At 69.4% G+C, this 110,317-nt stretch carries 113 protein-coding genes and 1 tRNA gene (1 of these 114 running past the window's edge); 69 read left to right on the top strand and 45 right to left on the bottom strand.

Annotation, left to right across the window (positions count from 1 at the left end; all coding sequences use genetic code 11):
- The 9 genes from ACZ6ZD_RS24235 to ACZ6ZD_RS24195 all read right to left on the bottom strand — a co-directional run.
- On the bottom strand, window positions 1-2,483 hold the start of the coding sequence (locus ACZ6ZD_RS24235) for an RHS repeat domain-containing protein (protein WP_465675739.1). It extends 3,079 nt beyond the left edge of the window; only the first 2,483 of its 5,562 coding nucleotides appear in the window; the start codon lies at window positions 2,481-2,483; its stop codon lies off the left edge, out of view.
- A gap of 2 nt (window positions 2,484-2,485) precedes the next feature.
- Window positions 2,486-6,310, bottom strand: coding sequence for a LamG-like jellyroll fold domain-containing protein (locus ACZ6ZD_RS24230; protein ID WP_465675737.1), 3,825 nt, complete (start codon window positions 6,308-6,310; stop codon window positions 2,486-2,488).
- Between the two features lie 224 nt (window positions 6,311-6,534).
- Window positions 6,535-7,902 carry an alkaline phosphatase family protein gene (locus ACZ6ZD_RS24225; protein ID WP_465675735.1) on the bottom strand — a complete coding sequence of 456 codons (1,368 nt, stop codon included), beginning with the start codon at window positions 7,900-7,902 and terminating at the stop codon, window positions 6,535-6,537.
- On the bottom strand, window positions 7,899-9,047 hold the full coding sequence (eboE, locus tag ACZ6ZD_RS24220) for a metabolite traffic protein EboE (RefSeq protein WP_465675733.1): 1,149 nt from the start codon (window positions 9,045-9,047) through the stop codon (window positions 7,899-7,901). Before eboE ends, ACZ6ZD_RS24225 begins: the two co-directional genes overlap by 4 nt.
- On the bottom strand, window positions 9,044-9,895 hold the full coding sequence (locus tag ACZ6ZD_RS24215; RefSeq protein ID WP_465675731.1) for a TatD family hydrolase: 852 nt from the start codon (window positions 9,893-9,895) through the stop codon (window positions 9,044-9,046). The genes eboE and ACZ6ZD_RS24215 overlap by 4 nt, the downstream gene beginning before the upstream one ends.
- Window positions 9,896-9,903: 8 nt before the next feature.
- On the bottom strand, window positions 9,904-10,455 hold the full coding sequence (locus ACZ6ZD_RS24210; RefSeq protein WP_465675729.1) for an EboA domain-containing protein: 552 nt from the start codon (window positions 10,453-10,455) through the stop codon (window positions 9,904-9,906).
- Window positions 10,452-11,276 carry a sugar phosphate isomerase/epimerase family protein gene (locus ACZ6ZD_RS24205; RefSeq protein ID WP_465675727.1) on the bottom strand — a complete coding sequence of 275 codons (825 nt, stop codon included), beginning with the start codon at window positions 11,274-11,276 and terminating at the stop codon, window positions 10,452-10,454. The genes ACZ6ZD_RS24210 and ACZ6ZD_RS24205 overlap by 4 nt, the downstream gene beginning before the upstream one ends.
- Window positions 11,273-12,274, bottom strand: coding sequence for an SCO3242 family prenyltransferase (locus ACZ6ZD_RS24200; protein ID WP_465675725.1), 1,002 nt, complete (start codon window positions 12,272-12,274; stop codon window positions 11,273-11,275). Before ACZ6ZD_RS24200 ends, ACZ6ZD_RS24205 begins: the two co-directional genes overlap by 4 nt.
- Entirely contained in the window at window positions 12,268-13,392 is a 1,125-nt protein-coding gene (locus ACZ6ZD_RS24195) for an inositol-3-phosphate synthase (RefSeq protein WP_465675723.1), read from the bottom strand. Before ACZ6ZD_RS24195 ends, ACZ6ZD_RS24200 begins: the two co-directional genes overlap by 7 nt.
- Window positions 13,393-14,126: 734 nt before the next feature.
- Here ACZ6ZD_RS24195 and ACZ6ZD_RS24190 point away from each other — a divergent pair.
- Genes ACZ6ZD_RS24190 through ACZ6ZD_RS24180 form a run of 3 tightly spaced genes read left to right on the top strand, consistent with a single transcriptional unit; the run spans window position 14,127 to window position 16,980 of the window.
- Complete coding sequence (locus ACZ6ZD_RS24190; RefSeq protein WP_465675721.1) at window positions 14,127-15,218, top strand: HesA/MoeB/ThiF family protein; 1,092 nt, start codon at window positions 14,127-14,129, stop codon at window positions 15,216-15,218.
- A complete protein-coding gene (locus tag ACZ6ZD_RS24185; RefSeq protein ID WP_465675719.1) occupies window positions 15,215-16,417 on the top strand; it encodes a hypothetical protein in 1,203 nt (400 codons plus the stop codon). Before ACZ6ZD_RS24190 ends, ACZ6ZD_RS24185 begins: the two co-directional genes overlap by 4 nt.
- Complete coding sequence (locus tag ACZ6ZD_RS24180; RefSeq protein WP_465675717.1) at window positions 16,414-16,980, top strand: DUF3105 domain-containing protein; 567 nt, start codon at window positions 16,414-16,416, stop codon at window positions 16,978-16,980. Before ACZ6ZD_RS24185 ends, ACZ6ZD_RS24180 begins: the two co-directional genes overlap by 4 nt.
- A gap of 14 nt (window positions 16,981-16,994) precedes the next feature.
- Here the strand turns inward: ACZ6ZD_RS24180 and ACZ6ZD_RS24175 are convergent, their stop codons facing one another.
- Window positions 16,995-18,380 (bottom strand): carboxyl transferase domain-containing protein, encoded by a 1,386-nt coding sequence (locus ACZ6ZD_RS24175; RefSeq protein WP_465675715.1) that lies wholly within the window; start codon window positions 18,378-18,380, stop codon window positions 16,995-16,997.
- Between the two features lie 5 nt (window positions 18,381-18,385).
- Window positions 18,386-19,636, bottom strand: coding sequence for an SLC13 family permease (locus tag ACZ6ZD_RS24170; RefSeq protein WP_465675713.1), 1,251 nt, complete (start codon window positions 19,634-19,636; stop codon window positions 18,386-18,388).
- Between the two features lie 82 nt (window positions 19,637-19,718).
- Here ACZ6ZD_RS24170 and ACZ6ZD_RS24165 point away from each other — a divergent pair, with 82 nt between their 5' ends.
- Window positions 19,719-20,423, top strand: a complete 705-nt coding sequence (locus ACZ6ZD_RS24165; RefSeq protein WP_465675711.1) for a FadR/GntR family transcriptional regulator — start codon at window positions 19,719-19,721, stop codon at window positions 20,421-20,423.
- Window positions 20,420-21,184: a sulfite exporter TauE/SafE family protein gene (locus ACZ6ZD_RS24160; protein WP_465675710.1), complete on the top strand. Its 765-nt coding sequence runs from the start codon at window positions 20,420-20,422 to the stop codon at window positions 21,182-21,184. The genes ACZ6ZD_RS24165 and ACZ6ZD_RS24160 overlap by 4 nt, the downstream gene beginning before the upstream one ends.
- On the opposite strand, the gene ACZ6ZD_RS24155 is transcribed toward ACZ6ZD_RS24160, so the two are convergent.
- Both ACZ6ZD_RS24155 and ACZ6ZD_RS24150 read right to left on the bottom strand, forming a co-directional pair.
- On the bottom strand, window positions 21,177-22,208 hold the full coding sequence (locus tag ACZ6ZD_RS24155; RefSeq protein ID WP_465675708.1) for a YdcF family protein: 1,032 nt from the start codon (window positions 22,206-22,208) through the stop codon (window positions 21,177-21,179). The two genes, ACZ6ZD_RS24160 and ACZ6ZD_RS24155, sit on opposite strands and share 8 nt — an antisense overlap.
- 37 nt (window positions 22,209-22,245) lie before the next feature.
- Complete coding sequence (locus ACZ6ZD_RS24150) at window positions 22,246-23,214, bottom strand: hypothetical protein (RefSeq protein ID WP_465675706.1); 969 nt, start codon at window positions 23,212-23,214, stop codon at window positions 22,246-22,248.
- Between the two features lie 66 nt (window positions 23,215-23,280).
- On the opposite strand from ACZ6ZD_RS24150, the gene ACZ6ZD_RS24145 reads away from it, so the two are divergent.
- Window positions 23,281-24,504 (top strand): D-arabinono-1,4-lactone oxidase, encoded by a 1,224-nt coding sequence (locus tag ACZ6ZD_RS24145; protein WP_465675704.1) that lies wholly within the window; start codon window positions 23,281-23,283, stop codon window positions 24,502-24,504.
- On the opposite strand, the gene ACZ6ZD_RS24140 is transcribed toward ACZ6ZD_RS24145, so the two are convergent.
- Window positions 24,497-25,183: a PDC sensor domain-containing protein gene (locus ACZ6ZD_RS24140; protein WP_465675702.1), complete on the bottom strand. Its 687-nt coding sequence runs from the start codon at window positions 25,181-25,183 to the stop codon at window positions 24,497-24,499. The two genes, ACZ6ZD_RS24145 and ACZ6ZD_RS24140, sit on opposite strands and share 8 nt — an antisense overlap.
- Window position 25,184: 1 nt before the next feature.
- The gene (locus ACZ6ZD_RS24135; protein WP_465675700.1) at window positions 25,185-25,928 is read right to left on the bottom strand and encodes a FadR/GntR family transcriptional regulator; all 744 of its coding nucleotides are present in this window, start codon (window positions 25,926-25,928) and stop codon (window positions 25,185-25,187) included.
- 133 nt (window positions 25,929-26,061) lie between these two features.
- Here ACZ6ZD_RS24135 and ACZ6ZD_RS24130 point away from each other — a divergent pair, with 133 nt between their 5' ends.
- From ACZ6ZD_RS24130 to ACZ6ZD_RS24105, 6 genes are read left to right on the top strand one after another with little or no spacing between them, the layout of a single operon-like run.
- On the top strand, window positions 26,062-27,495 hold the full coding sequence (locus tag ACZ6ZD_RS24130; RefSeq protein WP_465675698.1) for a gamma-aminobutyraldehyde dehydrogenase: 1,434 nt from the start codon (window positions 26,062-26,064) through the stop codon (window positions 27,493-27,495).
- Entirely contained in the window at window positions 27,495-28,547 is a 1,053-nt protein-coding gene (locus tag ACZ6ZD_RS24125) for an ABC transporter ATP-binding protein (RefSeq protein ID WP_465675696.1), read from the top strand. The genes ACZ6ZD_RS24130 and ACZ6ZD_RS24125 overlap by 1 nt, the downstream gene beginning before the upstream one ends.
- Window positions 28,548-28,582: 35 nt before the next feature.
- Entirely contained in the window at window positions 28,583-29,791 is a 1,209-nt protein-coding gene (locus ACZ6ZD_RS24120; RefSeq protein WP_465675694.1) for an ABC transporter substrate-binding protein, read from the top strand.
- 6 nt (window positions 29,792-29,797) lie between these two features.
- Window positions 29,798-30,640: an ABC transporter permease gene (locus ACZ6ZD_RS24115; protein WP_465675693.1), complete on the top strand. Its 843-nt coding sequence runs from the start codon at window positions 29,798-29,800 to the stop codon at window positions 30,638-30,640.
- Window positions 30,640-31,449: an ABC transporter permease gene (locus ACZ6ZD_RS24110; RefSeq protein ID WP_465675691.1), complete on the top strand. Its 810-nt coding sequence runs from the start codon at window positions 30,640-30,642 to the stop codon at window positions 31,447-31,449. The genes ACZ6ZD_RS24115 and ACZ6ZD_RS24110 overlap by 1 nt, the downstream gene beginning before the upstream one ends.
- 15 nt (window positions 31,450-31,464) lie before the next feature.
- Complete coding sequence (locus tag ACZ6ZD_RS24105) at window positions 31,465-31,974, top strand: hypothetical protein (protein ID WP_465675689.1); 510 nt, start codon at window positions 31,465-31,467, stop codon at window positions 31,972-31,974.
- 62 nt (window positions 31,975-32,036) lie between these two features.
- On the opposite strand, the gene ACZ6ZD_RS24100 is transcribed toward ACZ6ZD_RS24105, so the two are convergent.
- Window positions 32,037-32,486 (bottom strand): MarR family winged helix-turn-helix transcriptional regulator, encoded by a 450-nt coding sequence (locus ACZ6ZD_RS24100; protein WP_465675687.1) that lies wholly within the window; start codon window positions 32,484-32,486, stop codon window positions 32,037-32,039.
- Entirely contained in the window at window positions 32,483-33,772 is a 1,290-nt protein-coding gene (locus ACZ6ZD_RS24095) for a nicotinate phosphoribosyltransferase (protein WP_465676091.1), read from the bottom strand. Before ACZ6ZD_RS24095 ends, ACZ6ZD_RS24100 begins: the two co-directional genes overlap by 4 nt.
- A 94-nt stretch (window positions 33,773-33,866) precedes the next feature.
- Here ACZ6ZD_RS24095 and clpS point away from each other — a divergent pair, with 94 nt between their 5' ends.
- The 7 genes from clpS (at window position 33,867) to ACZ6ZD_RS24060 (ending at window position 40,499) form a co-directional block, all read left to right on the top strand.
- Window positions 33,867-34,154, top strand: coding sequence for an ATP-dependent Clp protease adapter ClpS (clpS, locus tag ACZ6ZD_RS24090; RefSeq protein WP_465675685.1), 288 nt, complete (start codon window positions 33,867-33,869; stop codon window positions 34,152-34,154).
- Window positions 34,151-34,702 carry a DUF2017 domain-containing protein gene (locus ACZ6ZD_RS24085; protein ID WP_465675683.1) on the top strand — a complete coding sequence of 184 codons (552 nt, stop codon included), beginning with the start codon at window positions 34,151-34,153 and terminating at the stop codon, window positions 34,700-34,702. The genes clpS and ACZ6ZD_RS24085 overlap by 4 nt, the downstream gene beginning before the upstream one ends.
- A gap of 36 nt (window positions 34,703-34,738) precedes the next feature.
- A complete protein-coding gene (gene ileS, locus ACZ6ZD_RS24080; protein ID WP_465675681.1) occupies window positions 34,739-37,765 on the top strand; it encodes an isoleucine--tRNA ligase in 3,027 nt (1,008 codons plus the stop codon).
- Window positions 37,766-37,775: 10 nt separating this feature from the next.
- Window positions 37,776-38,753 (top strand): aldo/keto reductase, encoded by a 978-nt coding sequence (locus ACZ6ZD_RS24075; protein WP_465675679.1) that lies wholly within the window; start codon window positions 37,776-37,778, stop codon window positions 38,751-38,753.
- Window positions 38,754-38,817: 64 nt separating this feature from the next.
- A complete protein-coding gene (locus ACZ6ZD_RS24070) occupies window positions 38,818-39,270 on the top strand; it encodes a M67 family metallopeptidase (RefSeq protein ID WP_465675677.1) in 453 nt (150 codons plus the stop codon).
- Between the two features lies 1 nt (window position 39,271).
- Window positions 39,272-39,550 carry a MoaD/ThiS family protein gene (locus tag ACZ6ZD_RS24065; protein WP_465675676.1) on the top strand — a complete coding sequence of 93 codons (279 nt, stop codon included), beginning with the start codon at window positions 39,272-39,274 and terminating at the stop codon, window positions 39,548-39,550.
- Window position 39,551: 1 nt separating this feature from the next.
- Window positions 39,552-40,499: a PLP-dependent cysteine synthase family protein gene (locus tag ACZ6ZD_RS24060; RefSeq protein ID WP_465675674.1), complete on the top strand. Its 948-nt coding sequence runs from the start codon at window positions 39,552-39,554 to the stop codon at window positions 40,497-40,499.
- 30 nt (window positions 40,500-40,529) lie between these two features.
- On the opposite strand, the gene ACZ6ZD_RS24055 is transcribed toward ACZ6ZD_RS24060, so the two are convergent.
- On the bottom strand, window positions 40,530-40,889 hold the full coding sequence (locus ACZ6ZD_RS24055) for a hypothetical protein (RefSeq protein WP_465675672.1): 360 nt from the start codon (window positions 40,887-40,889) through the stop codon (window positions 40,530-40,532).
- A gap of 203 nt (window positions 40,890-41,092) precedes the next feature.
- Between ACZ6ZD_RS24055 and murI the strand changes: the two genes are divergently transcribed.
- Window positions 41,093-41,896: a glutamate racemase gene (gene murI, locus ACZ6ZD_RS24050; protein WP_465675670.1), complete on the top strand. Its 804-nt coding sequence runs from the start codon at window positions 41,093-41,095 to the stop codon at window positions 41,894-41,896.
- Here the strand turns inward: murI and ACZ6ZD_RS24045 are convergent.
- Window positions 41,893-42,123, bottom strand: coding sequence for a hypothetical protein (locus ACZ6ZD_RS24045; protein WP_465675668.1), 231 nt, complete (start codon window positions 42,121-42,123; stop codon window positions 41,893-41,895). The two genes, murI and ACZ6ZD_RS24045, sit on opposite strands and share 4 nt — an antisense overlap.
- Window positions 42,124-42,197: 74 nt before the next feature.
- On the opposite strand from ACZ6ZD_RS24045, the gene ACZ6ZD_RS24040 reads away from it, so the two are divergent.
- Both ACZ6ZD_RS24040 and ACZ6ZD_RS24035 read left to right on the top strand, forming a co-directional pair.
- On the top strand, window positions 42,198-42,947 hold the full coding sequence (locus tag ACZ6ZD_RS24040) for a TetR/AcrR family transcriptional regulator (protein ID WP_465675666.1): 750 nt from the start codon (window positions 42,198-42,200) through the stop codon (window positions 42,945-42,947).
- 10 nt (window positions 42,948-42,957) lie between these two features.
- Window positions 42,958-43,704 carry an MBL fold metallo-hydrolase gene (locus tag ACZ6ZD_RS24035; protein ID WP_465675664.1) on the top strand — a complete coding sequence of 249 codons (747 nt, stop codon included), beginning with the start codon at window positions 42,958-42,960 and terminating at the stop codon, window positions 43,702-43,704.
- On the opposite strand, the gene ACZ6ZD_RS24030 is transcribed toward ACZ6ZD_RS24035, so the two are convergent.
- Both ACZ6ZD_RS24030 and ACZ6ZD_RS24025 read right to left on the bottom strand, forming a co-directional pair.
- Window positions 43,701-44,525, bottom strand: coding sequence for a hypothetical protein (locus ACZ6ZD_RS24030; RefSeq protein WP_465675662.1), 825 nt, complete (start codon window positions 44,523-44,525; stop codon window positions 43,701-43,703). The two genes, ACZ6ZD_RS24035 and ACZ6ZD_RS24030, sit on opposite strands and share 4 nt — an antisense overlap.
- A 165-nt stretch (window positions 44,526-44,690) precedes the next feature.
- Complete coding sequence (locus ACZ6ZD_RS24025) at window positions 44,691-45,863, bottom strand: Gfo/Idh/MocA family protein (RefSeq protein ID WP_465675660.1); 1,173 nt, start codon at window positions 45,861-45,863, stop codon at window positions 44,691-44,693.
- Between the two features lie 162 nt (window positions 45,864-46,025).
- On the opposite strand from ACZ6ZD_RS24025, the gene ACZ6ZD_RS24020 reads away from it, so the two are divergent.
- The 4 genes from ACZ6ZD_RS24020 to ACZ6ZD_RS24005 are packed head-to-tail and all read left to right on the top strand — an operon-like array spanning window position 46,026 to window position 48,765.
- Entirely contained in the window at window positions 46,026-46,850 is an 825-nt protein-coding gene (locus tag ACZ6ZD_RS24020; protein ID WP_465675658.1) for an SGNH/GDSL hydrolase family protein, read from the top strand.
- Between the two features lie 10 nt (window positions 46,851-46,860).
- Window positions 46,861-47,577, top strand: a complete 717-nt coding sequence (rph, locus tag ACZ6ZD_RS24015) for a ribonuclease PH (protein ID WP_404646018.1) — start codon at window positions 46,861-46,863, stop codon at window positions 47,575-47,577.
- The gene (gene rdgB / locus ACZ6ZD_RS24010; RefSeq protein ID WP_465675655.1) at window positions 47,574-48,179 is read left to right on the top strand and encodes an RdgB/HAM1 family non-canonical purine NTP pyrophosphatase; all 606 of its coding nucleotides are present in this window, start codon (window positions 47,574-47,576) and stop codon (window positions 48,177-48,179) included. Before rph ends, rdgB begins: the two co-directional genes overlap by 4 nt.
- Window position 48,180: 1 nt before the next feature.
- Complete coding sequence (locus ACZ6ZD_RS24005) at window positions 48,181-48,765, top strand: hypothetical protein (RefSeq protein ID WP_465675653.1); 585 nt, start codon at window positions 48,181-48,183, stop codon at window positions 48,763-48,765.
- On the opposite strand, the gene ACZ6ZD_RS24000 is transcribed toward ACZ6ZD_RS24005, so the two are convergent.
- Complete coding sequence (locus ACZ6ZD_RS24000; RefSeq protein ID WP_465675652.1) at window positions 48,749-49,111, bottom strand: DMT family transporter; 363 nt, start codon at window positions 49,109-49,111, stop codon at window positions 48,749-48,751. The two genes, ACZ6ZD_RS24005 and ACZ6ZD_RS24000, sit on opposite strands and share 17 nt — an antisense overlap.
- The gene (locus tag ACZ6ZD_RS23995; RefSeq protein ID WP_465675650.1) at window positions 49,108-49,431 is read right to left on the bottom strand and encodes a DMT family transporter; all 324 of its coding nucleotides are present in this window, start codon (window positions 49,429-49,431) and stop codon (window positions 49,108-49,110) included. Before ACZ6ZD_RS23995 ends, ACZ6ZD_RS24000 begins: the two co-directional genes overlap by 4 nt.
- A 105-nt stretch (window positions 49,432-49,536) precedes the next feature.
- On the opposite strand from ACZ6ZD_RS23995, the gene ACZ6ZD_RS23990 reads away from it, so the two are divergent.
- On the top strand, window positions 49,537-49,980 hold the full coding sequence (locus tag ACZ6ZD_RS23990; RefSeq protein WP_465675648.1) for a MarR family winged helix-turn-helix transcriptional regulator: 444 nt from the start codon (window positions 49,537-49,539) through the stop codon (window positions 49,978-49,980).
- Between the two features lie 328 nt (window positions 49,981-50,308).
- Here the strand turns inward: ACZ6ZD_RS23990 and ACZ6ZD_RS23985 are convergent.
- From ACZ6ZD_RS23985 to bcp, 3 genes are all read right to left on the bottom strand, one after another.
- A tRNA-Leu gene (locus ACZ6ZD_RS23985) sits at window positions 50,309-50,389 on the bottom strand.
- A 47-nt stretch (window positions 50,390-50,436) separates the two neighbouring features.
- The gene (locus tag ACZ6ZD_RS23980) at window positions 50,437-52,098 is read right to left on the bottom strand and encodes a VWA domain-containing protein (RefSeq protein WP_465675646.1); all 1,662 of its coding nucleotides are present in this window, start codon (window positions 52,096-52,098) and stop codon (window positions 50,437-50,439) included.
- A 266-nt stretch (window positions 52,099-52,364) separates the two neighbouring features.
- Window positions 52,365-52,832, bottom strand: a complete 468-nt coding sequence (gene bcp, locus ACZ6ZD_RS23975; RefSeq protein ID WP_465675644.1) for a thioredoxin-dependent thiol peroxidase — start codon at window positions 52,830-52,832, stop codon at window positions 52,365-52,367.
- Window positions 52,833-52,913: 81 nt separating this feature from the next.
- On the opposite strand from bcp, the gene ACZ6ZD_RS23970 reads away from it, so the two are divergent.
- From ACZ6ZD_RS23970 to ACZ6ZD_RS23945, 6 genes are all read left to right on the top strand, one after another.
- On the top strand, window positions 52,914-54,494 hold the full coding sequence (locus tag ACZ6ZD_RS23970) for a circularly permuted type 2 ATP-grasp protein (RefSeq protein WP_465675642.1): 1,581 nt from the start codon (window positions 52,914-52,916) through the stop codon (window positions 54,492-54,494).
- 16 nt (window positions 54,495-54,510) lie between these two features.
- A complete protein-coding gene (locus ACZ6ZD_RS23965) occupies window positions 54,511-55,455 on the top strand; it encodes an alpha-E domain-containing protein (RefSeq protein ID WP_465675640.1) in 945 nt (314 codons plus the stop codon).
- Window positions 55,452-56,294 (top strand): transglutaminase family protein, encoded by an 843-nt coding sequence (locus ACZ6ZD_RS23960; protein ID WP_465675638.1) that lies wholly within the window; start codon window positions 55,452-55,454, stop codon window positions 56,292-56,294. Before ACZ6ZD_RS23965 ends, ACZ6ZD_RS23960 begins: the two co-directional genes overlap by 4 nt.
- Window positions 56,295-56,298: 4 nt before the next feature.
- Window positions 56,299-57,342, top strand: coding sequence for a glucose 1-dehydrogenase (locus ACZ6ZD_RS23955; protein WP_465675637.1), 1,044 nt, complete (start codon window positions 56,299-56,301; stop codon window positions 57,340-57,342).
- 68 nt (window positions 57,343-57,410) lie between these two features.
- On the top strand, window positions 57,411-57,674 hold the full coding sequence (locus ACZ6ZD_RS23950) for a DUF3618 domain-containing protein (RefSeq protein WP_465675635.1): 264 nt from the start codon (window positions 57,411-57,413) through the stop codon (window positions 57,672-57,674).
- Window positions 57,671-58,009 carry a GroES family chaperonin gene (locus ACZ6ZD_RS23945; protein WP_425551743.1) on the top strand — a complete coding sequence of 113 codons (339 nt, stop codon included), beginning with the start codon at window positions 57,671-57,673 and terminating at the stop codon, window positions 58,007-58,009. Before ACZ6ZD_RS23950 ends, ACZ6ZD_RS23945 begins: the two co-directional genes overlap by 4 nt.
- Here the strand turns inward: ACZ6ZD_RS23945 and ACZ6ZD_RS23940 are convergent.
- Both ACZ6ZD_RS23940 and ACZ6ZD_RS23935 read right to left on the bottom strand, forming a co-directional pair.
- The gene (locus ACZ6ZD_RS23940) at window positions 58,000-59,073 is read right to left on the bottom strand and encodes an FAD-dependent oxidoreductase (protein WP_465675633.1); all 1,074 of its coding nucleotides are present in this window, start codon (window positions 59,071-59,073) and stop codon (window positions 58,000-58,002) included. The genes ACZ6ZD_RS23945 and ACZ6ZD_RS23940 overlap by 10 nt on opposite strands.
- Before the next feature lie 21 nt (window positions 59,074-59,094).
- On the bottom strand, window positions 59,095-59,472 hold the full coding sequence (locus ACZ6ZD_RS23935; RefSeq protein WP_465675631.1) for a DoxX family protein: 378 nt from the start codon (window positions 59,470-59,472) through the stop codon (window positions 59,095-59,097).
- 85 nt (window positions 59,473-59,557) lie between these two features.
- Between ACZ6ZD_RS23935 and ACZ6ZD_RS23930 the strand changes: the two genes are divergently transcribed.
- The 6 genes from ACZ6ZD_RS23930 (at window position 59,558) to ACZ6ZD_RS23905 (ending at window position 64,868) form a co-directional block, all read left to right on the top strand.
- Window positions 59,558-60,028, top strand: coding sequence for a MarR family winged helix-turn-helix transcriptional regulator (locus tag ACZ6ZD_RS23930; RefSeq protein ID WP_465675629.1), 471 nt, complete (start codon window positions 59,558-59,560; stop codon window positions 60,026-60,028).
- A gap of 17 nt (window positions 60,029-60,045) precedes the next feature.
- Window positions 60,046-61,146 carry a succinyldiaminopimelate transaminase gene (gene dapC, locus ACZ6ZD_RS23925; protein WP_465676089.1) on the top strand — a complete coding sequence of 367 codons (1,101 nt, stop codon included), beginning with the start codon at window positions 60,046-60,048 and terminating at the stop codon, window positions 61,144-61,146.
- Window positions 61,147-61,230: 84 nt separating this feature from the next.
- Window positions 61,231-62,388 (top strand): amino acid deaminase/aldolase, encoded by a 1,158-nt coding sequence (locus ACZ6ZD_RS23920; RefSeq protein ID WP_465675627.1) that lies wholly within the window; start codon window positions 61,231-61,233, stop codon window positions 62,386-62,388.
- Window positions 62,385-63,692: a D-arabinono-1,4-lactone oxidase gene (locus ACZ6ZD_RS23915; RefSeq protein WP_465675626.1), complete on the top strand. Its 1,308-nt coding sequence runs from the start codon at window positions 62,385-62,387 to the stop codon at window positions 63,690-63,692. Before ACZ6ZD_RS23920 ends, ACZ6ZD_RS23915 begins: the two co-directional genes overlap by 4 nt.
- Window positions 63,693-63,701: 9 nt before the next feature.
- Window positions 63,702-64,424, top strand: coding sequence for a PIG-L deacetylase family protein (locus ACZ6ZD_RS23910; protein ID WP_465675624.1), 723 nt, complete (start codon window positions 63,702-63,704; stop codon window positions 64,422-64,424).
- A 42-nt stretch (window positions 64,425-64,466) separates the two neighbouring features.
- Window positions 64,467-64,868 (top strand): hypothetical protein, encoded by a 402-nt coding sequence (locus tag ACZ6ZD_RS23905; RefSeq protein ID WP_465675622.1) that lies wholly within the window; start codon window positions 64,467-64,469, stop codon window positions 64,866-64,868.
- Here the strand turns inward: ACZ6ZD_RS23905 and ACZ6ZD_RS23900 are convergent.
- The gene (locus ACZ6ZD_RS23900; RefSeq protein WP_465675620.1) at window positions 64,865-65,416 is read right to left on the bottom strand and encodes a DUF6817 domain-containing protein; all 552 of its coding nucleotides are present in this window, start codon (window positions 65,414-65,416) and stop codon (window positions 64,865-64,867) included. The genes ACZ6ZD_RS23905 and ACZ6ZD_RS23900 overlap by 4 nt on opposite strands.
- A gap of 199 nt (window positions 65,417-65,615) precedes the next feature.
- Here ACZ6ZD_RS23900 and ACZ6ZD_RS23895 point away from each other — a divergent pair, with 199 nt between their 5' ends.
- Window positions 65,616-65,744 carry a hypothetical protein gene (locus ACZ6ZD_RS23895; RefSeq protein ID WP_465675618.1) on the top strand — a complete coding sequence of 43 codons (129 nt, stop codon included), beginning with the start codon at window positions 65,616-65,618 and terminating at the stop codon, window positions 65,742-65,744.
- 398 nt (window positions 65,745-66,142) lie between these two features.
- Here ACZ6ZD_RS23895 and ACZ6ZD_RS23890 read toward each other — a convergent pair whose 3' ends face one another.
- Both ACZ6ZD_RS23890 and gndA read right to left on the bottom strand, forming a co-directional pair.
- Complete coding sequence (locus ACZ6ZD_RS23890) at window positions 66,143-66,577, bottom strand: DUF6319 family protein (RefSeq protein ID WP_465675616.1); 435 nt, start codon at window positions 66,575-66,577, stop codon at window positions 66,143-66,145.
- A gap of 110 nt (window positions 66,578-66,687) precedes the next feature.
- Window positions 66,688-68,127, bottom strand: a complete 1,440-nt coding sequence (gene gndA / locus ACZ6ZD_RS23885; protein ID WP_465675614.1) for an NADP-dependent phosphogluconate dehydrogenase — start codon at window positions 68,125-68,127, stop codon at window positions 66,688-66,690.
- Window positions 68,128-68,384: 257 nt separating this feature from the next.
- Between gndA and ACZ6ZD_RS23880 the strand changes: the two genes are divergently transcribed.
- From ACZ6ZD_RS23880 to ACZ6ZD_RS23825, 12 genes are all read left to right on the top strand, one after another.
- Complete coding sequence (locus tag ACZ6ZD_RS23880; RefSeq protein WP_465675612.1) at window positions 68,385-68,723, top strand: hypothetical protein; 339 nt, start codon at window positions 68,385-68,387, stop codon at window positions 68,721-68,723.
- Window positions 68,720-69,700: a phosphate ABC transporter permease subunit PstC gene (gene pstC / locus ACZ6ZD_RS23875; RefSeq protein ID WP_465675610.1), complete on the top strand. Its 981-nt coding sequence runs from the start codon at window positions 68,720-68,722 to the stop codon at window positions 69,698-69,700. The genes ACZ6ZD_RS23880 and pstC overlap by 4 nt, the downstream gene beginning before the upstream one ends.
- Window positions 69,700-70,767 (top strand): phosphate ABC transporter permease PstA, encoded by a 1,068-nt coding sequence (gene pstA / locus ACZ6ZD_RS23870; protein ID WP_465675608.1) that lies wholly within the window; start codon window positions 69,700-69,702, stop codon window positions 70,765-70,767. The genes pstC and pstA overlap by 1 nt, the downstream gene beginning before the upstream one ends.
- A gap of 11 nt (window positions 70,768-70,778) precedes the next feature.
- Complete coding sequence (locus ACZ6ZD_RS23865; protein ID WP_465675606.1) at window positions 70,779-72,458, top strand: phosphate ABC transporter substrate-binding protein PstS; 1,680 nt, start codon at window positions 70,779-70,781, stop codon at window positions 72,456-72,458.
- Window positions 72,455-73,333: a sortase gene (locus tag ACZ6ZD_RS23860; RefSeq protein WP_465675604.1), complete on the top strand. Its 879-nt coding sequence runs from the start codon at window positions 72,455-72,457 to the stop codon at window positions 73,331-73,333. Before ACZ6ZD_RS23865 ends, ACZ6ZD_RS23860 begins: the two co-directional genes overlap by 4 nt.
- Before the next feature lie 26 nt (window positions 73,334-73,359).
- Entirely contained in the window at window positions 73,360-74,961 is a 1,602-nt protein-coding gene (locus ACZ6ZD_RS23855) for a PPC domain-containing protein (protein WP_465675602.1), read from the top strand.
- Between the two features lie 156 nt (window positions 74,962-75,117).
- Complete coding sequence (locus ACZ6ZD_RS23850) at window positions 75,118-76,128, top strand: PstS family phosphate ABC transporter substrate-binding protein (RefSeq protein ID WP_465675600.1); 1,011 nt, start codon at window positions 75,118-75,120, stop codon at window positions 76,126-76,128.
- Window positions 76,129-76,271: 143 nt separating this feature from the next.
- Window positions 76,272-78,863: a hypothetical protein gene (locus tag ACZ6ZD_RS23845; RefSeq protein WP_465675598.1), complete on the top strand. Its 2,592-nt coding sequence runs from the start codon at window positions 76,272-76,274 to the stop codon at window positions 78,861-78,863.
- A gap of 39 nt (window positions 78,864-78,902) precedes the next feature.
- A complete protein-coding gene (locus ACZ6ZD_RS23840) occupies window positions 78,903-79,739 on the top strand; it encodes a phosphate ABC transporter ATP-binding protein (protein ID WP_465675596.1) in 837 nt (278 codons plus the stop codon).
- Window positions 79,736-80,887, top strand: coding sequence for a lytic transglycosylase domain-containing protein (locus tag ACZ6ZD_RS23835; RefSeq protein WP_465675594.1), 1,152 nt, complete (start codon window positions 79,736-79,738; stop codon window positions 80,885-80,887). Before ACZ6ZD_RS23840 ends, ACZ6ZD_RS23835 begins: the two co-directional genes overlap by 4 nt.
- Before the next feature lie 73 nt (window positions 80,888-80,960).
- Window positions 80,961-81,524, top strand: coding sequence for an isopentenyl-diphosphate Delta-isomerase (idi, locus tag ACZ6ZD_RS23830; protein ID WP_465675592.1), 564 nt, complete (start codon window positions 80,961-80,963; stop codon window positions 81,522-81,524).
- A 33-nt stretch (window positions 81,525-81,557) separates the two neighbouring features.
- Window positions 81,558-82,454: a GNAT family N-acetyltransferase gene (locus ACZ6ZD_RS23825; RefSeq protein WP_465675590.1), complete on the top strand. Its 897-nt coding sequence runs from the start codon at window positions 81,558-81,560 to the stop codon at window positions 82,452-82,454.
- Here ACZ6ZD_RS23825 and ACZ6ZD_RS23820 read toward each other — a convergent pair.
- Genes ACZ6ZD_RS23820 through ACZ6ZD_RS23795 form a run of 6 tightly spaced genes read right to left on the bottom strand, consistent with a single transcriptional unit; the run spans window position 82,431 to window position 89,086 of the window.
- The gene (locus ACZ6ZD_RS23820; protein ID WP_465675588.1) at window positions 82,431-83,429 is read right to left on the bottom strand and encodes a 2-dehydropantoate 2-reductase; all 999 of its coding nucleotides are present in this window, start codon (window positions 83,427-83,429) and stop codon (window positions 82,431-82,433) included. The two genes, ACZ6ZD_RS23825 and ACZ6ZD_RS23820, sit on opposite strands and share 24 nt — an antisense overlap.
- 11 nt (window positions 83,430-83,440) lie before the next feature.
- Entirely contained in the window at window positions 83,441-84,400 is a 960-nt protein-coding gene (locus tag ACZ6ZD_RS23815) for an ABC transporter permease (RefSeq protein WP_465675587.1), read from the bottom strand.
- Between the two features lies 1 nt (window position 84,401).
- Window positions 84,402-85,304, bottom strand: a complete 903-nt coding sequence (locus tag ACZ6ZD_RS23810) for an ABC transporter permease (protein ID WP_465675585.1) — start codon at window positions 85,302-85,304, stop codon at window positions 84,402-84,404.
- Window positions 85,301-86,314: an ABC transporter ATP-binding protein gene (locus ACZ6ZD_RS23805; RefSeq protein ID WP_465675583.1), complete on the bottom strand. Its 1,014-nt coding sequence runs from the start codon at window positions 86,312-86,314 to the stop codon at window positions 85,301-85,303. The genes ACZ6ZD_RS23810 and ACZ6ZD_RS23805 overlap by 4 nt, the downstream gene beginning before the upstream one ends.
- A complete protein-coding gene (locus ACZ6ZD_RS23800; RefSeq protein WP_465675581.1) occupies window positions 86,311-87,291 on the bottom strand; it encodes an ABC transporter ATP-binding protein in 981 nt (326 codons plus the stop codon). Before ACZ6ZD_RS23800 ends, ACZ6ZD_RS23805 begins: the two co-directional genes overlap by 4 nt.
- Window position 87,292: 1 nt before the next feature.
- Window positions 87,293-89,086, bottom strand: coding sequence for an ABC transporter substrate-binding protein (locus ACZ6ZD_RS23795; protein WP_465675579.1), 1,794 nt, complete (start codon window positions 89,084-89,086; stop codon window positions 87,293-87,295).
- Window positions 89,087-89,255: 169 nt separating this feature from the next.
- Between ACZ6ZD_RS23795 and ACZ6ZD_RS23790 the strand changes: the two genes are divergently transcribed.
- The 3 genes from ACZ6ZD_RS23790 to ACZ6ZD_RS23780 all read left to right on the top strand — a co-directional run bounded on the left by ACZ6ZD_RS23790 (window position 89,256) and on the right by ACZ6ZD_RS23780 (window position 93,080).
- A complete protein-coding gene (locus tag ACZ6ZD_RS23790; protein ID WP_465675577.1) occupies window positions 89,256-89,939 on the top strand; it encodes a response regulator in 684 nt (227 codons plus the stop codon).
- Window positions 89,939-91,357 (top strand): ATP-binding protein, encoded by a 1,419-nt coding sequence (locus ACZ6ZD_RS23785; protein ID WP_465675575.1) that lies wholly within the window; start codon window positions 89,939-89,941, stop codon window positions 91,355-91,357. Before ACZ6ZD_RS23790 ends, ACZ6ZD_RS23785 begins: the two co-directional genes overlap by 1 nt.
- 124 nt (window positions 91,358-91,481) lie before the next feature.
- Window positions 91,482-93,080 carry an ABC-F family ATP-binding cassette domain-containing protein gene (locus ACZ6ZD_RS23780; RefSeq protein WP_465675573.1) on the top strand — a complete coding sequence of 533 codons (1,599 nt, stop codon included), beginning with the start codon at window positions 91,482-91,484 and terminating at the stop codon, window positions 93,078-93,080.
- 71 nt (window positions 93,081-93,151) lie between these two features.
- Here the strand turns inward: ACZ6ZD_RS23780 and ACZ6ZD_RS23775 are convergent, their stop codons facing one another.
- A complete protein-coding gene (locus tag ACZ6ZD_RS23775; protein WP_465675571.1) occupies window positions 93,152-94,036 on the bottom strand; it encodes an endonuclease/exonuclease/phosphatase family protein in 885 nt (294 codons plus the stop codon).
- Between the two features lie 56 nt (window positions 94,037-94,092).
- Between ACZ6ZD_RS23775 and ACZ6ZD_RS23770 the strand changes: the two genes are divergently transcribed.
- Window positions 94,093-94,488: an ArsR/SmtB family transcription factor gene (locus ACZ6ZD_RS23770; protein ID WP_171671792.1), complete on the top strand. Its 396-nt coding sequence runs from the start codon at window positions 94,093-94,095 to the stop codon at window positions 94,486-94,488.
- Window position 94,489: 1 nt separating this feature from the next.
- Complete coding sequence (locus ACZ6ZD_RS23765) at window positions 94,490-95,473, top strand: cation diffusion facilitator family transporter (protein WP_465675569.1); 984 nt, start codon at window positions 94,490-94,492, stop codon at window positions 95,471-95,473.
- On the opposite strand, the gene ACZ6ZD_RS23760 is transcribed toward ACZ6ZD_RS23765, so the two are convergent.
- On the bottom strand, window positions 95,427-95,945 hold the full coding sequence (locus ACZ6ZD_RS23760) for a GNAT family N-acetyltransferase (RefSeq protein ID WP_465675567.1): 519 nt from the start codon (window positions 95,943-95,945) through the stop codon (window positions 95,427-95,429). The two genes, ACZ6ZD_RS23765 and ACZ6ZD_RS23760, sit on opposite strands and share 47 nt — an antisense overlap.
- Window positions 95,946-96,023: 78 nt before the next feature.
- Between ACZ6ZD_RS23760 and ACZ6ZD_RS23755 the strand changes: the two genes are divergently transcribed.
- From ACZ6ZD_RS23755 to ACZ6ZD_RS23740, 4 genes are all read left to right on the top strand, one after another.
- Window positions 96,024-96,302: a DUF1905 domain-containing protein gene (locus ACZ6ZD_RS23755; protein ID WP_465675565.1), complete on the top strand. Its 279-nt coding sequence runs from the start codon at window positions 96,024-96,026 to the stop codon at window positions 96,300-96,302.
- Between the two features lie 202 nt (window positions 96,303-96,504).
- Entirely contained in the window at window positions 96,505-96,765 is a 261-nt protein-coding gene (locus ACZ6ZD_RS23750; RefSeq protein ID WP_465675563.1) for a hypothetical protein, read from the top strand.
- Window positions 96,766-96,935: 170 nt separating this feature from the next.
- Window positions 96,936-97,535 carry a response regulator transcription factor gene (locus tag ACZ6ZD_RS23745; protein WP_465675561.1) on the top strand — a complete coding sequence of 200 codons (600 nt, stop codon included), beginning with the start codon at window positions 96,936-96,938 and terminating at the stop codon, window positions 97,533-97,535.
- A 19-nt stretch (window positions 97,536-97,554) separates the two neighbouring features.
- Window positions 97,555-98,181 (top strand): DUF2461 domain-containing protein, encoded by a 627-nt coding sequence (locus ACZ6ZD_RS23740; RefSeq protein ID WP_465675559.1) that lies wholly within the window; start codon window positions 97,555-97,557, stop codon window positions 98,179-98,181.
- Between the two features lie 17 nt (window positions 98,182-98,198).
- On the opposite strand, the gene ACZ6ZD_RS23735 is transcribed toward ACZ6ZD_RS23740, so the two are convergent.
- Window positions 98,199-98,543, bottom strand: coding sequence for a hypothetical protein (locus ACZ6ZD_RS23735; RefSeq protein WP_465675557.1), 345 nt, complete (start codon window positions 98,541-98,543; stop codon window positions 98,199-98,201).
- Window positions 98,544-98,670: 127 nt separating this feature from the next.
- Here ACZ6ZD_RS23735 and ACZ6ZD_RS23730 point away from each other — a divergent pair, with 127 nt between their 5' ends.
- From ACZ6ZD_RS23730 to ACZ6ZD_RS23720, 3 genes are all read left to right on the top strand, one after another.
- Entirely contained in the window at window positions 98,671-99,537 is an 867-nt protein-coding gene (locus ACZ6ZD_RS23730; protein WP_465675555.1) for a helix-turn-helix domain-containing protein, read from the top strand.
- Between the two features lie 62 nt (window positions 99,538-99,599).
- Window positions 99,600-100,424 carry a helix-turn-helix domain-containing protein gene (locus tag ACZ6ZD_RS23725; protein ID WP_465675553.1) on the top strand — a complete coding sequence of 275 codons (825 nt, stop codon included), beginning with the start codon at window positions 99,600-99,602 and terminating at the stop codon, window positions 100,422-100,424.
- 4 nt (window positions 100,425-100,428) lie between these two features.
- The gene (locus ACZ6ZD_RS23720) at window positions 100,429-101,292 is read left to right on the top strand and encodes a helix-turn-helix domain-containing protein (RefSeq protein WP_465675551.1); all 864 of its coding nucleotides are present in this window, start codon (window positions 100,429-100,431) and stop codon (window positions 101,290-101,292) included.
- Window position 101,293: 1 nt separating this feature from the next.
- Here ACZ6ZD_RS23720 and ACZ6ZD_RS23715 read toward each other — a convergent pair whose 3' ends face one another.
- Window positions 101,294-102,166 (bottom strand): helix-turn-helix domain-containing protein, encoded by an 873-nt coding sequence (locus ACZ6ZD_RS23715; RefSeq protein ID WP_465675549.1) that lies wholly within the window; start codon window positions 102,164-102,166, stop codon window positions 101,294-101,296.
- 457 nt (window positions 102,167-102,623) lie between these two features.
- Here ACZ6ZD_RS23715 and ACZ6ZD_RS23710 point away from each other — a divergent pair, with 457 nt between their 5' ends.
- Both ACZ6ZD_RS23710 and ACZ6ZD_RS23705 read left to right on the top strand, forming a co-directional pair.
- Window positions 102,624-102,812 (top strand): hypothetical protein, encoded by a 189-nt coding sequence (locus ACZ6ZD_RS23710; RefSeq protein ID WP_465675547.1) that lies wholly within the window; start codon window positions 102,624-102,626, stop codon window positions 102,810-102,812.
- Window positions 102,813-102,835: 23 nt separating this feature from the next.
- Complete coding sequence (locus tag ACZ6ZD_RS23705) at window positions 102,836-103,024, top strand: hypothetical protein (RefSeq protein WP_465675545.1); 189 nt, start codon at window positions 102,836-102,838, stop codon at window positions 103,022-103,024.
- Between the two features lie 196 nt (window positions 103,025-103,220).
- Here ACZ6ZD_RS23705 and ACZ6ZD_RS23700 read toward each other — a convergent pair whose 3' ends face one another.
- On the bottom strand, window positions 103,221-103,454 hold the full coding sequence (locus ACZ6ZD_RS23700; protein WP_465675543.1) for a DUF397 domain-containing protein: 234 nt from the start codon (window positions 103,452-103,454) through the stop codon (window positions 103,221-103,223).
- A 305-nt stretch (window positions 103,455-103,759) separates the two neighbouring features.
- Between ACZ6ZD_RS23700 and ACZ6ZD_RS23695 the strand changes: the two genes are divergently transcribed.
- Window positions 103,760-104,581, top strand: coding sequence for a SigB/SigF/SigG family RNA polymerase sigma factor (locus ACZ6ZD_RS23695; RefSeq protein ID WP_465675541.1), 822 nt, complete (start codon window positions 103,760-103,762; stop codon window positions 104,579-104,581).
- Between the two features lie 176 nt (window positions 104,582-104,757).
- Window positions 104,758-105,489 (top strand): hypothetical protein, encoded by a 732-nt coding sequence (locus tag ACZ6ZD_RS23690; RefSeq protein WP_465675539.1) that lies wholly within the window; start codon window positions 104,758-104,760, stop codon window positions 105,487-105,489.
- On the opposite strand, the gene ACZ6ZD_RS23685 is transcribed toward ACZ6ZD_RS23690, so the two are convergent.
- Window positions 105,483-106,955, bottom strand: a complete 1,473-nt coding sequence (locus tag ACZ6ZD_RS23685; RefSeq protein ID WP_465675537.1) for an alpha/beta fold hydrolase — start codon at window positions 106,953-106,955, stop codon at window positions 105,483-105,485. The two genes, ACZ6ZD_RS23690 and ACZ6ZD_RS23685, sit on opposite strands and share 7 nt — an antisense overlap.
- Window positions 106,956-107,047: 92 nt before the next feature.
- Window positions 107,048-108,670 carry a DUF8189 domain-containing protein gene (locus tag ACZ6ZD_RS23680; RefSeq protein ID WP_465675535.1) on the bottom strand — a complete coding sequence of 541 codons (1,623 nt, stop codon included), beginning with the start codon at window positions 108,668-108,670 and terminating at the stop codon, window positions 107,048-107,050.
- Between the two features lie 92 nt (window positions 108,671-108,762).
- Here ACZ6ZD_RS23680 and ACZ6ZD_RS23675 point away from each other — a divergent pair, with 92 nt between their 5' ends.
- A complete protein-coding gene (locus ACZ6ZD_RS23675) occupies window positions 108,763-109,881 on the top strand; it encodes an NAD(P)/FAD-dependent oxidoreductase (protein WP_465675534.1) in 1,119 nt (372 codons plus the stop codon).
- Here the strand turns inward: ACZ6ZD_RS23675 and ACZ6ZD_RS23670 are convergent.
- Window positions 109,832-110,209, bottom strand: coding sequence for a hypothetical protein (locus ACZ6ZD_RS23670; RefSeq protein WP_465675532.1), 378 nt, complete (start codon window positions 110,207-110,209; stop codon window positions 109,832-109,834). The two genes, ACZ6ZD_RS23675 and ACZ6ZD_RS23670, sit on opposite strands and share 50 nt — an antisense overlap.
- Window positions 110,210-110,317: the final 108 nt, after the last annotated feature.

The raw sequence follows: 110,317 nt of genomic DNA, 5'->3' as shown, positions 1-110,317 counted from the left end.
ACCGAACCCCAGGCCGGCGCCAGCTGAGTCGTAGTGGCATGCCCCAACGCGTTCGTGCTCACAGTCGACGTCACCGGTCCACCGGCGGCGGGCGTATAGGCAGTAGTCGTCTTGTTGCCCAGAGCATCGGTAGCGGTCAGCTGCCGACCCAGAGCGTCGAAGGTGGACGTCCCGATCGTCTTGTACACCTCCCAGCTCTCCAACGCGTCCGAGCGGGTCATCAGGCCGGTGCTGCCGTAGTAGGCCCGAAGCCCGCCGATCACGTCGGCCGGCCGGTTCACCGGAGCTCCACAGCCGACCGCGACGGACTCCACAGTCGACACCAGCTCCAACAGCCAGAGCGCAGTGTTGTCGGCGTACGTCGTCCGCACGCACCGCTCGTCACCGGTCTTGCCGATGTCACCCTGTTGGTCCACGCGGATCTCACGCCCGCGTGCGTCGTACGTCGTCTCGGTCCGTGCGGTACGCCAGACCGACGGTGCCAGCAGCGTGCGGGTGTCGGTACGCCGTTCGCCGGACAGCCAGGCCTCGATCGAGCCGCCGTCGTAGCTGCGCTTCGCGGTACGCGACGTCCAGTACCAGGTGGTCTCCGCACTGATCAGTGTGGTGTCGTCGAACGAGGCTGACTCCCACTCGGCGCCAGCGAGCGCCCGGTGGTCCGGTGCGGTTTGTCCGTTCGCGTCGGTGACTGTGACCGAGCGCTGCTTGCCGCCGGGTAGTTTGTCGCCGTCCAGGCCGCGGTAGTACCGGCTGCGAGAGCGCAACTGCGGGCCCGGGTCGGAAGGGTCACCTGTCAGCGTGACGACCTGCGAGTAGCCGCGCCACTGGTTCCAGTCCCGATCCTTCTTCTTGACGAACTCTGCGTCGTTCCAGCCCCACAGCGCGGTCGTACCGCCGCCGTCCGTCGAGTACTCGTAGAACTTCCACACGGTGTCGCCGCCACCGGTCGCATCGGACTCCGCAACCGACCGGACGACGTACTTGTGGAAGTAGACGTCCACCGGCTCAGAAAGGCCCTCGGGGGTGTAGCGGGCCGGGAAGCAGCGTCGGTTGTTCTGATGCGCGCTGGCCGGCAGATCGCCTTTCCGGCAGTCCGGCTCGGTGTAGTTGATGGTCGTGACGCCACCGGTCTCGTTCTTGATCGACGTCAGCCGCGGTCGCCAGTTCCCCGGAAAGGACTCACCGGTGTCGACACGGTTCGGCAGGAACGTCCCGCCGAACTCCATTGCCGGTGTGGTCGCGGAACCGCCGACATGACCGGTGTGCTGGACCGATGCCAGCCACAGGACGACCTGGTCCTTGTCCCCGTAGTCCTTGAACGCGTGCGTCAGCTTCCAGGAGTCGACCGGGGTGTAGCTGCCGCCGGACATGACGTACGTCGTCACCGCGGCCAGCCGCTTGGTCGAGAAGAACGTCGGCGCGGTCTGGTCGCACTTCGTCCCAGCCTTGCAGACCAGCTCCCAAGGCGTGTCCGGCCACTTGGACTTCCGCGGCTCTCCGTCCGGCTCCCGGCAGTCCGACAGACAGCGGTCGGCCATGGTGAACTCGACCTTGGCCGTCTTCGCGTTCGTCCGCACGCCGTACTCGACCGTCTTCAGCCAGCCCTCGCGGATGTACGTCGCCTGGGTGTCGGAGTCGATCGCGTACCGGCCGGACGCCGTCTCGTAGGTGTACTGAGCCGAGTTGCCGTGCACGTCGACGGACTTGTCGAGCATCCAGCGGTAGGTCTGGTCGCAGCGGGTGGGATAGCAGCGTTCGCCGGAGTGGTTACCGAAGACGGGCACCGTCCAGCGAGAGGTCGCGGTCGTGCCGAAGTGATGTTTGGTTCCGTCCGTCGTGGTGATCGTCCACTGCTCGGGTGACTCCGAGTGCTGGACCTTCCAGTCGACGTCGTCCGCGGCCTTCCAGACATCGGTGGCATCGTCCCGGACGAGCGCCGTGCTCACGCCGTCGAGAGTGATCGTGAGGGACGGCGAGTCGCCGTCCCAGCAGAGGTTCCCGGCCGGGTCGCCGTCCTTGTCGTCGGCGCATGAGGTGTACGTGCGTTCGATGAAGTTCGGTGCGGCGGACCAGCCGTCGCCGACGACGGACGCCTGGTTGTTGGTGCCCGACGTCCGGCCGTCGTGTTCGGCCGACGAGTAGGCCAGACCGATCGACGGCGTCGGTCCGACGGCCGGTGGCAGCCGCATGTCGTAGCTGTAGGAGAACGCTCCGGACGCGCCGCCTTGGGTCCAGGCCCCGGCCGCGGCCAGGTCGGTGGCGGACCAGTTGCCGTCGTCGGCGTCACCAGCCGCGTCAGCGGGCGCGCCGGACCACGCCGCAGCAGAGTCCCGGAAGGCGGAGTCGGCCCCGGCAACCGGCTCGACCGGGGTCGAGTCGTACGGCTGCGGATTGCGTTCGAAGTCGGCGTACGCCGTGGTTGTCAGCATCGACAGGATCAGGGCGGCGGCGACCAGGCCGGCGCCGGCTTTGCGGTAGCGCATCGTCAGCTCCCCTCGTTCGTGCCGTACATGTTCTTGATCGCTCGTGGTGAGACGACGTGGTGCCAAGCGACGACGTCGTCCACCCGGCCCTTCAGGTGGTGGAAGGGCGAGCCCGCGGTCGTGTCGGCAGCGCCGAGGACGAGTGGTCCGGCCGCCTTCCAGGGGCGGTCGGGGCCGGGGCCGGCCGCGACTTCGGCGCCGTTGACGAACAGGCGGATCGTCTTGGCGCGCAAGTCGAAACTGCCGGCGACGAACGACCACGCGCCGACCGCGGGCGCCGACCCGCCGCGAACCCACCGGCCGGTGACGTCGCTGACGTCCTCGGTCGCCATCCCGAACTCGAACTGCTGCAGGGTCGCGTTGAACCGCAGCCGGAATCCGGTGTTGTTCGCGCCGGCCGCCGACACAACGGTCTGGTTGACGTCGAGGGCATCCAGCCGGACCCAGGCCGCGACGGTGAAGGACTCATCGGTGGCAACGACCGGGGTACTGGTTGCTGCACTCGTCGTCCCGGTCAGCTCGAGCGCGCTGTCCGGGTTGTCCCACCAGCCGTCGTTGTACCGCGGGGTGCCGGCGAAGGTGAGGTCGCGGCGGTTCGGCGTCTCGTCGAGGCCGTTCTCCTCCAGGGCCCACCAGGACGCCACCTCGGCAGGCGGCGAGGCCTTGATCGACGTCACCGGTTTCACTCCGCGCCAGACCCGGACGTCGTGCAGCATGCCGGTGAAGTAGTCCTGCGTGCCCTTGGCGCAGCCAACGGTCAGCGGCGACTGGGTTCGGCCAGGGATGCCGCGGGTCCAGTTCTCACCGCGGCTGCCGTTGACGCTGACGATCCAGCGGTTGCCGCCTTCGTACTGGAACTCGACGTACTGCCAGCCCGTCTTCGGGGGCGTGTACGAACCGGCGCTGCGCGGTGCCATCGTATTTCCGACGGCGGCCGGCTCGATCTCCCACTTGCCGTCCGGGGTGATTAGTAGCGCGAAGCCGCCGTCCTGTGCGAACAGGACCTGTCGGCCGCCCGTCACCTTGGTGGGCTTGACCCAGGCTCCGATGCCGAAGGGCGCATCCGATGGAGCGATCGGCGTACTGGCGGCGGCGCAGGAGCGGCCGTCGAGGACGAGCGCGCCGTCGGGGCGGCCGAACGGGTCGAAGCTCTGCTCGGCCGACTCCGGCAGTGTCAGGTCGCGGCCGAAACCGCTCGCGTCCGAACCGTCACCGCGCAGCTCCCAGTGGGCGATCTCGCCGGCGGTCAACTCGGCCCCGGCCTTGATGGCGGTAGGGGTCAGCAGACCTTGCCAGACGCCGACGTTCTCGATCGCGCCGGTGAAGGGATGGGAAGCGCCGCCGGACCCGGTCGGCAGGCAGCCGAGGCTGAAGAAGCCGGTGGCGTTCCACGGGGTGAAGCTGACCGGGAGCTCACCGGCGAGGGCGCCGTTGAGGTAGATCCGGGACAGACCCGCATCCGGGTCGTAGGTCGCGACGATCCGCAGCCATTGTCCGTACGGAACGGGATTGGCGACCGTGACGCTCTTCCAGCCGTAGGTGTCGCCGGGCGAGTCGACCAGCGAGAACGACCAGCGGTTGTCGGCGCCGTTGTGCTGGATCTGGTACATCGAGTGATTGAGGTTGCCCTGGGCAAGGACCTTCGTGTAGCCGGTGCCGTTCGGTGCGTCCAGCCGGACCGAGAGCGCGACGCTGAACGCGGCGTCCGTCCGGATCGCGGTCGGGGCCTTGAGGCAGTCGTTGCCGTCGAACCCGAGTGCGGTGTTGCCGGCGGCATCGGTCGCGAAGGCCGGCGCGCCGGTCAGCACGGCGAGGTCCTTGCCGTGGCCGGTGTCGTCGACCAGGTCGCCGCCGAGCCGCCACGCAGCCATCGGTGTCGCCGGGATGAGCCGGCCGGCGAAGAAGGTGAAGACCTTACGGCCGGAGATGTTGCCGGCGGCATCGACCGCGCGGAGGTAGAGGACGTGCCGGCCGGCGGTGACCGCCGTCCGCTTGATCGTCGCTGTCCCGGTCGAGGCGAGCCGCTGGTCGTAGGTGTCGGTGTTCCACGAGTACTCGAACCGGGCCAGGCCGGAGCGGGAGCCGTTGACGATCGGGTCCGTCGCGGCTACGGCCAGGCTGACGGTCGAGCCTTCGGTGACGGCGCCGGTCGGCCCCGTGACCGTCGGGACCGTCGGCGCGGTGGCGTCGACCCTGAAGTAGCAGTAGTTCGTGTAGCCCGAGTTGACCGCGTCGGTCTGCTGCGAGTCACTGCGCGCCTGCCACTTGTACGGGCCGTCGGGCAGCGCGGTCGTCGACCTCTTGGCGGACGTCGTGTTCGCGGCGAGCGGGTCCGGCGTCCGGTACCAGTAGTAGTTGGTCTCCTCGGCGACCTTGCGGACGCGGAATCGCAGGTACACGGGCTCGGACTCCGAGGAGCGTGCCCGGGCGGAGAAGGTCGGGTAGCGCTCGGTGACCCACGGCGAACCGGATTCGGTCGGGTCGCAGCCGGCGCCGTCCACCGTCAGGCGGTCCGGGTGCGGCGGGTAGATGTAGTAGGTGACGTGCAGCTGGACCGACGAGGTCTTGATTCGGCGCCACGCGTCGCGGGAGCCTTCGTCGGACGAACGCAGTCCGAAGCTGATCGCGTCGTAGTTGTGGTCGGCGGCCGATTGCACGCGTTTCTTCACGTTCGCGCCGTCGAACTCGACCCACTCGTCGGACTTGCCGGAGCAGCCGGTCGTGTTGGACGACGGGACGGACTTGGTCTGCAGCGGATCGCCGTACAACCAGTCGACGCCGTTCCAGGAGGTGCCGTTGGAGACCTCCGCGGTGCGCCAGAGCTGCAGACTCTGGTTCGCACAGCCGCCGGTGTGGGTCTGCAGCAGGTTCACACTCGCGGCGGCGATGTGTTTGCTGTTCAGCTTGCCGATGTCGAGTTTGATCACCGAGCGCCAGAGGCCACAGCCGTCACCGCAGTTGCTCCAGGTGTCGCGGCCGACCCGCATCCCACCGGACCGGGGCCAGCTGCTGTCGCCGGTCCAGCCTTGGGTGGCCCGGCCCTGGAACACGTTCGCCCATGCCTTGCGGGTCGAGGTGAACGGCGGGTCGATGTAGAGCGGGAACTTCAGGTTCTTGGCCTTCAGCATCGTGAGGTCGGGGACGAGGGTGAGCCCGGCGGCGGTTCGGCGGACGTCGACGTCCGCCATCCGTTGGGCGTCCCACATCAGGCCCTGGCCGGCTTCGAACACGACGTCGCCGTCCGCGTCCAGTACGTCGATGCGACCGGACTCGGCGTCCTCGGCAACCGTCAGCCCGACCGTCGTGATCCCGACCCGGATCGTGGCCAGCTCCGGATTCTGCGCGGCCTCCGCCGTCTTCACCACGAGCGCCCACGAGAACCCGACCGCCTCCGCCTGAACCGACAGATCGACATCAGGCAGCACATTCGGATAGATCGCCACCGCGCCGCTCAGCACCGGCTTCGGCAACGCGCCCTTCGGCCAGGTCAGTGACAGCACACCGCCGTCCGGATCGGTCGCCGTCACGAACGGCGCCGTCCCGCCCGCTCCGGCCTCCACCTGGATCACCGTCGCCGCGGCGCGTGCCGACCCGTCTGCCCGTCCTACGAACGCCGGATCGATCGCCGTCCACTGCCCGGCCGCATCCTTGACCCGATACGGCTCGACCGCGATCTTCGTCTCCAACAACCCCGCCGGCGTCGCGAACGCCTCGCGGTCGTTCCCCCGCAACGCCAACACCTCGACGTCACTCCCACAAGCCAACGCCAACTGGTAGGCCTCGAACTCCCCTTCCGCCTCCCGCGCCCCGCCCGCTGGACACTCCACTCCCGCCACTTCGCCATCCGGCGGCTCCACGGTCGCCCACCCCGGCGTGCCCGCTCCCACCACCAACCCCATGACCAGCGCTCCGACTACCCAACTCCGCCGCCAACCCCACACAGGCCGCTCCCAACACCCGGACTCCCCACGGCAACCACCGCAGCCCGGTCACGCTAAACACGCACGCCGCTCCGCTCCTTAACCCAACCTTGAGCGGCGTGCGACAGGCGTCAGCTCAGGCCGGCGGCTTTGAGGAGGAGGTCGCGGACGGCGGTGGGTGGGATGGGGCCTTCGGGGGCCAGGTTGGGGTCGGTGCTGAGGAAGACGGGGCCGTCTTCGGGGGTGGCGGGGAGGCGGCCGTGGGAGCCGCGGACGGGGGTGGGATCGAGGGGGACTACTTGCATGGCGTAGCGAAAGCCGAGTTTCTTGCGGAGGAGGTAGGAGGCGGCGCGGGGTTTGACGAGGGGGTCGTTGGGGTCGAAGAAGAGTTCGGCGGGGTCGTAGCCGGGTTTGCGGTGGATCTCGACGCTGCGGGCGAAGTCGGGGGCGTTGGCGTCGTCGAGCCAGTAGTAGTAGGTGAACCAGGCATCGGGGTCGGCGACGGCGACGAGCTCGCCGGCGCGTTCGTGGTCGAGGCCGTGGGTCTTCTTGCCTTCGGCGTCGAGGAGCTCGGCGACGCCGGGGAGACCGGCGAGGAGTTTGGCGACCGGCTCGACGTCGGCGGGGTCCTGGATGTAGACGTGGGCGATCTGGTGGTCGGCGACCGCGAAGGCGCGGGAGGCCCAGGGGTCGAGGTACTCCATACCGTCCTGGGTGTAGACCTCCAGAAGGCCCTCGCGGCGCAGGAGGCGGTTGATGTCGACCGGCCGGCTGACGTCGGTGATGCCGTACTCGGAGAGGACGACGACCGTGGCGCCGCGGGCTTCGGCGTCGTCGAGCAGCGGTGCTAGGACGCCGTCCAGCTCGATCGCGGCGCGGGTGGCCTCGATGGACGACGCGCCGTACCGCTGGAGGTCGTAGTCGAGGTGCGGGATGTAGGTGAGCAGCAGGTCGGGGTTGTCCTCGGCAAGGATCTGCCGGGAGGCGTTCACGATCCACTGGCTCGACTTGATACTTGCCGTCGGCCCCCAGTAGGTGAACAAGGGGAAGTCGCCGAGCTTGCTGGTCAGTCGATCGTGCAGCTCGACCGGACGGGTGTAGCAGTCGGGCGCCTTGCGGCCGTCGGCGTAGTAGATCGGCCGCGGAGTGACGAGCAGGTCGGTTTCGGCGCCCATCGCGTACCACCAGCACACGTTGGCGACCTTGTACGCCGGGTTGGATCGCCGGGCGACGTCCCAGATCTTCTCGCCCTGGACGAGCCGGTTGTGCTGCCGCCACAGGAAGATCTCGCCGAGGTCGCGGAAGTACCAGCCGTTGCCGACGATCCCGTGCTCACTGGGCATCGAGCCGGTCAGGAAGGTCGCCTGCGCCGAGCAGGTCACGGCCGGCAACACCGTTCCCAGTTCTCTTGTCAACGGCAACGACCGCAGCCGCGGCATCTTGCGCAGCAGGCGCGGGGTCAGCCCGACAACGTCGATGACGACTACTTGGCGGCTCACTTGACTTCCTCCAGTCCAAGAGCGGTGATGCGGTCGCGCAACCAGGCCAACTCGCCGGCGATCCCTTCGGCCAGCTCCTGGGTGTCCCGCGGGGACGACGGGAGCACGGACCAGGTGTAGGTCTCCGACTCCAGGTGCAACGTGCGCGGATGCTCGCCGCCGACCAGCCGCGACAGCGAGTCGGTCAGGACATCCGTCGTACTGCTCAACGGCGGCCGCGGCGCGGCATGGACCGGCACGTGGAAGTGCACCCGCCACGGCGCTGCTCCGGACAACTCGGCCACCGCGTCCAAGTTGTCGATCGCGCCCCCGCCCAGCTCCCGCGTCTGATGCAAGAACTTCGGCTCGGCGAACTCATCCAGCAGCCGCCGCGCCTCCGCGTCACCCGGGTCCGCGACGTGCAAAGCCGCCGACACCTGACTCTTCACGATCGGCACCCCAGCCTGCTCGAGGACGCCGAACGCCGCACTTGGCTCCTCGAACTGAACCGCCAGGTGACACGTGTCCAGGCACAACCCGATCCGCCCGGCAGCGCCGTACGGCGCCAGCCACTCGGCCCCCTGCGGGACAACCTCGATCACGCACCCGGGCTCCGGCTCGAACGCGACCCGGATCCGCCGTCCAGTCGTCTCCTCGGTCCGCGCCAGATGCACCTCGAGCCGGCTGATCGCGGCCCGCGCGCGCGTGTCCTGCTCGGCCGACCACGGCTCCCGCCAGCCCAACGGCAGCGTCGAGATCGACCCGTACGCCGCGTCCTCCGGCAGCAACCGGGCCAGGACGTCGACCAGGTCGCGCGTGTAGTGGAGTCGTTCGGGGTGCGTCCAGTCCGGCAGGTAGACCTTCTTCCCGACGGCCTCGTCGTGGAACCCGGCGTACGGGAAGCCGTTCAGCGTGACCACCTCGAGGCCGTTCCGGTCCAGCGCCTGGCGGAGCCGGTGCAGGGCGGCGGGCGAGTTGGCCAGCTGATTGGCCAGCCGGTACGCGAGCCACAGCCCGACGCCGAGCACCGGGACGTCCAGCTCCTTGCGGACCAGCGCCGAACAGCCGTCGAGCTGGGCGATCACGCCGTCCAGGTCCTCGGCCGGGTGGACGTTCGTGCAGTACGCCAGATGGACGAGCGAGCCGTCGGGATGGCGGAACCTCATGCCGGTGCACCTCGCAGGATCGAGTTCCCGGCGTACGTCTGCGCCGGTTCGGTATCGGTCAGGTCGAGTCGCCCGGACTGCCCGTAGAAGGCGACCGGGTTCCGCCAGAGCACCTGGTCGACGTCGTCGGCGGTGAAGCCGGCGGCGAGCATCGCCTGCGCGGTCGCATACGTCCGCAGCGGGTCGGAGCGGCCCCAGTCGGCAGCGGAGTTCACCAGGATCCGCTCGGTACCGAACCGCTGCAGGATCGCGACCATCCGCTCGGGGTCCATCTTGGTGTCGGGGTAGATCGAGAAACCCATCCAGCAGCCCGAGTTCGCGACCTCCTCGACCGTCACCTCGTTCAGGTGGTCGACCACGACGTGCTCGGCGGGGATCCCGGACTCGCGGACGACGGCGAGCGTCCGCGTCGTCCCGGTCGCCTTGTCGCGGTGCGGTGTGTGCACGAGCGCGGGCAGGCCGAACCGGACGGCGAGCGCCAGCTGCTCCGCGAACACCTCGTCCTCGGCCGGCGTCATCGAGTCGTAGCCGACCTCGCCGACCGCGACCACGCCGTCCTTGGCCAGGTAGCGGGGCAGGATGGCGAGCACCTCGCGGCAACGCGGGTCGTTCGCCTCCTTCGGGTTCAGCGCGATCGTGCAGTGGTGCTTGATCCCGTACTGCGAGGCGCGGAACGGCTCCCAGCCGATCAGCCCGTCGAAGTAGTCGACGAACGACGCGGCGCTGGTCCGCGGCTGGCCGAGCCAGAAGGCCGGCTCGACGACCGCCCGGACGCCGTGCGCGGCCATCGCCGCGTAGTCGTCGGTGGTCCGGGACGTCATGTGGATATGCGGGTCGAAGATGCGCATCGGTCGAGTCACCTCTCGTGAGGACTGCTGAGATACGGCGTCAGATCGGCGGGTACGGCGCGGCCCGCGGCCCTCCTCTCCGCCGCGAAATCGGACATCATCCGAATCAGCTCCGCATCCGCCCGATCCGGCAGGCCGTCGACCTCGGCCAGCGGGATTCCGGCGAACACGCATTTCAGGACCGCCTGCCGAAAACTTGCCGCTGGCAACTTCTCGGTGGCGTACGGCGATCCGAGCGCGGCCGTGATCAGCCGCGGATCGTTGGTGCGGATCGCGTCGTCGAGGAGCTCGACCCCCTGCGCGCTCAGGGTGCCGGCGACCTCGTCGAGGGCGAGTGCCTTCAGGACGGCGCGTTTCTCGGCGGCGTCGCCGTACCGGTAGAGCTCGGTGATCTCGGCGGCGCTCGCGGTGGACAGCAGCACCGCCCGGGCGGCCTCGTCGGCGGTCCAGCCGTTCCCGAGCAGCTCCCGCCCGACGATCCGGCCGACGGCCGGGAACACCTCCGCGAGCGGGCGGTCGCGGAGGCCGGAGACGTCGACGGTCAGCTCGGCGGCCTTCATCGTTGCGCCTCCCGGAGGAAGTCGATCGAGGTGCGGGCGACACTTGGGGCGGCGTGCGAATGCCGGGGGAGCTCGACTGCGACCAGGCCGGCGTACCCGACCTCGCGCAGCGCCTCGAAAACCGGCGGGAAGTCGACCTCTCCGGTGCCGAATTCGAGGTGCTCGTGGACGCCGTGGACCATGTCGTCGATCTGTACGTTCACCAGGTACGGCGCTCCGGTGCGAATGCAATCGGGCGGGGACTGCGGTTCGTTGCAGACCAGATGACCGATGTCGAGGGTGAGTCCGAGCGCATCGCTGCCGACCTCGGCCTGCAGTTTGAGGTATCCGGCCAGATCGTCGACGAGCATGCCGGGCTCAGGTTCGAATCCGAGCCGGACGCCGCGGTCGGCGGCGTAACTCGCGACCCTGGAGCAGCCCGCGACCAGGCGCTGCCAGCCGACGTCCGCGGGCACGTCTTTCGGCAGGGTGCCGGACCAGAACGAGACGGCGTAGGCACCCAGATCGGCGGAGATCTGGATCGCCCGTTGCAGCAGGTCGACGCGCAGTTCCGCGCCGTCCGTGTGCAGCAGGGTCGGCTCATGTTTGCGGAACGGATCGAGCACGTACCGCCCGCCCGTCTCGATCACCACGCTGAGCCCGTACCGCTCCAGCAGGCGCCCGACCTCGGCCGTGCGCTCGCGCAGCCCACTCGCGAACGGGTCCAGATGATTGTGGTCGACCGTCAGCGCGACCCCGTCGTACCCGAGGTCGGCGATCACCGCCAACGCATCCGCCAACCGATGATTGGCGAATCCGTTCGTCCCGTATCCCAGCCTCATGTCGACGACACCTTCTTCGCCAACGCCTTCACCAAGGGCAACGCCAGCACCAGACCGGCCCCCAGCCGCGGCGCCCCACCCCGAGCAATCCAAGCCGCCTGCAACGGCACCAACCCATGAATCCCAGCCCCCACAGCACGCCGGATGTTCGCCGCCTCCGGCGCTTGAGCAGCCACCGTCTGCGCCGGCCCCACCGACCGAGCAAACCACCCGGCCAACAACGCGGTAACCACCCGCCCGCCTCCGGAAGACAGCCCAAAGTCGGTGAAGGACGAGGCGCCAGGCCGCCCGCCGCCTCGCGGGGAAGCTGCGCCCAGAGCGGCGGCGATGCCGCCGAGCCGGTCGCCGACAGACTGTGCGGCCCCTGGCCTTCCCCCGCTTGGTGTTCCTCCACCCCCGGAGGGGGTGTTGGCTGTCGCCAGGGTCAGGGCGGTCGTGGCGGCCAGGCTCAGGCGGGCTGGGGTGGGAGTGCCGCCGTGGACTTCGCCTCGGGAGAGAGTGGTGACGCCGAGGATGTGGGCGCCGACGGCGAGGGCAGGGGCCAGGGCTCGGCGGCGGGTGGGGCCGGCACCGACCAGGACGTCGAGGGCTCGGGCGGAGGCCATGACGGCGGGGCCGGCGACGGTGTTCTTGGCGTAGACGTCGTAGGTCCAGGCGGTGGCGGCGAGGGCGGTCGAGGTGGCGAGGGTTGATCTGCCGCCGCTGAGCGCGGAGAGGGCGAGGCCGCCGGCGGTCAGGCCGGCTGCCAGGTTGAACGCGGTTCGCGCGGGCACTCGGCCCGAGGGGATCGGTCGCTCCGGCCGCTCCACGGCGTCCAGCTCGCGGTCGGCCCAGTCGTTCAGCGCCATCCCGGCCCAGTAGATACAGATGGAGGACGCCGACAACCCGACCGCCCGCCCCACTCGCAGATCCCCAGCCGCGACGGCCCCGGCCAACACATCCCCAGGCACCGTCAAAGCCGCCGGCGCTCGGACCAGCTCCACCAAAGCCCTCAGCACGATTGAACCCACTCGACGAGTTCGTCGTACTGCTTACTGAGCGCGTGCTCCGTCGAGTCGACGGGGTCCTTGAAGTAGAAGCCGAGGAAAGGCATGGGACCGACATGGCCGCGTTCGAGGGCGAGGGCCGACAGGCGGGCCAGGTCCAGGACGAGGGGTGCGGCGAGCGCGGAGTCGCAGCCTTGCCAGGTGAACTGCAGCGTCATGCGGACGCCGAGGAAACCGGAGAAGAGCACGTGGTCCCAGGCGGTTTTCCAGTCGCCGAGGGGGTCGACGTAGTCGATGTGGACCTGCCCGGCGACGTCCGGGCCGAGGAGGTCGGACAGACCGCGCTCCTTGGAGACGTTCTTGGACTCGGCGGCGCGCGGGTCGGCGAGGGTCGCGCCGTCGCCGCCGCCCAGCAGGTTGGTGCCGGACCAGGCGTGCACGGGCAGCGAGCGGGCGGTGAACATCGGGGCGAGGACGGTCTTCACCAGCGTCTCGCCGGTCTTCGCGTCCTGCCCGCCGAACGGCAGTCCACGCTCGACGGCCCACTCCCGGATCACCGGCGGCCGGATCGAGGTCGACGGGGTGAAGTCGATGAACGACGCCCCCGCCTCGAATGCCGCCAGCGCGGCCACGCAGCTCGCGGGCAACGGCGTACCGGCGTCCAGGGCGGCCCGTAGCCCGGGCAGCTCGGCGTACGGGACGTCGGACGGCGGCTCGGTCGAGGCGACGTTGATGGCGACCACGTGGTCGAGGTCGTTGCGCAGCCGGAACGCGCGCAGATCCTCCGCCATCCGCCGGATCGTCTCGGACTGGGTCGACGCGACCGGGAGGACCACCAGGTTCCGCTCGGCCGCGGCCAGTTCCGCGGTGATCAGGCCGTTCAGCCCGGCCGGGAGCACCCCGCCGGCGATCAGCCGCTCGACTTGTTTGGTCAGCGGAGTGTCGATCACGTCGTGACCGCCGAAGACGAGGCTCTCGATCGGCGTCAGGCCCGCGCCGGCGAACGCCGGCTGGGCCGTGACGACCCCGGCCGGTGGCGCGCCGTGCGCCAGCGCCGCGGCGCCGGCCACGGTCGTGGTCGCGACCGATCCGCGTGCTCCGAACAACCAGACACCAACACGTGGACGCATGGAAGCTCCTCACGCCACGAAAAGTGATTGGACGGTAGACGATCCGTGGCAGCGGAACTCTAAGGTGCTGCAATCGGTTCTGGGAAGCGCTTGTCCGTACCTGAGTGCGTGATCCGCTCCATGGACCGCGGCACGCCGACCATCCTGCGGGAGGCGCGGCCGAACTGGGAGAGTGAGATGTATCCGCCTTCACGACCGGCCCGGGCTACCCCGCGCCGGCGACCGGCCGCGTCTGCCGCAGCCGGGTGATCGCAACCGGCAGCTGGTCGTCCGCGCCGGTGCTGAACTCTCCGGCGGAAATCAATGCCTTGCATCACGCCGATGCCGCAGTTTGCGGGGACGGCTGCCGACGCCACGGCGTCCGGACTGCTCAAGCTCTCGGCGCGGCCGCCGAACGGTACCGAAACTCATTCGAGGGTTTGAACGAGGGCCGAAATCATCGGGATTTCCCCAATGGGCAGTACCGGGAATCGATGCTCTACTGAGGCTCGCGGTGGGCCCGCCGTAGTTACGCAGTTACCGCCCGAACAAGAGGGGAAACCGTCATGGAGAAGGTCGAGATCACGCCGGAGCCGCGCAAGATCATGGTCCGCCGGCTCGAGAAGCTGGAGACCACGGCGATCATCGTCACCGACCCCGGTTGCCGTAACGAGGTCTGTGGCTAGTCGCAGCGTTTGATTCGGGGCCGGGGCGTGGGCGACCACGCCCCGGCTCGCGCTCTGGGGAGGGGCTCGATGGACAAACCGCGCGTGAAAGGGATCCACAAGCCGGTGCGGCTGACGCCGACGCTGGTGACGGTCGGGGGGAGACAACAGGGCATCGGCGCCGAGATCGACGATCCGGACGGCATGGTCTGGCAGTTGCTGGGGCTGATGGACGGCAGCCGCGGCCGCGCCGAGATCGTGGCGGAGCTGACCGCCGACCGGCCCGGCCTCAGCACGGCCGAAGCGGCCGACGCGCTCCAGGCGATCATCGACGCCGGGTACGTCGAGGACGCCGCCGGACCGCCGCCGGGCAATCTCAGCCCGGAGGAGATCGACCGCTACGACCGGGCGCACACGTACTACGCCTGGGTCGACCTGACGCCGCGCGCGTCCCGCTACGACGTCCAATCGCGTCTCAAGGCGAGCAAAGTCGTCGTCCTCGGCCTCGGCGGTACCGGATCGGCAGTCGCGGCCGCACTCGTCGCGGCCGGCGTCGGCGCCGTGCACTGCGCGGACTTCGACGTCATCGAGGCCGGGAACCTGACCCGCCAGCTGCTCTACACCGAGGACGATCTCGGCAAGCCGAAGATCCCGGTCGCGGTTGAGCGGCTGAGCAAGATCAACAAGCACGCCGTCGTCACCGGCGAGGAGATCAAGGTCGACTCCGCCGATGCCGTCGCGCACCTGATGGAGCAGGGCGATCTGCTCGTGCTCTGCGCCGACCAGCCCATGCACACGATCCGCGAGTGGACGAACGCGGCCGCGCTGCGGACCCGGACGCCGTGGATGCAAGCGCAGTACGCCGGTCCGATGGCTGTCGTCGGACTGTTCGTGCCGGGGGAGACGTGCTGCCCGGACTGCCTGCCGAGCGTCCGCGACCGCCTGCGGGAGCAGCACGGTCAAGAGCCGGAGGACCTGTTCCCGTTCACCGGCCACGCAGTCATCGCCCCGACCGCGAACCTGACCGGCCATCTGGCCGCCTTGGACGCCGTCTACCACCTGGCCGGCATCCCGACCACGACCCGCGGCCTGATGTTCCACCTCAGCCTGACCGACCTCACCTACCACTACGCCGTCCGCCCCACTCCCGGCGTCACCTGCCCAACCTGCGGGTGGACATGAGCCAGACGCTGGACGCCGAGTCCCGGCTGGACCTCACCGGGGTGATCGTGCGGCGCGAGGCTGACGACGAGTACGTCGTCGGCGATCCGGCGACCGGCGATTTCATCGTCGTCCCGGAAGTGGGCGCCCGGCTGGTCGAGCTGCTGGCGGCCGGTCGGCCGATCGCCGCGGCGGCCGCTGAACTGGAGCGGGAGACCGGCGAATCGATCGACGCCGCTGACTTCGCGGCGGCGCTGGTCGAGGCCGGTATCGGCCGACCGGCGTCCGCCGACGGGCACGCCCAACCCCGGCACTGGTCGGTGTCGCGGATTCCGTCCTGGCTGGTCCGGCCGTTCTTCGGACCTGTTGCCTGGGGCATCTATGTGGCCTGCCTGGTCACGACGCTGGTGATGTTCGGGCTGGAGCCGGCGCTGCGTCCGACGTACGAGGACACCTTCGTCTTCCCCGACATCGTGCTGAGTTTGCTGGTCACCAACGTGGTGGTGATCCTGCTGACCTTCTTGCACGAGGCCTGGCACGCGTTCGCGGGAGCGGCGGTCGGCATCCCGTCGCGGCTGCGCCTGGAGCGCCGCGGTATCTTCCCGGTCCTGGAGACCGACCTGTCAGGGCTGTGGGCGTTGCCGCCGGCCAAACGCTACGGGCCGTTCCTGGCCGGGATGGCGATCGACAGCGTCGTCCTGTTCCTTGCCGTCGCGCCGCGGTATGCCTGGTCGCGCGGCTGGATCGACCTGTCGCCGATGCTGATCCGGATCCTCGCGATGGTCGTCCTCAGCCAGGTCGCGAAACTCGCCTTCCAGACCCTGGCCTATCTGCGCACCGACATGTATCTCGTGATGTCGACCGCCACCGGCTGCGGCAACCTGCACCAGGTCACCCGGTTGTCGCTGAAACGCCTGGTCCGCAGGCTCTCTGCCGAGGAGCAGAACGTTCTCGACACCGCCGCGGCGCGCGACCTGCGCGTCGCCCGCTGGTACCGCCTGCTGTACGTCGCCGGCCTGATCTGGATGGTCTGGTTCGCGATCCACTTCATCGTGCCGAGTGCGAAAGTCACCTTCGGCTGGGCGTTCGGCGTCATCGCCCAAGCGCCCGTCCTGAGCCTCTACTGGTGGGAGGGCCTGATCTTGCTCGCCTTCACGTCCCTCAACGTCTTCCTCCCGGTCGGCGTCGCGATCCGCAACCGCCGCCGGGCCGCCCGATGAGACAACGCGCCGGCCTGCTCGTCGGCATCCTGGTCACCACGCTCAGCGTCATCACCATGTCCAGCTTCGCCTTCGGCGTCCTGCTCGGTCAGTTCACCGACCGCGAAGCCCTGCCCTGTAACGAAGTCCCGGGTACCCCCCAAGCCCTCGAAGGCAACCGCCACCTCGCCTACCAGAACGCCCCGCACGACCCCTACCGCACCGACCCGCCCACCTCCGGCCCGCACTCACCCCGAGTCGTCATCCCCGGCATCTACCGCGCACCGATCCCCCCGGAGCTCCAGGTCCACATCCTCGAACACGGTCACGTCCTGCTCCAGTACGCCCCCACCACCTCACCCGCCGACATCGACCGCCTGGAACGAGTAGGCCGCCGCCACCCCCGCGACGTCGTCGTCGCCCCGCACCCCACCCTCACCACCGGCATCGCCCTCACCGCCTGGCAACGCCTGCAGAAGTCCCCGACCATCGACCCGGACGCCATCGAATCTTTCGTCACAAAGGTCGCCGGCCGCTACGACCACCAATGGCGCAACGGAGCCACCGACTGCCTCACCGGCTGAGCCCGCCGCGACCGTTACGCCGACTGGCGGCTGAGTTGGGCGGCTGCTTCCGCGGCGACGGCCACCGCCAAGGACTGCGCGGTGTCGGCGTCGTCCTCCGGGATGAGCTGATGGATCGTTCGGCTGAGGTGCAGGTCGAGGGCGGTGATGCGCTGTTGGCGTGCCATCGTCGCGGCGTGGTCCAGGTCGTGGTGGACGATCTGGCTGGCGCCTTCTGGGGGGAGTGGGGCGAGCCAGGCGTGTTCGGGCGCGATGACAGTCTTGGCGGGGAGGAGGGCCAGGGCGCCGCCGCCGGTGCCTTGGCCGAGCAGGATCGCCAGGGTTGGAACGGTCAGTGTGGCCAGGGTGGCGATGCATTGGGCGATCTCGCCGGCCAGGCCGCCTTCCTCGGCTGCGGGTGAGAGTTCGGCGCCGGGGGTGTCGATGACCGTTACCAAGGGCAGGCCGAGGGACTCGGCCAGGTTCATCCCGCGGCGGGCCTGCCGGAGCGCGGCCGGGCCCATCGGTTTGGACTGCGACCGGTCCTGGCCGACGACGACACATGGTTGCCCGTCGAGGCGGGTGAGCGCGACGAGCACGCTCGCGTCCGGCTCGGTGAGTCGGACGGTTCCGGTGGCGCCGTACCGGAGCAGGTCGCGGACGCCGGCCCGTTCCGGACGGCGGGTGCGCAGTACCGAGGCCCAGGCGTCGCCAGGGTCGATCGAGCCGGTACGCCGAGGCAACCGCGGCGCGACCGGTGGATCGACGAGGACGCCGAGCGCCCGGTCGAGCAGCACCGGCAGGTCGGCCATCGTGACGACGCCGTCGATCACCCCGTGCGCGGCCAGGTTCTCCGCGGTCTGCACGCCTTCGGGGAACTGCGAGCCGTGCAAGGCCTCGAACACCTTCGGCCCGAGGAACCCGGTCAGCGCAGCCGGCTCAGCCACGGTCACATGGCCGAGCGAACCCCAGGAGGCGAACACGCCGCCGGTCGTCGGGTGCCGTAGGTGGACGAGGTACGGCAGCCCGGCCGCCTTGTGCGCCATGATCGCGGTCGAGATCGAGATCATCTCGACGAACGCCGGCGCCCCTTCCTGCACGCGCGTCCCGCCCGAGGCGGTCGACGCCACGATCGGGAGTCCTTCCGCGGTTGCTCGGCGTACGGCGGTCGTGATCCGCTCCGCGGCGACCCGGCCGATCGACCCGGCCAGGAACGCGAACTCGCTGACCAGGACGACGACCGGCCGGCCGTGCACCGTGCCGCGGCCGGTCAGCACCGCCTCGTCCGTCCCGGATCGCTCGGCGGCCCGGCGTAACTGCTCCTGGTACTCCGGATCGGCGACGTGGACGGCCGGCTGGTCCCACGACTCGAACGAGCCGTCGTCGAGGAACGCGTCGATCAACCCCTGCGCGGCGCTCATCGTGGTCACCATCCCGGCGCCACCAGCGCGGCCCAGACCAGCAGCGGCCCGACGACGACCACGATCACGCTGTAGGTCAGGATCTGCTTGTAGTACACGGGTTCGGTGATGGTGTCCGGCCGGTTGGCGAGCATCAGCGCGCCGTTGGTGGAGAACGGGCTGACGTCGACGATCGTCGAGGCGACCGCGAGGGCCGCGACGAACAGGCCGGCGTTCAGGTGGCCGTGCGCGATCAGCGGGAGTGCGATCGGGATGATCACCGGCAGCAGCGCGGTCGACGAGGCGAACGCGGAGACGACGCCGCCGACGTAGCAGAGGACGAGCGCGCCGATCACGGCCGCGCCGAGGCCCGCCGCCCACTTGCCGACGAACTGCGGCGAGCCGGCCTCGGTGAGGATCGCGGCGTAGGTGCTGACACCGGCGACGAGCAGCACGGTCGGCCAGGCGACCTGCTTGGCGGCGTCCTTGTTCTTGGTCGGGGAGAGGATCGCGAGGACGACGGCGGCGGTGATCGCGACGAAGCCGATGTTCTTGTCGAAGACGAGCGCGACGACCGCGACGCCGAGGAACGCGATCAGCGTCAGGATCTGGTCCCGGCGTGCGCCGAGCGGTGTTTCGACGGCTGCCGGCTCGGTCTGGTCGGCGCGCTGGGAGAGGAGTTTGCGGCCGCCGAGCAGCACGAACAGGATGATCGCCATCACGAGGTTCACGGCCAGGCTGGACAGGAAGACGGTCAGCTCGCTGTTCGGGAGGCCGTTGTCGGCCATCACCGAGTTCGTGATCGTGCCGTAGATGCTGATCGGCGAGAACCCGCCGCCCTGCGCGCCGTGTACGACGAACATGCCCATCATCAGCGGGTTGATCCGGTATTTCGCGGCGAAGCCGAGCGCGATCGGGCCGATGATCGCGCACGCGGCCGGGCTCGCGGCGCCGATCGCGGTCAGCACGGCGGTCACCGCGAACATCACCCACGGGATCAGCGCGACCCGCCCGCCCACCCCGCGGACGGCCCCTCTGACGATCAGGTCGACGGTCCCGTTGTTCTTCGCTATCCCGAACAGGAACGTGACGCCGATCAGCGTCAGGACGAGATCACCGCTGATCCCGGCCAGAATCTCCTTCTCGCTGAGTTTCAGCGAGTACATCCCGACCAGCCACGCCGCGACGTAGGCCAGCGCGCCCATGTTGATCGGCAGCACGGTGCCCACCACGAACAGCGCGACCAGCGCCAGGATTGCCACCCATTCAGGTCCCATATCCGTGCCCTACCTCACAGTAGTATTGGTTCAGTGGCCTAGCCAATAGTCCAATGAGCCATCTGTCAATAAGGTTGGGGTCATGGACTTGCCGCCACCTCCCCGTCCGGTGCCGCGATCCCGCCTGTACGAGCAGGTGGCCGATCAGATCAGCACGTGGATCACCGAGAACGGCCTGCGGCCGGGCGACCGGTTGCCGCCGGAGCGCGAGCTGGCGCAGCGGCTCGGGGTGAGCCGGGCGACGCTCAGCCAGGCGCTGGTCGCGCTGGAGGTGATCGGCGCGGTCGTCGTCCGGCACGGCGACGGGACCGTACTCACCGAACGCGCGCGGACCGGGCCGGTCATCGACGCCATCCGCGCCCACGCCGACCGCCTCCCCGAGGTGATCGAGGCGCGCGACGCCCTCGAGACGAAACTGGCCGCCCTCGCCGCGGCCCGCCGTACCGACGCCGACCTGGTCGCCATCCGCGCGGCCCTCGCCGAGATGGAAGCCGATATCGCCGCCGGCGGCCGCGGCGTCGAAGCCGACGAACGCTTCCACGGCGCCATCACCGAGGCCGCCCGCTCCTCCCTCCTCGCCCAAATGATGGGCACCATCCACGACCTCATCCGCGAAACCCGCCTCGAATCCCTCTCCCAACCCGGCCGCCCCCGCGACTCCCTCGCCGGCCACCAAAAAATCGCCGAAGCCATCGCCGCCGGCGACCCGGATGCCGCAGCCGCCGCCATGCACGCCCACGTCCTCCTCGTCTCCGACGTAGCCCTCCTCCGCGAGCGTTCCCAGTGACCGGCGCGGAGCACCTGGCCGTCATCGCGGCCGGGCTTGGGGCGGGGATTCTTACTTCGACGGTGGGGGTTGCTTCGCTGGTGAGTTTTCCGGTGTTGATCGCGTTGGGGATTCCGCCGGTGGTGGCGAATGTTTCGAACACGATCGGGTTGTTGCCGGGGGCGTTGTCGGGGTCGTTCGGGTATCGGCGGGAGTTGCGGGAGGTGCCGCGGGCGATCACGGTGGCGGTGGTGGCGATCTGTGCGGTGGGGTCGATCGGCGGGGTGGTGTTGTTGCTGGCGTTGCCGGCGGGGGTGTTCGCGGCGGCGGCGCCGTGGCTGATCTTGTTCACCTGCTTGATCGTGGGCGCGCAGCCGCGGATCTCGCGCTGGTTGCGGGCGCGGAGCGATCAGCCGCACGGGTTGCGGACGTCGATGTCACCGGCCACCTACGTCTTCACCGCGCTGACCGGCGTGTACGGCGGCTACTTCGGCGCCGGAGCCGGCGTCATGATGATGGCCGTGCTCGGCCTCGGCCTGGATCTCGAGCTACGCGTCGTGAACGGCCTGAAAACCCTGTCCCTGCTCGCGGCGAACGTCGTCGCCGGCGCGATCTTCGTCGTGATCGCCGAGATCGACTGGACGGCGGCCGCGCTGCTGGCGGCCGGCTCGATCGTCGGCGGGTACGCCGGCGCCCACATCGGCCGCCGGATCCCGGGCGGCCTGCTCCGGACGCTGATCGTGATCGCCGGCATCCTCGCCGCCGTCCTGATGCTCAGATGAACTGTACGAACGGCAGCAGGAACAACCCGCCGATGATGATCCCGTTGATCCACTTGTGGCTGACCAGGATCGCGACGAACTCCCGGATCGTCGCCGTCGGCCAGAAGTAGCGCGCGGTCGGCGAGCCGACCACCTGCCCGTTCACCTTGGCCTTGCGGGCGGTCAGCGCGGCCCGGAACGCGTGGAAGTTGTTCGTCACGATCAGGCAGCGGTACTTCGGTTTCAGCGCGACCATCAGCTCCCGGCTGAACAACAGGTTCTCGGTCGTCGTGGTCGACCGGTCCTCGCGGATCACCCGGTCCTCCGGCACCCCGCGCTCGATCAGGTACGCCGCCATCGCGTGCGCCTCGGCGACGTCCTCACCCGGGCCCTGCCCGCCGGAGACGATGATGATCGGATCGCGGCCCTTCCGGACGGCGCGGTCCCGGACCAGCTGGCCGCGGTCGAGCCGGCTGGCCAGCAGCGGCGGGACGCGCGAGCCGCGCAACCCCGAGCCGAGCACGATCACGAAGTCGATCTTCCGCGACGAGCGGACCCGGCTGTAGACGAACGCGTAGATCAGGAAGCAGCCGAACAGGAACGAGACGTAGGTCAGGACGCCGGTGATCGCCGCCATCAACGCGGTCAGCGGCCGCCAGTCGAGGGCCTGCGACACCGCGCCGAAGATGACCAGCCCGAAGATGCCGATACCGGCCGCCAGCGACAGCAGGTTCTTCGGCCGCCGTCCCTCGCGCCGGATCATCGTCACGCCGTTGACGACCAGGAAGATCGCCAGGACGCCGATCAGGATCGGGATCAGCGCCAGGATGCCGACCGCGACGATCTCGGCCAGCGTCCGGCTGACCGTGGCGATCGCGAACATCCCGCCGAGCCCCGCGAACATCAGCGTCAGCACCAGGAAGATGCTGTTACGGAACAGCCGCCGGTCGTAGAGGAAGCTGATCAGGAAGATCAGGAACCAGAACCCGGCGATCGCGAACGGAATCAGGAACGGGTACTGGCTGAGCGCGTCACGGATGTTCATCGGGCGCCATCCAACCATCGGATGACGCCCGATCAGGTCACGCCAGGCTGGTCAGTGACGAAATCGTCGCTTTGTGCAGCCGGGTGATCACGTTCTTGGTCTTCGGGTCCGACCGGTACGGGTACGTGCCGGACTCGAACACCAGGTACGCCCGGCCGCCGAACTCGGTGATCCCCTCGGACATGCTCGGGGCCCGGAAACACGACAGTTTCGCCTTGTCCAGATCGGTCTGCCCGCGGCGGACGACGTACAGGTTGCTGAGCTTGTCGCGCCCGTACGACGTGCTGTAGACGAAGTGGTTCTTGGTGACCAGCAGACCCTGGGTCTTGGTCGGGATCTCCCAGGCGCGGTTGACCGTGGTCAGGGTGCCGTTGGCGGCGATCTTGTACTCGTACATCTTGTCGCGGCCCTTGTCGTTGAACTTGCCCGACCAGAGCGAGTCGCCGTAGCTGGTCAGGAACGACGCGCCGTAGACCTTGCGCTCGGAGCCGACCGCTTTGACGTACGGCGTCCCGGCCTTCTTCATCGCGGCCGCCAGCGTGGACAGCTTGTACTTGCGGATGCCGTTGGTGCTGCCCTGGACGAAGGCCCAGCCCTTCGACGTGGTGATCCCGCCGCCGTGCGTCTCGGCGATCGCGACATCGCCGACGACCTTGTTCGTGGCCGGGTCGATCCCGACGATCAGCGAGTTCTGGCCCTTGTGGTACATCGTGACGAGCAGCAGGTTCTTCGAGCCGGACCAGTTCCACCAGGTGCCGATCCCCTGCGGGACATGCGTGCCCAGCTTGGGCAGCGCTGCGCTGTTGCTGAACCGGCTGTCGTACTTCTTGGACGCCGACGGCCCGTCGTAGAAGTGCGCACCGCCGGCCTTGGTGTCACAACTGATCGCGGCCTCGGCCGACTGGGCCGGCCCCTTCACGGCGACGACGATCGCACCACCGGTGGCGAGCGCGCCGGCCAATCCGAGAGTGAGGGCGAGTCGAGGGCGGGTCATCGTGAATCGCATTGGTCGACCCTAACGCGCTGGGGTGTGAAAGAGTCAAAGCAGGCTGGTACGACGAAGGGATCCGCCGTGGTGGCGAACTGGGCCGGAAATGTGGAGTTCTCCAGCGTGCTCGAGCGGCCACGATCCGTGGCCGAGTTGCAGGCGCTGGTCGCCGCGTCCGAGCGGGTCCGCGTCCTCGGGACCGGTCATTCGTTCAACCGGATCGCGGACACCACCGGCACGCTGCTCACCGTCGCCGACCTGCCGCGCGTGATCGACATCGGCCCGGACGGCGTCACCGTCTCGGCGGGCCTCCGGTACGGCGAGATCACCGCCGCCCTGCAGGCGCGGGGCCTCGCGCTGCACAACCTCGGCTCGCTCCCGCACATCTCGGTCGCCGGCGCCTGCGCCACCGGGACGCACGGCTCCGGTGACGCCAACGGCCCGCTCGCCGACGCCGTCAACGCGATCACTTTCGTCAACGCGGACGGCGATCTCGTCACGCTGACCCGCGACGACCCCGACTTCAACGGCTCGGTCATTTCCCTGGGCGCGCTCGGCGTCACGGTCAGCCTGACCCTGGACGTGCAACCGGCGTACGAGATCAGTCAGGTCGTGTACGACGCCCTGCCGATCGATCGGCTGGCGGCGGACTTCGACGCGGTGCTGAGCAGCGCCTACAGCGTCAGCGCGTTCACCGATTGGGTCGACCCCGAGGTGATGGTCTGGCGGAAACAGAAGTCCGCCGGCTTCGAGCCCGAGTGGCTGGGCGCGAAAGTTGCCGACGGCCCCCGGCATCCGATCAAGGCGATGCCGGCCGGTTTCGCGACCCAGCAGGGCGGCGTCCCGGGCCCGTGGAACGAGCGCCTCCCGCACTTCCGTCTAGAGTTCACCCCCAGCAACGGCGATGAACTGCAGTCCGAGTACTTCGTTCCGCGCGCTCGGGCCGCCGAGGCGGTCGACGTACTCCGTGCCCTGGGCAACCAATTCGCCAACGTCATCCAGGTCTCCGAGGTCCGCACGATCGCCGCCGACGATCTCTGGCTCAGCCCTAGCCAGGGCCGCGACACCGTCGCCCTGCACTTCACCTGGATCCAGGACGAGGCCGCCGTCCGTCCGGTCCTCGGCGCCCTGGAGGAGGCGCTGGCTCCGCTCGACGCCCGTCCGCACTGGGGCAAGGTCTTCGCCGCGGACGCCGCCACCCTCGCCGCGCGCTACCCGAAAGTCCCCGACTTCATCGCGCTGGCGGCCCGCCACGACCCCGCCGCCAAGTTCCGCAACGAATACCTCGACACCTTCCTGCCTAGCTGAGCTCGACCAGGCTGAGCGGGAGGTCGGCGATCGGGGTCGGCGGTTCGGTCGTTCTGAGCAGCGTGCCGCTGACGTGGCGAGCGCTGTTGCTCAGTACGACGCGACCTTGGTCGTTGACCACGGCAACGGTTCGATGAGTGGCGCGAAGGCACGGCAGGACGGCCTTCTCGAAGGTGAAGACGCGGACGTCGGCCCCGGCCACGCCGGCGAAGGCGCCGCCGGCAACGACCGGAACGGTGAAGGTGAGGGTGTAGTCCTCGGTACAGAGGTAGTCGACGTAGGGGCCGGTGATGTGGCGGCGGCCGGTGTTGCGCGGGACGTCGTACCAGGGGAGGGACTCATAGTCGTAGAAGTTGTCGCCGCGGGGGTCGGTGTCGACGAGGAGGCGCTCGGCCTTGCCGTTGTTGCGCATGAACCACTCGAGCCACCAGCGGGAGTCGGCGAGCGCGTCGACGGCCGCGACGAAACCCGCGCCCTGGATGGGGCTGCCGGGCGCGTCGATGGCCGGGCGGACGAGTGCGGCGATGCCTTTGAGGTCGCCTCGGCGTACGGTCGGCTGTCTGGTGAAGGTGGTGGCGGCCGCGGCGGCGATCCGCTCGGCCAGGCCGAACGCCTCGCCCGCCAGGGCGCCGACGAGCTCGGCGACGGCGGCGGTGTCCTGCGCAACGTGAGTGCTCATCTCAGTCCTCCAAAGCCAGTCTGAGGTCGATCAGCCGGGCCGTCGAGTCCGCGACCCGCTCTTCGGCGGCGGCGCGCGCGGCGTCGCCGTCCGTTCGTTCGATGGCCGCGACGACCTCGCGGCAGCTGGCGACGGTACGCCGGTGGCTGTCGTCGTCGCCGAAGGCCAGCCACAGCAGTGTGCCGACCTCGGCCTGCAGGCTCACCTCGGCCCGGTAGAGCCGGGTGGACTGCGCGGTCGCCGCCACCTCGATGTGGAACTGCGCGTCGGCCCGCCGCCGGGCGCCCGGCCCCTCGGCGTCCTCCAGCGCGTCGCAGACCGCGGCCAACCGGCGGACGTCGTCCGGCGTGGCGCGCTCGGCGGCGAGGCGAGCCGCCGTCCCGGCGATCGCGCCGTAGTGGTCACCGAGGTCACGCAGCTGCGCCAAGCTCAGCTCCTCCAGCCGCGCCCGGACGAGCGTCGACGACATGTCCTCCTGCGCCCGGACGAAACTGCCGCCGCCGCGCCCGCGTCGGGTGTCGATCAGCCCGCGCAGCCGCAGCGCGGACAGCGCCTCGCGGATCGTCGTGGTGGAGACACCGAAGATGCCGGCCAGGTCCGACTCGCCGGGTAACTGCTCGGAGTCGGGGATCAGGCCGAGCGCGATCGCGTCGGTGAGCCGGCGGGCCACCAGTTCCGAACGGCTCAACGGCTCCAGCGGTGCGAAGACCGCCGCCGCGCCACTGCCGTAGAACCGCACCGCCACTGGGCACCCCTTAACGCTTGGAGAACAGATCCCGCCCATTCTCCCTGACGTCTAGCCTTGCCATGCACTTGAACTTTAACATCTGATTTCATATGTTAACCCGCACGAGTCGTGGCAGCACTGGGAGTGAGCAATGCGAACTGTGCGAAATCTGATCGGCGGTGCGTCGCGAGACGCGCTCAGCGGTGCGACCAGCGAGCTGATCGACCCGGCCACCGGCAAGGTGTTCGGGACGGCGCCGCTGTCGAGCGAGGAGGACGTCGACGCGGCGTACGGCGCCGCGGCAGCCGCCGTACCGAGCTGGGCCGGTGTGACGCCGGGCGAGCGGCAGCGGATGCTCCTGCGGTTCGCGGACGCTCTGGAAGCGCGCGCCGACGAGATGATCGCCGCCGAGTCGCAGAACACCGGTAAGCCGCTGGGCCTGACCAGGGACGAAGAGTTCGCGGTCATGGTCGACCAGTTGCGGTTCTTCGCGGGTGCGGCCCGGCTGCTGGAAGGGAAGTCGGCCGGTGAGTATCTGGCCGGTCATACGTCGTGGATCCGCCGCGAGCCGATCGGCGTCGTCGGCCAGATCACGCCCTGGAACTACCCGATGATGATGGCGGTCTGGAAGATCGGCCCGGCCCTTGCCGCCGGCAACACTCTCGTCCTGAAACCTGCTGAGACGACTCCGGTCAGCACGGTTCTGATGGCCGAGATCGCCGCCGACGTCCTACCCGCCGGGGTCTTCAACGTCGTCTGCGGCGATCGGGCGACCGGCCAGGCCGTGGTCGCGCATCCGACGCCGGGCCTGGTCAGCATCACCGGCTCGACCCGCGCCGGCTCGGAGGTCGCCTCGACGGCCGCGCTCGACCTCAAACGAACCCATCTCGAGCTCGGCGGCAAGGCCCCGGCCGTCGTCTTCGCGGACGCCGACCTCGCCGCCGCGGCCGAGGCGATCGGCGTCGGCGGCTACTTCAACGCCGGCCAGGACTGCACGGCGGCCTGCCGAGTCCTCGTCGAGGACTCCGTCCACGACGCCTTCGTCGAAGCCCTGACCTCCTGGGCGCGCGAGAACGCCCGGCCCGGCCTGCCGGACGACGAAGCTGCGCTGTTCGGTCCGCTGAACAGCAGCCTGCAGCTCGACCGGGTCCGCGGCTTCCTGGCCCGCATGCCGGCCCACGGCTCGATCGCGCTCGGCGGCTCGCGGGCCGGGGGAAAGCTTGCCGACGGCTACTACCTCGACGCGACCGTGGTCACCGGGCTGCGGCAGGACGACGAGATGATCCAGGACGAGGTGTTCGGCCCGGTCATCACCGTGCAGCCCTTCGCGGACGAGGCCGAGGCGCTGGAGCTGGCGAACGGAGTCCAGTACGGGCTCGCGTCCAGTGTTTTCACCACGGATCACTCGCGGGCGCTGCGGATGTCGGCAGCGCTGGACTTCGGCTGTGTGTGGCTCAACACCCATATCCCGCTGGTCGCCGAGATGCCGCACGGCGGGTTCAAACACTCCGGCCACGGCAAGGACCTCTCGCTGTACGGCGTCGAGGACTACACCCGGATCAAGCACGTCATGTCGGCGATCTGATGAGCGCGCTGGTGGAGGAACGAGTGGGCACAGCGGTCAGCCTGCGCGGGCTGCGGAAGAGCTTCGGCGACGTGATCGCCGTCGACGGCGTCGACCTCGACCTGGCCGAGGGTGAGTTCTTCTCGATGCTCGGGCCGTCCGGCTCCGGGAAGACGACCGTCCTGCGGATGATCGCCGGTTTCGAGGAGCCGACGGCCGGGCAGATCTTGCTCGGCGGGGTCGACGTCACCGGGCGGCCGCCGTACGCGCGGGATGTGAACACGGTCTTCCAGGACTACGCGTTGTTCCCGCACATGAGCGTGCTGCAGAACGTCGAGTACGGGTTGCGGGTCAAGGGCATCGATCGGCGGACTCGGCGTACGCAGGCCGGCGAAGCGCTGGAAACCGTGCGGTTGAGCGGGTTCGGCGACCGGAAGCCGAGCCAGCTGTCCGGTGGCCAACGGCAACGAGTCGCGCTGGCGCGCGCGTTGGTCAACCGGCCCAAGGTGCTGTTGCTCGACGAGCCGCTGGGCGCCCTCGACCTGAAGCTGCGCCGCGAGATGCAGCTGGAGCTGAAGGCGCTGCAGCGCGACGTCGGCATCACCTTCGTGTTCGTCACCCACGACCAGGAGGAGGCGCTGACGATGAGCGACCGGATCGCCGTGTTCAACGGCGGCCGGATCGAACAGCTGGCCGGCCCGGCCGAGCTGTACGAACGCCCCGCGACGGCCTTCGTGGCCGGTTTCGTCGGGACGTCCAACCTGCTCTCGGACGCCGTCGCGGAAGCGATCATCGGCGTCCCGGGAGTCTTCACCGTGCGGCCGGAGAAGATCCGGCTGCAACCCGCCGATACCCCCGCCGAACCCGGTCGCTGTACGGCGATCGGCGTCGTCCGGGAGGTCGTCTACCTCGGCGCGGCCACGCAGTCCGTGGTCGATCTCGAGGCCGGCGGGTCGCTGCTCGTCCTGCAGCAGAACGAAGGCGGTTCCGTCCAGGACAAGCTCGAACTTCGCGGCGCCCAGGTCCGCCTCACCTGGCACCGCGAACACGCCGTCGAGATCGGCGGCCAGTAGTCCCCGCCCCCACCAAGTTGGCAAGGAGCAATCGAATGAAGAAGTCATTCGCAGCGGTGAGCGTCGCAGTGCTCGCCCTGCTCGTCGCGTCGTGCGGCACGTCCGGCGGCGACTCCGGCGCTTCGGGGAACACCGACACCGGCGGCGGTTTCACGCCGCCGGATCTGAAGAAGCTCGACACGCTCGGCGCCGGCGAGGGCAAGCTCAGCGTGCTCGCCTGGCCCGGGTACGCCGAGGACGGCTCGAACGACCCGAAGGTCGACTGGGTCTCGTCGTTCGAGAAGGAGACCGGCTGCCAGGTCACGGTGAAGACGTTCGGCACCTCCGACGAGGCCGTCAGCCTGATGAAGACCGGCCAGTACGACGTCGTCTCGGCGTCCGGCGACGCGTCGCTGCGGCTGATCGCGGGCGGTGTCGTCGAACCGGTCAACACCGATCTGATCAAGAACTACGCCGACGTCTACCCGTTCCTCAAGGACCGGCCGTGGAACTCGGTGAAGGGCCAGATGTACGGCGTCCCGCACGGCTACGGCGCCAACCTGCTGATGTGGCGCACCGACAAGGTGAAGCCGGCACCGACGTCCTGGAGCGTGGTCTTCGACGCCAACTCGCCGTACAAGGGCGCGGTGACGGCGTACGACTCGCCGATCTACATCGCCGACGCGGCGATGTACCTGATGGCGACCAAGCCGGACCTCGGGATCAAGAACCCGTACGCGCTCGACGACAAGCAGTTCACCGCGGCCGTCGACCTGCTCAAACAGCAGAAGGGCCTGGTCTCGGAGTACTGGTCGGACTACCTCAAGGAGGTCCAGGCCTTCACCAGCGGCAACTCCGTCGTCGGGACCACTTGGCAGGTGATCGCGAACGTCGCCAAGGGTGAGAAGGTCCCGGTCGACGTCACCGTGCCGACCGAGGGCGTCACCGGGTGGTCCGACACCTGGATGCTCAGCGCCACCTCGAAGTCCAAGAACTGCGGCTACCTCTGGATGAACCACATCGTCAGCCCCAAGGCGAACGCCGCCGTCGCCGAGTACTTCGGCGAATCGCCCTCCAACGGCAAGGCCTGCGCCGAGACCACCGACAAGTCCCACTGCGCCACCTTCCACGCCGGCGACCAGTCCTACTCCGAGAAGATCTGGTACTGGACCACGCCGATCGAACAGTGCCTCGACGGCCGTACCGACGTGAAATGCGCCGACTACGCCAAGTGGACGCAAGCCTGGACCTCGATCAAGGGATAGCTGAGCATGTTGCACCGCCATCCGCGGGTTCGGCTCGCGTTGTTGCTCGGTCCGCCGATGTTGTGGCTCGGGGTCGCGTACCTCGGGGCGCTGGCGGCGTTGTTCGTCACGGCTCTGTGGACGCAGAACGGGTTCACGGGGACGATCGAGCGGCAGTGGACGCTGGACAGTTTCCGGACGTTGTTCACCGAGGACGTGTATCGGACGATCGCGCTGCGGACGATCGGGGTCGCCGTCCTGGTGACCCTGGTCGACGCGGTGGTCGCGTTCCCGATCGCGTTGTACATGTCGAAGGTGGCGCGGCCGGGGTTGCGGCGGTTCCTGCTGGTGGCGGTGCTGATGCCCTTGTGGGCTTCGTATCTGGTGAAGGCGTACGCCTGGCGGGGGATGTTCTCCGAGGGCGGGCTGGTGTCGTCGGCGTTCAACGCGGTCGGGCTGGAGTCGCCGGGATACGGGCTGACGGCAACTGTGGTGACGCTGGCGTACCTCTGGTTGCCGTACATGATCCTGCCGATCTACGCCGGGTTGGAGCGGTTGCCGAATTCGTTGCTGGAGGCATCGGCTGATCTGGGCGCGCGGACCGGGCACACGATCCGGCGGGTGATCGTTCCGGTGGTGATCCCGGCGATGGTGGCCGGGTCGATCTTCACGTTCAGCCTGAGCCTGGGCGACTACATCGCCGTCCGGATCGTCGGCGGGACGAACCAGCTGCTCGGGAACGTGGTCTACGACAACGTGGGGGCGGCCAACAACCTGCCGTTCGCGGCGGCGGTGGCCACGATCCCGGTGGTGGTGATGCTGGTGTACCTGGCCGCGGTTCGGCGTACCGGAGCAATGGAGAGTTTGTGATGACGATCTCCGGACCGACCCGGATGGTGCTGCGGGTCCTGACTGGGCTGATTCTGCTGGCGATCTACGTGCCGCTGCTGCTGGTGCTGGTGAACTCGTTCAACGTGAACAAGACCTTCGCCTGGCCGCCGCGGGACTTCACGCTGGAGTGGTGGCGGCGGGCGGCCGAGAGCCAGGGCGCGCTCGACGCGTTGTGGGTGAGCGTGCGGGTCGGGCTGGCGGCGACGGCGATCGCGCTGGTGCTCGGGACGATGATCGCGTTCGCCCTGCAGCGCTTCAGTTTCTACGGCCGGGACACGGTCTCGCTGCTGGTGATCCTGCCGATCGCGCTGCCCGGGATCGTCACCGGGATCGCGCTGAACAACGCGTTCCGGACGATCTTCGGGCTGGAGCTCGGCTTCATCACGATCGTGGTCGCCCACGCGACGTTCTGCATCGTGACGGTCTTCAACAACGTGATCGCGCGGCTGCGGCGGACCGGCCTGCAGCTCGAACAGGCCTCGGCGGACCTGGGCGCCTCGGCCTTCCAGACCTTCCGGCTCGTCACCTTCCCGATGATCCGCTCCGCCCTGCTGGCCGGCGGCCTGCTCGCCTTCGCCCTGTCCTTCGACGAGATCATCGTCACGACCTTCACCGCCGGCGCCAACCAGCAGACCCTCCCGATCTGGATCTTCAACAACCTCTTCCGCCCCAACCAGGCCCCGATCGTCAACGTCGTCGCCGCGGCCCTCATCGTCATCTCGGTAGTCCCCGTCTGGCTCGCCCAACGCCTCTCCGGCGACACCGACTCAGTAGGACCCGGTCGCTGACCTATTCTTCGGGGCATGTCCCGTCGGCTGCTGCTCTGGATCGGCATCGCGTTCGTTGCGCTGGGACTGGTCGGGAGCGGGCTCCTCGCCTGGTCCGCCGTCCGCGGGTCGGCACCCGAGCCGGTGCCGCTCGGCAACGGATCGGTGTCGCTGAAGGACGGCGGGCTGACGATCTCGACCACGGACGCCGGGAAGCGCACTTGGTGCCAGGCCAAGGATGCGGCCGGCGCCGACATCTCGCTGGAAGTCGCGACGGACAACTACTCGGCCGGCGGCTCGAAGTACTACGTGATCGCGCACTCCAGGGCTGCCGTCCCGCCCCAGACCGTCACCGTGACCTGTGCCGACAGCACTCTCCCGCTCTACGTGGGTGCCCGCCCGTACTACGTCACCCCTCGCACAGCCTTCGACGGCCTCGTGCTGCCGCTGGCAGGCGCGCTCGGCTCTTTCGTGGTCGGCGTAGTCATCGGCGTCCCGCTCATCGTCATCGCCGCCCTCCGCCGCGGCACGAACAACAGGACGTAGATGGGTGCGTAGACCGCGTGCCACGCGTGGGGCGGCCGCGGATTGGCGGCGGTCGGGAGGTACTACCTGTCGTTCGGGTTGCCTTCGAGGGTGGTGGTGACGGTCCAGAGGAGGTCGCGCAGTTGCCGGCGGTCTTGGGTGGTGAGGTCGGCCAGGGCTCGGGCGGCGGCTCGTTCGTAGATGCCGGTCACGGTGTGCGCCAGGTCGGTGCCCTGGGCGGTCAGCTCGATGCCCACCTGGCGGGCGTCGGTGGTGCTCTTCACGCGTCGGACCAGGCCTGCGGCCTCCATGCGCTGGGTGGTTTTCGTTGCCGTCGGCACCTCGACGTCCAGCACCTTGGCCAGCTTGGCCACCGGTAACGATCCGTGGCGCAGCAGCTTCGCGAGCACCAGCTCCTGGCCGATGTGCAGGCCGCTCCCGACCAGCTCGTCGGCCACCGCCTTCCGCGCCGCCCGGTCCGCGAACCGCAGCGCGACCAGGACCTCCCATTCCCCGACCTCGGTGGAGGTCATTTGGGTTGCCGTGGGGTGAAGGGGTTGGCGGAGATGTAGTCGCCGACGTACTGGGTGGGGAGGGCGGGCTCGCCGCGGGAGAGCTGGCTGGCGTAGCGGGGGAGCTCGTCGCGGACCTTGAGGTGGTGGGCCTGGGACTCGGCGGGGGTGGTGCGGCCGATGATCTCGCCGGATTCGACGAGCGGGCGGAGGAGCTCACGGTCGTCGCCGTCGTCCTCGGGGAGACTGCCGACGCCGACCAGCTCGGCCTCGGCGACCCCGGCGGCGTTGCGCCGGCGCAACGCCCACTTGCGGCCGCCGATCGAGATCTTGTCGACGCTCTTCTTCGCGACCGGGACCATCGCGCCGCTCGCGTCCTCCCGGGCGACCAGCTTGTAGACGAAACCGCAGGTCGGGTAGCCGGAGCCGGTGACCAGCGACGTCCCGACGCCGTACCCGTCGACCGGCGCGGGCGCGAGGGCCGCGATCTGGAACTCGTCGAGATCGGAGGTGACGATGATCCGGGTGCGGGTCGCGCCGAGCGCGTCGAGCTGCTCGCGGACCTGCCCGGCCAGCGACGGCAGGTCGCCGGAGTCGAGCCGGACGGCGCCGAGCTCGGGGCCGGTCAGCTCGATCGCCGTCCGGACGGCCTCGGCGACGTCGTAGGTGTCGACCAGCAGCGTGGTGCCCTTGCCGAGGGCATCCACCTGGGAGGTGAACGCCTCCCGCTCGGTGTCGTGCAGGAGGGTGAACGAGTGCGCCGACGTCCCGGCGCTGGGGATGCCGTACCGGCGGGCCGCCTCCAGGTTGGAGGTGGTCGCGAACCCGGCGACGTACGCCGCCAGCGCGGACGCGACCGCCGCCTCCTCGTGGGTCCGCCGCGAGCCCATCTCGATACACGGCCGGCCGCCGGCCCACCACGTCATCCGGGAGGCGGCCGAGGCGACCGCGGAGTCGTGGTTCAGGATCGACAGGAAGACGGTTTCCAGCAGGACGGCCTCGGCGAACGTCGACTCCACCACCAGGACCGGGGAGCCGGGGAAGAAGATTTCGCCGTCGGCGTACCCGGCGATGTCCCCGGAGAACCGGTAGTTCGCCAGCCAGTCCCGGGTAGTGTGGTCGACGACGCCGCGATCGGCCAGGAAGGTGATCGCCCGCTCGTCGAAGCGGAAGTCCTCGAGCGCGTCGAGGAGCCGGTTGACGCCGGCCACCACGCCGTACCGGCGGCCGTCGGGCAGGCGGCGGGCGAATAGCTCGAAGACCGAGCGGCGCTGCGCCGTGCCGTCGGCGAGGCTGGCCTGCAACATGGTCAACTCGTAGTGGTCCGTCAGGAGCGCGGTCGAGGTGTTCACAAGGGCAGCCTATTGCGAGATCAGATCCGATGATGGAGAGAATGGACCGGTGACCACCGCACCCAGCGAACTCGACAGCCCCGAGGTCGACGAGGCGATCGAGCTCAGCCCACCGTGGGTGACGATCGTCTGGAACGACCCGGTGAACCTGATGGACTACGTCACGTTCGTCTTCCAGACGCATTTCGGCTACTCCAAGGCGAAGGCGGAGAAGCTGATGATGCAGGTCCACGAGGAGGGGAAGTCGGCGGTGTCGAACGGTAACCGCGAGGCGATGGAGCGCGACGTCGAGGCGATGCACTCCTACGGCCTGTGGGCCACCTGCGAGAAGTCGTGACGCGCTTCCGCAAGCGGCGCAAGATCGTCGCGGTCAGCTTCGCCGAGCACGAGGCCGAGATCCTCGCCAACCTGCTCCGGAATCTGGTCGAGCTCCTGTACGACGGCCTGCCGCCGCGCGCCACCCAGTCCAGCGACCCGCTGGCCGCCCTGCTCGACTCCGACGGCCCGACCTCCCCGCCCGAGGACATCGTCCTGCAGCGCCTGCTCCCGGACGCCTACGGCTCCGACGACCTGGCCTCGGCCGAGTTCCGCCGCTTCACCGAGCGCGGCCTGCGCGACGGCAAGATCACCGACGCCAAACGCGTCCTGTCCGCCCTGGAGTCGGCCGGCGCCGACGAGATCGCCCTCGAGCCCGACGAGCAGCTCTCCTGGCTCCGCGCCCTCAACGACCTCCGCCTGGCCATCGGCACCCGCCTCGGCATCGAGGACGACAACGACTACGCAACCTGGGAAAAGCTCCCCGAGGACGACCCCCGCCGCCTCACCTACGACCTCTACGACTGGCTCGGCTACCTCCAGTCGGCCCTCCTCCACAACATGCGCTGACGGAGGGCCCCGGGGTCGCCTGCGTAGCATGCGGGGGTGAGCTATCCGAGGGTTGGCGCGGCGGACTTTCCTGGGGTTGAAGGGGAGGTGCTGGCGTACTGGGAGGCGGATGACACCTTCCGGGCCTCCGTGCGGGGCGAGGCGGAGTTCGTCTTCTACGACGGCCCGCCGTTCGCGAACGGGTTGCCGCATTACGGCCACCTGCTGACGGGGTACGTCAAGGACCTCGTGCCGCGGTACCGGACGATGCGGGGCGCTCGGGTGGAGCGGCGGTTCGGCTGGGACACGCACGGGCTGCCGGCCGAGCTGGAGGCGCAGCGGGTGCTGGGGCTGAAGACGAAGGCGGAGATCCTCGAGCTGGGGATCGAGAAGTTCAACGCGGTCTGCCGGGAGCGGGTCCTCAGGTACACCGACGAGTGGCGCGCCTACGTCACCCGGCAGGCCCGCTGGGTGGACTTCGACCACGACTACAAGACGCTGAATCCGGAGTACATGGAGTCGGTGATCTGGGCGTTCAAGACGCTGTATGACAAGGGCCTGGTGTACGAGGGCCTGCGCGTGCTCCCGTACTGCTGGAACGACGAGACCCCGCTGTCGAACCACGAGCTCCGGATGGACGACGACGTCTACCAGCCCCGGCAGGACCCGTCGGTGACGGTCGCGGTCGAGCTGGAGACCGGTGAGCGCCTGCTCGCCTGGACGACGACCCCGTGGACGCTCCCCAGCAACCTCGCGATGGCCGTCGGCCCGGACGTCGACTACGTGGTCGCGTACGACGAGGAGCGGCGTCCGGTCATCGTCGCCGAGGCCCGCGCCGCGGCGTACGGGCTCACCGAGATCATCGGCCGGCTCAAGGGCGCCGAGCTGATCGGCCGGCGCTACACCCCGCTGTTCGGCTTCTTCGAAGGCACGCCCAACGCCTTCCAGGTGATCGCCGCCGACCACGTCACCACCGACGACGGCACCGGGGTCGTCCACCTGGCCCCGGCGTACGGCGAGGAGGACCAGCTCGCCTGCGACGCCGTCGGCATCCCGACGATCCTGACCGTGGACGACGGCGCCCGCTTCACCGGCGTCGTCCCGCCGTACCAGGGTCTGCACGTCTTCGAGGCGAACCGCCCGATCATCCGCGACCTCGAGGCGAGCGGCGCGCTGGTCCGCGAGGACAGCTACGTGCACAGCTACCCGCACTGCTGGCGCTGCCGGAATCCGCTGATCTACAAGGCGGTGTCGAGCTGGTTCGTCGAGGTGACCGCGATCCGCGACCGGATGGTCGAGCTGAACGAGCAGATCACCTGGACGCCGGAGCACATCAAACACGGCCAGTTCGGCAAGTGGCTGTCGAACGCGCGGGACTGGTCGATCAGCCGCAACCGCTTCTGGGGCAGCCCGATCCCGGTCTGGCGGTCGGACGATCCGGCGTACCCGCGGGTCGACGTCTACGGCTCGATCGCCGAGCTGGAGCGCGACTTCGGCGTCGCGGTGACCGACCTGCACCGCCCGTACGTCGATCGGCTCACCCGGCCCAACCCGGACGATCCGACCGGGAAGTCGACGATGCGCCGGGTGCCGGACGTACTGGACGTGTGGTTCGACTCGGGGTCGATGAGCTTCGCGCAGGTGCACTACCCGTTCGAGAACACCGAGTGGTTCGACAGCCATTTCCCGGGCGATTTCATCGTCGAGTACATCGGTCAGACCCGCGGCTGGTTCTACACGATGCACATCCTCGGGACGGCGTTGTTCGACCGGCCGGCGTTCAAGTCGTGCCTGAGCCACGGGATCGTGCTCGGCAGCGACGGGCAGAAGATGGCCAAGTCGCTGCGCAACTACCCGGACGTGTCGGAGGTGTTCGACCGGGACGGCGCGGACGCGATGCGCTGGTTCCTGATGTCGAGCCCGATCCTGCGCGGCGGGAGCCTGATCGTCACCGAGGCGGGGATCCGCGAGGGCGTTCGGCAGGTGCTGATCCCGTTGTGGAACGCGTGGTCCTTCTTCGCCCTCTCGGCGAACGCGGCCGGCCGGGAGGCCCGCCGCGACACCCGGTCGCCGGACCTGCTGGACCGGTATCTGCTCGCCCGGCTGCGGCTGCTGGTCACCGACGTCCAGGAGAAGCTCGATCGGTACGACATCGCGTCGGCTTGTGACGCGGTGACGGCGTACGTCGACGTCCTCACCAACTGGTACATCCGGCGGTCGCGAGGTCGCTTCGGGGCCGGGGAGCCGGCCGCGATCGACACGCTGCACACCGCGCTCGAGACGCTCTGCCGGACGGTCGCGCCGCTGTTGCCGCTGGTCAGCGAGAACATCTGGCGCGGGCTGACCGGTGAGCGGTCGGTGCACCTGACCGACTGGCCGGACGCCGGTGACCTGCCGGACGACGCGGAGCTGGTCGCGCGGATGGAGCAGGCTCGGGTGGTGTGTTCGGTCGCGTCGTCGCTGCGGAAGGCGGCCGGGATCCGGTCTCGGCAGCCGCTGCACCGATTGACCGTGGCGACGTCGGCTGACCTGCATGCGTTGACCGGGCTGATCGCGGCCGAGGTGAACGTGCGCGAGGTTGTGCTCACGTCGGTGGATGCGGTCGACGCGCCGGTTTCGCAGCAGCTGACGGTGAACGCGCGGGCCGCCGGGCCGCGGCTGGGGAAGGCGGTGCAGACGGCGATCAAGGCGTCGAAGAGCGGGGACTGGTCGGTCTCCGCGGCTGACGTGGTGGTTGCTGGAGGCATCGAGCTGGTCGAGGGCGAGTACACGCTGGAGACGACGCTGGCGGCGGACGCCGCGGCGAGTGGGTTGTTGCCGGGTGGCGGCTTCGTCGTCCTGGACACCACGATCACGCCTGAGCTGGCGGCGGAGGGGACAGCGCGGGACGTCGTCCGCGCGATTCAGCAGGCGCGGCGGGACGCCGGGCTCGAGGTTGGTGATCGGGTGCGGGTGACTGTCGAGGGGCCGGGGGAGGTGCTCGCAGCCGTCGCGGCGCACCGTGCGTTGATCACGGGCGAGACCTCCGCCGCCGAGCTGACCACGGTGGAGGGTCCTGAGCTGAGCGTTCAGCTGACCTCCTAGGGTTGGCGGTATGGAGACGCGGAAGCTGGGACGAACCGGTCGGGACGTGGGTGTGGTCGGGCTCGGCGCCTGGCAGCTGGGCGCCGACTGGGGTTCGGTCGACGAGAGCGACGCGCTGGCCGTTCTGCGGTCGGCTGTCGAGAGCGGCGTCACGTTCATCGACACCGCTGACGTGTACGGCGACGGCCGCAGCGAGCGCCTGGTCGGGCAGATCCGCAAGGAGCACGAGGGCCTGACCGTGGCCACCAAGATGGGCCGCCGTGTCGAACAGCTCCCGGAGAACTACAACCCGGCGAACTTCCGCGCCTGGAACGACCGCTCCCGGCAGAACCTCGGCGTCGACACGATCGACCTCGTCCAGCTGCACTGCCCGCCGACCGCGGTCTACTCGACGGACGCCGTCTTCGACGACCTCGACGCCATGGTCGAGGAGGGCCGGATCGCGGCGTACGGCGTCAGCGTCGAGACCACCGCCGAGGCGCTGACCGCGATCGCGCGGCCCAACGTCGCCTCCGTCCAGATCATCCTGAACGCGCTCCGCCTCAAACCCCTCGACGAGGTCCTCCCCGCGGCCCAGGCGGCCGGTGTCGGCATCATCGCCCGCGTCCCGCTCGCCAGCGGCCTGCTCTCCGGCAAGTACGACGAGACCACCGTCTTCGCCGCCGACGACCACCGCACCTACAACCGCAACGGCGAGGCCTTCGACGTCGGCGAGACCTTCTCCGGCGTCGACTTCGGCACCGGCCTCGAAGCCGTCCGCCGCCTGATGCCCTGGCTCCCGGCCGGCGCCACCATGGCCCAGTTCGCCCTCCGCTGGATCATCGACCAGCCCGGCGTCTCCGTCGTCATCCCCGGCGCCCGCAACCCCGAGCAGGTGGCCGGAAACACCGCCGCCGCCAGCCTGTCCCCGCTCGACGACACCCAGCAGGCCGCCGTCCGCGACATCTACGACGACCTCATCCGCCCCCAGATCCACGACCGCTGGTAGTCCACATACTGGACGCGATTCCGGGTTGGCGGGCTCGGTCCGGCCGCCGCCGTACCGTGGTGATGTGTTGATCATCGAGCAGGCGGCGTACGACGCGATCGTCGCGCATGCGCGGCGGGACCACCCTGATGAGGCGTGCGGGGTGGTGATCGGGCCGGAGGGGTCGGATCGGCCGGAGCGGGTGGTGCCGATGCTGAACGCGGCGATGAGCCCGACGTTCTACGAGTTCGACAGCGACGACTGGAAGAAGCTGTACGACGAGATGTGGGACAACGACGAGGAAGCGGTGGTGATCTACCACTCGCACACCGCGACCGAGGCGTACCCGTCGCGGACCGACATCTCGATCGCGCAGGAGCCGAACGCGCACTACGTACTGGTGTCGACGCGGGACGGGGCCGACTCGCTCACGTACGACGGGCCGGTCGAGTTCCGGTCGTTCCGGATCGTCGGCGGCGCGGTCACCGAGGAAGAGGTCAAGGTCGTGACGGCCTACGGCGAAACAGGAGAGAACTGAGATGGCGATCGAGTTGCGGGTTCCGACGATCCTGCGCACCTTCACCGGCGGCGAGAAGCTGGTCACCGGCGCCGGGGACACGCTGGCGGCGTTCATCGACGACGTCGAGGGCAATCACCCCGGGATCAAGGAGCGGATCGTCGAGGGTGAGCCGGCCGAGCTGCGCCGGTTCGTCAACGTGTACGTGAACGACGAGGACGTGCGCTTCACCGGTGGTCTGCAGACCGGCGTCCAGGACGGCGACGTGGTCGTCGTGCTGCCCGCGGTCGCCGGCGGCTGACGTGCGCTTCGACAGCCTGCTCGACTCGGTCGGGGGCACGCCGCTGGTCGGCCTGCCCCGGCTGTCGCCGACGGACGACGTCCGGCTCTGGGCCAAACTCGAGGACCGCAACCCGACCGGCTCGATCAAGGACCGGGCCGCGCTGCGGATGCTCCTGGACGCCGAGAAGGACGGCCGGCTCCGCCCGGGGAACACGATCCTCGAGCCGACGTCCGGCAACACCGGGATCTCGCTCGCGATGGCCGCCAAGCTGCGCGGCTACCGGATGGTCTGTGTAATGCCGGAGAACACTTCGGAGGAGCGCCGGCAGATCCTGCGGATGTGGGGCGTCGAGATCATCTCCTCCCCGGCCGCGGGCGGCTCGAACGAGGCCGTCCGGGTGGCCAAGCAGGTCGCCGAAGAGCACCCGGACTGGGTGATGCTCTACCAGTACGGAAACCCGTCGAATGCCGCCGCCCATTACGACGGCACCGCGCGCGAGATCCTCGCCGATCTGCCCTCGGTGACGCATTTCGTGGCCGGCCTCGGCACCACCGGCACGCTGATGGGCAGCGGCCGGTTCTTCCGCGAGCACAAACCCGCCGTCAAGATCGTCGCGGCCGAGCCTCGCTACGGCGAGCTCGTCTACGGCCTGCGCAATCTCGACGAGGGGTTCGTCCCCGAGCTGTACGACGAGACGCTGATCGACGCCCGGTTCTCGGTCGGGCCGCGGGACGCCGTCCGGCGGGTCCGCGAGCTGCTCGACAACGAGGGGATCTTCGCCGGCGTCTCGACCGGCGCCATCCTGCACGCCGCGCTCGGCCAGGCGGCCAAGTGCGTCCGTGAAGGAGAGCGGGCCGATATCGCCTTCGTCGTCCCCGACGGCGGCTGGAAGTACCTGTCGACCGGCGCCTACGAGGGCACGATCGACGAGGCGGAAGAACGCCTCGAGGGTCAGCTCTGGGCCTGAATGCCCTTATTTACTTGAAGAAAGCCGGCGCTACGGAGACTTGAAGAGGATCCGGCGGCCGATCCGGGGGTGGACGCCGCGGCCCTTGCAACTCGTACAGGGACGCTGCGCGTAACTGAAGAAGCCGCCGTGATGACGCCCGGCGCCCTTGCAGCGGTTGCACTTGGCGTTCGGGTGCAGCGACAACGAGACGACGTACAGGAAGAACGCCGACATCAGCAGCAGCAGGAAGACGCCGGTCGGCCCGAGGGACGACGCGATCTCCGCGGCCGTGCTGTTGGTTTCGACAGCCTGATTGGCCGTCTGCCCGGAGGCGGCGACGTGGTCAGGCTGCGGATTCGGTCCGGCGGTGGTGTTCAGCACCACCGCGATGTGGTGCGCCAGGCTCATGACATCACGAGGGGCGGTCGAACTAACATCGGTCCAGAGTGGCGCGAATCACGTGGATTGGCAATTGCATAACGTAAAGATGTGGACAAGGTCGGCGTGTCGTTTCGTGAGTTCGAATGGGGTGAACTTCAAAACGACCCGAAACCGGGTTCGGTTACGGGTCGCCGCCGCTCGGTGTGGCAGCCCCGGATAAACTGCCGGTCGTGACGGACGCGCCGGTAGGGATCTTCGATTCAGGGTTCGGCGGCCTCACCGTCGCTCGCGCGGTGCTCGACCAGCTGCCGCACGAGCCGATCCTCTACCTGGGTGACACGGCCCGGCAGCCCTACGGGCCGAAGCCGATCGCCGAGGTCCGCGAGTACGCGCTGGAGTGCCTGGACCACCTGGTCGAGGCCGGCGTGAAGATGCTCGTGATCGCCTGCAACTCGGCCAGCGCCGCGATGCTGCGCGACGCCCGCGAGCGGTACGACGTCCCGGTCGTCGAGGTGATCCTGCCGGCCGCGCGGCGCGCGGTCGCCGCGACCCGGAACCAGAAGGTCGGCGTCATCTGCACCGCGGCGACCGCCCAGTCGCAGGCCTACGACGACGCGTTCGCCGCGGCGCCGCAGGTGGAGCTGATCACCCGGCCCTGCCCGAAGTTCGTCGATTTCGTCGAGTCCGGCGTGACGTCCGGCCCCGAGCTGCTCGAGGCCGCGCACGAGTACCTCGACCCGCTGGTCGACGCCGGCGTCGACACGCTGATCCTCGGCTGCACCCACTACCCGTTGCTGACCGGCGTCATCTCGTACGTCGTCGGCGACCGCGTCACCCTGGTCAGCAGCGCCGAAGAGTGCGCCAAGGACGTGTACGGCGTCCTCACCAAGACCGGCCTGCTCCGCTCCGACGCCCTCCCCGAACCGAAACACCGTTTCGTCACGACCGGAACGCCCTCGGAGTTCGAGGCGATCGGCTCCCGCTTCCTCGGCCCGGTCCTCTCCTCGGTCGACCAGTTCGCCTGGGTCCGCTAGCCGGCGGCCCGCTCGCGCCCCTTGTCGAGGGCCGCGAGCAACAGCAGTGCGACGACGATTGCGCCGCCTGCAACGACGTAACACCACGGCGCGTCCAGGTAGTTCGCCGCGGTGAGCACGGTCGGGCCCTTGTCGGTCCACAGCTCGAAGATCAGCGCGATGACGCCCTCCCAGATCCCGAGAAACGCCGTCACGACCATTGCCAGTCTGTACATTCCCTCGTCCATGGATACGACCGTAACAACGGGTCCGTGCTACTTAAGTCTGGGTTTCGCCGTTTCATCACGCATATCCTGTGAAGGTGCGTGACGAAATGTGTCGGGTCTGCGGTGCTGCGCTGAGCCTGCCCGAGCGCGGGCGGCGGCCGCTGTACTGCTCGCGGGCCTGCCAGGCCAAGGCCTACCGCGCCCGCCAGGCGCCGGCTCCGGTGGCGACCGGCCCGAGCGAACGGCGTACCGAGATCGCGCGAGTGGTCTGGGCCATCGCCGCCGAACAAGGGCTGGACGCGGTCAGCATGCGCTCGGTGGCCGCCGCGGCGGGGGTGTCGGTGCGAGTTGTGCAATATCACTTCGGAACCAAGCACCAGCTGCTCGTCGACTCGCTGGAGTTGTTGCATCGCACCAACGAACAGCTCGCCGCCGGCCGGATCCAGGCCGACCTGACCGACCCGAAGGCCTTGCTGGGCGCGATTCTGGAGGAGTTCCTGCCGCTCGACGCGCACCGCCGGCTGAGCCTGCGCGCCCTGGTCGGGTACTACGCCCGCAGCCTGGCCGATCCCGCTCTGGCCGCGATCTTCCTGTCCGGCGACCGCTCCCTGGAGGACTTCGTCGCGCTGATCCTGCGGTACGCCGGGGAACAGGGCCTGCTGCGCCCCGGGATCCACATCGCCTCGACCGCGGACCTGCTGGTCGCCGGGGTGACCGGACTCGGGCTGGATGTTGTCCACGGCACCAGAACGGCCCCGGACGTCCGCGAAATCATTGCCAGGCAACTGGATCAGCTGTTCCGCGACGCGACCGGCTTGTCTGCAAAGGTCGCAACCCGCCGGTAATCTTCAAGATATGAAGCTCACCGTGCTCGGCTGCTCGGGGTCCGTCCCCGGGCCGGACTCGGCCGCCTCGAGCTATCTGGTCTCCGCCGAGGGTTTTCACCTGGTCCTCGACCTCGGCAGCGGCGCACTCGGATCGCTCCAGCGGCATATCGCCGTTCCGCAGATCGGCGCGATCGGCCTGTCCCACTTGCATCCTGACCACTGTATGGACCTGTGCGGCCTGTACGTCGCGGCGAAGTACGCGCCGGGTTCACCGATTCCCCGTATTCCCGTGTTCGCCCCGCCCGGAGCGGCGGAGCGGATGGCGCTGGCCTACGACCTCCCGATCGACCCCGGGATGGAGGAGGAGCTGGATTTCCATACCTGGCAGGAGGTTCAGCAGATCGGCCCGTTCACGGTCCGGACCGCGCCGATGGTGCACCCGGTGCCGGCGTACGCGATCCGGGTCGAGCACAACGGAAAGACGCTGGTCTACACCGGTGACACCGGGCCGAACGACGCGCTGATCGAGCTGGCCCGGGGCGCCGACCTGCTGTTGTCCGAAGCCGCCTTGCCGGACGACAACCCCAACAATCCCGTCGATCTGCATCTGTCCCCGTCCGATGCCGGCGAACACGCGAAGAAGGCCGGCGCGAAGAAACTCGTGATCACCCACGTACCGCCGTGGTTCGACCGCGCCACCCAGGCCGAGAACGCCCGGCGGACCTATCCCGGTCCGATCGAGATCGCCACCCCCCACGCAGTCTTCGAGATCTAGCCGTTGTGCTCCGCAACGACCGGTCCGGCGACCCCTGCCGCCGCGCCGGTGCGATCGGCAACCAACTCGGGCTGTAGCCGATCGCCTTGGCGTAGGCCGAAGTAGGCCGCTGCCGAGCCGCCGCGGACGACGAGTTCGGCGTACCCGTCTCCGGAGCTCCCGGGGATCAGGCCGGGCTGCTGCCGCGGCACGGCGGTCAGGTGCGGGTAGCGCGCGACCCCTGCGATGGCGAGCTGCTCGGGCCGCCGATCGAGTTTGCAGTTGCCGAAATTGTCGACGACGGTCACGATCGGGCCTACTTCGGGGGTGTCGGGAATCGCGGTCGGCGTGGCCGGGATCGGCGTCCCGTCGAAGACCCATTTCGCGAGCAGCGGCAGGTACCAGAGGCTGCGGAACTGGGTGTCGGTGATCTGCTGCGCCGCAGCGGGGTCGAGGCCGGTGGTGGCCAGCACCTCGGCGATGTCGGTCACGTGGAGCTTGCTGATGCCCAGCTCGCGGCGGACCAGCTCCAGGGCGCGCGGATTGAACGTCGTGGCGACCAGGTGCGGTCCGTAGTGGAAGTAGCCGAACGGGACGCCGTTCGGCCAGTGGCCGTCGCGGGGCGCCAGGTTGAGCAGAGTGATGGTCGGGTGCGCGGTCTGGCCCAGTGACTCGGTAGCGCGCAGGCAGTCGAGCAGAGTCAGGGCGGCGAAGGACTCCGGGTCCGGACCGTCCAGAGCGATGATCGTGGGGGACTGGCCGAAGAGGGCGCCGATGCGGGTGCTGAGCCGGGCGCGGGCGTTTCCGTCGTGACAGTCGGTCAGGTAGGTGATCTGAGGCATTGCTGTTGCTCCTGGGGTGTGTGGTTGCCGGAAATGCGAAGAGGCCCCCGGAACCGGAGGCCTCTCGCTGCAAGCACACGTGCCTACGCCGCTGACGGACCTCCGAATCGGGGGCTCAGCATTCGCATCGCGGCGTACCTGGTCACGTTGTAGAAGATAGCACCCTCACCGAGCCTGTCCGCCGTCGAAATAGCTCACCAGCGCCGGATCCAGCTCCGGGACGTCGACTGGTACGCCGTTGGAGCGGAGCGACGTCGTGGCGGCGTACCCCGCGGCCACTGCGGCGCGGGCGGCGATGGGGGAGGTCAGAGTGGCGCCGCCGTCCCGGACGAAGCGGATGAACTCGTCGACCAGATGCGGGTCGGCACCGCCGTGGTGGTCGGTCTCACCGGCGATCTCGACCACCTGGTCGGCGTCCTCGCGGTAGCCGGACCGGCGGCTGTTCCAGACCTTCACCACGCCACCTGCGGTGTCGCCGAAGTTCTCCAGGCGGCCGTGGGTGCCGATGACGGTGTAGTTGCGCCAGTAGTCCGGAGTGAAGTGGCACTGCTCGTACGTCATCAGTACGCCGTTGTCGAGCAGCAGGTTGGCCGTGGAGAGGTCCTCGACGTCCATGACCGGCGCCAGGCCCTTCTGCTCCAGCGGGGGCCAGTTGTCCGAGCTGACGAAGTCCGAGAAGCGCTGGCCGGAGCGGTCGAGCCGGTCCGTGATGCCGCCGTACAGGGTCAGGGCGCCCATCGCGTTGACGCGCGTGGTGTAGCCGCCGGCCAGCCAGTGCATCACGTCGAGGTCGTGGGCGCCCTTCTGCAGCAGCAGGCTGGTGGTCCGGCGGCGGTCGGCGTGCCAGTCCTTGAAGTAGAAGTCGCCGCCGTGGCCGACGAAGTGGCGGCACCAGATCGCCTTGACCTCGCCGATGGCGCCGTCCTGGATCAGCTGCCGCATGGTCTGGACGACGGGCATGTGGCGCATGTTGTGGCCGACGTACAGCCGGGCGCCGGAGTCGTACGCCGCCTGCAGCACCCGGTCGCAGCCCTCGGTGGTGATCGCCAGCGGCTTCTCGACGAACACGGAGACGCCGGCGGCGAGGAAGTCGACGGCCGGTCCCTCGTGCAGGTCGTCGGGGGTGGTCAGGAAGACGCCGTCCAGCTTCAGGTCGAGCAGCTCCGCGTGGCCGGCGTACGCCGTCGCCTCCGGGTAGAGCTCGAGGGTCTGCTCGCGCTGCGCGGCGACCGGGTCGGCGACCGCCACCACCGCCGAACCCGCGCCGGGGCGGTGGGCGTACTGCGCGATGCGGCTCCGGGCGCCGAGCCCGACCACACCGAACCGAAGATCAGTCATCAGCCAGCAACTCCTGCACATAGTTGTTTGTAACACCCTAACTCCGAGCAATTGCGTCCTTCAATCACCCGTCCTCCCACTGGAATTGCCTTCCTGGTCACCCAGGCAACATCGGAGTCTCCCTCCGTGCGCGCACCATGGCGGAATGTGAGCCTCCACTACGTGGCACTTGGGGACTCGACCACCGTTGGGGTCGGGGATCCGATGAACGGCAGCAGTACGACCGACCTTTCCGGTGCGGGAGCGCGGTCCGGTGAGGGGTGGCGGGGCTGGGCCTCGCTGCTCGCCGAATCGCTGGCCTGCTCCCACCGTGTGACGTTCTCCAACCTCGCGACCAGTGGCGCGACCGTCGATCTGGTCGCGACCGAACAGCTCCCCGAGACCGGCAGTGGGCCGATCGACCTGGCCTCGCTCATCGTCGGGGTCAACGACACGCTGCGCTCGACGTTCGACCCGGGGCGGATCCGTGAGCACCTGCACGTGTGCGCCGAGCAGCTGACCGCTCGGGGCGCGCTGCTGCTCACGGTCCGGTTCCACGACCACGGTCAGGTGTTCGGCCTGCCGAAATGGATGCGACGGCCGCTGTGGCAGCGCATCGAGCAGGTGAACCTCGCCTACGACGACCTCTACGCCCGGTACGGCGGCGTCCGGCTGGACATGGCCGACTACCCCGAGGTGTACCGGCGGGACTTCTGGAGCATCGACCGGCTGCATCCGGGGGAGCGTGGGCATCGCCACCTGGCCCGCGTCTTCGCCGACGAGCTGGCTGGGCGCGGACTGCGGATCGACGTCCCCCCGGCTCTGGACTGCGCGTACAAGCCGCCGAGCAGGTGGGCGGACACGGTCTGGATGGTTCGGGAGGGCGTGCCGTGGATCGGGCGCCGGGCCGGCGACCTGCTGCCCTTCGTCGCCCGGATGGCGGTCAGTCCGCGAAGGTTATCCACAGGCGCGTTGACCAATGCGGAGGTCCAGCGCTTGGAGGCATAGGGTTCGGTCCATGGCTCGTATCGACGGACGTACCCCTGACCAGCTCCGCCCGGTGACACTGACGCGGAAGTGGCTCGACCACGCCGAGGGCTCGGTGCTGGTGGAGTTCGGGAAGACGCGGGTGCTCTGCGCGGCGAGTGTGACCGAAGGGGTTCCGCGCTGGCGGAAGGGCTCCGGCCTCGGGTGGGTCAGCGCGGAGTACGCGATGCTGCCGCGATCGACCAACACCCGCTCGGACCGCGAGTCCGTGAAGGGCCGGATCGGCGGCCGGACACATGAGATCTCCCGGCTGATCGGGCGTTCGCTGCGCGCGGTGATCGACTACAAGGCCCTCGGCGAGAACACCATCCTGCTGGACTGCGACGTCCTGCAGGCCGACGGCGGCACGCGGACGGCCGCGATCACCGGGGCCTACGTCGCGCTCGCGGACGCCGTCTCGTACCTGCGCGACCGCAAACTGCTGAAGAGCGAGCCGCTGACCGGCACGGTCTCGGCGGTCTCGGTCGGCATCATCGACGGCGCCCCGATGCTCGACCTCTGCTACGAGGAGGACGTCCGGGCCGAGACCGACATGAACCTCGTCATCACCGGCGACGGGAAGTTCATCGAGGTGCAGGGCACGGCCGAGGGCGCGCCGTTCGACCGCGCCGAGCTGGACAGCCTGCTCTCGCTCGGCCTGGCCGGCTGCGCCGACCTGGCCAAACTGCAGCAGGAGGCGTTGGCGTGACGAAGGTTCTGCTGGCTTCGAACAACAAGAAGAAGCTCGAGGAGCTGCGGCGGATCCTGACGCCGATCGTTCCGGGGATCGAGGTGCTCGGGCTGGGCGACGTCCCGGCGTACCCGGAGCCGCCGGAGACCGAGCCGACCTTCGAGGGCAACGCGCTGCTCAAGGCGCATGCGGCGCTGGCCGCGACCGGCCTGCCGTCGATCGCCGACGACAGCGGCATCTGCGTCGACGCGCTGAACGGGATGCCCGGCGTCCTGTCGGCGCGCTGGTCGGGCCCGCTCAAGGACAACGACGCGAACAACCAGCTCCTGCTCGGCCAGCTGGAGGACGTACCGGACGAGCGCCGCGGCGCGTCGTTCGTCGCGGCCGTCGCCTTCGTCCGCGAGGGTGCGGCCGATGAGCTGGTGCTCGGCGAGATGCGCGGCTCGGTGGTCCGCGAGGTCCGCGGCTCGGGCGGCTTCGGGTACGACGTCCTGTTCGCGGCCGAGGGCTACGACCGGACGACGGCGGAGCTGTCGATCGAGGAGAAGGACGCGATCAGCCACCGGGGCAAGGCCCTGCGCGCGCTGGCGCCGATCGTCGCGAAAGCATTGGGGGCCTGACATGTTGTTCGCCGGATCCGATCGCGAAGGTGTCGAGGACGGCTGGATCACGTCGGCGTACCGGCGCTGGTCCGAGGCCCGGGTGGTCGAGGGCCGCGTCTACCGGACGAACGCCGGCCGCATCCAGATCGACAGCATCAGCGAGATCAACCCCGCGCTGATCGCCGACACCGATCCCGACGTCGCGCTCGCCGATCGCCGCAACGCCGGTGACATCCTCCGCCGCCTCCGCGGCGAGGAGTCCTGGCCGACCTTCCTGATCCGCTTCCACCTGGTCAAAGGCCCCGACCCCCGCGAAGAGCTGGCCGCGCAAACCGACCTCACCCCCGAAGACCTCACCGAGCTCACCGACCGCCTGGCCCGCTTCGACGCCAACCCCCACGGCCCCTGGACGACCGCCACCCTCCGCCTCATCCAGTCCCGCCCCGCCACCCGGGCCGCCGACCTGGCGGCGTCCCTCGACCGCGAGACCGCCCCCTTCAAACTCGACGTCCGCAAACTCAAGAACCTCGGCCTCACCCACAGCCTCGAAACCGGCTACGAACTCTCCCCCCGAGGCGCCGCCTACCTCAAGACCCTCGACTAGGCCGGTCGGCCAGTTTCAGCCAGGTGACGCCGAGGATGATCAGGCCGAGCCAGAGGGACTGGGTGAGGGTGAGGGACTGGTCGAAGAAGGCGGGGCCGAGGGCGGCGGCGCCGGCGGCGCCGATGCCGGCCCAGACGGCGTAGCCGAGGGCGACCTCGATGGTGCGGAGGGCCGCGCTGAGGGCCCAGAGGGTGAGTAGGAAGAAGACGACGGCGACGAGGGACCAGCTCAGCCGGGTGAAGCCGTGGCTACCGCCGACGGCGAGGGCGTAGCCGATCTCGAAGGCGCCGGCGAGGAGGAGCGTGAGCCAGGCGTTGGCGGTCGGGCGCGGTCCGGTCGGGGTCATGCGGCGCCGCCGCTGAGCTGGAGGCCGACCACGCCGACGATGATCGCGGCGATGCCGAGCGCCTTGCGCCAGCTGAGGCGCTGCCCGAAGAGCAGTGCGCCGAGCAGGGTGATGCCGACGCCGGACACCGACGTCCAGAGCGCGTACCCGACGCCGACGTCGAACGTCAGCAGCGCGCGGCTGAGGAAGTACGTGCCGAACGCGCCGCTGACCAGCGTCACGATCGTCCAGCGGCGGTTGGTGAACCCCTCGGCCTTACCGGCCGCGATCGCCACCACCACCTCGAAGACCACCGCCACCCCGAGATAGAGCCATTCCATCTGCAGATCCTTTCAATGCATGTACATGCAACTACTTGTCGCAGCCACGCTAGAAGATGGCAGCTCAATCGCGCAACTCCTTGCATGAACATGTAATCTGACCCCATGGGAACCCCGGCTGTCGCCCTCGCCTCCGATCGCAGCGCGTGGGATCGCCTCCTCGCGCTACACGCCCGCGTCGAACGCGAGCTGGCCCAGGCGCTCCAGGCCCGGCACGGCCTCGCCCTCTCCGACTACCGCTCCCTCGAACACCTCGCGGCGTCGTCCACCAACGAGCTCCGCATGCAAGAGCTAGCCGACAAAGTCGGCCTCAACCAGTCCTCGGTCACCCGCCTGGTAGCCCGCCTCGAGTCCGCCGGCTACGCCTACAAAGACCTCTGCCCCTCCGACAAACGCGGCGTCTACGCCGTCATCACCCCCGAAGGCCGCGAACGCCACGCCCAAGCCCGCGCCACCTACGCCGAAGTCCTCTCCGCCACCCTCAACCTCCACGCCGCCGACCCCGAACTAGGGCCGACCGTCCAGGCCCTCCGCACGTCCCTCAGCTAGCGACCCGCTCCAGCGCGCCCAGGATCGCGGCCTGGCCAACGGGTAGTAGTCGCAGCGGCTCCGCCCGGCTGAGCGTGGGGCCGGCTTCGGGTAGCTCGTTCCGGCGACCTCTACCCGTCCGTCAGTACAGCGGCCGGGAGTATCCGAGGAGCTCCTCGAGCAGGGCCCGGCCCCTCGTGTCGATGTCGTCGCGAATGCGGCGGACGGCGTCCAGACCTTGGCCGGCGGGGGCGCTCATCGGAGCCGCCTCCGCTCGGTGGGAGCGGTGGCGGGACAGAAGCCACTTGAACACGGGACTGTTGGGTGTGGCAGGTATGCGTCGCGGTTGTACCAGAGACGGGATTTGAACCCGCACGCCCGGGGGCACCGGCACCTAAAGCCGGCGTGTCTGCCGTTCCACCACTCTGGCTGGGGGGAGGGGCTCCCCTAGGAAGCATCCTAGGGGAGCGGTGTGGGTCAGCGGCTTTGGAGGGCGTCGACGAAGACGGCTTTGAGGTCGCTGGGGTCTTCGGCTACGTAGGACTGGCCGCCGGTGGCCTGGGCCAGGCGGCGGAGTTCTTCGGGGTTGGCGTCGGGGCCCATGCCGATGGCGATGATGCGGACCGGGCGGGCCGGGTCGCGGAGGCCTTCGAGGGCGCGGATGGTGTCCTCGAGGGTGGGGCTGCCGGGGTCGTCGTTCTTGCCGTCGGTGAAGAGCAGGATCGAGTTGACGGCGTCCGACTGGTACTGCTGGCGGACGGCGCGGACGGCCGCGATCGCGGTGTCGTAGAGGCCGGTGCCGCCGTTCGGGGTCGGCCGCTGGACCTTGAGGTTGGCCAGGATCTTCTGCCGCTGGTTGGGTGACAGGGTCCGGATCGGGACCAGCTCCTTGAAGTCGGCGCCGTCGCGGCCGATCTTGGTGGAGAAGGTCCACAGGCCCAGGGCGGCCTCGTTCGGGAACATCTGCAGACCGCCGCCGGCCGCCTCGATGGTCAGCTGCATGCGGGTCTTGTTGCCGACCTTCTCGGCCATCGAGCCGGAGACGTCGATGACCGCGAGCGAGTGGGTCGACAGCGACAGCCGGCTCCAGTTGCCGAGGGCGGTCTTGATGCCGTCGGCGTTCGGCTTCGGGAGCTGCTGGACGTCGCCGACGCCGCGGCCGCCGGTCAGCGGTGTGAGGCTCGGCACCCGGAGGCCGGTCTTGTCGAGCTCCTTGGTGAAGGCGTCGCCGATCACCTCGGAGGCCAGCGCCTTGGCGGCGTCGGTCGCCTTCGTGGTGTCGGTCTTGGCGGTGACGACGATCGGGTAGTCCAGCGCCAGCGTGCCGGTGCTCGGGATGACGGCCTTGGTCAGGCTCTCCGGGTGCTCCTCCTGGAACTTCACGAAGCCCTGCTCCGAGACCGGGACGATCACCTTGCTGCCCTCCCGGGCCGCCCGGCCGAGGACGACGCCGGCGTCGGTGTACGGCTTCGGCATCGAGCCGAGCCGCTGCGCGAGCGGGACGACCACCTGCGCGACGTCGTTGTTGGACGTCGAGGTCTTCTGCCGCTCGGACTGGACGGCCAGCAGCGCCAGCGCGCCCGCCGAGGTGTTCAGCGGATCGAGCAGCGCGGGCTCGGCGCCCGCGAAGCTGCCCAGCCAGGAAGAGGTGTCGGCGAAGTTCGCACTGAGGCCCGCGAGCACCAGCGGCGAGCTGGCGATCGACGGTACGGCGACGGTCGGCACGGACTCGCCGTCGTCGGCCTGCGAGACCCACAGCGACGAGTCGGGGACCCACAGGTCGGGGCGGTTGTCACTGCCGCTCTGGACGTCTCTGGCCACGCGGGACGCCGATGCGGCGGTGATCGTGAACTGGAAGCACGGGACGCCGTTCTCGCCGCCCTTCGCCGACAGCGACTTCGCTGCGGCCTCCAGCGGCCCCTGGACCTCCGGCGTGGTGCTCAGCGACACCTGGGCGGGGTCGTCACAGGCTTTACCGCCGAGGAAACCGTCGGCGCCGGACTCCGACCCGAAGGAGCGGACCACGAACACTCCACCGATGGCGAGCACCAGTAGTCCGACCGCGGTGATGTACACGGGCCGGCGGTTGGTGCTGCTGCTCTTGTTACTTCGCGTGACCGCAGAGGAATGTTTTCCCATCGCGGCAGGTCCCTCCCTCCCAGAGGCTGACTGCGCGCGCAGAGTATCCGGTTTCGGCTGGTCAGGGCGAAGTTCGCCACGAACCGAAACGGTCCCTCCGGAAGACCGCAAAGCGCTTGCCAGTACTCCTGCTTCACTGGAAAGCGGAAAATCTCACCGACGGTGATGTTGTCGCTGCGGATCGCTCAACTCACGGTGTGATCCAACTCACACCGCTTTGCCCGCTCCCTGGACCGCTTGCATGAAACGGTCGAAGGTTTCTCCCGTCAGAGCCCCAGATCGCGGCGGAGCTTGGCGACGTGCCCGGTGGCCTTCACGTTGTACTGCGCGACCGCGATCTTGCCGTCCGGGTCGACGACGAACGTCGAGCGGATCACGCCGGTCACCTTCTTGCCGTACATCGTCTTCTCGCCGAACGCGCCGTACGCCGTCAGCACGTCCTTGCCCGGGTCGCTGAGCAGCGGGAAGCTCACGCCGTCGCGGTCGCGGAACTTGGCCAGTTTCTCCGGCTTGTCGGGCGAGATGCCGAGGACGGCGTACCCGGCGGCCTGGAGCGAGTCCAGCGAGTCGCGGAAGTCGCAGGCCTGCTTCGTGCAGCCCGGCGTCATCGCGGCCGGGTAGAAGTACACGATCACGTTCTTGCCGCGCAGGCTCTTCAGCGCGACCTCGTTGCCGTCGGCATCCTGGAGGGCGAAATCAGGTGCGGTGTCGCCGACGGAAAGACGTTCGGACATCAGGCCCTCCAGATTCGAGTGAACTGCGACCAATCCTACGTTTCAGGTGCGCGCGGGCTCGCGGTGGGTGAAGATGCGGACATGAGCCGCGTAAACCGCCCCGCGGAGCTGTTCGCCGGGTACCTGAACCCACGCCGTCCGCATGCCGGCGCGTACGACGAGATGTTCGATCCCGTCGACGGAGTCCGGACGGCGTACCGGCGGCTGCACGACTCACTGAGCCCGCTGCGTCCCGGTGACCTGACGACTCGCTCCGAAGCGCTGGACCGCGCTCTGGTCGACCAGGGCATCACTTTCAGCCTCTCTGGTCAGGAGCGGCCGTTTCCGCTCGACCTGGTGCCGCGTGTCATTACAGCGGCGGAGTGGTCGCGGCTGGAGCGTGGCATCGTCCAGCGGGTCCGTGCGCTGGAGGCGTTCCTCGCGGACATCTACGGAGCCCAGCAGATCGTGGCGGACGGCGTACTGCCGCGCCGGCTGATCACCTCATGCGAACACTTCCACCGTCAGGCGGCTGGCATCGTGCCGCCGAACGGCGTCCGCATCCACGTGGCCGGTATTGACGTCGTCCGGGATGAGCAGGGCGACTTCCGGGTGCTGGAGGACAACCTGCGCAGTCCGTCCGGTGTGTCGTACGTGATGGAGAACCGCCGCACGATGGCTCGGGTGTTCCCGGACCTGTTCGCCAAGCATCGCGTCCGGCCGGTCGGGGACTACGCCGTCCACCTCCTCCGGTCGCTGCGGGCGGCTGCGCCGTCCAGTGCCAGCGACCCGAACGTCGTCGTACTGACGCCAGGCGTCTACAACTCGGCCTATTTCGAGCACTCCCTGCTCGCCCGGCAGATGGGGGTGGAGCTGGTCGAGGGGCGCGACCTGTTCGCCCGGAACAACGTCATCTACCTGCGGACCACCGAGGGCGAGCAGCGGGTCGATGTGATCTACCGACGGATCGACGACGAGTTCCTCGACCCGGTGCACTTCGTACCGGACTCCGTCCTCGGTGTGGCCGGTCTGGTGAACGCAGCGCGTGCGGGCAACGTAGTGATCGCCAACGCGATCGGAAACGGCGTAGGCGACGACAAGCTGATCTACACCTACCTGCCGGAGATCTTGAAGTACTACCTCGGTGAGACGCCGCTGCTGCCGAACGTCGACACGTACCGGTGCTGGCTGCCGTCAGAGCAGACAGAAGTGCTGGACCGGCTCGACGAGCTCGTCACGAAGCCGGTGGAGGGCTCTGGCGGCTACGGCATCGTCTTCGGACCGGACGCCTCGGCCAAGGAGCTCCAGGCCCAGAGGCGGCGCATCAAGGCCAATCCGCGCGGCTGGATCGCGCAGCCCGTCGTACAGCTGTCGACTGTCCCCACCAAGGTCGGTGAACGGCTGCAGCCGCGGCATGTAGACCTGCGGCCGTTCGCGGTGAACGACGGCGACTCCGTGTTCGTACTACCCGGCGGGCTGACCAGAGTGGCGATCCCCGAGGGCAGTCTGATCGTCAACTCGTCCCAAGGCGGCGGCTCCAAGGACACCTGGGTCCTGGCGCCTCGCGCGTCCGCGGGGATCGCAGAGCTCAGTGGCGCCGGGCTGGGGATAGCTGGAGAAGAGGCGCCCACTCCGGAGCGCGGTCCCGAGCTCAACGTCGCCCAACAGCAGCAGCAACAGTGATGGGGAGGTGCTGACGATGCTCGCACGCAACGCCGAGTCGCTGTACTGGATCGGCCGGTACGTCGAACGCGCGGACGACACTGCGCGGATCCTGGACGTATCCGTCCACCAGCTGCTCGAAGACGCGTCGGTCGACGCCGATACGGCCAGCCGGACCCTGCTGCACGTCCTGGGCATCACTCCGCCCGACGGGACGCCGCTGGACGTGTGGGGCCTGACGGAACTGGTCGCCATGTCACCGGAGACCGGGTCGATCGTCTCGTCCATCTCCAGCGCCCGGGAGAACACCCGCGTCGCTCGGGAGGTGGTCTCCAGTGAGCTCTGGCAGTGCATCAACGCGACCTGGAACGCCGTCCCGGAGCGGCAGCGCGCTGCGCGTCGTATGGGCCCGCACGGCTTCCTGACCTTCGTGGAGGACCGCGCGGCCATGTTCGCCGGCCTGGCCGACTCCACGATGAGCCGGGACGACGGCTGGCGGTTTCTGGTCCTCGGGCGGTCGGTGGAGCGCGTCGACATGATCGTCCGGCTCCTGATGTCCCGTGTCGGTGACAAGCCGACGTCCCCGGGCTGGGTGACCGTACTGCGTTCTGCGGGCGCCCATGACACGTACCTGCGGACCTACCGCGGCGCACTCGACGCATCCCGCGTCGTGCAGTTCCTGCTGCTGGACCGGCTCTTCCCGCGGTCGGCGTTCCATGCGCTGCTGCAGGCCGAGACCTGCCTGGAGGAGCTGGACCACGGCCCGTCGGCTCGCATCGGCGCTGGTGCCGAGGCATCGCGGCTGCTGGGCAGGGCCAGGAGCGATCTGGAGTTTCTGCGTCCTGCTGAGCTGCTGGACGACCTCACCGGCCGGCTGCAGGCTCTGCAGACCACAGTGCGCGAAGTTGGCGAGGCAGTGTCGCGGCAGTACTTCCACGCCGTCCCCTGGATCGAGTGGAACAACGCGGAGGTGAACCTGTGAAGTGGCGTCTCCGAGTTGTGCACACGACGGGCTATCGGTACGAGGGTGCGGTCTCGCAGTCCTACAACGAGGCTCGGCTCACGCCGCGCAGTGACGCCCGCCAGAACCTGATGGTCGCGCGGCTGGAGACCGTCCCGGCGTCACGGGCCTACAAGTACACCGACTACTGGGGTACGGAGGTCAACGCGTTCGACCTGTTCACTCCGCACACCGAGCTGAAGGTAGTAGCGGCGTCCGTGGTCGAGACGGCTGAGCAGGCCGAGCCGGTGGTTGCTGCGAGCTGGGCGGATGTGAAATCGCCGGAGTCGCTCGACAACTTCGCGGAGTACCTCGAGTGGACCACTTACGTGCCGAAACACCGCGAGCTGGCCGCAGTGGCGCGGGAGCTGCGCAAAGGCCGCACGCCGCAGGAGACAGTGCACGCTGTCGCTAAGTGGGTGTACGGCACGTTGAAGTACCAACGCGGGACGACGGGCGTCCACTCGTCTGCTGTGGACGCCTGGCAGGCCGGTGAAGGCGTCTGTCAGGACTACGCGCACCTGACGCTGGCCATGCTGCGTTCGGTCGGCATCCCTAGCCGCTATGTCTCCGGCTACCTGCACACCAAGCCTGGCGCCGCAGTGGGGGAGACGGTCGTCGGCGAGAGCCATGCGTGGATCGAGGCCTGGACCGGCGACTGGTGGGGTTTCGACCCGACCAACGACATTCCGATCGGTCACCGGCACGTGTGGGTCGCCACTGGTCGCGACTACGGTGACGTGTCGCCGCTGAAGGGCATCTACTCCGGCGGCGCGGCGACGGCGATCGAGGTGACGGTCGACATGACGCGGTTAGCCTGAACCCATGCGGGCCATGACCGTCACGCCAGGACGTGCCAACTCGGCAACACTGGGCGAAGTTCCCGAGCCACCCGACAGTGACGGCTCGATCCTCGTCGAGGGCCTGCTGACCGGCATCTGCGGCACTGACCTGGAGCTGGTCGAAGGTGTCTTCGGCAGCGGCCGTCCGGGCGCTGACCAGCTGGTGATCGGCCACGAGTCGCTCGGTCGCGTTCTGGAGGCTCCTGCCGGCTCCGGCTTCGCACCAGGCGATCTGGTCGCCGGTGTGGTCCGCAGACCGGACCCAGAGCCCTGTCCGGCCTGTGCGCGCGGTGAGTGGGACTTCTGCCGTAACTTCCGCTACACCGAGCGCGGCATCAAGGAGATGGACGGCTACGGTGCCGAGCGCTGGCGAGTCGACCCGTACTTCGCCGTACCCGTCCCCGCGGAGCTGGGCGAGCTGGGCATCCTGGTCGAGCCGGCCAGTGTGCTCACCAAGGCCTGGGAGCAGATCGACGTGGTCGGACGCCGAGCCTGGTACGGCCCGGAGCACGTTCTGATCACCGGCGCCGGTCCGATCGGGTTGCTGGCGGCCATGATCGGCAGACAGCGCGGGTACGACGTCCATGTCCTCGACCGGATGACGGACGGCCCCAAGCCCGATCTGGTCCGTGCGCTCGACGCGACGTACGTGACTGACCTGGCCGACCTCACCGTCGTACCGGACATCGTGATCGAAGCGACTGGCGCCGGACAGGTCGTTTACGACTCCGCGAAGCTTCTGGGGCCCGCTGGGGTGATGTGCCTGATCGGCATCTCGCCCGGGCCGGCGTCCATCGAGGTGCAGCTAGACGCGCTGATCCGGCAGCTCGTCGTCCGTAACGTCGCAGTGGTCGGCGCGGTGAACGCAGGTAAGCGGCACTATGCGGACGCCGTTGACGTGCTGCTGCGCGCCGATGCGGTCTGGCTGCAGCGTCTGATCACGCGGAAAGTCCCGCTGTCCGACTGGACGGCCGCACTGGTCCGTGAGCCGGATGACATCAAGGTGGTCGTGGACTTGCGGAGCTGACCTGCGAGGATGGGGTGGGGCATGGCCCACCGGGGCAGTGCCCTACGCAGCGAAGGGAGCGTCGACAAGTGTCGGACACGAAGGCTCGGACCGCCGAGCAGATCGAGGCGGATATCGCCGCCACGCGGGCGCGGTTGGCCTCGACCGTGGACGAGCTGGTCGACCGCACGCACCCGAAGAACGTCGCGATGCGTCAGGTGGAGCAGGCCAAGGCCCAGGTCTTCGACGAGACCGGCCAGCTGCGCACCCAGAAGATCGTCGCCGTGGCCGGTGCGGTCGCGGGCGGCCTCGCCGTCCTGCTGCTGATCCGCAAGCTGGTGGGACGCCGGTGACCTCTCGCAAGAAGCTGGCCGACGACAAGCTGCCGGTCCGGATGCTGCACGACCGCGTCCTGGTCTCGGTGGAGGCCGAAGGCGAGCGTAAGTCGTCCGCGGGCATCCTGATCCCGGCCACCGCCCAGATGGGCCGCCGGCTGGCCTGGGCGAAGGTCGTCGCGATCGGCGCCAACGTCCGGACCGTCGAGGTCGACGACCGCGTGCTGTTCGACCCGGAGGACCGGGCCGAGGTGGAGGTCCGCGGCGACGACTACATCCTGCTCCGCGAGCGCGACCTGCATGCCGTCGCCGCCAACCGCCTGGAGGACGGCCAAACCGGCCTCTACCTCTGATGTGAGGACAGCCGGAACCGCTCCGGTACGCCGCCTGCGCCGGTCACCAGATCACGCACGTACTGGCCGACCAGCGGCACGAACTTGAAGCCGGAGCCGCAGAAGCCCGCAGCGACGGTGATGGGCCCGGAGCGGTCGATGACGAAGTTCCCGGACGGCGTGTTGTCGTAGAGGCAGCTGATGGCCGTCGTCCGCCCGGTGTCCAGGCCGGGGAACGTCGACTCGACGTACCGGATCAGCTCGGCGTCCCGCTCGGGTTCGACCTGGAAGTCGCGGGTGTCCGGGTCGACTGTCGGTCCAGTCGCATGCAGACCGACCTTCACCCCCGAGCCCTCCTCGAAGAGGCCGTAGCTGCTGACGCTCTGGTCCACGAAACTCGGCCAGGTCAGGTCTGGTGACACAGGTGCGAAAAAGCGCGGCTGCTCCTGGCTGACCCGGAACCGCGGCAGCGCCACCAGTCCGCCCAGAAGCTTCGGCGCCCAGCAGCCGGCCGTCACCACGACCTGCGCCGCTCTGACCGCACCACCCGGTACGTCGAGCTCCACCAGACCGTTGTGCCGACGCAGCCCCGCTACCGGTGACAGCCCGCGGAACTCGGCGCCAAGCCGAGCCGCCACGGTCTGCAGCGCCTTGACGGTCCGATCGGCGTACAACCGACCGGAACCGGGTTGGTGCAGGACTGGCGTGCTGAACCGGATGCCGGGCCAGCGCTCGGAGGCCTCCGCAGCGGTGAGCACCTCACCTGTTGTCGCGTGCAGAGCGCGGAAGGTCTCGACAGTCGCGGCGGTGACGTTGAAGTCGATGCCGCCGGTCACCTCGAAGAGTGTCTCGCCGGACTCCGCCTCCAGCTCGCGCCACAGCGGACGAGCCTGCTCAGTGATCGCAGCGACCTCGGCGTCGTCCGCGGCCGGGCGAAAGAGCCGCGTGCCGCCGTGCGAGCCACCGCGGTCGTGGCCGAGCGGGTACTGCTCCAGGACGACGACATCACGACCAGCGGCAGCCAGCGCCCGGGCGGCCGCCGATCCCATCGCTCCGGCGCCGACCACCGCTACGTCGTACGTCATCCATCGAGTATCGCGCAGAGATCAGAAGCTGTTCGGGCCGAAGCGGAAGATCGCGACGACGAGCGCGAGCAGCAGGACGATCGTGTTCAGCACGATCGGCTGGTTCTCCTTGCGGCGCGCGTGCGTGATGATCGCGCCGATCATGATCACGGCCAGACCGGAGGCCGCGAGCGGCGTCAGGATCGGGGCGATGTCGAGAGCGGCGGGCAGGATCAGGCCGAGCGCGCCGAGCAGCTCCGCCGCACCGAGCAGTTTGAGCTGACCGGGGGAGAAGGCTTCGACCCACTTCATGTTCGGGTTGGCGCGCACCTTGGCGTACGGCTGGGCGACCTTGCCGAGCCCGGCGGCCAGGAAGAAGGCGGCCAGGACCCCGGCCAGAATCCACAGAAAGACGTTCATGGCTCACTCTCGGTGCTGAGTTGACGTTTCAACCCAACCGTAGAGGGCATGACTTGAAGCGTCAAGCAACGGGTAGAATGGTCCCATGACGGCGGACCCGAAGTGGCTTTCCTCGGACGAGCTGGCGGCGTGGTTGTCGCTGGCCGGTCTGATGTTCAAGCTGCCCGGTGCGCTCGACAGCCAGCTCCAGCGGGAGTCCGGGCTCACGCACTTCGAGTACCTCGTTCTGGCGGGCCTGTCGGAGTCAGAGGGGCGCTCGCGCCGGATGAGTGACCTGGCCGGCTTCGCCAACGGCTCGTTGTCGCGGCTGTCGCATGTGGTCAAGCGCCTGGAGAGCCGTGGCTTCGTGGAGCGCCGCCCGGCTGAGGACGACGGCCGCATCACCGTCGCCACGCTGACGGACGCCGGTTTCGCCTTTCTGGTCACCGCTGCGCCCGGCCATGTCGCCGCAGTCCGCGAGTTCGTCATTGACGCGCTCACTCCGGAGCAGCTGGCGCAGCTGCGGGTCATAGCTGACCAGATCCTGGCCCGCGTCGATCCGGACAAGTCCTGCTGAGCAACAATGGACAGGTGATCTTCGAGACCTCCAAGCGGCTGCCGGACTTCCCGTGGGACAAGCTCGCCCCGTACAAGCAGAAGGCGGCTGAGCATCCAGACGGCATCGTCGACCTGTCTGTGGGCAGTCCTGTCGACCCGGTGCCCGCGCTGGTGCAGAAGGCGCTGGCTGACGCGGCGAACGCCCCGGCGTACCCGACCACGCTCGGTACGGCGTCCGCCCGGCAGTCCGCGGTCGACTGGCTCGCCCGGCGGCTCGGCGTGGTGGACGTCGACCCGCAGTCCGCAGTGCTGCCGGTAATCGGGACCAAAGAGCTCATCATGATGCTGCCGACGCTGCTCGGGGTGGGTGCCGGTGACACCGTTCTGATCCCGGATCTGGCGTATCCGACGTACGAGGCCGGTGCGGCGCTGACGCGGGCGACCAGCGTGCCGGTGGCCAATCCGACGGCGTACGACGGTCCGGTCCGCATCGCCTACCTGAACTCGCCGCGGAACCCATCCGGTGAGATCACGTCGGCCGACGACCTGCGGCGTGCAGTGGAGTGGGCCCGGGCGAACGACGTCCTGCTGGTCAGTGACGAGTGCTACGCGGAGTTCGGCTGGGACGAGAAGCCGGTGTCAGTGCTGCACCCGTCGGTGTGCGGCGGCAGCTTCGACAATCTGCTCGCAGTGCACTCGCTGTCGAAGCGGTCGAACCTTGCGGGCTACCGCGGCGGGTTCGTCGTCGGCGACGAGACGGTGGTCGCGGAGCTGCTCGCAGTCCGCAAGCACGCCGGTCTGATGGTTCCGAGCCCGATTCAGGCCGCAATGGCCGCAGCCTTCGCGGACGACGTCCACGTCGACGAGCAGCGCGAGCGGTACCTGCGCCGCCGCACTCTGCTTCGTGACGCGCTCACTGCGGCCGGCTGGAACATCACCCTGTCGAACGGCGGCCTCTACCTGTGGGCGGACCACCCCACGGATGAGGCCTACGCGCAGCTCGGCACTCTGGCCGACCACGGCATCCTGGCTGCGCCGGGCACCTTCTACAACCCCGATGCCACCCACCACATCCGCGTCGCGCTCACTGCGACCGATGAGCGCATCGAAGCGGCGGCCAAGCGGCTCAACCCCTAGTCCACTGCCGTCGGTGGTCTTGTGATCCATCACTAATAGAAAAGATGTATTACCTTTCAGTATTCCTTCGCCTACACTCCCGTTATGGGCGAGTTCGAGCGGTACGCACGGCTGACGGCAGCGATCGAGGCGCCGTACGCCGTGGTCGACCTGGCGGCGTTCCGGCGGAACGCCGACGACTTGGTCCGCCGGGCGGCCGGCACGCCGATCCGGATCGCGTCGAAGTCCGTCCGCTGCCGTCCGCTGCTCGCGGCCGCGCTGGAGCGGCCCGGCTTCCACGGCGTGATGGGGTACTCGCTCGCGGAGGCGCTCTGGCTGGCCCGGAACGGCGTCGACGACATCCTGCTCGGCTACCCGACCGCGAACCGCACCGCGCTGCGCGCACTCGCCGCCGACCCCGAATCGGCCGCCAAGATCACGCTGATGATCGACTCACCCGAACACCTCGCCTTCGTCCGCAGCGTCAGCGGCGGCGGCGGAGCGAAGATCCAGGTCTGCCTGGACGTCGACGCCTCGCTCCGGCTCTTCGGCCAGCACCTCGGCGTCCGCCGCTCGCCGCTCCGCACCCCTGAGGACGTCGTCACGCTCGCGCGCCAGGTCGTCGCGAACGACGCCTTCGAGCTGACCGGCGTGATGTTCTACGAGGCCCAGATCGCCGGGCTGCCCGACACGTCACCCGCCGTCCGATGGGTCAAGCGCCGCTCCGCCGCCGAGCTTGCTGACCGCCGCGGCGCCGTCGTCGACGCGGTCAAGCAGATCGCCGCGCTCCGGATCGTGAACAGCGGCGGTACCGGCAGCCTCGAGATCAGCAGCGCCGACCCGGCCGTCACCGAGGTCACCGCCGGCTCCGGCCTCTACGGGCCGACGCTCTTCGACAAGTACGACGTCTTCCAGCCGGAGCCCGCTGTCGCGTACGCGCTGGACGTCGTCCGTCGGCCGGCGCCGAAGATCGCGACGCTGTTCGCCGGCGGCTACATCGCTTCCGGGCCGGCGAAGAAGTCCCGGCTGCCGTTGCCCGCGTGGCCGACCGGCATGAAGCTGCTGGGCACCGAAGGCGCCGGTGAGGTGCAGACTCCGGTCGTCGGGGACGCCGCCGCGGCGCTGCAGGTCGGCGACCGGGTCTGGATGCGGTACGCGAAGGCGGGGGAGATGTTCGAGCGCTTCGACTCCGTGTACGCGATCGACGGCGCCGAGCTGACCGAGCTCGCGACGTACCGAGGTGAGGGGAAGAACTTCGGATGACGACCACCACCTGGCGGAACTGGGCCGGCACCGAGACGGCGACCGGGATCGAGGTCCTGCGGCCGTCGTCCGTCGACGAGCTCGCGGCGTCGGTCAAGGCCGCGGCCGAGCAGGGCAAGAAACTCAAGGCGGTCGGCGCCGGGCACTCGTTCACCGGCTGCGCCGCGCCCGAGCAGACGATGATCCGGCTCGACGGGCTGGCCGCGATCACCTCGGCCGACCAGGCGTCCGGTCACGTCACGGTCGGCGCGGGCACCGGCCTGCGCAAGCTGAACGCCGGCATCCACGCCTTCGACCTCGCCCTGGAGAACCTCGGCGACATCGACAAGCAGACCATCTCCGGCGCGATCTCGACCGGCACCCACGGCACCGGCGCGCGCCTCGGCGGTCTCGCCACCCAGATCGCCGCGCTCGACCTCGTCACCGCCGACGGCTCCGTCCTGCACTGCTCACCGGAGGAGAACGCCGACGTCTTCGCGGCCGCGCGGGTCTCGGTCGGCGCGCTCGGCGTCATCAGCTCACTCACGCTGCGCACGGTGCCCGCGTTCCTGCTCCGCGCGCAGGAGATGCCGCTCCCGCTGGCCGAGGTGCTGTCCGGGTTCGATGAGCTTGCCGACGGCAACGATCACTTCGAGTTCTACTGGTTCCCGCACACCGACGTCGCGCTCACCAAACGCAACAACCGGGTCGCGCCCGGCGTCGGGCCGTCGCCGGTCGGCGCGATCCGCGGCTGGATCGACGACGAGTTGCTGTCGAACCGGGTCTTCGAGCTGACCAACCGGCTCGCGCAACGGCGTCCGACGCTGGTCCCGCGGATCAACAAACTCGCCTCGCGGGCCCTGTCCGCCCGCGAGTACATCGACTTCTCGCACAAGGTCTTCTGCTCTGAACGCAACGTCGTCTTCCGGGAGTCGGAGTACGCCGTCCCGCGCGCGCACGTGGTCGAGGTGATCCAGCGGCTGCGGTCCTGGATCGATGCCTCGGGCACCCATATCCCGTTCCCGATCGAGGTCCGGGTCGCGGCCGCGGACGACATCTGGCTGTCCACGGCGTCCGGGCGGGACACGGCGTACGTCGCCATCCACCAGTACCACCGGATGGCGCACGACGCGTACTTCCAGGCCTTCGAGCGGATCGTCGCCGACTACCAGGGCCGGCCGCACTGGGGGAAGCTGCACACGCTCGGCGCCGGCGAGCTGCGCGCGGTCTACCCGCGGTTCGACGACTTCCTCGCGGTGCGCGATCGGGTCGACCCGGGGCGGGTCTTCGGCAACCCCTACACGCGGCGGGTGTTCGGCGAGTAGGTTCGCGGTATGAATGCTGTGGAGGGGCTGCAGGCCGTCGACGAGGACTGGCAGAAGGCGCTGGCCGTGGTCGCGCATCCGGACGATCTCGAGTTCGGCTGCGCGGCGGCGATCGCGCGCTGGACGGCGCAGGGCAAGGAGGTCGTGTACTGCCTGCTGACGTCGGGTGAGGCGGGGATCGACGGGCTCGCGCCGGCCGAGTGCGGGCCGCTGCGCGAGGCGGAGCAGATCGAGTCGTCGCGGATCGTCGGGGTGTCGGTGGTCGAGTTCCTCGGCCAGCCGGACGGCACGATCGAGTACGGCGTCCCGTTGCGGCGGGTGATCGCCGAGGTGATCCGCCGGCACCAGCCGGAGATCGTCATCACAAACAACTTCCGGGCGACCTGGGACGGCGACGTCCTGCTCAACCAGGCCGACCACATCGCCACCGGTCGCGCGACGCTGGACGCCGTCCGCGACGCCGCCAACCGGTGGATCTTCCCGGACGCCGGGGAGAAGTGGGGTGGCGTCAAACAGGTCTGGGCGGCCGGCTCGCCGGACTCGCGGCACGGCGTCGACACCACCGAGACCTTCGCGGCCGGGGTGGCGTCGCTCAAGGCGCACAAGGCGTACATCGACGGGCTGAACTGGCCGCATTTCGACGCGGAGGAGTTCCTCGAAGGGGTGGGCCGGCCGTCGGGCGCGCAGCTCGGGACGAAGTACGCGACGCGGTTCGAGGTCTTCAACCCGTAAGCATTCCTTGAAGGTCGGCGGCCGGCGACGGATGATCGGTACATGTCCAGGTACGAAGTGATCGCTCATGCCAAGCCGGTCCGCCGACTTTCCGACCCCGAGTACGTCGAGCTGTCGCTGAAGTCGTTCGCGCTGGACAAGGCCTTGCGCCTGCAGCGCATCGACAACCTGCCCGACGGCTCGCTGGCGATCGTCCTGTCGCATCGGACGTCGCCGCGCAAACACGACCAGGCCTACGAGCGGGCGCAGCGCAGCCTGGCGCAGCTGGGCTTCCCGGCCGCGCAGGTCGAGCGCGTCGACCTGCATCGGCTGAGCCGGCGCGGGCGCACGCTCGTCCGCTCCTGGATCTCACCGCAGGGCCCGGGCGATGCGGCGGGTGACCGCGAGCCGCGTCGTCCGAAGCCGAACCCGCCGTCGCTTCGGGCGGAGCTGGAGCTGCCCTAGGCGGCAGGTGCGCCGAGCTGCAGCACCCGCTGTGCCTCGGCGAGCACCGCGGGGGAGGCGAGCGACTGCCAGCGCGGGACCTGCTCCTGCAGGAACGGCCGCAGTTTCTCCTGCAGCTTCGGCGCGTGGTCGAGAACGTCGAGCTCGTTCACGATCGTGAGGTCGACGAGGTCGCGCAACGCCGCCGAGCCGAGCTCCTCCGACGTCCCGGTGAACCGGTCGGCGATCGTCCTGTGCTCGGCCAGATCGCGCCAGCTGGTCTCCCGGTCGGTCGCGCCGTACGCGTAGACGAGCGCTTCGGCGTCCGCCCCGATCACCGACTCGAGCACCGGCCGCTCGGTCTGCCAGTCGAACAGATGGGTCGGGAAGCCGTCCGTCCCGTACGCCGCGTGCCCCAGGCCGGCCAGCACCAGCGTCTCCGAAGCACCGAGCCCCGCCAACCGCTTCGCCACCCGGTGCAGATGCACGTACAGGCTGCCGCCCGCGTGCTCGATCTCGTCCGCCCCGCGGACCAGCAGCAACGAACCCAAGTCCTGGAAAGTGCTCATCTGACCTCTTCTCGACACGAGCGGCCAGGGCCCACGGACCGGCCCAGGCACCAACCGTAAGGTCAATCCGCACTCCCCGCCCACCACCCCGGCGTGCCGATTCGGTCACACCCCCTTAACCCCCCATTCCCCCTGACCACACCCCCGCAACCCCCTGAATCCCCCCAAATCCCGCCCCACCCCAGCCAAACTCGTCCCCATGAGCAACACCACAGCCCGCTGGACCCTCATCGCCGCCCTGGCCCTCCTCACCATCCTCACCATCACCCTCACCACCCGCCTGGACGCCGCCCTGACCCCACCCCCGGCGCCCGCAGCCAACCGCTGAGCCCCGAACCGCCCCCACTCACCAACCCCGCTCCGCCCCCGCAACGCGCCGTTGGTTGCGGCGTATCGCGGGCCTGCGGTGCCAGTTGGTGAGTGTCTGGGATCCGCCTCCCGCTGGTACGGCGGCGGAGGGCCGCGGATGGTACTGGGGTGGAACGGCCGCAGCCCCGGGGCGGAGGCGCCGGGGCTGCGGGACGCGATGGTCGCCCTGGGAAGAGGGCGGCATCGGGTGGTCCTGGATGCCAGGGAAGGTGGCGGCCAGGGCCTGGTCGTGGCCGGCGAGGGCTGTGACCGGGGGAGCCGGACCGGCGAGGGTCGCGGCTTGGTGAGGGGCGCGGTTGGGGTCAGGCAGTCGGGCCGTGGAGTGGGGACGGACTGGCTGAGGGTGGCCGCGGGTGGTTAGTCGAGGTCGGCGAGGGCCTTTTTGGCGGCTTCGAGTTCGGCTTCGAGGGCGGCTACCTTGGCGGCTTGCTGGGAGCGGGCTTCTTCGATGACCTCGTCGATGGGGGTGGAGAGGTCTTCGTGCAGCTCTTTGGCGGCGCGGGAGACGGCGGCGGCGGCGACGGCGAGGCCGCGGGCCAGGTAGGTGGAGCCCTGCTTGAGCTCGGCGTGCCACTCGCCGTCGGCGGTGCCGGTGACGGTCAGGGTGAGCTCGATGGTCTTGGTCTTCTTGCCGGCGGCCTTCTTCGCGGGGGCCTTCTTCGGCGCGGGGGCCTCGGGCGTCGCGTCGACGGGCGAGCCGTCGGTCGGGCTGTCGGTGGGGGCGGCCAAGGTGGTGTCGGGAGTGTCGGCGACGTCCGACGGCGCTTCTACTGCCAGAGTGTCTACAGTCATCGTTGCGGCGATCTCCTTCTAGAACATCGCCCGCGGTGAGCGGGCTGGCGCTGTGCGAACATTAGAACATACGTTCGACCCCAACACCAACCCGCCCGCGTGTCACGACGTCAGGACTGCGTCTCCGACCGGTCGCCCGACCACTCCAGGTGGAAGGTGCCCTCGCGGTCCACGCGCTTGTAGGTGTGCGCGCCGAACAGGTCCCGCAGGCCCTGGATCAGCGCGGCCGGCAGCCGCTCGGCGCGCAGCCCGTCGTAGTACGACAGCGCCGCCGAGAAGCCCGGGGCCGGGACGCCGGCCGTCGCGGCGGTGGCCACGACCCGGCGCCACGCCTCCTGGCCGTTGCTGACGGCGTCCTTGAAGTAGTCGTCGACGAGCAGCGACGGCAGGGCCGGGTTCCGGTCGTAGGCCTCCTTGATGCGGTCCAGGAAGCGGGCCCGGATGATGCAGCCGCCGCGCCAGATCGTCGCCATCGCGCCCAGGTCGACACCCCAGTCGTACTGCTCGGAGGCGGCCCGGATCGCGTCGAAGCCCTGCGCGTAGGCGACCAGCTTCGACGCGTACAGCGCGTGCCGCACGTCTTCGATGAAGGCCGCCCGGTCGACATCCGCCTTCGCCGTGGCCGGCCCCGGCAGCACACCGGCCGCCGCCTCCCGCCGGACGACGTCGCCGGACAGCGACCGCGCGAAAACGGCCTCCGCCATCCCGCTGACCGGGATGCCCAGGTCGAGCGCGGACTGCACGGTCCAGCGGCCGGTGCCCTTCTGCTCGGCCTGGTCCAGGACGACGTCCACGAACGCGCCGCCGGTGGTCGGATCGGTCTGGCTGAGCACGTCCGCGGTGATCTCGATCAGGAACGACTCGAGGTCGCCGGTGTTCCACTCCCGGAAGACGTCGGCCAGCTCGGCCGGCGACAGGCCCAGCACGTGCCGGAGCAGGTCGTATGCCTCGGCGATCAGCTGCATGTCGGCGTACTCGATACCGTTGTGCAGCATCTTCACGAAGTGGCCGGCGCCGTCCGGGCCGACGTGCACGCAGCACGGCTCGCCGTTCACGTGGGCCGAGATCTTGGTCAGGATCGGGCCGAGCGCGGCGTACGACTCCTTGGAGCCGCCGGGCATGATGCTCGGGCCGTTCAGCGCGCCCTCCTCGCCGCCGGAGACGCCGCTGCCGACGAAGTGCAGGTTCTTCTCCGCCAGCGCCTGCTCGCGGCGCCGGGTGTCCAGGAAGTGCGCGTTCCCGGCGTCGATGACGATGTCGCCCGCGTCGAGCAGCGGCACCAGCTCGTCGATCACGGCGTCGGTCGGCTCGCCGGCCTTGACCATGATGATGATCTTCCGCGGCTGCTCCAGCGCCTCGACCAGGGCCGGCAGGTCGGCGGCGGCGGTGAAGTCACCTTCGTGACCGAACTCCTCGATCAGCGCGTCCGTCCGGCCCTGGGACCGGTTGTGGACGGCGACGCGGAACCCGTTGCGCGCCAGGTTCCGGGCCAGGTTGCGGCCCATCACGGCCAGGCCGGTGACGGCGATCTGCGCTTTCTCAGAGCTCATCAGTTCTCTCCCGCGGTTCAAGTGGTGTGCGGACCCATCTTCGCGCGCCCGGCAAGCGCTCGCCCACGGGGGCCCGACTGGCGGACGAAGGTGAGCCCGGCTCCACCTCCGGGCGGCAATTCCGGCCCCGGCCGGAACCGGAAAACGCGTTCATGCTCCGCTTCGGCCCGGTTCACCGCACGTTGTCCGGTGCTGAGGACAGTCACCGTGACTGACTGCGCTGGGGGAGAAGTTGGAGGGGCGAGGTGGGGGTGCGGATGCAGTTTCTCGAGGATCCGCGGGGAGGTGAACGGCTGTGGCGCCTGTTGTCGGGGAACAACCGGCCGCTGGCACTCGGCCGTGGGGGACGGCGGTCGCCGCAGGACGAGCTGGCCGCGGTCCGGCGGCTCGTCCGCGAGGCGGAGCCCGCGCTGCGCAGGGATCCGGACGGGCGTTGGCGGTGGGAGCTGGCGACGCAGGGCGGGCCGGATGTGCGCTGTCCGGGGGTTTTCGCCCGGCAGATCGACGCGCGCCGGGCATTCCATCGATTCACGCAGGCTGTTGAGCTGGCCGAGGTCACATCCGGTCATCTGACGCAGCGCGAGCCGAACCGGTGAGCGAGCAGGCGCCGCGCCGGTTGCGGGCCTCGCTGTCGCCGTCCGACGTGGTGTTCCGGCTGGTGGCACGTGGCGGCGGCGGGCTGGTGCTGCTGATCACCGGCGGCATCGGGGTCTTCCTGGCCTACCAGGCGAAACCGACGCTGCAGACCTACGGCTGGCGGTTCTTCACCGAGCAGGCCTGGCAGCCCGAGGCGAATCAGATCGGCGTCGCGGCGATCCTGTTCGGGACGGTGGTGATCGCGACCATCGCGATCGCGATCTCGTTCCCGCTGGCGGTCGCCACCGCGCTCTACATCACCGAGTGGGCGCCGCGCGGGCTGAAGAAGACGCTGATCGCGGTGGTCGACCTGATGGTCGCGGTGCCGTCGATCGTGTACGGCCTGTGGGGGTTCTTCCTGCTGCAGCCGTGGATCATCCACCTCTCCCGCTGGATCACCGACTTCTTCGGCTGGATCCCGATCTTCGCGGTCGACACCGACCCGGACGCCGCGGTGTTCGACGGCGCGACGTACGCGTCGTCGGCGTTCATCGCCGGGATCGTGGTCGCGATGATGGTGATGCCGATCGCGTGCGCGGTGATGCGCGAGGTGTTCGACCAGACGCCGCGCGGCGAGCGCGAGGCCGCGCTGGCCCTCGGCTCGACCGGCTGGGGCGTCGTCCGCGCCGTCGTCCTGCCGTTCGGTCGCGGCGGCATCATCGGCGGCACCATGCTCGGCCTCGGGCGCGCGCTCGGCGAGACGATCGCGGTGGTGATGATCGTGTCGCCGTTGTTCGAGATCAACTGGCACGTCCTGCAGTCCGGCTCGATCACGATCTCGTCGATGATCGCGCTGCGCTACGGCGAGGCCCAGGGCTCCCAGCTGAACGCGCTGATGGCGGCCGGCCTGGTCCTGTTCGTCATCACGCTGATCGTCAACCTGATCGCGGGCTTCGTCGTCGCCCGCAGCCGCAGCGGCGCCGGAACGGAGATCTGATGGCTCTCAGTACGGCCGAGGAGCCGCAACGCAGACAGTTGCGGGTTGTCGATGTGCAGGATCGGGCTGGGTTGGTGGGCTCGGCGGTGGCTGGGTTGTCGCTGACTTGGGTGTTGTACAGCCGGATTCTGCCGACTGAAGGGACGCTGGGCTTCATCGTCTGCTGGTGGCTGAGTTTCACCGCGCTGTACCTGCTGCTGACCGGACTGCGCCGCGGCCGGGTGGTCCTGGCCGACCGGTTCGCCGTTCTGCTGGCGCACAGCGGCGCCGCGCTGGTGGGGATCGCGCTGACGACCGTGATCGGCTACACGCTGATCCGCGGCGCGCCCGCCCTGCTGCACTGGAACTTCTTCTCCCAGGATCTCCGGACGGCGGGTCCACTCGAACCGCTCAGCACCGGCGGCGCCGTCCACGCGCTGGCCGGCACGCTGATCCAGATCACGATGGCGATCGCGGTCACGCTGCCGCTCGGCGTCCTCTGCGCGGTCTACCTGACCGAGGTCGGCGGACGCGCGGCGCGGCTGGTCCGGTCGGTGGTCGAGGCGATGACCGCGCTGCCGTCGATCGTGGCCGGCCTGTTCGCGTACGTCGTCCTGCTGATCGGCTTCGGGATGCGGCTGTCCGGTTTTGTCGCCGCGATGGCGATCTCGGTGATGATGCTGCCGATCATCGCGCGGTCGTCCGAGGTGGTCCTGCGACTCGTCCCGAGCGGGCTGCGGGAGGCGTCGCTGGCACTCGGCGCGACGCAGTGGCGGACGGTCTGGTCGGTGGTCCTGCCGACCGCCCGGCCCGGCCTCGCGACCGCGCTCGTACTCGGTACCGCGCGGGGTATCGGCGAGACCTCGCCGGTGCTGCTCACCGCCGGATTCACGACCTACCTGAATCTCAACCCGTTCTCCGGGCCGATGACATCGCTGCCGTTGTTCACGTTCAAGATGTCGCAGTCGCCGGAGAGCAATTACATCAGCCGGGCGTTCGGCGCCGCCGCGCTCCTGCTGGTCCTGGTCCTGCTGCTGTTCGCGTTCTCCCGCTGGATGGCCGGTCGTGGCCGTTCCGGCGCCCGATGAGAGGAACTCCGATGCGACGGCTCAGCGCCTTCGTGCTCGCCCTGCTGCTCACGACCGCGTTCGCGGCGCTGCCCGCGTCGGCCGGCGGGACGGCGTACGCGCCGATCTACGGCACCGGCTCGACCTGGTCGCAGAACGCGCTGGACCAGTGGATCCGCGACGTCGAGCCGCGCGGGATGCGCGTCGAGTACGGCGGGGGCGGCTCGTCCCGCGGCCGGCTCGACTTCGCCAACCGGCTGGTCGACTTCGCGGTCTCCGAGATCCCGTACCAGGGCGTCGATCCGCTGACCGGCGCCGCCGACACCGCGGCCGGGCGGGACTTCGCCTACATGCCGATCGTGGCCGGCGGGACGGCGTTCATGTACCAGATCCGGATCCGCGGGCAGCTCTACCAGGATCTGCGGCTGTCCGGCGACACGATCACGAAGATCTTCACCGGCAAGATCACCAACTGGAACGACGCGCAGATCACCAGGGACAACAACGGCAAGGCGCTGCCGAACAAGAAGATCATCCCGGTGGTGCGCTCCGACGGCTCCGGGACGACGGCGCAGTTCACGATCTGGATGAACACCCAGCACAAGCCGCTGTGGGACGCCTTCTGCCGGACGACGCAGGGCCGGCCGTGCGGCCAGACGTCGTACTTCCCGACCAAGAACTTCGCCGGGGTGAAGGCGCAGGGCGGCTCGAGCCAGATGGCCGGTTACATCTCGGCGAGCTACGCCGACGGCGCGATCGGGTACGTCGAGTACTCGTACGCGCTCGGGAAGTCGTACCCGGTGGCGAAGGTCCGCAACAACGCCGGGTACTACACGTCGCCGACGGCGTACAACACCGCGGTCGCGCTGACGAAGGCGCAGATCGACACCACGCCCGGCCCGAACTATCTCACCCAGAAGCTGACCGGCGTCTACAACAACGCCGATCCGCGGACCTATCCGCTGTCGTCGTACTCGTACATGATCCTGCCGACGTCGAACCTGAGCACGTCGAAAGGCCAGACCCTGGCCGACTTCGCCTCCTACTTCCTGTGCCAAGGGCAACAGAAGGCCGCGCCGCTCGGGTACTCGCCGCTGCCGCTGAACCTGGTCCGCTCGGCATTCCAGCAGGTGGCCAAGGTGCCCGGCAGCCCGTCGTCCGCGACCGACATCAAGAAATGCGGCAACCCGACCTTCGACGGCAAGAACCTGAACCGCAACGTGCTGGCCGACATCGCCCCGCAGCCGCTCGCCTGCGACCGGGACGGCGCGGGCCCGTCGATCGGCGGCAAGTGCGTCGCCGGGACGCCGAACAACCCGGGCAACAACAACGGGACCGGCAACGGCAACGGGAACAACGGAACCGGCAATGGCAACGGCAACGCCGGGAACGGGAATCAGGGCGGCAACGGCAACGGGGCCAACGGCAACGATCCGAACCCGAACCAGAACGGCAACAACTCGACCACCGGACCTCCGACGACCGGCCCTGGGGCGGCGATCGACCCCGAGACCGGTCAGGTGATCAATGCCGGTGGCAACAACAATGGCACCTACCAGCCGACCGGCAACGTCACCGAGCTGACCGGCGATCGTGGCGGCAACAACATGCTGCGCAACCTCGGCGTGCTGACCGCCGTCGAGATCCTGCTCGTGCTGCTGGTGCCGACGCTCGTCTCCCGGCATCTGCAGAAGAAGCGGGCCGGCCAGTGAGCGCTGCGGCAGCGGTCGCACCCCGGCTGAAGGCGCGGGTCCGGGCCGAGCTCGACCTGCGGCCGCAGCTGACGGCCGACGCCGCGCGGCTGTTCGCGCTCGGCATCCTGGCATTCTCGATCTACGTCCTCCTGCTCGGCGCGCTGCAGTTCAATCGCGCCCAAGACGTTGCCTACGACAAGCTTCGCGGTCAGCTCGCCGAGGCGACGGCGCCCGTCGGGCCGGACGTCGTCGTCGGCGCGCCGGTCGCCGTCCTCGACATCCCCGGGCTCCAACTGCGGCAGGTGATCAACGAAGGCACCACCGGCGCGATCCTGCGCGACGGGCCGGGCCATCGCTCCGACACCCCGCTGCCCGGCCAGGCCGGGATCTCGGTGATCTACGGGCGCGGGCTGACCTTCGGCGCGCCGTTCCGCAGCCTCCCGCAGCTCGTGCCCGGCACCCGGTTCGAGGTCGTCACCGGCGAAGGACGGTTCACCTACGAGGTCAAGGCGATCCGCCGGGAGGGGGATCCGTTGCCCGCGGCACTGACCCAGGGCGCGTCCCGGCTGACGCTGGTGACCGCCGAGGGCGCGCCGGTCCCGGCCAGGACGGTGTACGTCGACGCCGAGCTGGCCACGGGCGCCGCGTTACCCGACCCGGGCGGGCGAGTGGCCCGGGTTCCCGACTCCCAGCAGGCCTTCGGGACCGACCTTTCCGGCGTCCTGACGCTGGTGCTGTGGCTGGAGGCGCTGATCGTGGTCGCCGCCGGCTTTGTCTGGTTCCGGACCCGGATCGGCCGCTGGGAGTCCTACCTGATCGGCGCGCCGATTGTCGTCGCGCTGGCATGGCGGGTGTTCGAGCAGATCGCCGCCATGCTTCCGAATCTGATCTGAGGATCAGTCCTGGAGGGGAAGAACCGATGAACGCAACCATCCGCCGGACAGTGGTCGGCGCGGCGCTCCTCACAGCGCTGCTGGCCGCGACCCCGGGGGTGTCGTCCGCGGTTGTCAGCACCAACAACAATGCCACCATTCACGGCGTGCTCGAGCCGTCCCCGGTCCCGGTCGCGGCCGGTGCCGAGGACAACGGATCGATCACCGCCGCGACGGCCACGGGGATCGGCGTCGGGGGACGCCGGGCCGTCACCACCAACGGCGTCCTCGGCGACGGGCCGCACGGCTCGCTCGGCGACAAGACGAACGACTTCGACTTCTACCAGGTGACCGGCCAGGCCGGGCACACCCTGACCGTCGGCACCGACGGCTCACCCGCTGCCACCAACACAGTCGTCGGCCTGTACGACGCCGCCGGCCAACTGCTCGCCTCGGACGACGACGGCGGCGCGGGTGCGCTGAGCAAGCTCCAGTTCCCGATCCCGGCGTCCGGCACGTACTACGTCGTCGTCGCCGGGAAGAGCGCGGCCGGGGACTTCCCGGGCGACCCGCAGAACTCCGGCAGCGGCCTCGGCGGCGCGGACACCGGAAGTTACGAACTCCTGATCGCCGCGGCGCCGATCGACCGCGACTCCTACTCCGTCAAGCTGACCGCCGGGGACGTCTTCGGCGCCGCGCTGACCAGCTCCGGCGACCGGCTGACACTGCTCCGGCCGAACGGATCGGTTGCCGTCAGCACCGATCTGCACAGCCTCGGCAAGCTGCCGGCGTCCTCTCCGCTGCCGCGGGGTGCGGTCGATCTGGCGTACGTCGCCGAGCGGACCGGCTGGTACACCGTGACCGTCACCGACGGTTTCGGCCCCTACGAGCTGAAGCTCAAGACCGTTCGCCCCGGCGTCGACAAGGCACCGCAGACCGTCTTCCTGGACTTCGACGGCGGCGCGATCGACCTCGCCCCGCTCGGCGGCACCGGCGTCCGGCAGCTGTCCGGCTTGGCAGCCTACCTACCGAACTGGGGGCTGACCGCGGCCGACGAGGCGGCTGTCATCGCCAAGGCGACCGCGACCGTCCGGGAGAACCTGCGGACGGACGCCGTCCGCGCCGGACACGACGTCAACCTGCGGATCCGGACCAGCGCCGACAGTGCGGACCTCTTCGGCAGCCCGAACGTGACTCGCGTTGTCATCGGCGGCCGGACGGCGGAGTCCGGGATCGGCCGGGTCGGCACCGCGCAGTCCGTTGACCCAGGCAACTTCGCCCACGAGGAAACCGCGCTGGTCCAGCTCGATCGCGTCAGCGCGGCCGCCGGCCCGCTCAGCCTGAACACCTACCTCGGGACGACGTCCGACCGGATCGCCTTCGTCGGTCGCGCGCTCGGCAACCTGGCCGGCCGCGAGCTCGGCGCGCTGTACGGCGCCTTTCCGACCGACCCGGCGACGCCCGCCACTCTCATGGATGCCGACGGCAACTTCGCGGGGCTGTACGGCGTCGGAGTGGACGGTGTCGGCGGGACGGCGGACGACGTCGACGTCGATTACGGAACCGACGCGTTCAACCCGGCCACCGGTCTGACCGGCAGCCAGCCCGCCCTGACCGCCATCGGCTGGGGAATCGCCTTCCCCTGCTGAGCTGACAACGTTTCCGGCTAGCCAGCGGGTCATGTCCGGTTAACCGAACAGCGACCTGCTGGCGACCCCGGCACGATGAATTGGAGTCGTGACCGGATCCCGGCACCGCGATCGTCCGGATCGCGCAGAACGCTTGTGAGGAAGGGAATTCCCCAAATGCGTTTCATCCGTACCGCTCGTACCACCGCGATCGCCGCCGCGGCCGTCGCCCTGGTCGCCACCTCCGCGCTGAACGCCCACGCGGACCAGCCGTTCACGGCTGACGGCAACGACATCGTCCTGGTCGGCTCGGACACCAGCGAGAACGTGCTCAACGACCTCGCCGCCGTCTACAACGGCCGGACGCCGGCCCCGTCGGTCAAGATCCAGACCTTCGACGCCACCGGCTCGGCGACCATCGTCACCCGGGCCGGCCAGACCGCCATCACCCGGCCGAACGGCTCGGGCGCCGGTATCAACGCCCTGTGCGGTAACGCGTCGATCTCCGCGGCCCGCTCCTCGCGCGGCCCGGCGACCGGCGACTGCGCCAACCTCGCCTTCCTGCCGTTCGCCAAGGACAGCGTCCGCTGGGCCGCGCACTCGGGCGTCACCGGCGTCACGTCGCTGACCGACGCGCAGCTCGAGGGCATCTACAAGTGCACGATCACCAACTGGAACCAGGTCGGCGGCCCGAACCTGGCCATCCTGCCCCTGATCCCGCAGGCCGGCTCGGGGACCCGCAGCTTCTGGGCCACCCAGGTCGGCATCTCGGCCACCAGCCTCCCGGCCTGCGTCAAGGACAACGTCGGCGGCGCCCCGGTGCAGGAGCACAGCTCGGCTCCGGTCAAGGCCAACGCCGGTGCGATCGCGCCGTTCTCGGTGGGCCGGTACAACCTGCTCACCGCGACCGAGAAGAGCGGCACGTTCCTGGGCGCCATCGGCACCGGCGCCACCGACTACGACCGCAACCTCTACAACGTCGTGAAGACCGTCGGCGGCTCGGTCCCGGCCGACCTGGCCGATGTCTTCGGCGACGGCTTCGGCTTCTCCTCGCTGGGCGGCACGCCGTACATCTGCGAGGACGCCGACACCGACCCGGCCACCACCACCGCCGGTGACGTCGTGCAGGCCAACGGCTTCCTGCCGCTGGGCGACGCGGCCAACGGCGGCACCTGCGGCGTGCTCTGACGCCAGTACGCACGAATCCCGGGTGGGCGCGGAGCTGCGCGCCCACCCGGGCTCGTTTCATGTCCAGTTCACCTTGCGGACCCGGCGCCGTACCGCCATCTGGACACGCTGACATCGTTGCAATCCTGGGGAGGGACGTTCCTGTGCGGACGCGGAAACTCACGCTGATCTCGGGTGTCTTCGTGCTGGCGCTGCTCGCGCCGGCCGCGGCCTTCGACTTCGCGACGGCGGCGCCGTCGCCACAACCGGCGGACGCGGCGGTGTTCGCGGATCCGTCGCAATCGCCGGTGACGCTGACCCGCGGGTCCGGCGACGTCACCGTCAGCCGGACCGCGGATCTGAGCCGGCAGGCGATCACCGTGTCCTGGAAGGGTTTGGACCCGTCGGGGTCGGATCCCGGCGTCGGGGTGACGAACCCGGTCCTGGTCATGCAGTGCCGGGGCGCGAACCCGGCGCGGGAGGACTGCTGGATGGGATCGCTGAACCTCAACGGCGACGCGTCCGGTCTGATCAGGCTGCAGGCTCGCGGGACGCATTACGCGCCGACCGAGACCTCGGACTGGTGGCAGAACCCGGTCAACCCGACCGGGCGGTTCCTCGGCGTCCCGTTCAAGAAGGCGAACGGATCGCCGCATGCGATTCAGAACGCCAACGGGACCTGGGCGACGCTGCCGATGGCGGCGGCCGCGGACTCGGGCGGTCTGATCGTGCCGATCGACGACTTCACCCCGGGCACGCGAAACTTCCGGCGCGGGCTGACGCAGTCCGATGGGACGGGCGCGGTCCAGACCTGGCTGAACACGGCCGCGGAGAACCCGTCGCTGGGTTGTTCGGAGACCGTGCCGTGTTCGCTGGTCGTCGTACCGGTCAAGGATCGGCCTTGCCTGACCGCGGAGGACGGCGTACCGGCGGCCACGATCAACACCTGCCGGGGGCAGGTCGGCAAGGCCGGGATCGCGAACTGGCAGCTGCTGGCGAACTGGTACGAGCGGTACGTGTTCAAGCTCGCGTTCAGCCCGAGCCTGCCGAACTGCGCGGGACGGAGCGACGAGGCCAAGTTCCTCGGGTCCGAGCTGACGGCCGAGGTCATGCGGCGCTGGGTGCCGGCTCGCTGCCAGGCGTCGAGTACGGCGGCGCTCGACTTCACCCGGGCCTGGGAGCCGGATGCGTTGCGGCAGCTGGGTCAGCGGGATCCGGCGTCCGCGTCGAAGTACGCGGCGGACGGCGCTGTCGTCACCGAGCCGGCCGGGCCGGACGATCCGGTGGCGAGTGACCGGAAGACGGCGTACGCGCCGATCGCGGTCTCCGGGTTCGCGATCGGGTACACGATCGACAAGCGGCTGGACGGGAAGATCAGCCCGGTCACGGCACTGCAGCTGAACCAGCGGTTGGTCGCGAAACTGCTCACGCAGTCGTACGGCGGGTTGTTCAAAGGGCTGAACGGGTTCGCGGTGAATCCGAACACGGGGACCAACCCGGCGAACATCTTCCGGGATCCGGAGTTCCAGGCGCTCAACCCGGGGGCCGCGGACTTCGGCGGCGCGAGTGCCGCGGCGGGGACACAGCTGGCGATGCCGGTGTTCCGGACCGACGTGCTGCTCGGGGTGACGCGGTGGATCTGGGCCGACCCGACCGCGCGGGCCTTTCTGCAGGGACAGCGGGATCCGTGGGGGATGACGGTGAACGAGGCTTACCGCGGATGGCAGCTGCCGACCGATGACTACACCTTGCGGGACGGCTGGCTGGCGCCGGCGAACAGTGGCGTGTGGAGTGGCTTCGCACCGCAGTCGCTGTGGGCGCAGAACACGAACTCGTGGGCGAACGGCGCGGATGTGACGATGTCGGCCTGGCCGCTGACGCAGTCGCCGCAGTTCGCGAACAGCAGTGATCCGCTGAGCCCCGTCGTACCGAAGCGGGAGGTGGCGCAGGAGTTCGGGACGCGGAGCATGTTCACGTTGTCGGCGACTTCGGAGCTGCAGAAGACCGGCGTACCGATTGCGGACCTGCGTAATGCGGCGGGGGAATACGTCGCCCCGACCGCGGAGTCGATGGGGTACGCGCTGGACGGCGCTACGCCGGACCAGAAGTCGGGTGTCTGGACGCTCGACTACAAGTCGATGGACCGCCGCGGTTATCCGGGCACGCTGATCAGTTACGCCGCCGTCCCCACCTCCTCCTTGCCGACCACGCTGGCCAAGCGGTACGCCGACAACCTCCGCTGGCTGGCCACCGAGGGGCAGGCGTACGGCCAAGAGGCCGGGCAGCTTCCTGACGGCTACCTCTCCCTGCCGCAGCCCATGCGCGACCAAGCCACCAAGGTCGCCGCAGCCGTCGAGTCCCAGTCCGGCACCCCGCCCATCCCACCCGGCCCGCCCGTCCCGAACCCGACCACGCCGCCCACCCCCAACCCGACCCAGACCACGCCGCCACCGGACACCCGGACCGGCGGTGACGACACCACCCCCACGCCCAACCCGACCACGCCCACTACGCCGGGCACCTCCACTCCGCCCCCGCCCGGCGCCAAACCCCAAGCCAACAAGCCCATCCAGCCCGTAGCCGCCACCACCCAGGGCGACTCCCTCGGCTGGCTCGCCTGGGGTCTCCCCGCCCTCCTCGCCGCAGGCCTGGCCGCCGGCGTAGCTTCCCCCGCCATCCGCCTCATAGCCCACCCCACCCACCCCCTCCGCCGCTCCCTGGGCAGCCTTCTCCGCAGAGCCCGCCACCGTGGCTGACTCACCCCTACCCAACCCCTGGTCGAGAGAGGAACTGTGATGACGAGCGTTTTGCCTGTGGTTGGGGATGCGGAGACTGTGGTGCTGCCCGCGGTGGCGGGTGGGAGTGTTCTGGCGAGTGACGAGGTCTCGGCCTGGTTCGGGAGTCACAAGGTGCTGGCTGGAGTGACTTTGCGGATGGAAGCCGGGCAGGTGACGGCGCTGATCGGGCCGTCGGGGTGTGGGAAGTCGACGTTCCTGCGGATCCTGAACCGGATGCACGAGCTCGTCCCGAGTGCGTCGCTGGCCGGGCGGGTGTTACTGGACGACGAGGACATCTACGAGCCGGAGCGGCGGATCACCGAGACCCGCAAGCGGATCGGGATGGTGTTCCAGAAACCCAACCCGTTCCCGGCGATGAGTATCGCGGAGAACGTGACGGCCGGGCTGAAGCTGACCGGCACCCGGGTGCGGGGCAGCGAGCGGACGGCGCTGATCGAGGAGTGCCTGACCAAGGCCGGTCTCTGGAAAGAGGTGAAGGACCGGCTGAACTCACCCGGCGGCGCGCTGTCCGGCGGGCAGCAGCAGCGGCTGTGCATCGCACGCTCGCTCGCCGTCCGCCCCGACGTCCTGCTGATGGACGAGCCCTGCTCGGCCCTCGACCCGACGTCCACGCGCCGGATCGAGGAGACCATCCACGACCTGCGCCGCGAGGTGACGATCGTGATCGTCACGCACAACATGCAGCAGGCCGCCCGGGTCTCGCAGACCTGCGCGTTCTTCCTCGCCGAGCAGGGCACCCCCGGCGTGATCGTCGAATCCGGCCCGACCGAGCAGATCTTCTCCACCCCGGTGGACTCCCGGACGGCGGACTATGTCGAAGGACGGTTCGGATGATCACCCGCAGCGAGACCTGGCGGATCAAACTCATCGCGACCTGGGCCTGCGCCGCGCCACTCGGCGTGATGGCACTCGTCTTCGCGGCCGGCAACACCGGTACGCCGAACCAGCTCGTCGTCTACTCCCACGACCTCGCCGGCGTCCTCGACCGCCCAGCTGACCTCCCGCCCGGCCCCGGCGCCGGCGGTCAGCTCCCGGTCCAGGACCCGCCGCAGATCGACGTCCCGGTGACGGGCACAACCGACGGGCAGGTAGCGCCGATCCCCGGTGTGTCCGGCGAATCCGGCATCCCCGGCACCGTGCTGGCGGCGTACCAGCGTGTCGCGGCCGATCTCGCCACCGCCGCGCCGGCCTGCCACCTCACCTGGCCCCTGCTCGCCGGTATCGGCAAAGTCGAGTCCGATCACGCGAGCGCCGGCAAGGTCGATGCCCAGGGCAACACCCGCGGCCGCATCCTCGGCCCGGTGCTGAACGGCGCACCCGGAATCGCCGCGATCGCCGACACCGACCAGGGCCGTTACGACGGCGACACCCAGTGGGACCGCGCCGTCGGGCCGATGCAGTTCATCCCGAGCACCTGGTCCTCCTTCGGCGCCGACGGCAACGGTGACGGCCGCCGCGACCCCCACAACATCTACGACGCCACCCGCGCCGCCGGCAACTACCTCTGCTGGGGTTCGTCGAACCTCTCCGACCCCCAAGCCCTGGTCCAAGCCGTCCTCCGCTACAACCACTCCATGGACTACGTGTCCACCGTCCTCCGCTGGATGCAGTCCTACACCCGCCAAACCATCCAGGTCCCGGACGGCGACGGCGTGATCCCTCCGCCCGCCACCGACGACGGCAACGTCGCGAAGCCCCCCGTGGACGTGGACCCCACCCCAACCCCGCACCCGACCCCATCCGGTCCGGCCACCCCGACGCCGCCCGAGGTCACTCCGCCCCGAGTGACCCCGCCGACCGTCACGTCCCCGCCGCCTGCCACCCCGCGCCCGCCTCAACACTCCACCCGGCCCCCAACCCGCCCCACTCCCACCCCAACCCCGACTCCCACGCCAACTCCGACTCCCACCCCGACCCCAACCCCGACGCCCGACCCGGAGACGCCCACGCCGACGCCGGAAACCTCCACCGAGACCCCCTGATCCACCGGCGGCAAGACCGGGGAAACACGCCTGGGGTTGGGTGCGGGCAAGCGGGTGGGCCTACGCTCAAGGGGTGACCGAGCTGGTGGTGTTGGTGGATGAGCAGGGGCGTGCGGTGGGGACGGAGGCGAAGGCCACTGTTCATCACGGGGCGACGCCGCTGCATTTGGCGTTCTCCAGTTATGTGGTGGACGGCGCCGGGCGGGTGTTGTTGACGCAGCGGGCGCTCAGTAAGGCCACCTGGCCTGGGGTTTGGACCAATAGTTGCTGCGGGCATCCACTTCCCGGCGAGCCGATCGCGGACGCCGTCGTCCGGCGGCTGTCCGACGAGTTGGGGATCGGCGGGGTCGAGACGGAGCTGGTGCTGCCGGGGTTCCGGTATCGGGCCGAGATGCCGAACGGGGTGGTGGAGAACGAGCTGTGTCCGGTCTTCCGGGTTCGGTGGGAGGGGACGCCGAGGCCGGCGCCGGCCGAGGTCGAGGACTATCGGTGGGTCGAGTGGTCCGAGATTCGGGGTGTCGACGGGTTGTCGCCGTGGGCCGTGTTGCAGCTCGACGAGTTGGATGCGCTCGGGTCGTCGCCGGCTGACTGGCCGGTGGGCGACGAAAACCTGCTGCCGCCGGCGGCCCGCCCCTGATACAACGGTCGGGACACCAGGAGGGGGAGTGCCATGGTGGACATCCGACCGGTCGAGACCGACGCGGACTACGAGGCCTGGCGGCAGGTGCGGATCGCCGCGCTGCCGTACGAGCGCTGTCCCAGCGTCGCCGAGCTGCGCGCTCAGGAGGCTCCTGGCCGGCTGCTCCTCCTCGCTGAGATCGATGGTCAGGTGGTCGGCAACGGCCTTCTCGACCGCTCGTCGGAGTCCGATCGCGCTGCGGTCGCGCCTCGGGTCCGGCCGGAGGCGCGGCGTCAAGGCGTCGGTACGGCCCTGCTGCGGGCCCTCACCAAGCAGGCGCTTGCCCAGGGCCACACTGTGGCCGGGACGACGGTTGACGACGACGGATCGTTCGCGTTCGCGCAACGGTTCGGGTTCACCGAGTCCGGGCGGCAGGTCGAGCAGGTGCGCGCGATCGGCGCCGAGCCGAGCCCGCCCGCGCCGACGGCGTACGAGATCGTCTCGGTCGCCGAGCGTCCTGAGTTGTGGGCGCAGGCGTACGACGACGTCGCCGTCCCGACCTTCCCGGATATGGCGACCCGGTCGCCGCTCCAGGTGAGTGCCGCGGAGTGGGCGACCGAGTGGATCAACGACCCGGCCGCGATGTTCGTCGCGATCGACGGTGACCAGGTGATCGGCGTCGCCGGGCTGATGATCGACACCGATCAGCCGCAGCGCGCCGAGGTCGCCTACACCGCCGTCCGCCGCAGCCGCCGCGGCCAGGGCATCGCCGCGACGCTGAAGCGGACGAGTATGGCCTGGGCCGCCCGGAACGGGATCACCGAGATCTACACCTGGACGCAGGAGGGCAACGCCGACATGCGCCGGCTGAACGAGCATCTCGGCTTCCGCTACGGGATCGTCAGCATCGACGTCCGCGCGGAGCTACCCCTGCAGTTCGCGGAGTAGATCGGCCCCCGACCAGGCCCGGCGCTTGGTCTCGGCGGCGCGGATCAGCTCGATCAGCCGCGCGTTCACCGGCGCCGTCCGCCCGAGCGACTCGGCCAGCCGGACGACCTCGCCGTTCAGGTAGTCGATCTCCGTCGGGCGCCCGGCCTCGAGGTCCTCCCACATCGAGGACCGGGCCAGCGGATCGATCGCCAGCATCGGCGCGGCCAGTCGCCGGAACAAGAAATCGGGCAGCCGCAGCACACTGGGCAGCCGCCGCATCGGCACCCGCAGGATCTGCGCCGGCTCGATCTCCGCGACCGCCAGCAGCTCCAGCGCCTCGGCCTGCGCCGCGGCGAAACAACGCCGGAACGCGCGCTGCGACAGCTCGTCCCGCAGTGGTACGTCGGACAGCGCATTGACCGGGTTGTTCAAGTTGAGCAACAGCTTCGACCACTGCACCGGCAGGATGTCGTCATGCTGCTGCAACGGTAGCCCGGCCAAGATGAAGGCATCCTCGGACGCCGCCAACGCGCCATCACTCTGGACGTCGAGCAACCCCTCCGTGCCCTGGTGAAAATGCCCGTCGCCGCGATTCACCACGTTGAACGGAACCATCCCGGTCAACACGGTCTGCTCGGTCAACCGCGCCTTGAGCAGCTCCCCATTCCGAATCCCGTTCTGAAAGCTCACCACCACCGCACCCGGCTTGAGCACCCCGGCCAGCTCGTCAGCCGCCGTCGCCGTAGCGGCCGACTTCACCGTGACCAGGACGAGATCGGCGTCCGCCGCGGCCTCCGGCGTCGTCTCGTACCGCACGTCCGCGGCCGAAACGCCCAGCGACGCACCCAGATAGTCGGTCAGCCGGAGCCCGTGTTCAGCCAGGACGGCGGCCATCCGCGGCCGGCCCACGAACGTCACGTCGGCCCCGCCCGCGGCGAGCCGTCCGCCGACGTAACACCCGATCCCACCCGCGCCGTACACCGCGATCTTCACGCGAACGAACACTAATGCAGCCGGACCCGGGGATCGAGGACGGCGTACGCGACATCGACCAGGATGTTCGCGATCACGACCGCCACCGACGCGAACAAGACGATGCCGATGATCACCGGCAGGTCCTGCTGGTTGATCGCGGTGACCGCGGTCTTGCCGAGCCCGGGCAGGCTGAACACGGTCTCGATGACGACGACGCCGCCGACCAGCTGGCCGAGATCGATCCCGAACTGCGTCACCACCGGGGTGAGCGCGCTGCGCAGCCCGTGCCGGACGACGACGCGGCGCTCGCGGATCCCCTTCGACCGCGCCGTCCGGATGTAGTCCTCCCCGAGTACGTCGAGCATCGACCCGCGGGTCAGCCGGGTGTACGTCGCGGCCAGCAGCAAGGCGAGCGCGATCCACGGCAGCACGAGATGCTGGAACCACGCCCCGATCCCCGCGCTGAGCGGCTGGTACCCGCCGGCCGGGAACCAGTCGAACCCGGACATCGTCAGCCGGAAGTACAGGAAGTACAACAGCAGCAACCCGAGCAGGAACGACGGGAACGAGTAGAAGAACAACGCGAACAGCGTCAGCCCGCGATCGGCGAGCGACCGCGGATGGGTCGCCGACACGACCCCGTTGAACACGCCGAGACTCAGCCAGAGGACGGCGGCGCCGACGGCCAGCGAGACCGTGATCGGCAGCGCCTGCCCGATGATCGTGGTCACCGGGACCTGGTGGTAGTAGTCGTAGCCGAGGTCGCCCTGGACGGCGTTCGTGAGGAAGTTCAGGTACTGCTTCCAGATCGGCAGGTCGAGCCCGAGCCGGTGCTGGACCAGCGCGATCGTCTCGGGGGTCGCCTGCCGGCCGGCCAGCGTCTGCGCGACGTTGCTGGGGGCAACGAAGAACAGGCCGAAGACCGCGATCGAGATCAGCCACAGGACGAGCAGGCCGTGGCCCAGCCGGCGGAGCAGGAACAGTGCCATCTCAGGTCCGATCTGCGCGCGGGTCGAAGGCGTCGCGGACCCCGTCGCCGAACAGGTTGAACGCCAGGGTCGTGATCAGCAGGGCCAGGCCGGGGAACAGGGTGAACCACCAGGCGGTCGTGTAGTAGTTCTGCGCGGAGTTGATCATCCCGCCCCAGTCGGCGGTCGGCGGCGGCAGACCGAGCCCGAGGAACGACAGCGTCGCCTGGGTCACGATCACCACCGGGATCAGCAGCGTGGTGTAGACGATCACCGGGGCCAGCACGTTCGGCAGGATGTCGACGAACATGATCCGCCGATCGGGCGCGCCGAGTGACCGGGCCGCCTCGACGAACTCGCGTTCGCGCAGCGAGAGCACCTGCCCGCGGACGATCCGGGCCACCGAGGCCCAGCTGAACAGGCCGATCACCAGGACGGTGACGGTCAGGCTCGGCCCGGTGACCGAGACCAGCGAGATCGCCACCAGCAGGAACGGCACCGAGAGGACGACGTCGATCAGCCGGGCCAGGACGGTGTCGGTGATCCCCCCGAGGAACCCCGCGGCCAGCCCCAGCACGACGCCGACCCCGACCGTCAGCGCGGTCGCCACGACGCCGACGAGCAGCGAGACCCGGGCGCCGTACGCGATCCGGACCAGGACGTCCCGGCCGAGGTCGTCCGTCCCGAGCCAGAAGGTCCCGTTCGGCCCGCGGGGCAGCCCGTCCGGGGTCAGGCCGAGATCGCGGTACTGCTCGTTCGGCGGGTGCCCGGTGAGCGCGGCGAAGACCGGCGCGCAGATCGCCATCGCGATGATCAGCACGATCACGGCCAGCGAGATCATCGCGACCTTGTCCCGCCGCAACCGGCGCACGGCCAGCAGCAGCGGGCTGCGGCCCTCGATTGCCGGCGCCTCGACGGCGGTCATGACGCCTGCAGATCGGGGACGGCGGTGGACAGGTCCTCACCCAGGACCAGCGGATGCAGGCACGCCGTCCGATGCTGGTCGCCGTCCTCGAGGACCGCGACCAGCGGCGGCTCGACGAGCGCGCAATCGGCTCGCGCCTTCGGGCAGCGCGTGTGGAACCGGCACCCCGCCGGCGGGTTCGTCGCGGCCGGGATGTCGCCGCCGAGGATGATCTGCTCCCGGCTGTCGGCGGTGTCCGGATCGGCGACCGGCAGGGCGGACAGCAGCGCCCGCGTGTACGGATGCCGAGTCCGGCTGAACAACTCGTCGGTCGGCGCCAGCTCGGCGATCTTGCCCAGGTACATCACCGCGATCCGGTCGCTGACATGCCGGACGACGGACAGGTCGTGCGAGATGAACACGTAGGTCAGGTCGAACTCGCGCTGCAGATCGGCCAGCAGGTTGATGATCTGGGCCTGGATCGACACGTCGAGCGCGGAGACCGGCTCGTCGCAGATGACCAGCTTCGGCCGCAGCGCCAGCGCCCGCGCGACCCCGATCCGTTGCCGTTGGCCACCGGAGAACTCGGCCGGAAACCTGTTGTAGTGCTCGGGATTCAGCCCGACCAGCTCCATCAGCTCCTGTACCTTCCGCTTCCGCTCGAGCCCGCGCGCGATGCCGTGGATGGCGAACGGATCGCCGATGATCGAGCCGACCCGGCGGCGCGGGTTCAGCGAGCCGTACGGGTCCTGGAAGATCACCTGGATGTCGCGCCGGACCGGTCGCATCGCGCGCCGCGACAACGCGCTGATCTCCTGGCCCTCGAAGTGGACCGAGCCCGCGGTGACGCCGTACAGCTGGGCCATACAGCGGGCCAAGGTCGACTTGCCGCAACCGGTCTCGCCGACCAGCCCGAGCGTCTCGCCCTTGAACACCTCCAACGAGACCCCGTCGACCGCCCGGACCACCTCCTTCCGGCTCGTCGGGAACTCCTTGCGGACGTCGTCCACTCGCAGCAAGACCTCGTTCATGACGCGATCGCCTCGTTCCGCCGATGCGGGAGCCAGCAGGCCGATTGGTGGCGCGGGTCGCCGCCGACGTCGTCCAGCGGCGGCGCCTCGGCCCGGCACATGTCGAACACCTGCGGGCAGCGGGATGCGAACGGACACCCCTGCGGAAGGCCGATCAAGCTGGGCGGGCTGCCCGGGATCGGGGTCAACCGGTCGCCGGCGCGAGCGGGCAGCGAGGCCAGCAGACCTTGGGTGTACGGGTGGTGGTTGCGGTAGAAGATGTCCCGGCGCGGGGCTCGCTCCAGCACGGTCCCGGCGTACATGACGACGACGTCGTCCGCCATCTCGGCGACCACCCCGAGGTCGTGGGTGATCAGGATGATCGCCGTCCCGAACTCCTGTTGCAGTCGCCGCATCACGTTCAGGACCTGGGCCTGGACGGTGACGTCGAGCGCGGTGGTCGGCTCGTCCGCGATCAGCAGCGCCGGGTCGAGGGCCATCGCCATCGCGATCATCACCCGCTGCCGCATCCCGCCGGAGAACTGGTGCGGGTAGTCGTCGATCCGCTCCGCGGCGCGGGGGATGCCGACCAGCGTGAGCAGCTCCGCGGCCCGGCGGCGGGCCGCCGCCTTGCTGATCACGGTGTCGTGGGCGCGGATCATCTCGACGATCTGCCAGCCGATCCGGTAGTGCGGATGCAGGCTGGACAACGGGTCCTGGAAGATCATCCCGATCCGCGCGCCGCGCAGCCGGCGGAGCGTGGCCTGGTCCGCGGTGATCAGGTCGGTGCCGTCGAAGTACGCCGTACCGGACACCTGCGCGCCGCGGGTCAGCCCGGTGATGGTCTGCGTGGACACGCTCTTCCCCGAGCCGGACTCGCCCACGACCGCGAGCGTCTGCCCGGCCTCGACGTCGAACGACAGCCCCCGGACGGCGCGGACGGTGCCGTCCGGGGTGTCGAAGGAGACCCGCAGGTCTCGTACCTCTAGTAACGCCATCTCAGCCGCCCTGCTTGTCCTTGGTGAGCCAGACGTTGGTCGGGTCGAAGTTCTGCAGCGACGGGACGTAGACCGCGTTCTGCACCTGCTCGGCGTGGTAGTTCGCCTGCTTGTTGTTGGTGAGCGGGTAGAACGGCGCCTGCTCCATCACCCGGGCGTCGGTCTTGGCCCACAGCTCGGCCGCGGCGTCCGGGTCCTGGGCGGAGGCGGCTTCCTTGATCAGCTGGTTGGTCTCCGGGTCGTTGTAGAGACCGAAGTTGCTGCCGACCGGCGGGAACGCCGCTTCGCCGTAGAAGAGCGGTTTGAAGAAGGACAGCGCCGCGTTGCCGTACCAGTCCGCACCCCAGCCGGCCAGTGACAGGTCCCAGACGCCGCGCTTGGCCACACTCGGCACCTGCAGGTACTTGACGTAGAAGTCCGAGTTCGGCGAGGGGACGCCGGTCACCGTGATCCCCGCCTTGCCGAGATCCTGCTGGATGGTCTGGAAGCTCTTGTTGCTGCCTTCGTTCGAGTTCCGGTAGAGGAACTTCAGCGTCAGGTTCGGGTAGCCGGCCTCGGCGAGCAGCTGCTTGGCCTTCTCCGGGTCGTACGGGTACAGGTCGGTCTGCTTCGAGCCGAGGATGACGTCGGGGAGCACATGGGTCAGCGGCGGGTTGAGGGTCTTGCCGCCGAGGACCTGCAGGATGTGGTCGCGGTTGATCGCGTAACTGATCGCCTGCCGGACCTTCACGTTCGCCAGCGCCTTGTTGTTGTTCGGCGAGGCCGTGTTGTAGATGACGTACGGGTTCGAGCCGGCCGTGTCGCCGAGTTTGAGTTTCGGGTCCTTCTTCGCCTGCAGCGCGGGCAGCTGGGACGGCGGCGGCGCCACGTCGAACTCCATGTCGGCGGACGGCGTACCGGTCTGCAGCTGCTGCTGGATCGAGTCCTGGGTGAGGCCCTGGGTGACGACGATCTTGTCGACGTACGCCTTGCGGACCGGGTCGGTGGCCGGATCCCAGGCCGGGTTGCGGGAGTAGACGATCGACTTGCTCGGCGTCCAGGAGTCGACCTTGTACGGGCCGAGGGCCGGGTAGTTGTTGCCGAGCTCGGTGGACGCCGGGAGGTACTCGAGCGCTTCGATCGGCGCGGGGGAGAAGGCGGGCAGCGTCAGCATGTCGACGAAGTAGCTCGCCGGCTGGGTGAGGTGGAAGACGACCGTGCCGTCGTCCTTGGCCTCGACACCGGGCAGCGGGGTCTTCTCGAGGTAGTCCCGGATACCGGCGACGGTCTTCGGCGCCTTCGCGAAACCGGCGGCGAACTGGTTGTAGCCGACCAGCAGGTCGGCGAAGTCGGGGCTGCCGCCGAACGGCTGCACCGGGTTCGCCGTCCGCTTGACCCCGCGGACGACGTCCGCCGCGGTGACCTGGCGGGCGGGCGACGTACTCCACTTCACCCCCGAGCGGAGCTTGATCGTGTAGGTCTTGCCGTCGGCGCTGACCCCGCCGTTCGCGGTGGTCGGGAGCTCCTGCGCGAGATCCGCGACGGGTGTGGTGTTCTTCCCGTTCGGATCGGCCGGGTAGGTGAACAGCTGCCGGCTCCACATCCGCAGGCTCAGGTAGCCGACGGAGTAGTAGCTGAGGTTCGGATCCATGTAGTCGACGTCCTGCGCGCCGAGCATGTTCAGCGTGCCGCCGACGACCGGGGCGCCGGCGGTACCACCGGCGCCGGTGGGCGATCCGCCGCCGCTGCTGCAGGCGGCGAGCACCAGGCTCGCCACGGCGGCCAGGGATACGGCCGCCAGCCTTCTCTTCGCCATCTTTGTCCTCCTCCAGGACTGGATGTCTTGGAAAGTAGGACTTCCGGGCCCGGCCGGAACCGCGGTCAACGAAGCGTCAAGGAGTTGTCACATGGCGTGCGGGGCGGACATTGCGGATTCATGACAGCCGTAATCGGCGTCCGGACCGGTCGTGCGCGACACTGGAGGGGTGGCACACAGCCTGTTGCTGGTCGACGACGAGCCCCGCATCCGCCGGGTACTGCGGCTCGCCCTGGAAGACGAGGGCTACGAGGTCGCCGAGGCGGCCAACGGCATCGACGCGCTGACCGCGCTCCGGCGCCAGCCGCCGGACGTCGTCCTGCTGGACATCATGCTGCCCGACCGGGACGGGTTCACCGTCTGCCGGGAGATCCGCCGGGCGAGCGACGTCCCGGTGATCATGGTGACCGCGCGGACGGACAGCCACGACGTGGTGGCCGGGCTGGAGGCGGGCGCGGACGACTACGTGACCAAGCCGCTGGTGGCCAAGGAGCTGTCGGCGCGGATCCGGGCGTTGCTGCGCCGGGTCGAGCCGGCCAACGCGCGCCAGCCCGACGTCCTGGTCGTCGGAGACCTGACCATCGACATCCCCGGCGCCGAGGTGACGCGCGGCGCCGAGGTCCTGCCGCTGACGCGGACCGAGTTCAAGCTGCTCGCCGAGCTGGCCGGGGCCGAGGGCCGGGTGCTGTCGCGCGAGCAGCTGCTGTCGAAGGTCTGGGGGTACGGCTACTTCGGGGACAGCCGGATCGTCGACGTCCACATCCGGCGGCTGCGGCTGAAGATCGAGCACGACCCCGCGAGTCCGCAGCACCTCGTCACGGCCCGCGGCCTTGGCTACCGCTTGGTCGGCTAGTGCCGCGCTTGAAGCTGCTCGGCAGGGCCAGTCTGCGTGGCCGCGTGATGATCGCCTACGGGCTGCTCGCGCTCGGGTTGTCGTCGGTGCTCGCGGTCGTCACCTGGAACATCGTCTCGAAGTACCTGACCGAGGAGCGCGAGACGTCGTCGTGGGTGCAGACGAAGGACAACGCGGCCGCGTTCCGGTTCGGGATCTACGGGTCGCCGACGTCGTGTATGCCGGTCCGCGAGCGGTCGGACTGCGGCGTCGTCGAGGCCCGGCCCGGGGTCAGCGTGATGTCGCTGCTCAGCACGCTGCCGTCCACCGACTCGGCGGCCTCGATGGTCTACTTCGGGAACGAGTGGTACTCGCTGGCCGGCCGGCCGGAGGATCTGCCGCCGGAGCTGATCCGCGACGTTCGCGGCGGGACGGCGGGTGATGCGCGGCTCACGATCAACGGGCAGCGGGTGCTGGTGGTCGGCGTCCCGGTGAGCCGGCCGGGGGAGGCGTTCTTCGAGTTCCACCCGCTGACCCAGCTGGACGACACGCTGCGGACGCTGAAGATCACGCTGGTCGCGGCGGCGATCGCCACCGCGCTGATCGGCCTCGCGGTCGGGCGCCTGGCCAGCACGCTCGCGCTGCGTCCGCTGGCCGAGCTGACCAAGGTCGCGGACGCCGTCTCCCGCGGCCGGCTGGACGCGCGCCTGGACGCCGAGGACGATCGCGATCTCGGCGGCCTGGCCCGATCGTTCAACCAGACCGCCGCGAACCTGGAGCGCCGGGTCGAGGCGGACGCGCGGTTCGCCGGTGACGTCAGTCATGAGCTGCGGACGCCGCTGATGACGATGCTGAACTCGATGCAGCTGATCCAGAACCATCGCGCCGAGCTGCCCGAGCCCGTCCGTGAGCCGGTCGATCTGCTCGGGGACGACCTCGAGCGCTTCCGCCGGCTCGTCATCGACCTGCTGGAGATCTCCCGCGACGACGGCGGCGATCGCGGCAGTCGCGAGCAGGTCCGGATCGCCGACCTGGTGCGCGCCGCGGCCGATGCGACCGCCGGCCGCCCGGTCACCACTGTCGCGCCCGGCGCCGAGCTGCTGATCATGCAGGCCGACAAACGCCGCCTCGAACGCGTCGTCGCCAACCTCGTCGAGAACGCCGAGGACCACGCCGGCGGCTGCAAGGGCGTCACTGTCGAACCCGGCGGCCTCGGCGTCGTCATCACCGTCGACGACGCCGGCCCCGGGATCGCCCCCGAGGACCAGGACCGGATCTTCGAACGCTTCGGCCGCGCCGAATCGTCCTCGAGGGGCCGCGGCGTCGGCCTCGGGCTGGCCATCGTCGCCCGCCACGTCGAATGGCATCAGGGCGCCATCCGCGTCAGCACCCGCCCGACCGGCGGCGCGCGGTTCACCATCGATCTGCCCGCGCACTAATTCGGCTGACGGGGTTCAGCCGGGCGGTTACCGTGGGGGCATGGCTACTTGCCTCTGTGTCTAGGTACGCGACCCGCTTCCGAACCAGAAGTGTGTCCGCATACCATCACAGAGAGTTACAGTTATGATCACTGTCAGTGGTGTAGATCTTCGCGTCGGCGCGCGGTTGTTGCTGGCCGGCCTGACGTTCCACGTCGGCCCGGGGGACCGCGTCGGCCTGGTCGGGCGGAACGGCGCCGGCAAGACGACGTTGTTGCGGGCGCTGGCCGGGGAGGACCGGCCGGCGGCGGGCAGCGTGACGGCGGTCGGGTCGGTGGGTTACCTGCCGCAGGACCCGCGGGCCGCCGACCCCGAGCTCACGGTCACCGATCGGATCCTGTCGGCGCGCGGCCTCGACACCGCCGTCCGCGATCTGCGCCGGGCCGAGGCGACGATGAGTACGGCGTCCGGGGCGGCGCAGGAGCGCGCGATGGCGGCGTACGCGCGGGCCGAGGCGCGGTTCCAGGCCGGCGGCGGGTACGCGGCCGAGGCTGAGGCGGCCCGGCTCGCGGGCGGGGTCGGTCTGCCGGTGCGAGCGCTGGAGCAGCCGGTCGGGGAGCTGTCCGGCGGGCAGCGCCGCCGGGTCGAGCTGGCCCGGATCCTGTTCGCGCAGCACGACACGCTGCTGCTCGACGAGCCGACCAACCACCTGGACGCCGACTCCGTCGTCTGGCTGCGGTCGTTCCTGCTCGGCTACCCGGGCGGGCTGGTCGTGATCAGCCACGACCGTGAGTTGCTCAAGGCAACGGTCAATCGGGTCTTCCACCTCGATCCGCAGCGGACAACGATCGACGTCCACAACACCGGCTGGACGAAGTACCTGCAGCAACTCGAGCTGGACGAGCGGCGGCGCGCCCGCGAGCGGGCCGTCGCCGAGCGCAAGGCGACCGCTCTGCACGCGCAGGCCCGCAAGATGCAGGCCGGCTCGAACACCGCGGTCGCCGCCCGCAACATGGCCCGTCGCGCGGACCAGCTGCTCGCCGGCGTCGAACCGGTCCGGCGGACCGAGCGGGTGGCGAAGATTCGCCTGCCCGAGCCGGCGCCGTCCGGTAAGACTCCGCTGACCGCCCGCGGCCTGCGCAAGGCGTACGGCGGTCTGCAGGTGCTCGACGGCGTCGACCTCGCCATCGATCGGGGCAGCCGCGTCGTCGTCCTCGGCCTGAACGGCGCGGGGAAGACGACCCTGCTCCGGCTGCTCGCCGGGCGCGAACTGCCGGACGCCGGCCAGGTCGTCCCGGGTCACGGACTCCGGCTCGGCTACTTCGCCCAGGAACACGACACCCTGGACCTGGCCGGCACCGTCCAGCAGAACCTGGCCGCCGTGGCCCCCGGCCTCACCGACGGCGAGGTCCGCAACGTCCTGGGCTCGTTCCTGTTCAGCGGCGACGACGTCGACAAACCCGCCGGCGTCCTCTCCGGCGGCGAGAAGACCCGCCTGGCCCTGGCCGGCCTGGTCCACTCCGGCGCCAACGTCCTCCTCCTCGACGAGCCCACCAACAACCTCGACCCCGCCTCCCGCGACGAAGTACTGGGCGCCGTCGGCAACTACCCCGGCGCCACCGTCATGGTCACCCACGACGAAGGCGCCATCGAGGCCCTCCGCCCCGACCGCGTCCTCATCCTCCCCGAAGCCACCGAAGACCTCTGGTCCGACGACTACCTCTCCCTCGTCTCCCTAGCCTGACGAACCCCATCCACCAACAGATCGAGGTGACCGCGATGCTGCGCGGTCTCCTCGATCACCGTGGGGGTAGTTCATCGGTCGAGGGTTACGGTCGCGGTGAGGATGCGGTGGTCGGAGCAGGGGCCGTTGCAGGATTGGGAGATGGCCAGGGAGTCGGCGGAGTAGGGGCCGGCGAGGTGGTTCTTGCGGACGAAGATGAGGTCGATCTTCGCGGGGTGGCCGCAGGCGCCGGACGTGTTGTTCTCGGTGGTGGCTTCGCCGTAGCCGGGGCAGGCGGGGTCGGTGTCGTCGAGTTCGCGGTAGGCGCCGCGGTTCTGGTTGTTGTGGTCGGTGTCGAGGTCGGCGTCGTAGTACTTGTCGAGCCGCGCCCAGCTCGGCTGGGCGTTGAAGTCGCCCGCGACGACCGTGGTGTCGCCGTTGGCGTTGTGCTGTTCGAGTGTGGCCAGCACCTTGTCGAGCTGGGCGACGTTCGTGCTGTACGGCGTTACGTGCACCGCGCAGATCCGCAGCTTCGGGCGGGCGACCAGCGGCGCGCACAAGAGCTTGCGCTGCTCGACCGTCTCGTCCTGGGGAAGCAGCACGCTCTGCGCCGTCCCGAGCGGGAACTTGCTGAAGATCGCCTCGCCGAATGCCTGCCCGCCGCACACCGTGTCCCGCTGCGCCGCGAACCGCGAGAAGTTGGTCGCGTCCTGCGGCCAGCCGGCCGCGGCGAGCCGGCGCTGGATCTCCTTGTACTGCTGCCAGCAGACCTCGGTCAGGACGACGAACTCCGCGCCCCGCGCCTGGATCGACGAAACCGCCCCGCTCACCATGCCGGTGGAGATCGAGGCCTTGTTCATCACCCAGCCCGAGACGTTCCAGCTCCACACCCGGTACGCCGTCCCGGCGGCCGCGGCTGGGGTGATCGAACTGAGTACCAGACCGAGCGCGATCAGGACTCCGGCGAGACGGCGCATGTGATTCTCCTCGGGGGCGGTGGAGGTTGCGACGGAGTTTACGTTACCCTCGACGTATGAACAGTTCTGCAGATGTGCAGGGTCTTGACGAATGTGCGGTGCGGCTCGTCGATCCGGAGCGGGTGGCCAGTGTCAACGACCGGATGCCGGCCGAGGACGCGATCGTCGACACCGCCGACGTGTTCAGTCTGCTCGGCGATCCGCGCCGGCTGAAGCTGCTGGTCGCGTTGCTGGACGGCGAGCTGTGCGTCTGCGACCTGGCCGCGGTGACCGGCCTGAGCGAGTCCGCGACGTCCCATGCCTTGCGGCTGCTTCGCGCGCATCGAGTCGTCGCCGCCCGGCGGGACGGGCGGAACGCCTTCTACCGGCTGGACGACGCGCACGTGCGGATGCTGGTCGACCTGGCGGTGGCGCACACCGAGCACACCGACGCGATTCACCCGGAGCGCTGACATGGGCGAAGCAGGACACGGGCACGGCCACGGCCATGCGGTCAGCGCGGAGGCGGACCGCAAGCTGCTGAGCGGTGCGCTCGCGCTGATCGTCGGGTTCATGCTGGTGGAGGTGATCGTCGGGTTCGCGGCCGGGTCGCTGGCCCTGATCACGGACGCCGCCCACATGCTCACCGACGCGATCGCGATCGTGCTCGCGCTGGTGGCGATCCGGCTGGCCGCGAAACCGCCGGTCGGCGGGTACACCTACGGTTTCAAGCGGGTCGAGATCCTCTCCGCCCAGGCGAACGGCATCACGCTGCTGCTGCTCGCGGTGTTCTTCGTGTACGAGGCGATCAACCGGATGATCCACCCGCCGGAGGTGAAGGGCGCGCTGGTCCTGATCACCGGTGTGGTCGGCATCGTGGTGAACCTGATCGCGACCTGGCTGATCAGCAAGGCGAACCGCTCCAGCCTGAACGTCGAGGGCGCGTTCCAGCACATCCTGAACGACCTGTTCGCGTTCATCGCGACCGCGATCGCCGGTCTGGTCGTGCTGCTCACCGGCTTCGCCCGCGCCGACGCGATCGCCGCGCTCGTGGTCGCCGCGCTGATGCTGAAGGCCGGCGTCGCGCTGGTCCGCGACTCGGGCCGGATCTTCCTCGAGGCCGCCCCGGCCGCGATCGACCCGCAGGCGCTGGGCGCCGAGCTGTGCGCGATCGACGGCGTCGTCGAGGTGCACGACCTGCACGTCTGGGAGATCACCTCCGGTGAGCCGGCGGCGTCCGCGCACGTCCTGGTCGCCGAGGGGCTCGACTGCCATCAGATCCGGGTCCGGATCGAAGAGCTACTGGCTGAGCGGCACGGGCTGACCCATTCGACGCTCCAGGTCGATCACGCCACCGGCGAGGAGATCGCGGCCCACTGCTCGGATGCGCACGGCACCGTGCACCGATCCATCACAGCCGCTGGACGAGGACCTGACCTGGCCAGTCCGGCGCATTGAGCCGGCTGACGACGAAGGCGGCGTCCCGGGTGAAACCCTGCGACTCGTAGTACCGGACGAGGGCGCCGTCGTTCCCGCCGAAACAGTCGACGCGGACGAGGCTGATCCCGGCGTCCCGGGCGAGCTGCCGCGCGTGGTCGAGCAGGACGCCGCCGATCCCAGAACCGGACGACGCCCGATCCGTCACCAGCAGTCGCACGTACACCTCGGGCTCGTCGACCGGCGGGATCGGCGGCTGCGCGGGCCCGACCGCGAGCGCGCCGACGACGCGACCGGCCTGCTCGGCGATCCAGAGCTGGCCCGCCGCGGCGAACCCGGTGACCTGGTCGATCCGGCGCTCGCTGGTCGAGTGCGGCTCGGTGCCCCACTGGTCGGTGCGGCCCTGGGCGACCAGCCATTCGGTCGCCTGGTCGAGCAGCGTGAGCACCGCCGGTACGTCGTCCCCGGTGCCGAGCCGAATCGTCATCTCCATATTCGTCAGAATAGTTCGCCGTACGATGTCGAAATCGGTCCGTCGGTCTCTACCAGTAGATGTAGAGAGGAGCTCACCGTGAGCACACAGAAGCTGGACAAGACCTTCACCGCGCCGCTGCTGCAGAGCGAGGCCAAGGGCGGCTGGACCTACCTGCAGATGCCCGGCTCGGCCGAGTACTTCGGCACCCGCGGGCTCGTCAAGGTCAGCGGCACGATGGACGGTCACCCGTTCGAGAGCTCGTTCATGGCGCTCGGTGACGGGACGCACAAGCTCCCGGTGAAGGCCGAACTGCGCGCGCTGCTGGCCAAAAACCCCGGTGACGAGATCACCGTGCACCTCACGGAGCGACGCTGACCGGGTGGTGATCGTCACAGAACGTCATGTTCTGAGTAAGGACTGTGTGAAGAATCAGTGCTGACGGCCGCCTCGACTGGGGATCATCCGGCCCGGACCGTAAGTTCGGATCGGGTGGTTCGTCGAGATGGGGAGTGAGCGAAGTGCAACGGGGCTCAGCAAGCGTGCCGTCGGCATGCCCGCAGTCACCGGGGTGGATGTCATGACGATTCTCAACAAAGTGCTGGGCGCGGCCGGTGTGGTCTTGTTACTCGCCGGTGTGGCGCTCGGGTTCCGCTCGGTCTCGTCCAGCGGTGCGAACTGCGGGTCCGCCTTCCGGGCCGCCGCCGGGATCACGCCGATGACGTGTGACAGCGCGCTGAACAGCGCCGGCACGCTGGTGACCGTGGTGATCGGGATCGGCGTGGTCTTCCTCGCCGCCGCGCTGACGGTGAACCGCCTGCAGGCGCGCGCCGCGAGCTGAGCTCGCAGCGACATGCGGATCGGCTGCTCCGGACAGTAGTTCAGCCTAAGATGACTGATGACGACCACGGAACAGCTAGAACACACTGGCTGTTGCCGAGTTACGGAAGCTGGGGAGATTTCGTAACTCGTCGGTGTTGAATGCAACGTTCGCCAGGGGGGCTGGGAACGGTGATCCGAGTATTGCTCGGGCATCGCGGCGCATTGCTGAGGGGTGCATTGGCCGCGGTGTTCGCTACCGAGAACGATCTACAAGTCGTGGCCGTACTCGACCACGGGGACGACGTACTGCCGGCGTCCGCGCGGGAGCGGCCGCATGTGCTGGTGCTGGATGCCTGCTTGCCGGGCGTCGGCATCGAGACGCTCGCGCGGCGGTCGCCGTCCAGTGGGGTGCTGGTGCTGATGGACCGTGAGCTGTCGGCGGCCGCGAGCCTGCGGCTGGTCCGGCAGGCGCCGCGGGTCGGGCTGATCGCGACCGACGCCTCGCCGGACGACCTCGTCACGGCGATCCGTGACATCGCCGACGGCCGTCCGGTGCTCGATCCGCACCTGGCGCTGGCCGCGCTGCGCGTCGGCGACAACCCGCTGACCGACCGCGAGTGCGAGGTGCTCCGGCTGGTGACGACCGGCGCGACCGCGCAGGAGGTCGCCCGCAAGCTGTGCCTGAGCGCGGGAACCGTGCGCAACTACCTGTCCCGGATCCTCGCCAAGACCCAGGCGCGGACCCGGATCGAGGCGATCCGCAAAGCCGAGCGAGCCGGCTGGATCTGAGCGTCGTAGGGTGGCCGCTATGGGTTTCACCGGGTTCCCGGCGGCGGCGCTGGACTTCTACGACGACCTCGAGCTGGACAACAGCAAGACGTACTGGACGGCGCACAAACACGTCTACGAGGAGTCGGTCCGGGCGCCGATGGTCGCGCTGCTGGCCGAGCTCGAGCCGGAGTTCGGCGCGGCGAAGGTGTTCCGCCCGTACCGCGACGTCCGGTTCGCGCGGGACAAGACGCCGTACAAGACCCATCAGGGCGCGTTCATCGATCTCGCGCCGGCCACCGGCTGGTACGTCGAGGTCGCGGCGCCCGGCGTCCGGGTGGCGGCCGGGTTCTACGAGGCGAGCTCGGAGCGGCTGGCCCGGGTCCGGACGGCGATCGACGACGGCCGCCGGGGCAAGCAGCTCGAACGGCTGCTGGCCGAGCTGACCGCGGCCGGCTGGTCGGTCGGCGGCGGCCGGCTGAAGACGACGCCGCGCGGGTACGCCGCCGACCATCCGCGGATCGAGCTGCTGCGGCACAAGTCCCTGACCGTCACCAAGTCGTACGGCTTCGAGCCGCTGATCCACACCGCCGATCTGGCCGCCGAGATCCGCGCCGACTGGAAGTCCACGCAACCGCTGCTCACCTGGCTGACCGACAACAGCTAGCCGCGGAGATCGCCTTTCTAACCGGCGTCCCGCAACACGATCAGCGGTCGCCCGGTCAGCCGCTCGACGAACATCCGCCAGGCCATCGCATCCCCCTGCGCCTGCAGATGCCCCAGATGCGGCACCGCGACCGCGATCGCCCCCGGGTTCTCCAACTCGGTCCGAACGATGGTCGCCAACCCGTCCGGCACGCCCTCATGAATCCCCGGCGCCTCGACCACGATCGCGCCCACCTGGAACCCACCGCCCCGAGCCGCCTCGTCCAGCGCCTCACTCACGTCGATCCAGTCCTGGATGTCGCGAGTGAGCGATCCGTGCACATAACAGTGCAGCGTCACCGTCGCCGACCCGATAGCTCCCATACGAAGACGGTACGGAGCGTGAGTGCTGTCGTACCATACGAACTTGGGGGCTCGGAGTCGGCGTCGATGCGACCTGTTCGCACCCCGTCGTTCCCTTAAGCGCCCGAAAACGAGAGGTTGTGGATAAGTGCCGAGAGCCTCCGGCCCCCCAACCGTCCGCCTCCGCCGCCTGGCCGCCGAGCTCAAGAACCTCCGGACCGCGGCGCACCTGACCCGCGAGCAGGTCCAGGAGCAGATCGGCGTCAGCTCCGGGACCCTGTGGCGGATCGAGAAGGGCCAGGCCAAACCCCACAACGGCACGCTCGAGACGCTCTTCGACCTCTACGACGTCCCGGCCGCCCGGCGGACCGCGCTGCTCGACCTGGTCAAGGACGCGAAGTCGCCCGGCTGGCTCCGGCAGTACCGCCGCATCCCCGACGAGCTGACCGACGGCTACGCGACGTTCATCAGCTTCGAGGCCGAGGCCAAGATCATGCACAACCACGAGTCCCTGCTCGTCCCCGGCCTGCTGCAGACCGAGGAGTACGCCGCGGCGACGATGGAGGGCGGCGTCGCGATGACGGCCGAGGCCCTCGAGCGCCGCGTGCGGATGCGGATCGAGCGACAGACGAACCTGACCGAACGCCGCGAGAGCGGCGACCCGCTCCAGTTCTGGGCAGTCCTCGACGAAGGCGCGCTCTGGCGCCAAGCAGGCAGCCCCGGCGTGATGCGCCGCCAACTGGCCAAACTGATCGAGGAAGCCGAACGGCCCAACGTCACCGTCCAGGTCATCCCCTTCGAAAAAGGCGTCTACCCAGGCGTCGGCGGCCCCTTCGTCCGCCTCATCTTCGCCGGCGCCCCCGACCTGGTCTACGAAGAACGCCTCGGCGCCGACCTCTTCCTCGAACTCGAAGAAGAGATCGACCGCTACAGCCACGCCTTCGACCAAATGCGCGCCCTCGCCCTCAGCCCCCGCGACACCATCGCCCACATAGCCCACCTGATCGCCAACTGAAGGAGGCATGACGAGTGCCTAGGCGGGTGGGGCCTCCGACTGTTCGGTTGCGGCGGCTGGCGGTGGAGTTGAGGGAGTTGCGGGCTGCTGCGCGGCTGACGCGGGAGCAGGTGCAGGAGCGGGTCGAGATCAGTTCGGGGATGTTGGCTCGGGTTGAGCGTGGTCAGGCGAGGCCGCCGGGTGGGACGCTCGAGGCGCTGCTTGATTTGTATGGGGTTGGGGCGGCGCGGCGTGCTGAGCTGGTGGAGCTGGTCAAGGCGGCCAAGTCGCCTGGGTGGTTGCGGCAGTACGGGGCGACGACAGATGCGTTGACCGGGGGATATGTCACCTTCATCAGCTTCGAGGCGGAGGCGAAGTCCGTCCAGAACTATCAGCCGTTGCTGGTGCCCGGCTTGCTGCAGACCGAGGAGTACGCGCGGGCGTCGATCACGCACGGGGCGATGCTGCCTGAGGAGGCTTTGGAGCGGCGCGTCCGGATGCGGATGGAGCGGCAGGCCGTGCTGACCGCGCGCGAGGGTGGTGAGCCGCTGCAGTTCTGGGCTGTTATCGACGAAGCGGTTCTCCGGCGCGCCGTCGGCGGCCGTGATGTCATGCAGCGGCAGCTCGGTCGTCTTGTCGAGCTGTCCGAGCGGCCCAACGTCACGCTGCAGGTGATTCCCTTCGAGGCCGGCGCGTATCCGGGTATGGTCGGCTCCTTCGTCCGGCTGATCTTCGGTAGCGCGGCGCCCGACCTCGTCTACGAAGAACGCGTCGGCACCGACCTCTTCCTCGAGCTCGAGGCAGAGCTTGATCGCTACGGCGACGTCTTCGACAAACTCCGGGTCGAAGCGCTCAGCCCCCGCGATACCACTATGTTCATCTTGCAGATCCTTGCCGAGAGGTCGTGAGCAAGTGCCCAGAGCGTCCGGTCCGCCGACGGTTCGGTTGCGGCTGCTGGCTGCCGAGTTGCAGCAGCTGCGGACGGCGGCGCGGCTGACCCGCGAGCAGGTGGAGGAGCAGGCCGGCGTCAACCAGGGGACGCTGTGGCGGATCGAGAAGGGGCAGGCGAAACCGCAGAACGGGACGCTGGAGGCGTTGTTCGATCTGTACGACGTGTCGGCGCCGCGCCGGAGCGAGCTCTTGGAGCTGGCCCACGCGGCGAAGACGCCAGGGTGGACGCACAACGCGACCCTGCGACTCGAGGATGCCGGGTACTCGGCGTATGTCGCCTTCGAGGCTCAGGCCAAGGCGATGCACAACTACGAGTCGATCTATGTGCCCGGCTTGTTGCAGACCGAGGAGTACGCCCGCGCCTCGATGGTCGACGGGCCGCCGATGGAACGTGCGGTGATCGACGCCCGCGTGGAGCTCCGCATGGATCGGCAGCTGGTTCTGAACCGCCAGGGCGACGGCGTCGAGCCGCTGCAGTTCTGGGCTGTGGTGGACGAGGCGTTGCTGCATCGCGAGGTCGGCGACCGATCGGTCCTGCGCCGGCAGTTGCAGAAGCTCGTCGACGAGGCCGAGCGGCCCAATGTGACGTTGCAGGTCATTCCGTTCAGCAAGGGCGCCTACCCGTGGATGAACGGCGGCTTCGTGCGGTTCGTGTTCGGCAGCGTCGCGCCCGACCTCATTTACGAAGAGCGCCTCGGCGGGACAGTCTTCATGGAACGCGAGGAGGAGGTCGACCGCTACGGCTTCGTGTTCGACCAGTTGCGCGCGCGGGCGCTCAGCCCGCGCGACACCAGCGCGTTCATCGCGAAACTGCTGGCCGGGTAGGTCAGAGCTCGAAGTCGCGCCGGATACTGGTGAGGATGTCGCGGGTCTGGTTGGGCGGCGGCGCCGCGACGCAGAGGGCTTCCATCGTTGCGGTGTAGTGGTCGACGTCGTCCTGCTTGTCCAGGTAGAGCGCGCTGGTCAGATGCTCGATGTAGACGACATCGGCCAGATCCTGCTCCGGGAACCGGAGGATGCTGTAAGCGCCGCCGGACGCGGCATGTCCGCCCGCGGCGAAGCCGATCACCTGCAGGGTGACATTGGACAGCTGGCTCATCTCGATCAGGTGGTCGAGCTGCATGATGGCCGTCTTCACGCCGCCGATCGGACGCCGCAGCACGGCTTCGTCGATGACGGCCCACAGCCGGACGGGCGACGGCCGGGTCAGGATCTCCTGCCGGCTGACCCGCAGGCTGACGCGGCGCTCGACCTCCTCGGCCGAGATCATGCCGCGACCGAGCTGGACGACGGCGCGGATGTACTCCGGGGTCTGGAGCAGACCGGGGACGAACTGCAGCTCATAGGTACGGATCAGCGCCGCGGCCGACTCGAGCCCGAGGTAGGAGTTGAACCAGGACGGCAGCACGTCGCCGAAGCGGTGCCACCAGCCGGGGTTGTTCGCCTCGCGGGCGAGCGCCAGCAGCCGCTCCCGCTCGTCGCCGTCGTCCAGACCGTAGAGCGTGAGCAGGTCGCGGACGTCGCGCTCCTTGAAGCCGACGCGGCCGAGCTCCATCCGGCTGACCTTCGACTCCGATGAGCGGATCTCCCACCCGGCGTCCGACCGGCTGATCCCGGCGGCCTCACGCATCCGGCGCAGGTGCGCTCCGAGGATGATGCGAAGCGCTGTCGGTCCGCTTTGCGCGCCCGACTCGGTCACACTCACCTCCGGCCCCCAGTGGCTCTGTTCTGCCGATCTCTCCCCTGCAGGCAGACATCATCGCACGCCCGCACCTGAATCTGCCGAAGTTCTTACATAAGCCACGCGATTCGGCAACGGCTGTGACTCACCGTGAGAAACAGTGCTCGACCGGCATCTCATTTGTCAAGACAAATCGAACCGGTCAGATCTCGGCGAACGGTGTTCGACAGACCCTGCCGGGACCGGTTTCAGGCGTGAACGGGGTCAACTTGGTCTCGAAACGGAAAACGTGCGGATGCACGTGCATCGGGCGCTTGCATTCGCAGCGTGCCGACGCCATAGTTGATTCATGCACAGAAGGTGAGCTGAATCTCGCGAAACGTGACCATCCACGTTCCGCGGCGATCCGGCAGGCCGGTCCTACAGATCGCTGGCGTCCCGTGCGCCGGCATGACTGGTTGGGGAACCCGAGTCGATGAGCGACTACGACAGTGAGGCAGCAGAACACACCGCCGACATGAGCGGGCGTGCGCCTGACGAGCTGACCGAGCGGGAGATCCAGGAGCTGGTGGCGCGCTGCCCCGAGCAGCAGCGCTGGGCCTTCGAAGGCTGGCTGCGCGGGGTCCGTCAACTCGACGGCGATCCCATCGTGAGCACGGCATGAGTCCCGACCGAGGAGGACGGAAAATGGTACGCATCTGGCTGGGTGACCACCTGATCGCGGAGTACCTGGCCGACCCCGACCGGGCCTCGCGGTACCAGCGGGTGATGACGCCCAAGTTCACCGGGCTGCGGATCACCGTGGACAACACCGCCACCGGTAAGGCCTCCGAGCTGCCGTCGAGCGAACAGCTCTGGCCGCTCACCGTGCAGTAAGACGTAGGCAGTAGAGCGTAGTAAGACAGAGAAGCCTCTCTGGTAACACCGAAGGCCGGCCCTCCCTCCGAGGGCCGGCCTTCGACGTTGTGCGGGCTGCTGCGGACAGGGCCCGAGAAGACATGGAAAGGGCCCCTTCGTCACTCGCCTGGCGAAGGGGCCCTGGCTTTCCGGTTGAGGCGCCGGAAGACTCTGTTCAGACCAGGGAGTCGAAGTCCCCGTCGTGAACGCCGCCCAAGAACGCCTCGATCTCTGCCTTGGTGAACACCAGCGCCGGTCCATCGGTGTGACGCGAGTTGCGCATCGCCACGCCGCCGCCCGGCAGCTTCGCCACCTCAACGCAGTTGCCGCTCGGGTTGCTCCGCTGGCTCTTGAACCACGCCAGCTCGGAGTTCGCGTCGCCTGGCATGCCGTTGTAGATAGCAGTCATCAGCTGCACCTTCCGTTGCCTTGGTCGTATCGCCTTGGCCGTTTGTCCTCGGCATATGCACGTGCATTTGGGATTGCATTTGCATCGTACATGTTCGAGGGGTTCGTGTCTGCTCCATTACCACGTGTGATCGAAGTGAGGTGAAACAAGCGTTGGAAGGGGTCTGTCGGTCGCGCCGGGTGAGCGTTCCGGCCGGTTCCCGGCGGCTGCGCATGTGATCCCGGGGGATGGGTACGGGCGGGGGGCAGGTATGACCGTGGTTCAGCTCCGAGCTACGCCGTGACAACCGTCGCGAGGTCATCCACATGAAGAACAGCAGCGCCGTACGTACTCCGATGCAGTGCACGACCGCGGCCGATCGAGCCGCCCGCGAGGCCGCCACCCGGGAGCTGATGGAAGCCCGGGCCGCCAGCACCGACGAGTTCGAGCGTCAAGAGCTTCTCGAACAGGTCATCGAGCTGAACCTGGAGATGGCCCGCGGGATCGCCCGCCGGTTCCGTGGCCGGGGCGCCGAGGCGGACGACCTGGAACAGGTCGCCTACCTCGGGCTGGTCAAGGCCGCGCACCACTACCGGCTGGAGGCGGAGACGCCGTTCATCGGCTTCGCCATCCCGACCATCCGCGGTGAGGTCAAGCGGTACTTCCGCGACTGCGCCTGGACCGTGCGGATCCCGCGCCGGTTGCAGGAGATGCAGGGCACGATCGCCACCAAGCTCCCCGAGCTGGAGCAGGAGCTGAACCGGGAGCCGACCCCGGCCGAGCTGGCCGAGCATCTGGAGGTCGAGGTGACCGAGGTCGAGCAGGCGATGGCGGCCAAGGGCTGCTTCAACGTCCTGTCGCTGGACCGCCCGGCCGAGACGGACGCCGACCTGACGCTGGCCGACGTCGTCGCGGACTCCGACGACACCAGCATCGACCAGCTGGAGACGGTGGAGATGCTGCAGCCGGTGCTGTCCGACCTGAACGACCGCGAGCGCCGCATCCTGCACCTGCGGTTCGTCGAGGGCTGGACGCAGTCCGAGATCGGTAAGGACATCGGCGTCAGCCAGATGCAGGTCTCCCGCGTGCTGCGCAAGACGCTGGACGACCTGCGCGGCAAACTCGCCCCGCTCCCCGCGGCGGCCTGATCGACGGCCCGGGGCGGTACGGCGTACCGGCGGGCCGCCCCGGCGTCGGTACGCCGACCCTGCCGTCAGACTCCGCCCATGACCCGACTCGCCTGTGCTCGTTTGTCACTGCGAGTGCCGGCGACCGGCACAATGAGGGTTGACAAGCGGATGGAGTCGGTGGTTTGGCGTTCCAGATGTTCAGGACGGTACCGGCGGACGCGGTCGCCATCGTGCGGGCGTACCCGCCGATGGTGGTGTGCTTCGCTGCCGCGCTGACCGGTACTGCGCTGGTCTTCGACATCTTCTACCTGGTCGCGAGCCCGGGTATCGCGCTGGCCCTCGTCTACACGGTCCCGGTGCTGGCCGGCCTGATCGCCGGTCTGGTCGCCGCGGCGGACGACGTCGGCCTGGAGCGCCGGGTGCTGCTGCACACGGTCGGCGCGGCCGTCGTCCTCGGCATCACCAACGCGGTCGTCGTCGCGATGCTGGCGGCCATGAGCCGTACCGGCCCGTCGGACTGGGCGGACGGCGGCCAGGCGGTGCTCTTCGCCGCCTGCTCGGTCTTCGCGGTCGCAGCCTCGATCAACGTCTGCCGCCGGCTGATCGATGCGCTCGGCATCGAACTCCGCACCAAGCTGCCCCGCCGCGACGCCCGGCCCGCGCCGGTGGTCGCCGTCACGCCCGTCAGCAAGGAGGCCGCCGCACGCGCCGAGCCGCCGCTGCCTCCACCACCACCTCCAGCCGTGCCAGCGGCAGCGGCAGCGGAGGAGCAGACCGTGCCGGCCTACGTTCCGCCGCCGCCGAAGGTCGTCGACCTGGACGAGGCCCGCACGGTCACCCCGTCGGTCGGCGGCCACGCGTCCGCCCGCTCCCGGCGTACGTCGTCCCGCCGACCGAACAAGCCGGGTCGGCGTCCGGGCTACTGAGCGCAGGTCTGATCGCGCGTCGGCAGGACGCCGCTCTTCAGGTACGCGATCACCTTGCCGTCCGCGCAGTCGTTGCCGTACTCACCGAAGACCCCGTGCTTGCGCGCGCCCTGCACGGTCAGCACCCGCGACCCCTTGATGCCCTGCCGTAGGACGGCGGCATTCGCGTGCAGCGTCCGCGGGTCGTGCTCGGCCGCGACGATCAGCGCACGCTCCCCGTTCGCGATCCGGGTCGGCGGCTCCTGCGGTGCGACCCGCCAGAATGCGCACGGCGAGATGCCCCGCGTCAGGGTGCCGAAGTGCGGCTCACTCGCGCGGTGCGTCTGGATGTCGCGCCAGTACACCTGCGGGTCACGCGGCGCGGCCCGGTCGCCACAGGCGATCGCAGTCTGCGCGCTGATCAGCTGCGACATCAGCGGGGAGAGGACCGCATCGAGGAAGCCGCCGAGGTTCGCATCCGGCTCGATCGGGCCGTCGACGGCCTTGACCAGATTCTTGATCAGCACAGCGGCCTCCCCGCGGCCCTGATCGCGGTCGTCGTTGAGCGACGCCCAGAACAGGATCGGCAGCAGCCCTTCCCCGACCTTGTGCCGGCCGATCTCCAGCTCCTGCCGCTCGACGTGCCGGTACACACGGTCGATATTCGCCAGCACCTGCCGCTGCGTCGCTCCGAGCCCGTACGTCGAGTTCCGCGCAGCTGCCCAGGTAGCCCAAGCCCGCAAGTTCTCCTCGTTGGTCGGCCCGACCTGCCGGATCAGCCGCGGCCCGTAGGTGTTCGGGTCGACCGGCCCGTCCAGCACGACCCGATCGGTCCGCCCCGGGAACATCTGCAGATAGACAGCCCCTAAATAGGAGCCGTACGAGTACCCGAGGTAGGAGATCGTCCGCTCGCCGAGCGCACTCCGGACCCGGTCCAGGTCTCGTGCGGTGTTCCGCGTGTTGATGTACTGCAGAACCGACCCAGCCGCCGCCGTACATCGCTGCGCGACATCGGCCTGAATGGCGACCGAGCGCGCGTACGACGTCCGCGTGCTCCCCGCTGCCCACGGCCAGGCGGCGAAGGGTAGCTTGCAGTCGATCGGCGTACTGCGGCCGACGAACCGCGGGTCCAGCCCGATCAAGTCGTAGTGCTGCCCGACAACCGCCATCACCTCCGGCCGCTCGATCGGCGCGGCCAGACTGGGCCCGCCGGGACCGCCGTTGTTGATCACCAGCGCACCGATCCGCTCCCCACGGGCCTTCACCCGCGACAGCGCAACAGTGATCTTGCGGCCGTCCGGCCGCCCGTAGTCCAGCGGCACCTCAAGGTCGCCGCACTCGGCCCCAGCCGCGTCGAGTGCGGCTCCCTCCTCGTCATTCGCGTCCAACGCGCACTGATGCCATCGGATCGCACTCGCATCAGGCGCGGCGACGGCCGGCGTACCGGTCGAGGCGCCGAGCAATGCCAGCGCCAGCAGAATCTTCATCTGTCCCCTCCAACTCGAAGTCACTGCCGACGCTAAGCAGCACCAAGCCGCGCCACAGTCGCCCGAGCACCCCGGAGGGGGTAGTTCCAGCGCTACCCGACAACCGCCCGAACGTGCCACGGTCCGGTGCCCGGCGCTTGCTGGGCCGACCACGTCGCGACGCCGTCCGCGGTATGCGTCAGTACGACGAGTTTGCTCGCGGAATCGGCGTACACGACCGGGTCGTCGCCCGCCGGGGCCGGTGCGTTGCTGGTCGCGTCGCGGACGATCGTGGCGTGCCACGGGTCGGAGCCTGGCCGGTCCTGCCAGCCGTGCAGGATGCGCTGGTCGGTGGTCCGGACGAAGTACGTCAGCTTGCCGCTGTGGTCGAGGCTGATCGCCGGGTCGCCCGCGAGCTGTACGGTCTCGACGCCGTCCGTGTCAGTCGTCGGTGGGACGACGGTCGACTGCCAGGTGTCCGCACCGGGGCTGGACTGCCAGCCGTGCTGCAGCTGACCGTCGGCACCACGGACGAAGTACACCAGCTTGCCCGACACGTCGAGCGCGACACTGGGGTTTCCGACGACACCGGATGCCGCCAGCGTGCTCACCACCCACGGACCGGTGCCGGGCGCGGCCTGTCGGCCGTAGCGGAGCTGTCCGTCGGCGGTCCGGGCCAGGAAGGTGATGCGGCCCTGGACATCCTGTGCGACGACCGGCTCACCGGCGAGCTGGATCTGCTGGCCGTTGCCGTCGCGGATGATCGTCGCGTGCCAGGTCGAGCTGCCGGGCTGGTCCTGCCAGCCGTGCAGCAGCCGGCCGTCGCTGGTGCGGACGAAGTACGTGAGTTTGCCCCGGGCATCAATCACCGCTCCGGGTCGGCCGGCCGGCTCGACGGTCTCGACGCCGTCATGGTCGGTCGTCGGCTCGATAGTTGCCGAGAGCCACGGTCCGGCGCCCGGGGTGGTCTGCCAGCCGACGCGCAGTTTGTGGTTCGGCGTCCGGGCGAAGTAGTACGCACGGCCGATCGAGTCGGCCGCGGTGGCCAGAGCCTCGCCCGGGACGACGCTCTCCGGCGGGTCGATCGTGCTGACCGACCAAGTCGTCGCGGCCGGCGCAGTCTGTTGAGTCAGCTGGACGCCGCCGTCCGGGGTCGCCTCGAAGCGCAGCAGCCGACCTGCCACGTCCTGGCCGGCCGAGGATCCCGGGCTGGCCGTCGCGCCGATCACCTTGTTGTACCGGTACGGCGTGAACGTCTTGAAGTAGCTGTTCGACCAGATCCGCTCCTCGGCGATCTTGCCGAAGTCGTACTCCTCCCGGACCTTCGGCCGGGTCCGCGCGGCATCGGCCCAGCCGACGAACAGTCCGACGTGGTTGACGCCACCCGACTGCCGCCACAACGCGTCACCCGGTTGCAGGTCGTCGGCGCTGATCCGCCGCATCACCGACGGCAGGCTGCCGGTGTTGAGCGAGCTGCCCAGATGCCAGGCCATCGAGAGGAAACCCGAGCAATCGCGGCGATAACTGCCGAACTCGTTGACGTGCGGGCTCGCGGAGTCCTGGCTGTACGGGACCTTGTCCCGGATCCAGGACGCCGACCGGAGCAGGATCTCCTGGCGGGAGAGCGCGCCGTTCGCGACGCTCTGGACCTGGTGCTCACGAGCCTGAGCGGTAGTCGGCGCGACCAGCGCCGAGCCGAACAACAGGGCAGCTGCGATGAGGAGGCGGATTTTCACCCCGCCGATCCTCGCCCGCGCCCAGCCCGCTGAGAACCTGTTCGAACACCCTCGAAGTCCCCTTCGACGCTGTTCGAAGGGACACTGGATGCGTGGTGTGGGACCTGATCGTCGTCGGGGCCGGACCAGCCGGGGCGGCGACCGCGCTCGGTGCGCTGGCCGCTGCGCCGAAGCTGTCGGTCCTACTGCTCGATCGACAGGACTTCCCGCGCGACAAGGCCTGCGGCGATGGCATCGCACCGCACGTCTTCGATCTGCTGGCCGCCGTCGGCGTCACCGGGTTGGTCGACGACTGGACGCCGGTACGCCGTTTCGTCCTCACCCACGGCCCGATCGGCGTCGACCGGTTGATGGCCCGGCCGAACTGGGTCGTCCCGCGCGCCGTCTTCGATCAGCGGCTGGTCGCGGCTGCTCAGGCTGCCGGGGCTGAGCTGGTCCGACAGCGCGTCCGGAACCTCGACGTCAAGGCAGACTCCGTCACCGTTGACGATCTGCACGCGCGCTATCTCGTCGGTGCCGACGGCGCGCATTCGCTGATCCGGCGCGAGCTCGGATTGCCGCCGGCGGATGCGGCCCTGGCGATCCGCGGGTATGCGCCGACACCGCCTGAGCGGGCGGCCAGCCAGGTGATCGCGTACGGCGGCGGCCGGCAACCGTCGTACGCGTGGTCCTTCGACCGCGGCGACGGCTGGTCGAATGTCGGGTACGGCGAGCGGCTGGTCGCGGGGCGCGCGCACCCGACCCGGGCCGATCTGCTCGCTCAACTGGAGGCGTTGCTGCCCGGCGCGACGGTCGATGCTGGCCAGTGGTGGGGACATCATCTGCCGCTCGCCGGCTGGTCGTATCGGCCGCGCCCGGGGCGCGTCCTACTCGCAGGCGACGCCGCCGGGCTGATCAATCCGATGACCGGCGAAGGGATCTACTACGCCATCGCGACCGGCCTGCTCGCCGGTCGCGCGATCGCCGAGGCCAAGGACTCCGAAGCCGGGACGCGCTACCGACAGCTCACGCGTCGGCTCCTCGCCCGGCACTTCCGCCACACCGCGCTCACCGCGCGGCTGACCGAATCGCGGCACATCCTGGACGCCGGGATCCGCGCGGCCGCCGCCGATCAACGGACCTTCGACGACCTCGTCGAGCTCGGGTTGGCCGATGGGTTGATCACCGGCCGGCTGCTGCGCGGTCTGCTCGGGCGAGCTGCTCCGGGCTGAGTCGCGCCGGGGTCGCGATCTCCAGCGCGGCCTCGACCCGCTCGATCGGCCAGTCGAGGACGTCGGCGAGCGCCGCGCTGTCGAGCAGCCGGCCGCACTGCCGGACGACCGCGAGCACGCTCAACGCGTCGTCCACGACCTGGAACCCGGCCCCGCCGCTCATGTCGTCGGCGAGCTGCTGGAAGAAGGACGCCATCCGGCCAAGGCGATGGCCCGCCGCGCTGTCGGGGCCGAACAACGCGACGCCTTTGGCGGCGATCTCGGCCCAGCCGAGGTTGGTCTCGGAGCTGACCTGCCAAGCCTGCTGCCAGACGTCGGCGGCGATCACGTAATGCTGCAGGCGGCGCTGGGGGGGGGGGGGGGGGGGGGGGGGGGGGGGGGGGGGGGGGGGGCGGGGGGGGGCCGAGCGCCGCAGCGCGAGGGAGAGCTAACCGAC

This window comes from Kribbella sp. NPDC104218 (assembly GCF_055584105.1).
The sequence above is the reverse complement of the archived record's forward strand: the minus strand, read 5'-3'. Positions and strand labels throughout refer to the sequence as shown.

Excerpts from the sequence above, each read along its gene's own strand:
- ACZ6ZD_RS24120 (WP_465675694.1), top strand. The coding sequence starts at position 28,583 with ATGAAGAAGTCATTCGCAGCGGTGAGCGTCGCAGTGCTCGCCCTGCTC.
- ACZ6ZD_RS23855 (WP_465675602.1), top strand. The coding sequence starts at position 73,360 with ATGAACGCAACCATCCGCCGGACAGTGGTCGGCGCGGCGCTCCTCACA.
- ACZ6ZD_RS23685 (WP_465675537.1), bottom strand. The coding sequence starts at position 106,955 with ATGAAGATTCTGCTGGCGCTGGCATTGCTCGGCGCCTCGACCGGTACG.
- ACZ6ZD_RS23800 (WP_465675581.1), bottom strand. The coding sequence starts at position 87,291 with ATGGCGTTACTAGAGGTACGAGACCTGCGGGTCTCCTTCGACACCCCG.
- ACZ6ZD_RS23880 (WP_465675612.1), top strand. The coding sequence starts at position 68,385 with ATGCAGTTTCTCGAGGATCCGCGGGGAGGTGAACGGCTGTGGCGCCTG.
- ACZ6ZD_RS24140 (WP_465675702.1), bottom strand. The coding sequence starts at position 25,183 with ATGAGCACTCACGTTGCGCAGGACACCGCCGCCGTCGCCGAGCTCGTC.
- ACZ6ZD_RS24185 (WP_465675719.1), top strand. The coding sequence starts at position 15,215 with ATGAGCCAGACGCTGGACGCCGAGTCCCGGCTGGACCTCACCGGGGTG.
- ACZ6ZD_RS23980 (WP_465675646.1), bottom strand. The coding sequence starts at position 52,098 with ATGGGAAAACATTCCTCTGCGGTCACGCGAAGTAACAAGAGCAGCAGC.
- bcp (WP_465675644.1), bottom strand. The coding sequence starts at position 52,832 with ATGTCCGAACGTCTTTCCGTCGGCGACACCGCACCTGATTTCGCCCTC.
- ACZ6ZD_RS23935 (WP_465675631.1), bottom strand. The coding sequence starts at position 59,472 with ATGAACGTCTTTCTGTGGATTCTGGCCGGGGTCCTGGCCGCCTTCTTC.
- ACZ6ZD_RS24065 (WP_465675676.1), top strand. The coding sequence starts at position 39,272 with ATGGCGATCGAGTTGCGGGTTCCGACGATCCTGCGCACCTTCACCGGC.
- ACZ6ZD_RS23955 (WP_465675637.1), top strand. The coding sequence starts at position 56,299 with ATGCGGGCCATGACCGTCACGCCAGGACGTGCCAACTCGGCAACACTG.
- ACZ6ZD_RS23900 (WP_465675620.1), bottom strand. The coding sequence starts at position 65,416 with ATGAGCACTTTCCAGGACTTGGGTTCGTTGCTGCTGGTCCGCGGGGCG.
- ACZ6ZD_RS24045 (WP_465675668.1), bottom strand. The coding sequence starts at position 42,123 with ATGGACGAGGGAATGTACAGACTGGCAATGGTCGTGACGGCGTTTCTC.
- ACZ6ZD_RS23865 (WP_465675606.1), top strand. The coding sequence starts at position 70,779 with ATGCGACGGCTCAGCGCCTTCGTGCTCGCCCTGCTGCTCACGACCGCG.
- ACZ6ZD_RS23905 (WP_465675622.1), top strand. The coding sequence starts at position 64,467 with ATGTCCAGGTACGAAGTGATCGCTCATGCCAAGCCGGTCCGCCGACTT.
- ACZ6ZD_RS24110 (WP_465675691.1), top strand. The coding sequence starts at position 30,640 with ATGACGATCTCCGGACCGACCCGGATGGTGCTGCGGGTCCTGACTGGG.
- ACZ6ZD_RS23700 (WP_465675543.1), bottom strand. The coding sequence starts at position 103,454 with ATGACTGCTATCTACAACGGCATGCCAGGCGACGCGAACTCCGAGCTG.
- ACZ6ZD_RS24095 (WP_465676091.1), bottom strand. The coding sequence starts at position 33,772 with ATGTTGCAGGCCAGCCTCGCCGACGGCACGGCGCAGCGCCGCTCGGTC.
- ACZ6ZD_RS24055 (WP_465675672.1), bottom strand. The coding sequence starts at position 40,889 with ATGAGCCTGGCGCACCACATCGCGGTGGTGCTGAACACCACCGCCGGA.
- ACZ6ZD_RS24175 (WP_465675715.1), bottom strand. The coding sequence starts at position 18,380 with ATGAGCGCCGCGCAGGGGTTGATCGACGCGTTCCTCGACGACGGCTCG.
- ACZ6ZD_RS23915 (WP_465675626.1), top strand. The coding sequence starts at position 62,385 with ATGACGACCACCACCTGGCGGAACTGGGCCGGCACCGAGACGGCGACC.
- ACZ6ZD_RS24000 (WP_465675652.1), bottom strand. The coding sequence starts at position 49,111 with ATGACCCCGACCGGACCGCGCCCGACCGCCAACGCCTGGCTCACGCTC.
- ACZ6ZD_RS23920 (WP_465675627.1), top strand. The coding sequence starts at position 61,231 with ATGGGCGAGTTCGAGCGGTACGCACGGCTGACGGCAGCGATCGAGGCG.
- ACZ6ZD_RS23815 (WP_465675587.1), bottom strand. The coding sequence starts at position 84,400 with ATGGCACTGTTCCTGCTCCGCCGGCTGGGCCACGGCCTGCTCGTCCTG.
- ACZ6ZD_RS24170 (WP_465675713.1), bottom strand. The coding sequence starts at position 19,636 with ATGGGACCTGAATGGGTGGCAATCCTGGCGCTGGTCGCGCTGTTCGTG.
- ACZ6ZD_RS23705 (WP_465675545.1), top strand. The coding sequence starts at position 102,836 with ATGGTACGCATCTGGCTGGGTGACCACCTGATCGCGGAGTACCTGGCC.
- ACZ6ZD_RS24025 (WP_465675660.1), bottom strand. The coding sequence starts at position 45,863 with ATGACTGATCTTCGGTTCGGTGTGGTCGGGCTCGGCGCCCGGAGCCGC.
- ACZ6ZD_RS24125 (WP_465675696.1), top strand. The coding sequence starts at position 27,495 with ATGAGCGCGCTGGTGGAGGAACGAGTGGGCACAGCGGTCAGCCTGCGC.
- ACZ6ZD_RS23840 (WP_465675596.1), top strand. The coding sequence starts at position 78,903 with ATGACGAGCGTTTTGCCTGTGGTTGGGGATGCGGAGACTGTGGTGCTG.
- ACZ6ZD_RS23760 (WP_465675567.1), bottom strand. The coding sequence starts at position 95,945 with ATGGAGATGACGATTCGGCTCGGCACCGGGGACGACGTACCGGCGGTG.
- ACZ6ZD_RS24205 (WP_465675727.1), bottom strand. The coding sequence starts at position 11,276 with ATGAGGCTGGGATACGGGACGAACGGATTCGCCAATCATCGGTTGGCG.
- ACZ6ZD_RS24100 (WP_465675687.1), bottom strand. The coding sequence starts at position 32,486 with ATGACCTCCACCGAGGTCGGGGAATGGGAGGTCCTGGTCGCGCTGCGG.
- ACZ6ZD_RS23740 (WP_465675559.1), top strand. The coding sequence starts at position 97,555 with ATGGGTTTCACCGGGTTCCCGGCGGCGGCGCTGGACTTCTACGACGAC.
- ACZ6ZD_RS24180 (WP_465675717.1), top strand. The coding sequence starts at position 16,414 with ATGAGACAACGCGCCGGCCTGCTCGTCGGCATCCTGGTCACCACGCTC.
- ACZ6ZD_RS23940 (WP_465675633.1), bottom strand. The coding sequence starts at position 59,073 with ATGACGTACGACGTAGCGGTGGTCGGCGCCGGAGCGATGGGATCGGCG.
- ACZ6ZD_RS23930 (WP_465675629.1), top strand. The coding sequence starts at position 59,558 with ATGACGGCGGACCCGAAGTGGCTTTCCTCGGACGAGCTGGCGGCGTGG.
- ACZ6ZD_RS23970 (WP_465675642.1), top strand. The coding sequence starts at position 52,914 with ATGAGCCGCGTAAACCGCCCCGCGGAGCTGTTCGCCGGGTACCTGAAC.
- ACZ6ZD_RS24130 (WP_465675698.1), top strand. The coding sequence starts at position 26,062 with ATGCGAACTGTGCGAAATCTGATCGGCGGTGCGTCGCGAGACGCGCTC.
- pstA (WP_465675608.1), top strand. The coding sequence starts at position 69,700 with ATGGCTCTCAGTACGGCCGAGGAGCCGCAACGCAGACAGTTGCGGGTT.
- ACZ6ZD_RS23850 (WP_465675600.1), top strand. The coding sequence starts at position 75,118 with ATGCGTTTCATCCGTACCGCTCGTACCACCGCGATCGCCGCCGCGGCC.
- ACZ6ZD_RS24165 (WP_465675711.1), top strand. The coding sequence starts at position 19,719 with ATGGACTTGCCGCCACCTCCCCGTCCGGTGCCGCGATCCCGCCTGTAC.
- rph (WP_404646018.1), top strand. The coding sequence starts at position 46,861 with ATGGCTCGTATCGACGGACGTACCCCTGACCAGCTCCGCCCGGTGACA.
- ACZ6ZD_RS24155 (WP_465675708.1), bottom strand. The coding sequence starts at position 22,208 with ATGAACATCCGTGACGCGCTCAGCCAGTACCCGTTCCTGATTCCGTTC.
- ACZ6ZD_RS24190 (WP_465675721.1), top strand. The coding sequence starts at position 14,127 with ATGGACAAACCGCGCGTGAAAGGGATCCACAAGCCGGTGCGGCTGACG.
- ACZ6ZD_RS24075 (WP_465675679.1), top strand. The coding sequence starts at position 37,776 with ATGGAGACGCGGAAGCTGGGACGAACCGGTCGGGACGTGGGTGTGGTC.
- ACZ6ZD_RS24115 (WP_465675693.1), top strand. The coding sequence starts at position 29,798 with ATGTTGCACCGCCATCCGCGGGTTCGGCTCGCGTTGTTGCTCGGTCCG.
- ACZ6ZD_RS23825 (WP_465675590.1), top strand. The coding sequence starts at position 81,558 with ATGGTGGACATCCGACCGGTCGAGACCGACGCGGACTACGAGGCCTGG.
- ACZ6ZD_RS24195 (WP_465675723.1), bottom strand. The coding sequence starts at position 13,392 with ATGCGTCCACGTGTTGGTGTCTGGTTGTTCGGAGCACGCGGATCGGTC.
- ACZ6ZD_RS24030 (WP_465675662.1), bottom strand. The coding sequence starts at position 44,525 with ATGCCTCAGATCACCTACCTGACCGACTGTCACGACGGAAACGCCCGC.
- ACZ6ZD_RS23735 (WP_465675557.1), bottom strand. The coding sequence starts at position 98,543 with ATGGGAGCTATCGGGTCGGCGACGGTGACGCTGCACTGTTATGTGCAC.
- ACZ6ZD_RS23835 (WP_465675594.1), top strand. The coding sequence starts at position 79,736 with ATGATCACCCGCAGCGAGACCTGGCGGATCAAACTCATCGCGACCTGG.
- ACZ6ZD_RS24210 (WP_465675729.1), bottom strand. The coding sequence starts at position 10,455 with ATGAAGGCCGCCGAGCTGACCGTCGACGTCTCCGGCCTCCGCGACCGC.
- eboE (WP_465675733.1), bottom strand. The coding sequence starts at position 9,047 with ATGAGGTTCCGCCATCCCGACGGCTCGCTCGTCCATCTGGCGTACTGC.
- ACZ6ZD_RS23890 (WP_465675616.1), bottom strand. The coding sequence starts at position 66,577 with ATGACTGTAGACACTCTGGCAGTAGAAGCGCCGTCGGACGTCGCCGAC.
- ACZ6ZD_RS23750 (WP_465675563.1), top strand. The coding sequence starts at position 96,505 with ATGACGATTCTCAACAAAGTGCTGGGCGCGGCCGGTGTGGTCTTGTTA.
- ACZ6ZD_RS24215 (WP_465675731.1), bottom strand. The coding sequence starts at position 9,895 with ATGCGCATCTTCGACCCGCATATCCACATGACGTCCCGGACCACCGAC.
- ACZ6ZD_RS23805 (WP_465675583.1), bottom strand. The coding sequence starts at position 86,314 with ATGAACGAGGTCTTGCTGCGAGTGGACGACGTCCGCAAGGAGTTCCCG.
- ACZ6ZD_RS23775 (WP_465675571.1), bottom strand. The coding sequence starts at position 94,036 with ATGCGCCGTCTCGCCGGAGTCCTGATCGCGCTCGGTCTGGTACTCAGT.
- ACZ6ZD_RS23695 (WP_465675541.1), top strand. The coding sequence starts at position 103,760 with ATGAAGAACAGCAGCGCCGTACGTACTCCGATGCAGTGCACGACCGCG.
- ACZ6ZD_RS23965 (WP_465675640.1), top strand. The coding sequence starts at position 54,511 with ATGCTCGCACGCAACGCCGAGTCGCTGTACTGGATCGGCCGGTACGTC.
- ACZ6ZD_RS23690 (WP_465675539.1), top strand. The coding sequence starts at position 104,758 with ATGTTCAGGACGGTACCGGCGGACGCGGTCGCCATCGTGCGGGCGTAC.
- ACZ6ZD_RS23995 (WP_465675650.1), bottom strand. The coding sequence starts at position 49,431 with ATGGAATGGCTCTATCTCGGGGTGGCGGTGGTCTTCGAGGTGGTGGTG.
- ACZ6ZD_RS23990 (WP_465675648.1), top strand. The coding sequence starts at position 49,537 with ATGGGAACCCCGGCTGTCGCCCTCGCCTCCGATCGCAGCGCGTGGGAT.
- ACZ6ZD_RS24005 (WP_465675653.1), top strand. The coding sequence starts at position 48,181 with ATGTTGTTCGCCGGATCCGATCGCGAAGGTGTCGAGGACGGCTGGATC.
- ACZ6ZD_RS23765 (WP_465675569.1), top strand. The coding sequence starts at position 94,490 with ATGGGCGAAGCAGGACACGGGCACGGCCACGGCCATGCGGTCAGCGCG.
- gndA (WP_465675614.1), bottom strand. The coding sequence starts at position 68,127 with ATGAGCTCTGAGAAAGCGCAGATCGCCGTCACCGGCCTGGCCGTGATG.
- ACZ6ZD_RS24150 (WP_465675706.1), bottom strand. The coding sequence starts at position 23,214 with ATGCGATTCACGATGACCCGCCCTCGACTCGCCCTCACTCTCGGATTG.
- ACZ6ZD_RS24105 (WP_465675689.1), top strand. The coding sequence starts at position 31,465 with ATGTCCCGTCGGCTGCTGCTCTGGATCGGCATCGCGTTCGTTGCGCTG.
- ACZ6ZD_RS23780 (WP_465675573.1), top strand. The coding sequence starts at position 91,482 with ATGATCACTGTCAGTGGTGTAGATCTTCGCGTCGGCGCGCGGTTGTTG.
- ACZ6ZD_RS24035 (WP_465675664.1), top strand. The coding sequence starts at position 42,958 with ATGAAGCTCACCGTGCTCGGCTGCTCGGGGTCCGTCCCCGGGCCGGAC.
- ACZ6ZD_RS23795 (WP_465675579.1), bottom strand. The coding sequence starts at position 89,086 with ATGGCGAAGAGAAGGCTGGCGGCCGTATCCCTGGCCGCCGTGGCGAGC.
- ACZ6ZD_RS23770 (WP_171671792.1), top strand. The coding sequence starts at position 94,093 with ATGAACAGTTCTGCAGATGTGCAGGGTCTTGACGAATGTGCGGTGCGG.
- ACZ6ZD_RS23910 (WP_465675624.1), top strand. The coding sequence starts at position 63,702 with ATGAATGCTGTGGAGGGGCTGCAGGCCGTCGACGAGGACTGGCAGAAG.
- ACZ6ZD_RS23895 (WP_465675618.1), top strand. The coding sequence starts at position 65,616 with ATGAGCAACACCACAGCCCGCTGGACCCTCATCGCCGCCCTGGCCCTC.
- ACZ6ZD_RS23710 (WP_465675547.1), top strand. The coding sequence starts at position 102,624 with ATGAGCGACTACGACAGTGAGGCAGCAGAACACACCGCCGACATGAGC.
- ACZ6ZD_RS23810 (WP_465675585.1), bottom strand. The coding sequence starts at position 85,304 with ATGACCGCCGTCGAGGCGCCGGCAATCGAGGGCCGCAGCCCGCTGCTG.